The sequence below is a fragment of the Aequorivita sp. CRS11 genome (assembly GCF_059693805.1).
Genome location: NZ_JCATIG010000004.1, coordinates 346,028 through 461,370 on the forward strand (window position 1 = coordinate 346,028; position 115,343 = coordinate 461,370).

General features: G+C 38.2%; 108 protein-coding genes and 2 tRNA genes (2 of these 110 running past the window's edge). 60 read left to right on the forward strand and 50 right to left on the reverse strand.

Annotated elements, in window-relative coordinates:
* The 4 genes from AC58DT_RS10205 to AC58DT_RS10220 form a co-directional block, all read right to left on the reverse strand.
* Positions 1-576 carry the beginning of an efflux RND transporter periplasmic adaptor subunit gene (locus tag AC58DT_RS10205; RefSeq protein ID WP_497216730.1) on the reverse strand. Its footprint begins 1,212 nt before the window's first position, so only the first 576 of its 1,788 coding nucleotides appear in the window; its start codon is at positions 574-576; its stop codon lies off the left edge, out of view.
* A gap of 4 nt (positions 577-580) precedes the next feature.
* Positions 581-1,819 (reverse strand): TolC family protein, encoded by a 1,239-nt coding sequence (locus tag AC58DT_RS10210; protein ID WP_497216731.1) that lies wholly within the window; start codon positions 1,817-1,819, stop codon positions 581-583.
* Positions 1,816-5,649 carry an efflux RND transporter permease subunit gene (locus AC58DT_RS10215; RefSeq protein WP_497216732.1) on the reverse strand — a complete coding sequence of 1,278 codons (3,834 nt, stop codon included), beginning with the start codon at positions 5,647-5,649 and terminating at the stop codon, positions 1,816-1,818. Before AC58DT_RS10215 ends, AC58DT_RS10210 begins: the two co-directional genes overlap by 4 nt.
* Positions 5,650-5,757: 108 nt before the next feature.
* Positions 5,758-6,174, reverse strand: a complete 417-nt coding sequence (locus tag AC58DT_RS10220; RefSeq protein WP_497216733.1) for an HYC_CC_PP family protein — start codon at positions 6,172-6,174, stop codon at positions 5,758-5,760.
* A 226-nt stretch (positions 6,175-6,400) separates the two neighbouring features.
* Between AC58DT_RS10220 and AC58DT_RS10225 the strand changes: the two genes are divergently transcribed.
* The 7 genes from AC58DT_RS10225 to AC58DT_RS10255 all read left to right on the forward strand — a co-directional run bounded on the left by AC58DT_RS10225 (position 6,401) and on the right by AC58DT_RS10255 (position 12,575).
* Positions 6,401-8,629: a TonB-dependent receptor family protein gene (locus AC58DT_RS10225; protein WP_497216734.1), complete on the forward strand. Its 2,229-nt coding sequence runs from the start codon at positions 6,401-6,403 to the stop codon at positions 8,627-8,629.
* Positions 8,630-8,803: 174 nt separating this feature from the next.
* Positions 8,804-9,226 (forward strand): HYC_CC_PP family protein, encoded by a 423-nt coding sequence (locus AC58DT_RS10230; RefSeq protein WP_497216735.1) that lies wholly within the window; start codon positions 8,804-8,806, stop codon positions 9,224-9,226.
* A 169-nt stretch (positions 9,227-9,395) separates the two neighbouring features.
* A complete protein-coding gene (locus AC58DT_RS10235) occupies positions 9,396-9,977 on the forward strand; it encodes a helix-turn-helix domain-containing protein (protein WP_127844248.1) in 582 nt (193 codons plus the stop codon).
* A 71-nt stretch (positions 9,978-10,048) separates the two neighbouring features.
* Positions 10,049-10,480 (forward strand): c-type cytochrome, encoded by a 432-nt coding sequence (locus AC58DT_RS10240; RefSeq protein WP_497216736.1) that lies wholly within the window; start codon positions 10,049-10,051, stop codon positions 10,478-10,480.
* The gene (locus AC58DT_RS10245) at positions 10,477-11,673 is read left to right on the forward strand and encodes a putative porin (RefSeq protein ID WP_497216737.1); all 1,197 of its coding nucleotides are present in this window, start codon (positions 10,477-10,479) and stop codon (positions 11,671-11,673) included. The genes AC58DT_RS10240 and AC58DT_RS10245 overlap by 4 nt, the downstream gene beginning before the upstream one ends.
* A 22-nt stretch (positions 11,674-11,695) precedes the next feature.
* Positions 11,696-12,001: a hypothetical protein gene (locus tag AC58DT_RS10250; protein WP_497216738.1), complete on the forward strand. Its 306-nt coding sequence runs from the start codon at positions 11,696-11,698 to the stop codon at positions 11,999-12,001.
* 94 nt (positions 12,002-12,095) lie between these two features.
* Positions 12,096-12,575: a hypothetical protein gene (locus tag AC58DT_RS10255; protein WP_497216739.1), complete on the forward strand. Its 480-nt coding sequence runs from the start codon at positions 12,096-12,098 to the stop codon at positions 12,573-12,575.
* A 163-nt stretch (positions 12,576-12,738) separates the two neighbouring features.
* Here the strand turns inward: AC58DT_RS10255 and AC58DT_RS10260 are convergent, their stop codons facing one another.
* Positions 12,739-12,888 (reverse strand): hypothetical protein, encoded by a 150-nt coding sequence (locus tag AC58DT_RS10260; RefSeq protein WP_497216740.1) that lies wholly within the window; start codon positions 12,886-12,888, stop codon positions 12,739-12,741.
* Here AC58DT_RS10260 and AC58DT_RS10265 point away from each other — a divergent pair.
* From AC58DT_RS10265 to AC58DT_RS10415, 31 genes are all read left to right on the forward strand, one after another.
* Entirely contained in the window at positions 12,880-13,095 is a 216-nt protein-coding gene (locus AC58DT_RS10265) for a heavy-metal-associated domain-containing protein (protein ID WP_497216741.1), read from the forward strand. The two genes, AC58DT_RS10260 and AC58DT_RS10265, sit on opposite strands and share 9 nt — an antisense overlap.
* 22 nt (positions 13,096-13,117) lie before the next feature.
* Positions 13,118-13,336: an SHOCT domain-containing protein gene (locus AC58DT_RS10270; protein WP_497216742.1), complete on the forward strand. Its 219-nt coding sequence runs from the start codon at positions 13,118-13,120 to the stop codon at positions 13,334-13,336.
* A 17-nt stretch (positions 13,337-13,353) separates the two neighbouring features.
* Positions 13,354-13,632, forward strand: coding sequence for a DUF5676 family membrane protein (locus AC58DT_RS10275; protein WP_008616426.1), 279 nt, complete (start codon positions 13,354-13,356; stop codon positions 13,630-13,632).
* A 114-nt stretch (positions 13,633-13,746) separates the two neighbouring features.
* Positions 13,747-14,361, forward strand: coding sequence for a lycopene cyclase domain-containing protein (locus tag AC58DT_RS10280; protein WP_231556198.1), 615 nt, complete (start codon positions 13,747-13,749; stop codon positions 14,359-14,361).
* A gap of 12 nt (positions 14,362-14,373) precedes the next feature.
* Positions 14,374-14,835 (forward strand): universal stress protein, encoded by a 462-nt coding sequence (locus tag AC58DT_RS10285; RefSeq protein WP_497216743.1) that lies wholly within the window; start codon positions 14,374-14,376, stop codon positions 14,833-14,835.
* Positions 14,832-16,223 carry an NAD(P)/FAD-dependent oxidoreductase gene (locus AC58DT_RS10290; RefSeq protein ID WP_497216745.1) on the forward strand — a complete coding sequence of 464 codons (1,392 nt, stop codon included), beginning with the start codon at positions 14,832-14,834 and terminating at the stop codon, positions 16,221-16,223. The genes AC58DT_RS10285 and AC58DT_RS10290 overlap by 4 nt, the downstream gene beginning before the upstream one ends.
* Before the next feature lie 2 nt (positions 16,224-16,225).
* Entirely contained in the window at positions 16,226-17,551 is a 1,326-nt protein-coding gene (gene nhaA, locus AC58DT_RS10295; protein ID WP_497216746.1) for a Na+/H+ antiporter NhaA, read from the forward strand.
* A gap of 11 nt (positions 17,552-17,562) precedes the next feature.
* Positions 17,563-18,909: an APC family permease gene (locus AC58DT_RS10300; RefSeq protein ID WP_336129459.1), complete on the forward strand. Its 1,347-nt coding sequence runs from the start codon at positions 17,563-17,565 to the stop codon at positions 18,907-18,909.
* A 19-nt stretch (positions 18,910-18,928) separates the two neighbouring features.
* Positions 18,929-19,942, forward strand: a complete 1,014-nt coding sequence (locus tag AC58DT_RS10305; RefSeq protein ID WP_336129458.1) for a type II glyceraldehyde-3-phosphate dehydrogenase — start codon at positions 18,929-18,931, stop codon at positions 19,940-19,942.
* Between the two features lie 11 nt (positions 19,943-19,953).
* Entirely contained in the window at positions 19,954-21,015 is a 1,062-nt protein-coding gene (locus AC58DT_RS10310; protein WP_497216747.1) for a class I fructose-bisphosphate aldolase, read from the forward strand.
* 8 nt (positions 21,016-21,023) lie between these two features.
* Positions 21,024-22,367 carry a dicarboxylate/amino acid:cation symporter gene (locus AC58DT_RS10315; protein ID WP_497216748.1) on the forward strand — a complete coding sequence of 448 codons (1,344 nt, stop codon included), beginning with the start codon at positions 21,024-21,026 and terminating at the stop codon, positions 22,365-22,367.
* A complete protein-coding gene (locus AC58DT_RS10320) occupies positions 22,364-23,281 on the forward strand; it encodes an alpha/beta fold hydrolase (protein WP_034892086.1) in 918 nt (305 codons plus the stop codon). The genes AC58DT_RS10315 and AC58DT_RS10320 overlap by 4 nt, the downstream gene beginning before the upstream one ends.
* Positions 23,271-24,245: an ATP-dependent 6-phosphofructokinase gene (locus AC58DT_RS10325; RefSeq protein WP_497216749.1), complete on the forward strand. Its 975-nt coding sequence runs from the start codon at positions 23,271-23,273 to the stop codon at positions 24,243-24,245. Before AC58DT_RS10320 ends, AC58DT_RS10325 begins: the two co-directional genes overlap by 11 nt.
* A gap of 11 nt (positions 24,246-24,256) precedes the next feature.
* On the forward strand, positions 24,257-24,607 hold the full coding sequence (locus tag AC58DT_RS10330; protein ID WP_078704741.1) for a phosphomannose isomerase type II C-terminal cupin domain: 351 nt from the start codon (positions 24,257-24,259) through the stop codon (positions 24,605-24,607).
* Between the two features lie 10 nt (positions 24,608-24,617).
* Positions 24,618-25,688, forward strand: coding sequence for a glycoside hydrolase family 130 protein (locus AC58DT_RS10335; protein ID WP_417873977.1), 1,071 nt, complete (start codon positions 24,618-24,620; stop codon positions 25,686-25,688).
* Entirely contained in the window at positions 25,685-28,030 is a 2,346-nt protein-coding gene (locus AC58DT_RS10340) for a glycosyltransferase (RefSeq protein WP_497216750.1), read from the forward strand. Before AC58DT_RS10335 ends, AC58DT_RS10340 begins: the two co-directional genes overlap by 4 nt.
* Before the next feature lie 35 nt (positions 28,031-28,065).
* The gene (locus tag AC58DT_RS10345) at positions 28,066-29,334 is read left to right on the forward strand and encodes an MgtC/SapB family protein (protein ID WP_497216751.1); all 1,269 of its coding nucleotides are present in this window, start codon (positions 28,066-28,068) and stop codon (positions 29,332-29,334) included.
* 10 nt (positions 29,335-29,344) lie between these two features.
* Positions 29,345-30,343: a 2-hydroxyacid dehydrogenase gene (locus AC58DT_RS10350; protein WP_497216752.1), complete on the forward strand. Its 999-nt coding sequence runs from the start codon at positions 29,345-29,347 to the stop codon at positions 30,341-30,343.
* 20 nt (positions 30,344-30,363) lie between these two features.
* Positions 30,364-30,990 (forward strand): L-2-amino-thiazoline-4-carboxylic acid hydrolase, encoded by a 627-nt coding sequence (locus AC58DT_RS10355; protein ID WP_497216753.1) that lies wholly within the window; start codon positions 30,364-30,366, stop codon positions 30,988-30,990.
* A 12-nt stretch (positions 30,991-31,002) separates the two neighbouring features.
* Positions 31,003-31,839: a universal stress protein gene (locus tag AC58DT_RS10360; RefSeq protein WP_497216754.1), complete on the forward strand. Its 837-nt coding sequence runs from the start codon at positions 31,003-31,005 to the stop codon at positions 31,837-31,839.
* Positions 31,836-32,678 carry an ATP cone domain-containing protein gene (locus AC58DT_RS10365; protein WP_497216755.1) on the forward strand — a complete coding sequence of 281 codons (843 nt, stop codon included), beginning with the start codon at positions 31,836-31,838 and terminating at the stop codon, positions 32,676-32,678. The genes AC58DT_RS10360 and AC58DT_RS10365 overlap by 4 nt, the downstream gene beginning before the upstream one ends.
* Positions 32,679-32,810: 132 nt before the next feature.
* Positions 32,811-33,065 (forward strand): hypothetical protein, encoded by a 255-nt coding sequence (locus AC58DT_RS10370; RefSeq protein WP_154192189.1) that lies wholly within the window; start codon positions 32,811-32,813, stop codon positions 33,063-33,065.
* 15 nt (positions 33,066-33,080) lie between these two features.
* Complete coding sequence (locus tag AC58DT_RS10375) at positions 33,081-34,457, forward strand: MBL fold metallo-hydrolase RNA specificity domain-containing protein (protein ID WP_497216756.1); 1,377 nt, start codon at positions 33,081-33,083, stop codon at positions 34,455-34,457.
* A gap of 21 nt (positions 34,458-34,478) precedes the next feature.
* Entirely contained in the window at positions 34,479-35,981 is a 1,503-nt protein-coding gene (locus AC58DT_RS10380) for a thymidine phosphorylase family protein (protein ID WP_497216757.1), read from the forward strand.
* 6 nt (positions 35,982-35,987) lie between these two features.
* Positions 35,988-36,881: a ribose-phosphate pyrophosphokinase gene (locus AC58DT_RS10385; protein ID WP_497216758.1), complete on the forward strand. Its 894-nt coding sequence runs from the start codon at positions 35,988-35,990 to the stop codon at positions 36,879-36,881.
* On the forward strand, positions 36,878-37,522 hold the full coding sequence (locus tag AC58DT_RS10390) for a hypothetical protein (RefSeq protein WP_497216759.1): 645 nt from the start codon (positions 36,878-36,880) through the stop codon (positions 37,520-37,522). Before AC58DT_RS10385 ends, AC58DT_RS10390 begins: the two co-directional genes overlap by 4 nt.
* A 6-nt stretch (positions 37,523-37,528) precedes the next feature.
* Positions 37,529-37,822 (forward strand): phosphoribosylpyrophosphate synthetase, encoded by a 294-nt coding sequence (locus AC58DT_RS10395; RefSeq protein ID WP_497216760.1) that lies wholly within the window; start codon positions 37,529-37,531, stop codon positions 37,820-37,822.
* A gap of 10 nt (positions 37,823-37,832) precedes the next feature.
* On the forward strand, positions 37,833-38,564 hold the full coding sequence (locus tag AC58DT_RS10400) for a PPK2 family polyphosphate kinase (protein WP_026813291.1): 732 nt from the start codon (positions 37,833-37,835) through the stop codon (positions 38,562-38,564).
* A gap of 11 nt (positions 38,565-38,575) precedes the next feature.
* Complete coding sequence (locus AC58DT_RS10405) at positions 38,576-40,678, forward strand: copper-translocating P-type ATPase (protein WP_497216761.1); 2,103 nt, start codon at positions 38,576-38,578, stop codon at positions 40,676-40,678.
* Entirely contained in the window at positions 40,679-41,905 is a 1,227-nt protein-coding gene (locus AC58DT_RS10410; protein ID WP_497216762.1) for an MFS transporter, read from the forward strand.
* Between the two features lie 39 nt (positions 41,906-41,944).
* Positions 41,945-42,289: a phospholipase D-like domain-containing protein gene (locus AC58DT_RS10415; RefSeq protein ID WP_497216763.1), complete on the forward strand. Its 345-nt coding sequence runs from the start codon at positions 41,945-41,947 to the stop codon at positions 42,287-42,289.
* On the opposite strand, the gene AC58DT_RS10420 is transcribed toward AC58DT_RS10415, so the two are convergent.
* Genes AC58DT_RS10420 through AC58DT_RS10435 form a run of 4 tightly spaced genes read right to left on the reverse strand, consistent with a single transcriptional unit; the run spans position 42,241 to position 46,771 of the window.
* Positions 42,241-43,284, reverse strand: a complete 1,044-nt coding sequence (locus AC58DT_RS10420) for a hypothetical protein (RefSeq protein WP_497216764.1) — start codon at positions 43,282-43,284, stop codon at positions 42,241-42,243. The two genes, AC58DT_RS10415 and AC58DT_RS10420, sit on opposite strands and share 49 nt — an antisense overlap.
* Before the next feature lie 2 nt (positions 43,285-43,286).
* Positions 43,287-45,209, reverse strand: coding sequence for a hypothetical protein (locus tag AC58DT_RS10425; RefSeq protein WP_497216765.1), 1,923 nt, complete (start codon positions 45,207-45,209; stop codon positions 43,287-43,289).
* Between the two features lie 18 nt (positions 45,210-45,227).
* The gene (locus AC58DT_RS10430) at positions 45,228-46,478 is read right to left on the reverse strand and encodes a type II toxin-antitoxin system HipA family toxin (RefSeq protein ID WP_497216766.1); all 1,251 of its coding nucleotides are present in this window, start codon (positions 46,476-46,478) and stop codon (positions 45,228-45,230) included.
* A gap of 5 nt (positions 46,479-46,483) precedes the next feature.
* Positions 46,484-46,771: a helix-turn-helix domain-containing protein gene (locus AC58DT_RS10435; protein ID WP_089369776.1), complete on the reverse strand. Its 288-nt coding sequence runs from the start codon at positions 46,769-46,771 to the stop codon at positions 46,484-46,486.
* A gap of 55 nt (positions 46,772-46,826) precedes the next feature.
* Here AC58DT_RS10435 and AC58DT_RS10440 point away from each other — a divergent pair, with 55 nt between their 5' ends.
* Complete coding sequence (locus AC58DT_RS10440; RefSeq protein ID WP_497216768.1) at positions 46,827-48,227, forward strand: hypothetical protein; 1,401 nt, start codon at positions 46,827-46,829, stop codon at positions 48,225-48,227.
* Between the two features lie 56 nt (positions 48,228-48,283).
* A complete protein-coding gene (locus AC58DT_RS10445) occupies positions 48,284-48,814 on the forward strand; it encodes a hypothetical protein (protein ID WP_497216769.1) in 531 nt (176 codons plus the stop codon).
* Position 48,815: 1 nt separating this feature from the next.
* Here the strand turns inward: AC58DT_RS10445 and AC58DT_RS10450 are convergent, their stop codons facing one another.
* The 12 genes from AC58DT_RS10450 to AC58DT_RS10505 all read right to left on the reverse strand — a co-directional run bounded on the left by AC58DT_RS10450 (position 48,816) and on the right by AC58DT_RS10505 (position 59,013).
* Positions 48,816-50,396: a type IV secretory system conjugative DNA transfer family protein gene (locus tag AC58DT_RS10450; RefSeq protein WP_497216770.1), complete on the reverse strand. Its 1,581-nt coding sequence runs from the start codon at positions 50,394-50,396 to the stop codon at positions 48,816-48,818.
* Positions 50,397-50,401: 5 nt separating this feature from the next.
* Positions 50,402-51,433, reverse strand: a complete 1,032-nt coding sequence (gene mobB / locus AC58DT_RS10455; RefSeq protein ID WP_497216771.1) for a MobB family relaxase — start codon at positions 51,431-51,433, stop codon at positions 50,402-50,404.
* 11 nt (positions 51,434-51,444) lie between these two features.
* Complete coding sequence (locus AC58DT_RS10460; RefSeq protein WP_497216772.1) at positions 51,445-51,825, reverse strand: BfmA/BtgA family mobilization protein; 381 nt, start codon at positions 51,823-51,825, stop codon at positions 51,445-51,447.
* Between the two features lie 431 nt (positions 51,826-52,256).
* The gene (locus AC58DT_RS10465) at positions 52,257-52,454 is read right to left on the reverse strand and encodes a hypothetical protein (protein ID WP_203295422.1); all 198 of its coding nucleotides are present in this window, start codon (positions 52,452-52,454) and stop codon (positions 52,257-52,259) included.
* Positions 52,455-52,465: 11 nt separating this feature from the next.
* Positions 52,466-52,915: a JAB domain-containing protein gene (locus AC58DT_RS10470; RefSeq protein WP_336091887.1), complete on the reverse strand. Its 450-nt coding sequence runs from the start codon at positions 52,913-52,915 to the stop codon at positions 52,466-52,468.
* Between the two features lie 78 nt (positions 52,916-52,993).
* Entirely contained in the window at positions 52,994-53,338 is a 345-nt protein-coding gene (locus tag AC58DT_RS10475; RefSeq protein ID WP_497216773.1) for a single-stranded DNA-binding protein, read from the reverse strand.
* 770 nt (positions 53,339-54,108) lie between these two features.
* Entirely contained in the window at positions 54,109-54,945 is an 837-nt protein-coding gene (locus AC58DT_RS10480; protein WP_497216774.1) for a DUF932 domain-containing protein, read from the reverse strand.
* A gap of 16 nt (positions 54,946-54,961) precedes the next feature.
* Positions 54,962-55,123 carry a hypothetical protein gene (locus AC58DT_RS10485; RefSeq protein WP_497216775.1) on the reverse strand — a complete coding sequence of 54 codons (162 nt, stop codon included), beginning with the start codon at positions 55,121-55,123 and terminating at the stop codon, positions 54,962-54,964.
* A gap of 262 nt (positions 55,124-55,385) precedes the next feature.
* A complete protein-coding gene (locus tag AC58DT_RS10490; protein WP_497216776.1) occupies positions 55,386-57,173 on the reverse strand; it encodes a ParB/RepB/Spo0J family partition protein in 1,788 nt (595 codons plus the stop codon).
* Between the two features lie 393 nt (positions 57,174-57,566).
* Positions 57,567-57,648, reverse strand: a tRNA-Leu gene (locus AC58DT_RS10495).
* Positions 57,649-57,826: 178 nt separating this feature from the next.
* A complete protein-coding gene (locus AC58DT_RS10500) occupies positions 57,827-58,321 on the reverse strand; it encodes a hypothetical protein (RefSeq protein WP_497216777.1) in 495 nt (164 codons plus the stop codon).
* Positions 58,321-59,013 carry an aspartyl/asparaginyl beta-hydroxylase domain-containing protein gene (locus tag AC58DT_RS10505; protein ID WP_497216778.1) on the reverse strand — a complete coding sequence of 231 codons (693 nt, stop codon included), beginning with the start codon at positions 59,011-59,013 and terminating at the stop codon, positions 58,321-58,323. The genes AC58DT_RS10500 and AC58DT_RS10505 overlap by 1 nt, the downstream gene beginning before the upstream one ends.
* A gap of 71 nt (positions 59,014-59,084) precedes the next feature.
* Between AC58DT_RS10505 and AC58DT_RS10510 the strand changes: the two genes are divergently transcribed.
* The 3 genes from AC58DT_RS10510 to AC58DT_RS10520 all read left to right on the forward strand — a co-directional run bounded on the left by AC58DT_RS10510 (position 59,085) and on the right by AC58DT_RS10520 (position 64,135).
* Positions 59,085-60,473, forward strand: coding sequence for a dipeptidase (locus AC58DT_RS10510; RefSeq protein ID WP_497216779.1), 1,389 nt, complete (start codon positions 59,085-59,087; stop codon positions 60,471-60,473).
* Positions 60,474-60,605: 132 nt separating this feature from the next.
* On the forward strand, positions 60,606-62,387 hold the full coding sequence (locus AC58DT_RS10515) for a TPR end-of-group domain-containing protein (RefSeq protein WP_497216780.1): 1,782 nt from the start codon (positions 60,606-60,608) through the stop codon (positions 62,385-62,387).
* Positions 62,384-64,135 carry a tetratricopeptide repeat protein gene (locus tag AC58DT_RS10520; protein WP_497216781.1) on the forward strand — a complete coding sequence of 584 codons (1,752 nt, stop codon included), beginning with the start codon at positions 62,384-62,386 and terminating at the stop codon, positions 64,133-64,135. Before AC58DT_RS10515 ends, AC58DT_RS10520 begins: the two co-directional genes overlap by 4 nt.
* A gap of 1 nt (position 64,136) precedes the next feature.
* Here AC58DT_RS10520 and AC58DT_RS10525 read toward each other — a convergent pair whose 3' ends face one another.
* Positions 64,137-64,712: a PhnA domain-containing protein gene (locus AC58DT_RS10525; RefSeq protein ID WP_497216782.1), complete on the reverse strand. Its 576-nt coding sequence runs from the start codon at positions 64,710-64,712 to the stop codon at positions 64,137-64,139.
* A gap of 177 nt (positions 64,713-64,889) precedes the next feature.
* On the opposite strand from AC58DT_RS10525, the gene AC58DT_RS10530 reads away from it, so the two are divergent.
* Together AC58DT_RS10530 and AC58DT_RS10535 are read left to right on the forward strand one after the other, a co-directional pair.
* Positions 64,890-65,255, forward strand: coding sequence for a BlaI/MecI/CopY family transcriptional regulator (locus AC58DT_RS10530; RefSeq protein ID WP_497216851.1), 366 nt, complete (start codon positions 64,890-64,892; stop codon positions 65,253-65,255).
* A gap of 2 nt (positions 65,256-65,257) precedes the next feature.
* Positions 65,258-67,126 carry a M56 family metallopeptidase gene (locus AC58DT_RS10535; protein WP_497216783.1) on the forward strand — a complete coding sequence of 623 codons (1,869 nt, stop codon included), beginning with the start codon at positions 65,258-65,260 and terminating at the stop codon, positions 67,124-67,126.
* 76 nt (positions 67,127-67,202) lie between these two features.
* Here AC58DT_RS10535 and AC58DT_RS10540 read toward each other — a convergent pair whose 3' ends face one another.
* From AC58DT_RS10540 to AC58DT_RS10555, 4 genes are all read right to left on the reverse strand, one after another.
* A complete protein-coding gene (locus AC58DT_RS10540; RefSeq protein WP_497216784.1) occupies positions 67,203-69,137 on the reverse strand; it encodes a M1 family metallopeptidase in 1,935 nt (644 codons plus the stop codon).
* A gap of 180 nt (positions 69,138-69,317) precedes the next feature.
* Positions 69,318-69,572 (reverse strand): GIY-YIG nuclease family protein, encoded by a 255-nt coding sequence (locus tag AC58DT_RS10545; RefSeq protein ID WP_497216785.1) that lies wholly within the window; start codon positions 69,570-69,572, stop codon positions 69,318-69,320.
* Between the two features lie 101 nt (positions 69,573-69,673).
* Positions 69,674-69,928, reverse strand: coding sequence for a GIY-YIG nuclease family protein (locus AC58DT_RS10550; RefSeq protein WP_045079100.1), 255 nt, complete (start codon positions 69,926-69,928; stop codon positions 69,674-69,676).
* 46 nt (positions 69,929-69,974) lie between these two features.
* Positions 69,975-70,047, reverse strand: a tRNA-Met gene (locus AC58DT_RS10555).
* A 114-nt stretch (positions 70,048-70,161) separates the two neighbouring features.
* Here AC58DT_RS10555 and AC58DT_RS10560 point away from each other — a divergent pair.
* The gene (locus tag AC58DT_RS10560) at positions 70,162-71,709 is read left to right on the forward strand and encodes an AsmA family protein (RefSeq protein WP_497216786.1); all 1,548 of its coding nucleotides are present in this window, start codon (positions 70,162-70,164) and stop codon (positions 71,707-71,709) included.
* Between the two features lie 8 nt (positions 71,710-71,717).
* On the opposite strand, the gene AC58DT_RS10565 is transcribed toward AC58DT_RS10560, so the two are convergent.
* The 4 genes from AC58DT_RS10565 to AC58DT_RS10580 all read right to left on the reverse strand — a co-directional run bounded on the left by AC58DT_RS10565 (position 71,718) and on the right by AC58DT_RS10580 (position 76,026).
* Positions 71,718-72,071, reverse strand: coding sequence for a SpoIIAA family protein (locus tag AC58DT_RS10565; protein ID WP_062623071.1), 354 nt, complete (start codon positions 72,069-72,071; stop codon positions 71,718-71,720).
* A 46-nt stretch (positions 72,072-72,117) separates the two neighbouring features.
* Positions 72,118-72,300, reverse strand: a complete 183-nt coding sequence (locus AC58DT_RS10570) for a CPXCG motif-containing cysteine-rich protein (protein WP_497216787.1) — start codon at positions 72,298-72,300, stop codon at positions 72,118-72,120.
* 5 nt (positions 72,301-72,305) lie between these two features.
* Positions 72,306-74,033 (reverse strand): patatin-like phospholipase family protein, encoded by a 1,728-nt coding sequence (locus tag AC58DT_RS10575; RefSeq protein ID WP_497216788.1) that lies wholly within the window; start codon positions 74,031-74,033, stop codon positions 72,306-72,308.
* An 82-nt stretch (positions 74,034-74,115) separates the two neighbouring features.
* Complete coding sequence (locus AC58DT_RS10580; protein WP_497216789.1) at positions 74,116-76,026, reverse strand: ABC-F family ATP-binding cassette domain-containing protein; 1,911 nt, start codon at positions 76,024-76,026, stop codon at positions 74,116-74,118.
* Positions 76,027-76,085: 59 nt separating this feature from the next.
* Here AC58DT_RS10580 and AC58DT_RS10585 point away from each other — a divergent pair, with 59 nt between their 5' ends.
* The gene (locus tag AC58DT_RS10585; protein WP_497216790.1) at positions 76,086-76,472 is read left to right on the forward strand and encodes a DUF983 domain-containing protein; all 387 of its coding nucleotides are present in this window, start codon (positions 76,086-76,088) and stop codon (positions 76,470-76,472) included.
* A gap of 10 nt (positions 76,473-76,482) precedes the next feature.
* On the opposite strand, the gene AC58DT_RS10590 is transcribed toward AC58DT_RS10585, so the two are convergent.
* The 7 genes from AC58DT_RS10590 to topA all read right to left on the reverse strand — a co-directional run bounded on the left by AC58DT_RS10590 (position 76,483) and on the right by topA (position 86,033).
* Complete coding sequence (locus tag AC58DT_RS10590) at positions 76,483-77,526, reverse strand: NAD(P)/FAD-dependent oxidoreductase (RefSeq protein ID WP_497216791.1); 1,044 nt, start codon at positions 77,524-77,526, stop codon at positions 76,483-76,485.
* Between the two features lie 80 nt (positions 77,527-77,606).
* On the reverse strand, positions 77,607-78,506 hold the full coding sequence (gene porN, locus AC58DT_RS10595; protein WP_497216792.1) for a type IX secretion system ring subunit PorN/GldN: 900 nt from the start codon (positions 78,504-78,506) through the stop codon (positions 77,607-77,609).
* Between the two features lie 25 nt (positions 78,507-78,531).
* Entirely contained in the window at positions 78,532-80,106 is a 1,575-nt protein-coding gene (gene porM, locus AC58DT_RS10600; RefSeq protein ID WP_497216793.1) for a type IX secretion system motor protein PorM/GldM, read from the reverse strand.
* Between the two features lie 44 nt (positions 80,107-80,150).
* Positions 80,151-80,801 carry a type IX secretion system motor protein PorL/GldL gene (porL, locus tag AC58DT_RS10605; protein WP_497216794.1) on the reverse strand — a complete coding sequence of 217 codons (651 nt, stop codon included), beginning with the start codon at positions 80,799-80,801 and terminating at the stop codon, positions 80,151-80,153.
* Positions 80,802-80,866: 65 nt separating this feature from the next.
* Positions 80,867-82,240 carry a T9SS ring complex lipoprotein PorK/GldK gene (gene porK / locus AC58DT_RS10610; RefSeq protein ID WP_497216795.1) on the reverse strand — a complete coding sequence of 458 codons (1,374 nt, stop codon included), beginning with the start codon at positions 82,238-82,240 and terminating at the stop codon, positions 80,867-80,869.
* Positions 82,241-82,353: 113 nt separating this feature from the next.
* On the reverse strand, positions 82,354-83,517 hold the full coding sequence (locus AC58DT_RS10615; RefSeq protein WP_497216796.1) for a formimidoylglutamase: 1,164 nt from the start codon (positions 83,515-83,517) through the stop codon (positions 82,354-82,356).
* The gene (gene topA / locus AC58DT_RS10620) at positions 83,517-86,033 is read right to left on the reverse strand and encodes a type I DNA topoisomerase (RefSeq protein WP_497216797.1); all 2,517 of its coding nucleotides are present in this window, start codon (positions 86,031-86,033) and stop codon (positions 83,517-83,519) included. The genes AC58DT_RS10615 and topA overlap by 1 nt, the downstream gene beginning before the upstream one ends.
* A 141-nt stretch (positions 86,034-86,174) precedes the next feature.
* On the opposite strand from topA, the gene AC58DT_RS10625 reads away from it, so the two are divergent.
* The 7 genes from AC58DT_RS10625 (at position 86,175) to secG (ending at position 92,404) form a co-directional block, all read left to right on the forward strand.
* Complete coding sequence (locus tag AC58DT_RS10625) at positions 86,175-86,810, forward strand: inorganic diphosphatase (RefSeq protein ID WP_497216798.1); 636 nt, start codon at positions 86,175-86,177, stop codon at positions 86,808-86,810.
* Positions 86,811-86,924: 114 nt separating this feature from the next.
* Positions 86,925-88,361, forward strand: coding sequence for a tRNA (N6-isopentenyl adenosine(37)-C2)-methylthiotransferase MiaB (miaB, locus tag AC58DT_RS10630; RefSeq protein WP_497216799.1), 1,437 nt, complete (start codon positions 86,925-86,927; stop codon positions 88,359-88,361).
* Positions 88,362-88,373: 12 nt separating this feature from the next.
* A complete protein-coding gene (locus AC58DT_RS10635; protein WP_497216800.1) occupies positions 88,374-89,249 on the forward strand; it encodes a hypothetical protein in 876 nt (291 codons plus the stop codon).
* A 36-nt stretch (positions 89,250-89,285) separates the two neighbouring features.
* Entirely contained in the window at positions 89,286-90,563 is a 1,278-nt protein-coding gene (locus AC58DT_RS10640; protein WP_497216801.1) for a sigma-54 interaction domain-containing protein, read from the forward strand.
* Positions 90,560-91,108: an LptE family protein gene (locus tag AC58DT_RS10645; protein WP_497216802.1), complete on the forward strand. Its 549-nt coding sequence runs from the start codon at positions 90,560-90,562 to the stop codon at positions 91,106-91,108. Before AC58DT_RS10640 ends, AC58DT_RS10645 begins: the two co-directional genes overlap by 4 nt.
* Before the next feature lie 49 nt (positions 91,109-91,157).
* Positions 91,158-92,075 (forward strand): DUF8458 domain-containing protein, encoded by a 918-nt coding sequence (locus AC58DT_RS10650; RefSeq protein ID WP_497216803.1) that lies wholly within the window; start codon positions 91,158-91,160, stop codon positions 92,073-92,075.
* Positions 92,072-92,404: a preprotein translocase subunit SecG gene (secG, locus tag AC58DT_RS10655; protein ID WP_497216804.1), complete on the forward strand. Its 333-nt coding sequence runs from the start codon at positions 92,072-92,074 to the stop codon at positions 92,402-92,404. The genes AC58DT_RS10650 and secG overlap by 4 nt, the downstream gene beginning before the upstream one ends.
* A 62-nt stretch (positions 92,405-92,466) precedes the next feature.
* On the opposite strand, the gene AC58DT_RS10660 is transcribed toward secG, so the two are convergent.
* The 5 genes from AC58DT_RS10660 to AC58DT_RS10680 form a co-directional block, all read right to left on the reverse strand.
* Complete coding sequence (locus AC58DT_RS10660; RefSeq protein WP_497216805.1) at positions 92,467-93,663, reverse strand: T9SS type A sorting domain-containing protein; 1,197 nt, start codon at positions 93,661-93,663, stop codon at positions 92,467-92,469.
* Entirely contained in the window at positions 93,632-95,305 is a 1,674-nt protein-coding gene (locus tag AC58DT_RS10665) for an esterase/lipase family protein (RefSeq protein WP_497216806.1), read from the reverse strand. Before AC58DT_RS10665 ends, AC58DT_RS10660 begins: the two co-directional genes overlap by 32 nt.
* A gap of 2 nt (positions 95,306-95,307) precedes the next feature.
* Positions 95,308-95,610: a hypothetical protein gene (locus AC58DT_RS10670; RefSeq protein ID WP_497216807.1), complete on the reverse strand. Its 303-nt coding sequence runs from the start codon at positions 95,608-95,610 to the stop codon at positions 95,308-95,310.
* Between the two features lie 90 nt (positions 95,611-95,700).
* Positions 95,701-96,291, reverse strand: a complete 591-nt coding sequence (locus AC58DT_RS10675) for a Riean_0653 family protein (RefSeq protein WP_497216808.1) — start codon at positions 96,289-96,291, stop codon at positions 95,701-95,703.
* A 17-nt stretch (positions 96,292-96,308) separates the two neighbouring features.
* A complete protein-coding gene (locus AC58DT_RS10680) occupies positions 96,309-97,340 on the reverse strand; it encodes a T9SS type A sorting domain-containing protein (protein WP_497216809.1) in 1,032 nt (343 codons plus the stop codon).
* 425 nt (positions 97,341-97,765) lie between these two features.
* Between AC58DT_RS10680 and AC58DT_RS10685 the strand changes: the two genes are divergently transcribed.
* Together AC58DT_RS10685 and groL are read left to right on the forward strand one after the other, a co-directional pair.
* Positions 97,766-98,041: a co-chaperone GroES gene (locus AC58DT_RS10685; protein ID WP_497216810.1), complete on the forward strand. Its 276-nt coding sequence runs from the start codon at positions 97,766-97,768 to the stop codon at positions 98,039-98,041.
* Between the two features lie 81 nt (positions 98,042-98,122).
* Positions 98,123-99,760 carry a chaperonin GroEL gene (gene groL / locus AC58DT_RS10690; protein WP_497216811.1) on the forward strand — a complete coding sequence of 546 codons (1,638 nt, stop codon included), beginning with the start codon at positions 98,123-98,125 and terminating at the stop codon, positions 99,758-99,760.
* A gap of 74 nt (positions 99,761-99,834) precedes the next feature.
* Here the strand turns inward: groL and AC58DT_RS10695 are convergent, their stop codons facing one another.
* The gene (locus AC58DT_RS10695; RefSeq protein WP_497216812.1) at positions 99,835-101,064 is read right to left on the reverse strand and encodes a M20/M25/M40 family metallo-hydrolase; all 1,230 of its coding nucleotides are present in this window, start codon (positions 101,062-101,064) and stop codon (positions 99,835-99,837) included.
* Positions 101,065-101,095: 31 nt separating this feature from the next.
* Here AC58DT_RS10695 and AC58DT_RS10700 point away from each other — a divergent pair, with 31 nt between their 5' ends.
* Together AC58DT_RS10700 and AC58DT_RS10705 are read left to right on the forward strand one after the other, a co-directional pair.
* Positions 101,096-102,262, forward strand: coding sequence for a TolB family protein (locus tag AC58DT_RS10700; protein ID WP_497216813.1), 1,167 nt, complete (start codon positions 101,096-101,098; stop codon positions 102,260-102,262).
* A gap of 50 nt (positions 102,263-102,312) precedes the next feature.
* Entirely contained in the window at positions 102,313-103,692 is a 1,380-nt protein-coding gene (locus tag AC58DT_RS10705) for an MptA/MptB family glycosyltransferase (RefSeq protein ID WP_497216814.1), read from the forward strand.
* A gap of 51 nt (positions 103,693-103,743) precedes the next feature.
* Here AC58DT_RS10705 and AC58DT_RS10710 read toward each other — a convergent pair whose 3' ends face one another.
* The 6 genes from AC58DT_RS10710 to folK form a co-directional block, all read right to left on the reverse strand.
* Positions 103,744-105,282 (reverse strand): bifunctional GNAT family N-acetyltransferase/carbon-nitrogen hydrolase family protein, encoded by a 1,539-nt coding sequence (locus AC58DT_RS10710; RefSeq protein WP_497216815.1) that lies wholly within the window; start codon positions 105,280-105,282, stop codon positions 103,744-103,746.
* Positions 105,283-105,391: 109 nt separating this feature from the next.
* Positions 105,392-106,369: a deoxyhypusine synthase family protein gene (locus tag AC58DT_RS10715; protein WP_497216816.1), complete on the reverse strand. Its 978-nt coding sequence runs from the start codon at positions 106,367-106,369 to the stop codon at positions 105,392-105,394.
* Positions 106,359-107,312 (reverse strand): agmatinase, encoded by a 954-nt coding sequence (gene speB / locus AC58DT_RS10720; RefSeq protein ID WP_497216817.1) that lies wholly within the window; start codon positions 107,310-107,312, stop codon positions 106,359-106,361. Before speB ends, AC58DT_RS10715 begins: the two co-directional genes overlap by 11 nt.
* The gene (locus AC58DT_RS10725) at positions 107,302-108,699 is read right to left on the reverse strand and encodes a type III PLP-dependent enzyme domain-containing protein (RefSeq protein WP_497216818.1); all 1,398 of its coding nucleotides are present in this window, start codon (positions 108,697-108,699) and stop codon (positions 107,302-107,304) included. The genes speB and AC58DT_RS10725 overlap by 11 nt, the downstream gene beginning before the upstream one ends.
* 311 nt (positions 108,700-109,010) lie before the next feature.
* On the reverse strand, positions 109,011-109,943 hold the full coding sequence (locus tag AC58DT_RS10730) for a pseudouridine synthase (protein WP_497216819.1): 933 nt from the start codon (positions 109,941-109,943) through the stop codon (positions 109,011-109,013).
* 97 nt (positions 109,944-110,040) lie between these two features.
* The gene (folK, locus tag AC58DT_RS10735) at positions 110,041-111,168 is read right to left on the reverse strand and encodes a 2-amino-4-hydroxy-6-hydroxymethyldihydropteridine diphosphokinase (protein ID WP_497216820.1); all 1,128 of its coding nucleotides are present in this window, start codon (positions 111,166-111,168) and stop codon (positions 110,041-110,043) included.
* Positions 111,169-111,318: 150 nt separating this feature from the next.
* Between folK and AC58DT_RS10740 the strand changes: the two genes are divergently transcribed.
* On the forward strand, positions 111,319-113,967 hold the full coding sequence (locus AC58DT_RS10740; protein WP_497216821.1) for an AsmA family protein: 2,649 nt from the start codon (positions 111,319-111,321) through the stop codon (positions 113,965-113,967).
* Here the strand turns inward: AC58DT_RS10740 and AC58DT_RS10745 are convergent.
* The gene (locus AC58DT_RS10745) at positions 113,964-114,758 is read right to left on the reverse strand and encodes a DUF2797 domain-containing protein (protein ID WP_497216822.1); all 795 of its coding nucleotides are present in this window, start codon (positions 114,756-114,758) and stop codon (positions 113,964-113,966) included. The two genes, AC58DT_RS10740 and AC58DT_RS10745, sit on opposite strands and share 4 nt — an antisense overlap.
* Positions 114,759-114,879: 121 nt before the next feature.
* Between AC58DT_RS10745 and AC58DT_RS10750 the strand changes: the two genes are divergently transcribed.
* A protein-coding gene (locus AC58DT_RS10750; RefSeq protein WP_497216823.1) for a GH3 auxin-responsive promoter family protein crosses the window boundary here: on the forward strand, positions 114,880-115,343 show its start. It continues 1,057 nt past the right edge of the window; 464 of the gene's 1,521 nt are visible here — the first part of the coding sequence; its start codon is at positions 114,880-114,882; its stop codon lies beyond the right edge, outside the window.

Consider the following 115,343-nt stretch of genomic DNA (forward strand, 5'->3'; position numbering starts at 1 on the left):
TTTTTCTTTAGCCGAGTTAAAAAGAAGTGGCTCTGTTTCCACAATTTTTCGGGCTTCAAAAAGTTCTTCTTGTGCATTGACCAAATCAGGGGAATAAATGGATGCTATTACCTGACCTTTGTTGACATACTCGCCCGTAAAATTGACCATTAGCTTTTCTATGCGCCCAGGAATATGGGAAGACTGTGAATACACAGATCGTTCGTCAGCCTCAACTTTTCCATTCAATCGAACAGATTTTACAGGCTTGGCCTTACCTACAATTTCGGTACTTACATTAGCAATTTGCATGGCCGTTGGCGACATACTAATGGCCATTGGGTCCAGTTCTGTACTGTCATCGCTTTCCAAGGGAATTAATTCCATGCCGCAAATTGGGCAGTCCCCTGGCTCGTTCTGTCTTATTTGAGGATGCATGGAACAGGTCCAAATGGTTTCCCCGACCATTTCACTATCGTGTTGATGTTCACTAACCGTATCGTTTTTGGAGCCTCCAAAAAAGAACCACCCAAGCAATAGCCCTACAAAAAGTGTAGTTACTGCTATACGTATTATTTTTTTAGTTTCTTTTGTCATGATGCTATTTTTTTGCTGTAATATAATCGAGTTTTGCCATCGCAATTCTATATTGGGATAGTGCAGTTATCTTTAGTTTATCGTATTTTAGTAGTTGTTGTTGCATTCGGAGCACCTCTTCAAAATCTTTTCCCGAGTTTCCGTATGCCGTATATAATAGATTCAATGCTTGTTTTGATTCCTCTATTTGTTCATCAAACAATGAAACTAAATCTGTTTGTTGCCGAATATCGAACAGAGCCATTTCGTAGTTTGAATTCAGTGAATTGGCTATTTCCTTTCTTTGGAACGTATAACTTTCTTGCATCAATTGTGCTTCCTTTACCGCTGCTTTGTACTTACCTCTAAAGATCGGGAGGCTTACGGTTATCATTGGCATGATGGCGTCTTTTCCATTATCAAATGGTGCAGCCACTCCTGGTGCAAGATCTTCACGTTCTCCGATAATGACATAATCCAGCCCTATACCCATCTTTGGTAAACCTTGTTTAATAGCTGCACGTTCGGATGCCTCACTTGCTTTTGTCTTCAAATCAATTGAATTCAGTAGTGGATGATCAACTATAAATGCATCATTATTATAACCTGACAAAACAGGATCTATAACGATGGTGTCAGTTATAGTAATAGGTTGCATCTCGTCGCGGTTGAGTAGTTTATTAAACGCTGCCAAAAGTGGTTTTTCCTTCTTATTCAGAATTCCCAAAATTGTCTTGGCCTCCTTTAGCATAATATCTACACGAAGTACATCTACAAGGGTTCCATTGCCATTTTTAAACTTTGAATTGGAAATGGTCTTATAAGATTCGAGAATAGCGATGTTGTTCTCCTCGATTTTTATCCATTCTTTCAGTTCGTACAACGGAAAATAAGCGGCCGTGACTTCATAATAGAGCTTGTTTTTGGCATCCAAAAAAGACTGGTACTTTGCTTCTGCCATAAGCGTAGCGGCATCTCCTTGAGCTTTTAATGTTCCAAACCAAGGAAACATTTGTGTTAATGAAAACCTTGCTTGTTGCGGCCCTACCCGTGTTTCTATCATTTGCCCTAACGCACTGACAGAAAGGGACGGATCCGGCAAAGTACTTACTTGAGGGACTTTTTGCAACGCTGCCTCAAACTCCTTGTATTGTGAAAGTAATCCGGGGTTATTCTCTGCCGCAATCTTGAAATAATCTTCCAGTGTTTGGGCCTGTAAGCCTAAACCACTAATTAATATTAGTGCTATAATTATATTTTTCATTTTATTCCAATTTTTTTGTTCTGATTATTGATGACCGTTTCCCTCCAAAAAGCCTGAAGAACGGGTACTACAAACATGGTCATGATTTGTATGGTCATTCCACCAAAAGTTGGAATAGCCATAGGAATCATCACATCGGCACCTTTACCAGTTGAAGTAAGCACCGGTAAAAGAGCAATGATTGCCACCGCGGCGGTCATCATCGCTGGTCGTACCCTTTTTTTGCCAGCTTCCAATACGGCTGCTCTAACAGCCGGAATTGTTTGTGGTTTTTTTTCTTCGAATACCTGATGTATATAAGTACCCATAATCACACCATCATCTGTCGCAATACCGAAAAGAGCGATGAAACCTACCCAAACGGCAACGCTCAAATTGATAGTATGTATTTGAAAAAGATCTCGCATGTTCACACCAGAAATGGAAAAATTAAGGAACCAATCCTGTCCATAAAGCCATAACATGATAAATCCTCCGGCAAAAGCGACAAATACTCCTGAAAAGTGAATGGATGACGCAATGACAGTCTTGAATTGAAAGAAGAGGAGCAAGAATATCACGATCAAACTGATCGGTATTACAATGGACAGCCTTTTCACAGCTCTGATCTGGTTTTCATAGCTACCGGAAAACTTATAACTTATTCCAGCAGGGACTATGAGTTCACCTGAATCAATTTTTTGTTGAATGGCCTCTTGCGAGTCATTTACCACATCGACCTCTGCAAACCCATCTCGTTTATCAAAAAGCACGTAGCCTACCAAAAAGGTATTTTCACTTTTTATGGCCTGTGGCCCTCTCACATATTCGAAATCGACTACTTGGGAAAGCGGTATTTGTGCCCCTACCGGGGTTGGGATTAAAATTTTACTTAATGATTCGGGATCATCCCTAAGTTCCCTTGGGTAACGTACCCTGATAGGAAACCGTTCCCTTCCTTCAACGGTAGAGGATATTTTCATACCACCAATGGCGGTCTCGATGCTTTGTTGTACATCTTCAACATTAAGGCCGTATCGCGATATTTCATCCCTATTTATATTGAGGTGCAAATAAGGTTTTCCCACAATACGGTCGGCAAATACAGCTTCTGACTTAACGGATGGCACTCCTTTTAATATCTCTTCCAACTTCATTCCAAAATCCTCTATAGTTTTCAGATCTGGCCCAAATACCTTAATTCCCATAGGAGCACGCATACCTGTTTGCAGCATCACCAAACGTGTTTCAATAGGTTGCAATTTGGGTGCTGAAGTAACCCCGGGTATTTTGGTAACCTTTACGATTTCATTCCATATATCATTCGGTGATTTAATATGTGGTCTCCAATTTCGAAAAAATTCTCCATTTTCGTCCACAATCAAGTCTTCTTCGGTAATTCCTCTTGCCAATGCCTCTTCGTTCGTAAGGGTATCCTTTTGAACGGTAATAAATCTGTCTTTGCGGTCCACTTTAAAATGAACCCTATGCCCTGCTTCGTTTAGAATAAATTCGGGCTTGTAATTGATGATGTTCTCATACATAGAAATTGGTGCGGGATCAAGTGCAGATTCTACGCGTCCCAGTTTCCCAACCACTAGTTCTACTTCAGGAATTTTCCCTACCATCATGTCGATTTGCCCTACCACATTCCTATTATATTCCACCCCAGAGTGTGGCATAGAAGTGGGCATTAAGAGGTAACTTCCTTCGTTTAATGATGGCATAAATTCTGAACCTATTCCAGGAAATAAATTTGATGCAGCTGTCCAACCTGAAGATTGCCTAACACTCTTCCAACCTACTGTTTCGAAACCTTTAGCTACAAATCCAAAGGTGGTATTGAACCCTATCCATACCAATACCCCAAAAAACAAGGTAACAAATGGGATAAGCATGAACTTTCCTTTGTTTTCCAGACACCATTTCAAAACAGGTGCATAAAAATGAACAATCGCCATAAGTGCTACTAGTATGATTCCAATTAAAAACAACACAAAGAAGTAGTTAATAATAATCCCATTTTGAGGACCTAAAGGCATCCATTCTTCAGTAAGGAAAAAGGAAGCTATAAAAATTGTTAATCCTAAATTAATATAGTTGGGATATAACTTATATTTCTCAGGCCATCTAGGTTCCATAAGATTATTGAAACCAATAAGTGATATAACCAATGGCAACCACATATGTGCATAAAAAGTAAAAAGAATTCCTGCTACAATTAACAGAATAGACCAGAAACGGCGTACTCGTTTTTTATTGTAATCTATACCCATTACAAAATGTGCCAAAGCAGGAAGCACAATAATACCTAAAACAAACGCACTTAATAGTGCAAATGTTTTTGTAAATGCCAAAGGTCTAAACAATTTTCCTTCTGCTGACTGCATTGCAAAAACAGGCACAAAACTAACTACGGTAGTAGCCAATGCCGTTGTGATAGCCGATCCTACTTCCACCGTTGCCTTATAAATGACCTGCATGAGTTCCTTTCCTTTAACACTGTGGTTCTCGGGCATTTCCAAATGCCGGATTATGTTTTCAACAAAAACAATTCCAACATCCACCATTACTCCAATGGCAATGGCAATACCCGAAAGGGCGACTACATTGGCATCTACTCCTGCATATTGCATGACTATAAAAGTCATTAGTACACCAACAGGCAATAAACTGGAAATTATAATGGATGCGCGCAAGTTAAGTACCAATACTAGTACAACAATGATACTAATTAAGATTTCGTGGGAGAGGGCATTTTCTAAAGTACCTATGGTCTCGTGGATCAATTGTGTACGATCGTAGAATGGTACGATGGTCAATTGGCTCTCTACCCCATTGGCCAAAGTCTTTTTTGGTAATCCAGGGGCAATTTCCTTAATTTTATCCTTAACGTTATTGATGACCGCTAGCGGATTGGAACCGTAACGGGCAACCACAACACCTCCTACCACTTCGGCACCGCCTTTATCAAGTATACCCCTACGTGTAGCAGGCCCTAAACTGACAACCCCTATGTCTTTAATACGCACAGGAACATTATCCTGAACCGCAACCACCGCTTTTTCAATATCTTCAGTCTTTTTTACATATCCGAGACCTCTAACGAGATATTCAGCCTGATTAATTTCTATAGTCTTTGCTCCAACATCCCTGTTCGATTTTTGTACAGCTTGCATGACACGATGTAATGGAATATTGTATGCTTTAAGGGCATCGGGGTTTACATCAATTTGATATTCTTGAACAAATCCTCCTATAGAGGCAACTTCTGAAACACCGTCAACTGCATTTAAGCCGTATTTTACATAAAAGTCCTGTGCGGTTCGTATTTCGTGCAGATCCCAACCGCCTGTAGGGTTATTATCTTTGTCCCTACCTTCCAATGTATACCAATATACTTGACCTAAAGCTGTAGCATCAGGCCCTAAAGTTGGCGTTACGGCATCTGGCAAAAGGCCGGCTGGAAGTGAATTTAATTTTTCTAAAATTCGTGAACGCGACCAGTAGAATTCAACATCGTCATTAAATATAATATAGATGCTAGAAAACCCGAATATTGAAGAACTTCTAATAGTCTTAACACCCGGTATTCCAAGCAAATAAGTAGTCATTGGATAGGATATCTGATCTTCGATATCCTGTGGTGAACGACCTGGCCACTGTGTAAACACAATTTGCTGATTTTCACCTATGTCCGGTATTGCATCCACCGGAACAGGATCTTTAGGAATAAACCCAGTATTCCAATTAAAAGGTGAGGTAGAAACACCCCATACAATCAATGCAATTAAGATAAGGACAGTCACTAACTTGTTCTCAAGAAAATATTTTATAATTTTATTCAACATATAATTTGATCATTAAACTTTTAAACATTGGTATTTGGAAAACACCAAATACAGTAAATCATCCTTACAACATTGTGGTCGTAGGATAAAAAAACTATTGTTTAAAAATCAAATTAAATAGGCCTCATCAAGCTTATAGATATGCCTGACAATAATAGGTAGAGGATAATTGTTAAAAGAAGGGATTACTTCTTCTGAAACTTCAAAAAGATTATTATACGTGTGAAAAAAAACAGCAATAAAAAACTGTTGTTCTTTTTCTAATTTATCAAAAGAAATCTTTAGAGTGTCCTGACCTTCAAGAACTAATTGCTTATCACTACAACAGTTTTTCTTGGTAATATCACATTCTTTTGACGATGGTTTTTGTTTAACTTCCATACCACAAGACTCAACGTTACCGAACATGGAAGTATCCACTAAAATATCACCACAATAATGACTCTCAATTGTGAAAGACAATGACGAGACAAACACTAAAAGTGCCATGCAAAAAGTTGATATTTTAAAGAAAATCTTTTTCATTTATTATACAAAAGTATAAAATTTTTATCAAAGTGTTTTTATTTAACAAATAATTTACATAACACATTGGGTTTTTATAGTGATCAATCTTTTTCAAAGAGTAAATTGTTGAGCCAAAATTACCTTCTGATTTTTATTAAGAATTATTCTAAATAATGTTGGATTTTCAAAAACAGCATACTACATTTGCCTTCTATTTAAAATCATTCTAAATAATTTATAGCTAATGAGAACTCTATTTTTCCTACTATTTATCTTACAATTTACAGTCCTATGTGCACAAACCAATCCTCAGAAAGAGGATTCTCTCCAACAAAAAACAGAACGCTTAAAAGAGGTCATTATTTCTGCCAACACCATACTGGGCAGTAAATTTGAGATTAAAAACAAAACGGGTTCTGCGAACTATATTTCCGAAGATGATTTAAAAAAATTTTCATATACAAATATCAATAGGGTATTACAAACGGTTCCAGGAATTAATATTTACGAAGAGGATGGTTTTGGACTACGTCCAAATATCAGTTTGCGAGGTACATCGCCTGAGCGTAGTGCAAAAATTAATTTAATGGAAGATGGTGTTCTCATTGCCCCTGCACCCTACAGCGCACCTGCTGCCTATTATTTTCCTACCATTGGGCGAATGCAGTCCATCGAAGTCTTAAAAGGAAGCAGTCAAATTCAATATGGACCAAATACCACTGGTGGTGCCATTAATATGATATCGTCCCGAATTCCAGACAAATTTTCTGGACGAGCTTCCATTGCCGCAGGGAATTATGATTCCAGAAACACTCAATTGCTCATTGGTGATAGCTATAAAAACTTTGGATTTGTAACGGATTATTTCAATTACAGCTCAGACGGTTTTAAGGATTTAGATGGTGGTGGCAATACAGGATTTGATAAATCTGATTATTTGGCAAAGTTTAGGGTCAACTCAAATTTAGATGCGAAAACGTATCAGTCACTAACATTTAAAATCCAGTATTCTGAAGAAGAAGCGAACGAAACTTACTTGGGATTGACCGATGAAGATTTTGAAGAAAACCCTTATAGAAGATACAGGGCATCGTCCGAGGATGTTATGAATGCCGAACATCAACAATACCAGCTTACCCATTTCATTCAAGTCTCCCCTTCTTTGAATATAAGCACTACTGGTTACCTGAATAAGTTCAAACGGAATTGGTACAAGTTGGACGACGTGAATTTAAGCGAAAGGGTGAGCATTAGTAACATCTTGTCCGCACCACAGGATTACCCCTTAGAATACCAAACCATTTTAGGAAATGACAACACCCAAGACGATGTTATGGGAATAAAGGCAAATAATAGAGTATATACTTCAAATGGTGTTCAGTCCATTGCCAAATTACGATGGGGTTCGGATTGGTTACAAACCCTGGAAGCGGGAATACGCTACCACGAAGATGACGAGGACAGATTTCAGTGGGTGGACAGGTACGCATTTCAAAACCAAGAATTAATACGAACCACGGTGGCCGAAAAAGGTACTGACGCTAATCGTATAAGCAGTGCAAAAGCATTGGCGGCGCACCTCTTGTACACCCTTAAAATTGAGAACCTGACATTAACACCTGGCTTGCGCTATGAAAATATAACATTAACACGAATGGATTATGGTACTGACGACCCAAACAGAACTGGTCAGGATTTAGCTATTCGCGAGAACAAAGTAGATGTATGGATTCCCGGCATAGGTGCGAATTACAGATTCAATAACTATATATCGGTCTTCGGTGGGGTACATAAAGGGTTTTCGCCACCAAGTAATACACCGGGACAAAATGCAGAAGAAAGTATTAATTATGAGTTGGGTTCTCGATTTGGCTTTAAAGGTTTTTCAGGGGAACTTGTCGGGTTCTACAATGATTATCAAAATCTGTTGGGAAGTGATTTGGCTGCAACAGGTGGCACAGGAAGCCTCGACCAGTTTAATGCAGGTGAAGTTCGTGTAAGTGGCCTTGAGCTTTTGCTAAATTACAATTTGCTATACAATACATCAGAGAAATTTAAACTCCCTCTATCGATTTCCTATACGCTTACCGATACCGAATTCCTGACCAGTTTTGACAGTAACGAAGATATCTATGGGGTGGTTACCAAAGGGGATGAAATACCATACATTGCAAAAAACCAATTAAATGTAACATTAGGGCTACAACATAAGAAATTTGAAGTAAACTTAAATTCACGATATACAGGTGCATTTAGAACCAAGGCTGGTTCTGGACCTATTCCAGAAAATTTCAAAGTAGATTCTAATTTTGTCGTTGACTTATCTGCACATTATTTCCTTAATGAAAATTTTACATTATCAACTAACGTGATAAACCTATTTGATACAGAATATGCGGTATCTCGTGTACCAGCAGGATTACGACCTGGTCATCCTTTTGGGTTTAATTTTGCCGTCGGATATGAATTTTGAGAAAAATTTAATTGGATGACAAAAGTCATATTTTTGTTCAACGTTTAAAATTACTTTTGTAAAGTGCCTTTTATGTTTTTTAATAGCTAAATACTTAGCATAAAAAGCTTTAGGAATACTTTCTTTAATTGAACAAATTTTTGATTGTTGAACAAAAATTTTTAATTTTATAATGTGAAATCTTTTTTTTCTAAAATAGTATCCTTCTTTTTAACAGCTTTAATACTGTTTTCTACCTCTTCTTTTACGGTAGATATGCATTTTTGTTGTAATCAATTGGTAGATATAGCTGTTTGGAACAAAGCAAAAACCTGCACAGAAAAGGTTCAAAAGAAAGATTCACCGTTAAAGCAGTGCACTACGTTACAAGAAAAAGACTGTTGTAGTAATGAATCTTTTGTAAAAACTGGAAATGACACCATTAAAAAGGCTAATACAAAACTTGAGGCCGAAACCGTAATTTTCCTTAATACTTTTTTCTACGCTTACGTAAATTTATTTGAAGGGCTTGAAAAAAATATAGTTCCTTTTAAACAATATAGGCCGCCCTTGATATCCAAGGACATACAAACTCTTTACGAGACTTACTTAATTTGATTTTCTTCCTTGCAGATTGAACATATCAATCTGTATCCTCTATTATAGCCAAAGAACATCTTCTGGCTAAATGTTGCTGTACCCAATTCTCAACAACACTATTAACCTTGTACTATTAAGAAAATTCAAACTATTTGGCAAAATGCCTAATAGCAATACATCGATTATTATGAAAGGACCCAAAGAATTTTGGATTAAGAATATGGTCTGTAGCCGCTGCTTAAAAGTTATTAAGCAAGAACTACAGGAATTGGGAGTTACTGTGCTTTCATTAGAATTAGGAAGATTATTGGTAGAAGCACCAAAAAAAACCAGCAATGAAATTGTCGAAGCTGTTACAACTGTGCTTCACGCTAATGATTTTGAAATTGTACAAAAAGAAGAAGAAATGCTCGTAGAAAGAATGAAAGTCATACTAATAGAACAATTGCAAGAGTTACCATTACATATTAAGGTAAAAACATCTGAACTATTAGCATCAAGACTTCATAAGGATTACAAGACCTTGAGCAAATTGTTTTCAGCCAACGAACAGACCACTCTGGAAAAGTATTTTATCAAATTGAAGATAGAGAAGGTTAAAGAACTTATCCAACTTAAACAACATTCCTTTTCTGATATCGGCTATTTACTGGATTATAGCAGTGTAAATCATTTATCCAGACAGTTTAAGGAAGTGGTGGGAATGAGTATGACCGATTACAAAAACACAGGAAATTGGAAACGGAATTTCTATGATGAAATTATATAGATATCAACGAAAGTTATGCAGATAAAGAATCTGCAAATCAAATAAATTTAATTTTTTAAAACCAAATAATTATGAAAACAAAAAAAATCTTAGTGAGTACAATATTCGCAAGCTTGATATATGTCTTGTTTGTAAGTTTTACTCATAACCCAAAAGATGAATATGAAGCATTACAGCAAAAAAAATGGGTTGCACCAGCCAGTGCTGACAAAATTGTAAATCCTTTAAAAGGAGATGCTACTGCAGCTGCTTCGGGTAAAAAGACATATAAAATGTTATGTTTTGTTTGCCACGGCCCAAAAGGTAAAGGAGATGGTATGGGTGGAGCAGGTTTGACGCCTAAACCAACAGATTTGACTACCGAAGAGTTTCAATCTCAATCTGACGGTGCAATTTTTTGGAAAATCACAGAAGGAAGAGCACCAATGGCATCGTATAAAACATCCATTCCAGAGAAAAAACGTTGGGAACTTGTTAACTATTTAAGAACTCTACAACAATGAAAAAACTAATCATACTAATATTAATATTTGGAGTTGGCCATACAGTTTATGGGCAAACTTACAATAATTTTGACACGGACAGCACTACAACCACCGAGCCATTTAACCCGAGCAAAACCCAGTTTATGATAAGGGGTTATGGCCATACAGGCCTAAATACCATGAGTAACGATGATGAGACAGAATCATCATACGTAGGGTCTGCATTTGCACCCATCTTTTTATTCAAACACTCCGATAAGCTACTTTTCGAGGCAGAATTAGAATTTGTACTAGAAGGCAATGAGCTTGAAGTAGGACTTGAATATGCCGATGTAATGTACGTTCTTAATAAAAACATGACCGTACGAGCTGGTAAATTCTTACTGCCTTTTGGCACATTTATGGAACGATTACACCCAGCTTGGATTAACAGACTTCCCACAACACCATTAGGTTATGGTCATGATGGTATTGCGCCTTCATCTGGTATTGGTGTAGAGCTACGAGGTGCTTTTGACCTTGGAGGACCTTCTTTAAACTATGCTGTATACTCAACAAACGGACCAAGACTAAAGGATGGCAGTGAAGAACCTGAAGAAGCTGGTATGTTAATGTTTCAAAATTTTGAAGACAATAATAACAGTAAAGCTTTTGGAGGTCGTATTGGGCTATTGCCTTTTGCAGATTCCTCAACTGAAATTGGCTTTTCTACATATTCAACAAGTAAAGTTGGTAATAGAGATTCAGAATACGAAAATGTGGGTGCTTTTCTTTACGCTTTAGACTTTTCATTTGTAAAACAAATACCAGCACTTGGAGGCTTTGTAGACATTAAAGGGCAGTACAACAACTCTGATATTGATGATGCAACTTTTATCGAAATACATGAAGAAGATGGTGAAGAAGAAGAGGAAGAATATACTTTCGGCAATAATAGCAACTCTTTTTATGCTCAATTAAGTTATCGCCCGACGATGGCTGAAAGTGATTTTATGAAGAAACTTGAGTTTGTTGGAAGATACTCTAATTTCAATGCACCAGAAGGCGCCGAATGGGAAGAACAATCTGAACAATATGCCTTCGGTCTGAATTATTGGTTAACATGGCGGTCAGTCATAAAAATAGCATACCAAACAACTGACAGTGTTGGTGGTCATGATGGAGGCGGTATAACTAATGGCTTTTATATTCATTGGGCTATAGGATTCTAATAAATTTTTAAACACAATAATCATGAAAACAATATATAAAATATTCATCGCAGGAATAGTACTTCTTTTTTCAGGAGCCGTAATTGTAAGCTGTTCTTCCACCAAGGATAAATACACAGCTGTTACAGATGTAGAAGAAGAATTCAAAATTGAAAAATCTGGAGCTCAAATGTGGGGAGAAGCTTGTAATAGGTGTCATTTAGCACCTTCACCAGCAGATTATAATGATACCGACTGGGAGACGATAAGTTTACATATGAGAATTCGGGCAAATTTAACTGAAAAGGAAATCACAAAGATTGAAGCTTTTTTAAAATCTGCGAATTAATAGCTGATAATCCATTCCCTCAACTATAGATATTTAGATTGATGGGAATGGGTTTATAAAAATTAAAATAAATGTTTAACTCAAAAAATAAATTATGAAAACACTACTAATTGTTTTATCGGCAGTTGGACTTTTAAGCTTAACCAGCTGCAAACAAGAAACAGATCCTTTAGCATTAATGGAAAATCCTGAAACTCGCACAGAAGTTTTTAATGCCATTTCCAAAAATCACGACTATATGACCGAATTTATGGAAAGTATGCACGACAACCAGCACGCAATGAAAATGATGCAGGGCAACAAAAAAATGATGAGCTCAATGATGCAAGGAGAAGGAATGCAAATGATGATGAAAGACAGTACAATGATGCACTCAATGATGAACGGAATGATGAATGACGGCAAAATGATGGGCACTATGATGAAAATGATGCACGAAAAAGGGATGATGAGCGAAGACTGTATGGAATCCTGCTCAAAGATGATGGGCGAAAAAGGAATGGATATGCAGGGTATGAACAAGATGGACGATATGGATAGCCCAACCAAAGGTGAGCATACCGAGCATCATTAATTTTAACTTTTAAAATAAACAACAATGAAAAATAATCACTGGATATGGATGGTCATCGGTTGTGGATTACCATTACTGTTTATCTTTTTTGCACCATCATTAGGTATAGGAAGCAGTTCGTCTCTATTCATCTTCATCCTCTTTATGTTTGCTTGTCACTTATTTATGCCTCACGGTTCACATCGCCACGGTGGGCACAATCATTCACAGAATAGACAAAGAGAACACGAACACGGTAGAGATGTTTCAAAAACAGAACCAAAAGATGAACACAAAGGGCATCATCACCATTAAATACTAAATGATGAAACAAAAATTTCAAATAAGCGGAATCAGCTGTGGTGGATGTGTATCAAGAGTAAAAAAGACTTTGGAAGAACATCCCAATATAGAAAAAGCAGAGATTTTTTTGGCACCAAAAGGTGCTGCACTTATCACGATGAATGAAGCACTTTCTGTTGCCGAATTACAAAAGCAACTTGATGGGCTCAATGGTTATACAATCACAGAAATAAATTAATAACAACTTAAAATTAAAAAATATGCATTTATACGACGGACATTTTGGAGGTATGCACCTAATATGGTGGATTATATGGATTATTTTATTGGCTTGGATATTCTTTATCCCAGCAGATATCCCTTATCAAAAAACAAAGAAGGACAGCCCACTGGATATTCTTAAAAACCGCTTTGCAAAAGGCGAAATATCCAAGGAAGAATTTGAGGAATCAAAAAAGATTTTAAAATCAGACAACTAACTCAAAACTTTAAAATTATGTATCGATTAAACGTAAAAAAACTCGGATTTGCTTTCGGTCTTACGGGAGCACTAATTTACTTGGGCTGTATGATAGTTATGTCAACAGCAGGTCGAGAAGCCACTATCGATTTTTTCAACAGCCTATTGCACGGATTAGATACCACAAGCATTATCAGGATGGATGTGCCATTATGGGAAGCCGGTTTGGGAATAGTACAGATATTTATTTTAGGATGGCTAATAGGTGCCTGTATTGCGGCTTTTTATAATGCGCAAATAAAAGTCAAAAAATAAGAGAGTAATATAAAATTTATGCAATATGTCTGGTTCATATGGTCTCTTATAATTCTTGCGCTTTGGGCAATAATCTATTTGTCAAAAAAGGGGTATAGAAAAGAAATGCTCAAAATGAGCCTTATCACTATGCCCTTTGGCCTAACAGAACCCTTGTTTGTTCCAGAATATTGGTTTCCACCTTCTCTATTCCATTTAGCGGAAAGAACAGGTTTTGATATTGAGAGCCTTATCTTCTCTTTTGCTATTGGCGGAATAGGGACGGTATTGTATAATCTGATATTCAAAAAAGGCTATATAGATATGCCTCATACCGAACGGAGCCACCAAAGACATAAGCTACATATTTATATACTTTTTGTTCCAGCCATTGTATTTGTAATATTTAGTCTTTTCACCGCGCTTAACCACATCTATTGTGGCATCATTGCAATGTTTTTTGGTGGTTTGGCAACATTGTACTGTCGCCCAGATTTAAAAGGAAAGATATGGGTTGGAGGAATCTTGTTTACCATACTGTACTTCATTTATTTCGGAAGCATCCTTCCGTTCTATCCCCAATATGTGGAGTTGTACTGGAATCTGGACAACCTGACCCATATTCTTGTTTTGGGAATCCCAATTGAAGAGTTACTGTTCGCTTTCACCTTTGGTATGTATTGGTCTGGATTATATGAACACTTGTATTGGAGAAAACTTATAAAATCGAAAGAAATGTCAACCAACTAAAACATTCAAATTATGAAAATATTATTGGCCATAGATGGTTCAGATTTCAGTAAAGTAGCCATTCACGAACTTATAAAAATGACCCTATCCTCAAATAGTGAAATTCATATTATAAATGTTTATGAACTTCCTAAAACAACCGGTCTGGGATTGCATACTATGGGCGGCAGGATAGGAAATTACATAGAAGAAATTAGAAGTAACGCTCAAAAATTGGGAAACAAAATCGTTTCAGAAGCTTTCGATAAAATCAAGGCCGAAAACAAGGCACTTTCCATAACCACAAGTGTTGTTAGTGGCCTGCCCAAAAGTACTATTTATGAAAAAGCAGAAGATTGGGGTGCAGATTTAATCGTAGTAGGCTCTCAGGGTCACGGTGCACTTTCACGCTTAGTATTGGGCTCTGTATCCCAATATTTGACCACAAATACCAAATGTTCAGTACTCATTGCAAGAGATAGAAATAAAAAATGAAAGAAAAGCAAACACATAGCATTCCGTTGGAATCCACCTGTAAGATAACAGATGAAATCTGTCTTCCAGATACTAAATTACCTCGTGTGGTTATCGTTGGTGGAGGATTTGCAGGTTTGGCATTGGTTGAAAAACTGAAACACAAAGAAGTTCAAGTGGTTTTACTCGATAAAAATAACTTCCATCAATTTCAACCTTTATTATATCAAGTGGCAACGAGTGCGTTGGAACCTGATAGCATAGTCTTTCCGTTCAGAAAGCAATTCAATGGCTATAAAAATGTGGTGTTTCGTTTGGCGGAAGTAGAGGAAATTCAACCTGCCTCAAATATAATAATAACCAACAAAGGAAGAGTTTATTACGATTATTTGGTGTTAGCTACAGGAACAACCACCAACTTTTTCGGTATGAATACCGTAGCTGAGAACAGTTTGGGGATGAAGGATATTCGAGATTCCCTAAATATTCGCCATATGATGTTGCAAAATCTGGAACAGGCAGCCATTACCTGTGATGATAATGAGCGGGATGCGCTAACAAATTTCGTTATCGTTGGAGGTGGTCCGGCTGGTGTGGAAATGGCAGGGGCTTTGGCAGAATTCCGTAAGTATATTCTTCCCAAGGATTATCCAGAATACCCTTCTTCTATAATGCACATCTATTTGATAGAAGCTATTGACGAACTGTTGAGCACAATGTCAGACAAGGCATCATCGAAAACTCTAAAATATTTGGAGAATTTGAATGTAAAGGTATTACTCAATGAATCTGTAAAAGATTATGATGGCTCAAAGGTTATCACAAATTGTGATAAGACCATTTTAACAAAAAACCTAATATGGACAGCGGGTGTGAAAGGACAATTCCCAAAAGGGATTGATGAAAAACACGTGGTCAATGGCAACCGTATAAAAACCGGCTCATATTTAATGGTAGAAGGCTACGAAAACATTTTTGCCATAGGCGATATAGCGGCTATAATCACAAACGAATGGCCAAAAGGACATCCACAAGTAGCACAGACTGCTATTCAGCAAGGCAAATGGTTAGGTAATTCACTATTAAAAATCATTAAGAACGAGGCTCCAGAACCTTTCGAATATAAAGATAAGGGTTCATTGGCGACCGTAGGAAAACGTAAGGCAGTAGCTGATGTGGGCAAATTCAAGTTTGCAGGTTATTTCGCTTGGTTGCTATGGTCTATTGTTCACTTGTTATCTATTAGCGGTTTTAGAAATAGATTGATGGTTGGTTTTAATTGGGCGATAAGCTATTTCACTTATGAAAAGAGCAACCGCCTGATTATTAGAAATTTTAAACCAAAAGCCAAAGATTCACAAACAACACCAAAAAAAGAATATAAAGAAGAAGTCAAAAACACACCTTAATAATGCTACAGAAGAAAACATATAGTGGAATACAGAGTGTATTCAGTGCCACTTCAAAAGGCCTGAACAACACAGGTATTGTGCTTCTCATTACGGTTATCATAGCAATGGTATGGGCTAATTCACCTTGGCAAGAAATGTACCGCAGCTTAATGAGAATGGACATTTCTTTTACGGTAGGTAGTTTTGAAATCACTGAACCCCTTCTGCTTTGGATTAATGATGGCTTAATGGCATTGTTCTTCCTTCAGGTTGGTTTGGAGCTAAAACGTGAAATATTGGGCGGGAAACTATCGACTCCTCAAAACGCCATACTTCCTATTGGTGCTGCCATAGGAGGTATGGTCGTTCCCGCCCTTATTTATTTTTTGCTCAATTCTACTGGAGAAGCTTCTCAAGGTTGGGGAGTTCCAATGGCTACGGACATTGCTTTTTCATTGGGTGTATTGGCACTTTTCGGAAAACGTCTGCCCATAGCTTTACGGGTTTTTTTAGTAACTCTTGCGGTTGTAGATGACTTGGGTGCAGTAATGGTAATTGCGCTGTTCTATACCTCTGGCATTTCTACTATGGATCTTTTTCACGGGTTGTTGTTTTTTGGAGTATTAATCATCGGAAATTATATAGGTATTAGAAAAACTTGGTTTTATGCATTAATAGGTATTGGAGGTGTATGGCTGGCTTTTTTCTTTTCGGGTGTCCATCCTACTATAGCAGGTATACTTACCGCTGTAGCAATACCAGGAAGAGTGAAAATTAATGAAGGAACATTTCTAAAACGTTTAAGAAACCTTCAGGCACGTTTTATAAAGATTAAACCCGTACAAGGAAGACTAATCTCTGATGAACAACTCGAAATTTTAGAAGATATAAAAACCACCAGTTCAGAAGCCGAAACTCCTCTCCAAAAGTTAGAAAAATCGCTAAGCCCTATCGTAAATTTTATGGTACTACCACTTTTTGCATTGGCGAATGCGGGCATACACTTGCACGGTGAAGTGGGTCAAGTGCTACTTAGCCCAGTTAGTTTAGGGATTGGTGCAGGCTTGGTTTTCGGCAAATTTTTGGGTATTGTTTTCTTTACAAGATTATTCGTTGCATTAAAACTGGCAAAATTACCCGATGCCATTAATTGGAATCAAATTTACGGTGTTGCTTTTCTTGGAGGAATAGGGTTTACAATGTCGTTATTCATCAATGAATTGGCATTTAAAAGCGAAGAATTTATTTATGCCGCAAAAGTGAGTATTCTTTTTTCTTCACTCATAGCAGGAGTTATAGGGTCTATCATCTTAATAAATAATTTGAAAAAACCACAAAAGTTATAAATAGTAAAATGATGAAAAACACCACAGATAAAAATAATAAGCTTTCCTTAATCGGTTCCATATCCCTTGGTACTGGAGTAATGATTGGTGCTGGCATATTTGTCCTTATGGGACAAATAGCTGAGTTAGTAGGCGATTTATTTCCCATTGCATTTATTGCAGGTGCCGTTGTGGTAGGGTTCAGTTCATATTCCTATGTCAAGTTTTCAAATGCTTTTCCATCGTCTGGAGGTGTGGTCAAATTCCTTAACAAATCCTATGGGCCTGGAACAACAACTGGGTTTTATTCTTTGCTGATGTACGCATCAATGGTAGTTTCAGAAAGTTTGGTGGCAGGCACTTTTGGAGCATATACGCTTCGGTTGTTCCCTGAAAGTTTTGCTGGGTACGCATCCGTTCTTGGTATTCTACTTTTGGTAACCGCATATATCGTGAATATATTAGGAAACAGGGTAATAGGTGCAACAGCTACCTTTACAGCAGTCATCAAAGTTTTTGGTATTGCATTGCTCGCCATTGCTGGTTTAATTGCTTCTGGATTTGCAGACATTACAGGAAACTATATTCCTCAAAATACCGAAGCTTTACCACAGGGCTTTGGCTTTGTGGCTGCATTGGCATTGGCAATCCTTGCCTATAAAGGATTTACAACAATCACGAACCAAGGGGCCGATATTAAAAACCCGCATAAAAATCTTGGTAGGTCTATCGTGTTTTCCATACTTATCTGCACACTGATATATGTAGCCTTGGCATTAGCTGTTGCGGGAGGTTTAAGTATTCCTGAAATAATTGAAGCAAAGGATTATGCTTTGGCTGCCGCTGCACGTCCCGTTTTTGGGGAATGGGGTTCTTGGATTACCATAGCAATAGCGATTGTAGCAACCGTTTCAGGGGTTATAGCCAGTGTGTTTTCGGCATCACGTTTATTGGCAATGTTGAGCAATATGAAACAAGTCCCATCTTTAAAAAGAATGGGGAACTTTAAAAATCCTGCACTTATATTCACGGTTGCCCTGGCTATATTACTAACGGTTCTTTTCGATTTGACAAGGATAGCATCCATTGGGGCTATCTTTTATCTTATTATGGATATCGCTATCCATTGGGGGCTGTTCCGGCACCTTAAAAACGAAGTGAATTTTCGGCCTATTATCCCATTAATAGCCATCGTATTGGACATTGCAGTATTAGCAGCCTTTCTTTATATAAAATATCTGAACGATCCATTGGTGCTTATCGTAGCAGCGATTGGGATTGTTCTAATACTTGTTGCCGAACGTCTTTTTATGATTTCACATACAGACGATGAAGGTAATATGCCGATGGGAATGGAAACTACAAACAATAAAACATAATTAATAAAAATCAATTTATATGAAAAACATAGCAGTTATAGGATATGGAGTCATTGGAAAAAGGGTGGCAGATGCCATCAACTTACAAAACGATATGAAGCTTTCGGGCGTATGCGATATCATTAGCGATTGGCGCATTCAAAATGCCGTAAGAAAGGAGTATGATATTTATGCAGCTACCGAAAAAGCAGCCAATGATATGGAGTCAAAAGGAATTTCAGTAAAAGGAAACTTACAGGAACTTTTAAAAAAATCAGACCTTGTTGTGGACTGTACGCCTAAAAAGATTGCTGCTCAAAATGTAGCGATTTATAAAGAACAGAATATAAAATTTATTTTGCACGGTGGCGAAAAACACGAAACCACAGGGCATTCCTTTAGTGCAGAAAATAATTACAAATCAGCTCTAAACTTGAATGCGACAAGAGTAGTTTCCTGTAATACTACGTCTATTTTAAGAACCTTGACCGCTTTAAAAAGAGCCGATTTATTGGATTATGCCAGAGGTACACTTTTAAGAAGAGCTACAGACCCTTGGGAAAGTCATTTAGGTGGTATTATGAATACGATGGTTCCCGAAAAAGATATCCCAAGCCATCAAGGTCCGGATGCTAAAAGTGTTGACCCAGAACTGGATGTCATCACCGCAGCGGTAAAAGTACCCGAAACATTGAGCCATCTGCACTATTGGAATGTGAAATTGAAAAAGCAGGCGACAAAGGAAGAAGTGCTAAATGCTTTCAAAACTTCAAGTCGTATTAAATTAATTCAATATGACCAAGGTCTGGTTTCTAACAATACCATTAAGGAAATGTTTCTGGATATGGGAAGACCTTGGGGCGATATGTATGAAGTAGCCCTATGGGAAGATATGCTGAAGGTACAGGGAGACGAACTCTTTTATGCCTACGTGGTCGATAATCAAGCTATTGTAATCCCGGAAACAATTGATGCTATTAGGGCATTAACTGGAATTGAAACAGATGGTACAAAATCCATAGCCAAAACAAATGAAAGTTTAGGAATCCATTAAATACTATCAAGATGAAAACAGACAAGAATATAGTAGAACTTTTAGGAGAAAAAGCAGACTTCTATTTAGAACACGTTTGTGAAAAAATAACAAAGGATGAATTGCAAGTGCCAAGCAAAAATAGTTTAGAAAAAGTATTTGGCAATAGCAACAGAAATTCACAGGTGCTTCGAAGTCTTTCACAATTGTACAACAACGGAAATCTGGGAGGTACAGGCTATTTAAGTATCCTTCCTGTGGACCAAGGTATTGAGCATAGCGCGGCCTTTTCATTCTATAAAAACCCAGATTATTTCGACCCAGAGAACATTATAAAACTCGCCCTTGAGGCCGGTTGTAATGGGGTGGCTTCCACGTTTGGGGTTTTGGGTTTGAATGCCCGAAAATATGCCCATAAAATCCCTTTTATCGTTAAGATTAACCACAATGAACTGCTTACCTACCCGAACAAATATGACCAAACACTCTTTGGTAAGGTAAAAACCGCTTGGGATATGGGAGCAATTGCCGTAGGAGCTACGATTTATTTTGGTTCAGCGGAAAGTAACAGACAACTCAAAGAAATAGCAGAGGCTTTTGAAGAAGCTCATAATCTTGGTATGGCTACCATTTTATGGTGCTATACACGAAATGAAGCTTTTAAAACAGATAAAGAAGATTATCACGCATCGGCCGATGTAACCGGACAAGCCAATCATATTGGAGTAACGATACAGGCAGATATCATCAAACAAAAATTACCTACCAATAATTTTGGTTTCAAAGAGATAGGATTTGGAAAATATGATGATGAAATGTATAAAACCCTTACCACAGACCACCCTATTGACCTTTGCAGGTTGCAAGTAGCCAATTGCTATATGGGTAAAATAGGGCTGATTAATTCAGGTGGTGGTTCCAAAGGCAAATCAGATTTGTCCGAAGCTGTAACAACTGCCGTTATCAATAAAAGGGCTGGTGGTTCTGGGCTGATAATGGGAAGAAAAGCATTTCAAAAGCCCTTTAGCGAAGGCGTGAGAGTATTACAATCCGTTCAGGAAGTGTATCTGGATAATAAAATTAATATAGCATAATCAACAGAATGTTTGACACAGAGATAAAATCATTAAAATCACTTAACCACTACCTCCTTAAACTGGTAGAAAGCCGTCTATGGCTTAAAGTAATCATTGCTTTGTTGTTAGGTGTTGGATTTGGTCTGTTATTGAGTCCACAAAATGGATGGATTTCTAAAGAAACAGCAGATATCGCGGGGAATTGGCTGGCATTGCCTGGTGTCCTGTTTCTGAAACTGGTTCAAATGATTATGATTCCGTTGATTGTGGCTTCCATCATTACTGGAATAGCAAGTAATGATAAGGACAGTCTAAAAAAATTAGGTGGTGGGGTTTTGTTATATTTTCTAGGTACTACGATAGTTTCGGTAAGTTTGGGTGTCATACTATCTCAACTTTTTAGACCTGGTCGCTTTTTACATCAACAGGCTCTAGCTGAACATAATGAAATTACAGCTGTTCCAACGGAAAATCCAGAGCTTTCCTTCGGAATTGAAACGATTCCTGATGCCATCTCAAACCTGCTTCCTGAAAATCCATTGGCATCTATGGTAAGTGGTGAAATGTTAAGTATTGTGATTTTCACAATCATTATTGGTGTAGCTGTGCTATCTCTTGAAAATGATTTACTGCGCCCAGTAAAGCTGCTTCTAAGTGCCATTCAGGAAGTCTGTATGACAGTAGTAAAATGGTCAATGCTTCTAGTGCCTATTGCTGTTTTCGGACTTATGGCGCAGCTTACCTCTAGTGTTGGTTTAAGTTCTCTTTCCGGTCTCACCTATTATGTTGGCGTCGTCCTGCTCGGTCTATTACTTTTGGTAATTTTCTATTTAGGGCTAATTGTGCTTCTTGGAAAAGCAAACCCTATGCATTTCCTAAAAAAAATAAGGGACGTTCAATTATTGGCCTTTTCAACCACAAGCTCTGCGGCCGTGATGCCACTTTCCCTTCAAACAGCCGAAGAAGAATTGAAGGTGGACAAGACCATTAGCAATTTTATTATTCCCATAGGTGCAACCGTCAATATGGATGGCACTGCACTCTATCAAACCATAACTACGCTATTCATAGCCCAAGCCTATGGCTTGGAAATGAGTTTGCTCAATATTATTGTGGTCATCGTAACCATCGTTGCTGCTTCAATCGGCACACCTGCCATTCCCGGAGGTGGTGTGGTGATACTCGCTTCTGTTTTGGGAAGTGTCGGTATCCCAGCCGAAGGCATCATCATTATTATTGGTGTAGAAAGATTGTTGGGAATGTTCAGGACTGCTGTAAACGTAACGGGTGACCTCACAGCTTGTATGGTTTTTAATAGGTTTTATGGTAAAACCCCAATATTGGTTAATGATAAAACTTTAAAAATATGACATTACTACTCATATCCATATTTTTCATTTTTCCTGTGGTCGCTATAGCAGGATATCAACATTATAAGATTGTTAAGCACCCAGCTTATGATGCTGACAAAACACTCTTAAATTATGAAATTATAGGTGCGGGTGAAAACAAACTCGTTTTGCTGCACGGTTTGACAGGGTCATTGAATTATTGGAAACGCAATTTAGAAAGCATTTCAAAAACACACACTTTGCTATTAATAGACCTTTTGGGTTTTGGTGATTCGCCAAAACCACAAAGTGATTATTCGCTTTCAGTTCAACTTAAAGCTTTAGAATTGGTTTTGCAAAAAGAAGGATTCAATGATGGAAAAACCATAGTTGCCGGTCATTCTATGGGCGCTATAATTTCAATGGCCCTATTGGAAAAACACTCAAATTGGCTCAAAGCAGGCATTTTTATTGGAATACCTGTTTATCAGGATGCAGATGAATTTAAAAAAATTATGTCCTCACATTCCTTTGTGGACAGAATATCAATAAGCAGATTCTCTAAATACATCTGTATGATTCATCCCATTTTTATGTCGCGTGCATTTAAACCAGACAACCTCACGGATGATGTTTATGAAGATGCAAAAAAACACCATTGGCAGAGCTACTATTATTCGCTTACGAGGATAATCCTAAAAACAGATTTATACGGGATTGCAAGAAAGATTAGAAACACAAAAGTGCTTTTCATTCACGGAGCAAAGGACACTACTGCACCGCTCAAAAATGCTATAGACTTATCAAGAGAATTTACAAACGTAAAAACTGTTACCTCTACAGGGGGAGACCATCAGTTCTTTCTAAAAGAAGCAGAATTTGTATGGAAGACCATCCAAGATTTTTCTGTTTCAGATAAAAAATCACAAAAAACAATTTTAAATGAATACTAATAAAATTAAACATATAGGTGTATTTACCTCTGGAGGTGATAGTCCAGGGATGAATGCAGCCTTGTACGCCATTGCAAAAACGGCTGAAGCAACTGGTATAAAAGTTAGTGGTTTTAGAAAAGGATATGAAGGATTGATAGACGGTGACTTGGTTCAATTTAAATCACACGAATTACAAAAACTGACCCAAAAGGGTGGCACAATTCTAAAGACCGCACGAAGCAAACGTTTTCTCGAACTGGAAGGTCGAAAAAAAGCCCTGCAAACCCTAAATGCAAACAAAATAGATGCCCTGATTGCCATTGGTGGCGATGGCACATTTAAAGGACTACTTACTTTTTCAGAAATATGCGACATTCCGTTTATCGGCATTCCTGGTACTATAGATAATGATATTTCAGGAACAGATTATACCCTTGGTTTTGATTCCGCAGTAAATACAGCCATTGAGAATATTGATAAAATAAAGGACACTGCGGAATCTCACAATCGGGTATTCATTGTGGAAGTAATGGGCAGGGATTCTGGCTACATCGGTATTCATTCTGGATTGATGGTTGGTGCGGACGCCATATTAATTCCGGAGAGCGGTACGGACTTTATTAACCTTTTGGGTAAGGTGAAAAATTACGATAGCGAGGATGCTTTTCTAATCGTAGTTTCTGAAGGTGACGAAATTGGTGCCGAACTTGTTTCTTCAAAAATAAAGGAAGTCAACCCCAATGTCGATTTACGAATTACAAAACTTGGGCACGTACAGCGTGGTGGAAATCCTTCTGCTTTAGATAGGATGTTGGGTATTAGGCTTGGGGTGGAAGCCGTAAAATCACTTTTACAAAGTAAAAAGAATGTAATGGTCGGGATTTTAAACAATCAATTGCACTTAACCCCTTTTAATGAAGTGGTCAAACAACATCAGGTCAATAAAGAATTGCACGAACTCTTAGAACTATTTGGAAAATAAAAACGAGAAAAATGAAAACATACATAGAGGAAAGACCTTGGGGAAACTTTGAACGCTTTACCCATAACGAGATTAGCACCGTAAAAATACTTACGGTTAATCCAAACGAAGAGCTAAGTCTACAGTTTCACCATAACAGGGAAGAATTCTGGAGAGTAATAGATGGAACGGGAACTTTCGTAATTGGCGACAATACCAAAGTTGGCCATAAAGGGGACGAATTTTTTATCCCGAAGGAAACCGTACATCAAATAAAAACATCTGATTCTTCTGTAAGCATCCTTGAAATTGCTTTTGGAAATTTTGATGAAAACGATATTGTCAGGCTAAAGGACAAATACAACAGGGAAGACCCCAAATAAATATTACAATATGGAACATACACATCAAATTAATACCAGAATACCCATAGAGAAAAAAGGGATACTGCTCAGTCCCACTAAATTGAAATTTGAGAGCAATGGGGTTTTAAACCCTGGAATATTTCAAGAAGGTGAAGAGGTGCATATCTTTTACCGTGCGGTGGAAGATGGCAATTACTCTACCATTGGATATGCCAAAACCAATGAGCATTTAGATCTCATAGAAAGGAAATCAAGCCCGTTAATAACTCGTGATTTTGATTATGAAAAACATGGTGTGGAAGATGCTCGTATTGTTAAAATTGAAGACACCTACTATATAACCTATACCGCTTATGACGGCATCAATGCCATGGGTGCTTTGGCAACTTCAAAAGACCTGAAACATTTTGAGAAAAAGGGGATAATCACACCGTTGATTACCTACAATGAATATAAATACCATTTGGAACATTGTAATCAGGAAAGATTGAACCCTAAATATTACCATTACTACAACTTGTTTGCACAAATTGGATTGGTAGATGAAAAACACAGGTATTTAAGAGATAAGGACATCGTATTATTCCCAAGAAAAATAAATGGTAAATTTGTAATGCTCCATCGTATATGGCCAGGAATACAAATAGTACAGTTTGAAAAATGGGAAGACCTTACCAAAGAGTTTTGGGAAGATCATATAAAGAACCTTCATGATCATATCCTCATGGATCCTCTATTTGATTTTGAAGTGAATTATCTCGGTGCCGGATGCCCTCCCATAGAAACAAAGGATGGTTGGCTGATGATTTACCACGGAGTTTGTGAAACCCCCGTTGGAAAGACCTATCACGCCGCCGCTGCATTACTGGATATTGATGACCCCTCAAAAGTAATTGGACGATTGCCCTATCCCCTATTTTCCCCGGTAGAGGAATGGGAACTGAAAGGTGTAGTAAACCACGTGGTGTTCCCAACAGGTGCGGCATTGTTCGGCGGCGACCTCCATATCTATTATGGAGCGGCCGACAAGCATACGGCGGTAGCTAAAGTAAGCCTACAACTATTATTGAGTGAATTAAAAAAAACAGCTATATCATGAAAAATCATAAAATTTTATTCGTATGCTCATATCCTCCACGCGAGTGCGGTATTGCTACTTTTTCACAAGATTTGATACGGACCTTGAAAAGATGCTTTGGCTCAACCATGGATATCGAGGTTTGTGCTCTGGAAAATGAGTGCTGCGACGCTAATGATTATCCAGAGGAAGTTAAATATAAAATAGATGCCCAAGAGTTAAATTCCTTTTTCCAGGTAGCCAATAAGTTAAATGAAAGGGACGATATTGGAATGGTTTGTATACAACACGAGTTTGGGCTGTTTGGAGGTGACTACGGTAGCCATTTGGTGGCTTTTCTACTAAGGTTAGACATCCCTATTTCTTGTGTGTTTCATACCGTGCTACCCAATCCAGATGAAAAAAGAACTAAAATAGTGCAAGCGTTGGGTGATCTTTCCGAGAAACTGATCGTTCTTACCAATAAATCCGCAGAAATACTAGAAAGTGATTATCATATTGATACTAACAAATTAGCTGTCATACCCCATGGCACCCATATTGTACTATGGAAAGAAAAACAACGGCTTAAAAATAGATATGGCTTTCAAAATAAAAATGTGCTCTCCACATTTGGTTTATTAAGTGAGAATAAAAATATAGAAACAGCACTTCGTGCATTGCCAAAAATACTCCAAAAATTCCCTAACACAGTTTATCTGGTTTTAGGCAAAACACATCCTGATATAATAAAGAGAGAAGGCGAAACATATAGAAATGCGCTTTTAACAATAGTCGATGATTTAGATATTAAAGACCATGTCATTTTTATAAACGAATATTTGGAACTTACCAGGTTGTTGGAATACCTATCCTTATCCGATGTTTACTTATTCTCATCTAAAGATCCCAACCAGGCCGTTAGCGGCACTTTTGCTTATGCCATGAGTTGCGGAAACCCTGTTATATCAACTCCTATTCCCCATTCTAAAGAATGTCTTGATCCCAGTACTGGTATTTTATTGAATGATTTTGAAGATCCCATAGGAATTAGCGACGCTGTTATCGATTTGCTGGAACAACCGTTCATAGCAACATCAATGGGGAAAAATGCCTTTCTTAGAATGCGTGCTTTTAGTTGGGAAAATGTTGCCATTTCCTATTCCGATATTTTTCAGGATTATTTGCAAGACAGTAATTCTTTGGATTTTAGTTTGCCACCCATAAAAACAGACCATATTGAAGACATGACCACTGACTTTGGGATGCTTCAATTTTCGAATTTTAGTGAACCAGACACGTCTTTTGGTTATACCCTTGATGATAACGCGAGGGCGTTAATAGCGATGCTTATGTATTATAAGAAAAAAAGAAATGACAAAGTCCTGAGACTCATTGAAATTTATATGGACTTTATTGTGTTTTGCCAACAGGACGATGGACTGTTCTATAATTATGTGGATTTTGAAGGGCAATTTACTGTTCAGAATACCGAAGTGAACCTTGAAGATTCCAATGGCAGGGCCATTTGGGCGCTTGGCTATGTATTGTCTCATACAGAAAACCTACCAAAAAGTTTAGTAACCAAAGCAGAAAACTGTTTTAAGAACGTCATGCAGAATGTAGCAGATTTTAATTCCCCACGAGCCATTGGCTTTATATTAAAAGGACTTTATTATTATCAAGAAAACAAGCCTAAAACCCAATATAATCAATTAGCGGAAACATTGGCCCAAGAGCTCTTGCGTGTTTTTAATATTACCAGTGATAAAAAATGGGAATGGTTTGAAGATTACCTGACCTATGCCAATAGTATATTACCAGAAGCGCTTTTATATGCTTGGCTTATCACAAAAAATAAAAAATACAAGGACGTTGCCGAAACTACTTTCGACTTTTTATTATCACAATATTTTATGAAAGGGCAAATTAAAGTTATTTCTAATGACGGATGGTTTCACAAAAGAAATAAACGTACCTTTCATGGTGAACAACCTATTGAGGTGGCATATACCATTCTTTCATTGGACCTGTTTTATAGAGTTACCCATAAAAAGAAATACGCCAAACAATTACATACCGCGTTTAGTTGGTTTTTAGGCAATAACCATCTCAAGCAAATTATGTACAACCCTGTTAATGGCGCCTGTTATGATGGCCTTGAAAAAGAAAATATTAATATAAATCAAGGTGCGGAATCCAGCTTGTGCTACGTAATGGCGCGTTTAGTTGTTGAGGGTTACCCTTTGGAGGTTGGTCTTAAAGAAAATAAATTAGATTTAAGTTTAAAGATGGACTCGGCTTCAAAACGTGGCAAAAAGATCATCCAAGAAAAGTGCATCGGTAAAAGTTTAAAAATAGAACGAAATGTATTAAACAGTTAGCGATTTTAATCCTACCAAGCAATAAAAAAGTAGTTATGACGGAGGCCTTTAAAAATATCAACCCTTTCATCCTTGGACTGCTCATCAGTCTGGGCATTGGCCTTATTCTTGGGCTGGAACGTGAATATGATAAATTGAAGGAAGAACAAGGCTTTGCAGGTATAAGAACCTTCCCAATTGTTGCCATTATTGGTTTTATATTGGGAAATCTTTCCACAACCTATACACCTTGGTTGGTCATTATCATTGCGGCAGCATTTCTTTTGTTTCTGTCTTTGAGTCATCTTTCCATAGTACAAAAGCATATTATGACTGGTATTACCACCAATATGGCCTTGTTCGCTACGCTAATTTTGGGTGTTATGGTTGCCAATCATTTGCATAAGGAAGCAGTTGCGACCGCAGTAGTCGTGGTTACGCTGTTATCATTGAAAACGACCTTTAATACATTCATTAAGAATATTACTTCTGAAGAGCTCTTTGCTTTTATTAAGTTTTCAATTATTGCGCTTCTTATTTTGCCTTTCTTACCAAATCAAGATTATGGTCCAGAGGGATTACTTAACCCTTTTGAGATTGGAGCGATAATAGTGATAGTGTCATTTCTGAATTTCATTGGTTACTTTCTTGTAAAATATGTAGGTTCTAAACGTGGTATTCTGCTCACTGCTATTTTAGGCGGATTGATTTCAAGTACCGCAGTAGCTTGGATATATGCTTCGCGAAGTAAGGAATCGCCAGAACTTTCAAAAGAATATGCTGCGGGTATCATTATAGCTTCCGCAATTATGTTTCCCAGACTTGCGATTCTGGCCTATATTTTCAATAGTGCCATACTTTTAAATTTAGTCATTCCATTTACTATTCTTACCCTTATCTGCTTGATAAGCGCACTCTTATTCATCAAAAAGAATACAGATGTCACAAAAACAGCTATCAATCTGGGTAATCCGCTCAATATTTGGAACGCCCTTGGGTTTGGTGGTATTTATGTGGTCATCCTGTTTGCAGTTTTTTATGGAAATCAATTTTTTGGCGAAAGCGGTTTATACTATTCAGCCCTAATTGCAGGATTGGCAGATACGGATGCAATAACTATTAGTATGGCAAAATTTGGGTCATTGGAAGAAAAACTCACGCTGGCCACCAATGTCATTATAACAGCAACCATAAGCAATATGATTGTAAAACTTGGTATTACCTATTTCAAAGGTTCTAAAAAGACCGGGAAACTCGTGATGCTAATTTTTGGAACTGTTGTCATCGTAGGGTTAGTATATGTTTTAATACAGTTAGGAAATTAAAAAAAGTGAAATGAAAACAACAGTATTCAGCACGCATAAGTTTGAAGAGCCGTATCTCGTAAAAGCGAATGATGGCAAGCATCAATTAAAGCTGCTTGAGAGTCGTTTAACTCAAGAAACTGCTATTCTCGCAACGGGTTCTAAAGCAGTAAGTCTATTTACGGGCGATGATGCCTCGGCACACATTCTTGAAAAATTCAATGCTTTTGGCATAAAATATATTGCTCTGCGTTCAGCAGGATTCAATCACGTGGATTTAGCAAAAGCAGCTGAACTGGATATGAAGGTGGCACGTGTTCCAGCCTATTCCCCTTATGCCATTGCAGAGCATACAATGGCGCTCATACTTGCATTAAACCGAAGACTGATTAAAGCCCACAATAGAGTGCGCGAACAAAACTTTTCATTAAACGGTCTCACTGGTTTTGACCTAAATGGGAAAACCGTTGGCGTGATTGGAACAGGAAAAATAGGGTCTGTATTGGTAAAAATACTACACGGTTTTGGTTGTAAAATACTTGTTCAGGATGTCATTGAGGATGAAAATTTAATCAAGTTTTACAATGTAATCTATACCAATTGTGAAACTATTTGTAAGCAGTCCGATATCATAAGCTTACACGTACCACTAACGTCTTCAACGAAACACTTGATTGATGCAAAACATATTTCATTAATGAAGCAAGGCGTAATGCTTATCAATACAAGTCGTGGTGGATTGGTCGATACCAAAGCTGTTATCGAAGGATTGAAAACTAAAAAAATTGGGTATTTCGGAATAGATGTGTATGAGGAAGAAGAAGGATTGTTCTTTGAAGACCATTCCGATGACATTTTGCAAGACGATGTCATTGCACGCTTAATGACTTTTAATAATGTTTTAATTACCAGTCATCAAGCTTTTCTGACCGAAACAGCATTGGCCAATATCGCTGATACCACTATTTACAATCTCGACTGTTTTGAAAAACAAATTGCTTCAGGGAACGAAGTCACTATAGATGAATAAATGCTTTATAATTGAAAGATATGTTACAACTTATTTTGTTCTGGTTTAAAACAAAGGCAGCAAAGGCTGCCAGAGAAGTACTTTCTACCGACTTTAGTAAGGATGAAATTGAATCCATACTTAAAGGGTATTGGTCGGGCTATAAAGCACTGCGAGGCGATATCGCAAAACAACCTACAATTGGAGGAACAGTTATGGTTCATCTTGCCGGAATGTCTACCGCTTTTTATAATGAACTTACAAAAAGAGAAATTAGCGCAACGCAAACCACGCAATATTTTTATGATATAGCCTGGAAGGTGTACAAAATTATGGGGAGGTTTTCTTGGAACTTAACCAGGTTAAAATATCGGAATAAGTCAAAAAGACTGGCGTATGCTACAGAATTGTTTAGGTCTTTTCCGTTTAACCATCCGTCCTATAAATGGGAAAATATCCCTCAATTTGATAATACAGTACGCTTTGATTGCAAAAAATGCCTCGTTGCAGAATATTTCGAAACCCAAGGGCTCTCAAAGTTCTGTGTCAATACTTGGTGCGCATTGGATTTTCCTCTGGCTAAAATGTGGAATGCCAAGTTGGAGCGTACAAACAGTATCGCAGGAGGAGCAAAAGCCTGTGATTTTAAATGGATACCAAATGACTAAAACTTAATAAAAATGAAAAACATACTTGTACCCACCGATTTCTCTGAAAATTGTGTAAAAGCTGCAAATCTTGGCATCAAAATGGCTAAACTTTATGATGCCGAAATACATTTTTTGCATTTAATGACAACCCCTGTTGATTGGGTTAAGCTGGACAAGCTAAAGGAAAAACGATACCCCGAAACCCTGAAGAAGATTGGAAAAGCCAAATCGGCTCTTAGGAAATTGGACAGAAAAGCGGAAAGTCAAGGGCTTAAATGTCGAACTTTTCTTCAATTCGATTCAGGACAAAAAGATATTTTGGAACATTCTGGTCATTTCCACCACGATTTCATCATTACAGGAAGTAGCGGTACCAAAGGCCGTGTAAGGGAGATAACGGGCAGTAATGTTGAAAAAATTGTAAGAAAGGCAAATGCGCCAATTATTGTGGTAAAAGAGGATGAAGTAACGTTTCCTTTTAAGGACATCGTATTCCTTTCAGATTTTAAGGAAGACGTGAGCATACCGTTCAAGGAAGTGCTGTCCATTGCAGAAAAATGTGACTCAAAAATTCATTTGTTACGCATAAATACAGAAACGGATTTTAATAGTATAGAACTTGGGTTGAACCCTGTTAAGGAATTTCTTCAAAAATTCCGTGATTTCAGCAAATATTCAATGAGTGTTTACAACGAACCTTCAGTGGAAGCAGGCATCAATACATTTTTAAATCACCAATCAGCAGATTTGATTGCGATGAGCACACACGGAAAGACAGGATTTTTGAATCTTTTTTCAAAAAGCATTGCCGAGGGCATAACCAATCATTCTGCTCTACCAGTAATGACAATACATATAAAAAAATGAAACATCCAATCAACATAGTAAAATATTCGGGCGATGTGGTAGCCTTTGATGTGGAGAAACTTATCAATTCCTTAAAACGTTCCCAAGCAAGTGAAAAATTGATTGAGCAAATAGTAGCACAAGTTCAAGACCAATTATACGATGGTATTACCACAAAAAAAATCTATCAAATGGCATTTAAAATGCTAAAAGGTAAGTCGAGAGTAAGTGCTTCAAAATACAAACTCAAAAAAGCCCTGATGGAATTAGGTCCTTCTGGCTTCCCATTTGAGAAGTTGGTAGGCAAACTATTGGCGCACGAAGGATTTTCAACACAGGTTGGTGTCATAGTTCAAGGCAATTGCGTTCAGCACGAAGTGGATGTGATAGCCCAAAAAGACAATACCCATTATATGATTGAATGTAAATACCACAGTGACCAAGGTAGGTTTTGCAACGTGAAAATTCCCTTATATATCCACTCAAGATTTTTAGATGTTGAAAAACAATGGGAACGACAAAAAGGTCACGAAGCCAAGCTTCATAAAGGAGGCGTGTACACCAATACACGATTTACAAGTGATGCGGTGCAATATGGTAAATGCGTAGAGCTACTATTGACAAGTTGGGATTATCCAATGGATAACGGTTTAAAAGACAGAATAGATAAGTTGGGACTGCACCCTTTAACCGCATTAACTACCCTAACCAAAGCTGAAAAAACAAAGTTATTAGATGAAGGTATCGTGCTCTGCAAGGAGCTTCACGAAAAACCTGTGTTATTGGAAAAGATAGGAATTGATAAAAAAAGACACAAAAAGATTTTAGAAGATTCAGAAGCGCTATGTAAAAGCTCTTGAGAATTAATAATATAAAAGTTCAACAATCTTAAAACAAAAATTATGAAATGAGCCATAGCGATTCTTGATAACAACCGAGATTTTTAATGGCGAATTACATCTGACCGATAAAAAACAATAAAATTTAAACAGATGAAAACAGATGAACTGCAAGAACAGAAAAAAATTGACCTAGAGCCATTTTACCAAGCATTGGAAGATGACCCAAAACTACTTGAGGAAGCCCTTGAAATATTATTGGGTATGGTAAACTTCGAGCCTAAATCCGTAAAGAAGTTGGCACTCTTAATCAAAGAGGATTCCCGCAATCTATATAATGAAATAGCGGAATTGAGCAAATCAAACCAAGAAAAAGGAAATACGCCTTCCTGTTGTGGTGGACATTAAACAAATAACATAAAGATGAAAAACAATAAAATAAACATCCACTTTCTAGGAGCGGCAGGTACAGTAACCGGCTCAAAATATCTAGTGGATACAGGAGATAGAAAGATACTTATAGACTGTGGACTTTTTCAAGGGTTAAAGGAATTGCGTCTTAAAAACTGGGAATATCCACCAGTTGAAGTTTCAGAAATTGATATGGTATTGCTTACTCACGGCCATATGGACCACACAGGGTATTTACCTCGATTGATAAAACAAGGCTTCAATGGTCCCATTTATGGTACGAATCCTACTTTGGACATTGCAAAAATCATTTTGAACGATAGTGCCAAAATACAAGAACAGGAAGCCGAACGTGCCAACAAAGAAGGCTATTCAAAACACAGTCCTGCAGAACCGCTTTACGATTTAAAGGATGTGGAAAAAACCATTCCGCACTTTAAAGGAATTCCACAATCACAATGGATTCCATTATTTGACGGTATTAGAGTTCGCTTCCAATACAACGGACATATTCTGGGTGCAACCTATATTGAGTTGGATGTGCACGGAAAACGTTTTGTCTTTTCAGGAGACATTGGTAGAACCAATGATTTATTGCTCTATCCACCCCTAAAACCAAAAAAAGTGGATGTACTTTTTATAGAATCTACTTATGGTGGAAGGCTTCATCCTGACGAAGTGGAAGCACTTCCGCAAATTGAAAAATTGGTCAACGACACCATTAATAGAGGGGGCAGTCTATTTGTCCCAAGCTTTTCGGTAGAACGTGCCCAGCTAATGATGCTCATCTTTTGGAAATTATTGAAAGAAAAGAAAATTCCAAAAGTTCAAATGATTATGGACAGTCCGATGGGTGCCAACGTATTGGAATTGTTTCATAGAACTCGGGATTGGCACAGATTAGAAGACAACGAATGTGACGAAATGTGCTCACACTTTACAGTTGTTAGCAGTTATCGTGAAACAATGGAATTAAGAACAGATAACAAACCAAAAATCGTGATTGCAGGAAGCGGAATGCTCACAGGCGGAAGAATGCTAAACTATCTTGAAACACAGGCACAAAATCCAAATAACACCTTACTTTTTGTAGGCTATCAAGCTGAAGGCACTCGTGGCAGAAAATTATTGGAAGGTGAAAAAGAATTAAAAGTATATGGAAAATGGGTGCCATTTAAAATGCAAGTAGCAGAAATTGAAGGGCTTTCGGCACACGCAGACCACGCAGAGCTTATGGACTGGATGGACAATATAAAAAACAAACCCGAACGTATTTTCATTGTACACGGTGAAAAAGAGAGTGCAGAAGCATTGCAAAAAGGCATCAAGGAAACTTATGGGTGGGATGCAGAAATTCCGCAATTATACACCATCGAAGAAATAGAATAAATCACAACAATCAAAAAAAATATGGACACACACTCAAACATATTAAAATACAAACACCTCGGCATCTATACCCAAAACGAGAATGTAGTGTATATGCGCGAAGATTGCCACGTTTGTATTTCAGAAGGGTTTGAGGCACTTACCCGAATAAGAATATCCAACGCAAGTACATCAATCGTGGCAAGTCTTAATGTTTTGAATTCTGATATCCTGTTGCCCAATGAAATCGGACTATCAGATGCTGCTGCGAAAAAACTCAATGTGTCCCAAAACGATACATTATATGTTTCCCATTTAGAACCTATAGAATCATTAAGCCACGTTAGGGCAAAAATCTATAACAAAAAACTGGATTATAAGGCCTATAACAACATCATAACCGATATCGTGGAAGGCGATTATTCCAACATCCACCTTTCGGCATTTATTACTGCCTGTGCTGGCGACCGAATGGATATTGATGAAATAAGTGACCTTACTAAAGCAATGATTGCTTCCGGAAAGCAACTGAACTGGAACAAGGATATCGTGGTCGACAAACATTGTATTGGCGGATTGCCTGGCAATAGGACAACACCATTGGTAGTTGCCATTGTTGCCGCGTATGGTCTTACTATGCCAAAAACATCCTCACGGGCAATCACTTCGCCAGCAGGCACAGCAGATACAATGGAAGTACTGACCAATGTTACGCTCTCTTCCGAGGAAATAAAGACCGTAGTAGAAAAAGAAGGCGGATGTTTTGTTTGGGGCGGTACAGCGCAGTTAAGTCCTGCCGATGATGTGCTCATTAAAATTGAAAAAGCCTTGGATATTGATAGCGAAGGTCAGCTCATTGCTTCAGTACTTTCTAAAAAAGCCGCGGCAGGTTCTACGCACGTGGTCATAGATATTCCCGTGGGAGAAACCGCCAAGGTTCGCAGTACCGAAATGGCAGAAAAACTAAAAAATCATATGGAAACCGTTGGAACTGCTGTTGGGTTGAATGTAAAAGTTGTAGTTACGGATGGCACGCAGCCTGTTGGAAGGGGTATCGGTCCAACTTTAGAAGCCATAGATATATTAAAAGTTTTGAAAAATGAGGAAGATGCACCTAAAGACTTAACAGAAAGAGCATTGCTTTTAGCTACTGAACTATTAGAACTTTCTGGAAAAGTAGAAAAAGGAAAGGGACTGGAAACCGCACATAAAATTCTCAAATCTGGAAAAGCATATGAAAAATTCGTAGCCATTTGTAAGGCGCAAGGTCAATTTTCAAAACCAGTTTTAGCACCTTATAAAATTGAAATTAAAGCTGAAAAGTCAGGCGTTTTGCAACGAATTGATAACCGTAAAATTGCAAAACTTGCCAAGCTTTCTGGAGCACCACAATCTAAATCGGCAGGGATTCTTCTAAATGTTCATCTGGGAAAACCCATTGAGGAAAACCAATTGCTTTATACTATATATGCTGAATCCAAAGGTGAACTTAACTATGCCTTGGAATATAAAAACAACCATAACGACATCCTAACTATAATTTAAAAAACTATGAAAACAATATTATTCAGTCTTCCCGGAAATGAAGAACTCACAGAACTAATGGCTACAAAAATGGATGCTGAAGTGGGCAAAGCCACTTTGCGTAATTTTCCTGATGGGGAATCGTACACACGTATATTATCTGATGTTAAAGATAAATGTGTGGTACTGGTATGCACCTTACACGAACCGGATGAAAAACTGTTGCCGCTTTATTTTTTAAGTCACACAGCCAAATCATTGGGGGCAATGTGTACCTGTTTGGTAGCACCCTATTTGGCGTATATGCGGCAGGACAAAGTATTTAATGAAGGTGAAGGAGTGACTTCTGGTTTCTTCGGAAAATTGATTTCTGGTTTCGCCGATAGCATTACCACAGTTGACCCTCACTTGCACAGAATTAGTTCGTTGGGAGAAGTATATCAAATTCCAAATAAAGTGATTCACGCTGCCGATGCCATTTCAGAATGGATAAAAGAAAACATTGAAAACCCGGTACTTATTGGTCCCGATTCTGAAAGTGAACAATGGGTTTCTGAAGTCGCCAAAAATGCTGGAGCACCATTTATAGTATTACAAAAGGTACGTCACGGTGACCGTGATGTAGAAGTCTCTGTTCCCGATGTGGATAAGTACAAGAATGCCACACCTATTTTAGTAGATGACATTATTTCCACAGCCCGAACAATGATTGAAACCGTACAACATCTTAAAAAAGCAGGAATGAAACCGCCTATTTGTGTAGGCATTCACGCCGTTTTTTCAGGAAACGCCTATCAAGATTTATTGGATTCCGGAGTAGAAAAAATAGTGACTTGTAATACCATCCCACACTCTTCAAATGGAATAGATTTAAGTGATATTATGGCAAAAGAGGTAAAAAAATTAATGCACCATATATGAGAAAACAAGGCTTTATAGTACTAATCACTTTATTCAGCATCACAATGACTGGACAAACTGAAATGCTCATTGGGCAGATTTCAGGCAGAGTTGTTATTCGGGAAAACTTTGATGAAAATGGTTCTTTTTTAAATAAACAAACTTTCAAAGCCAGTGAAACAATAAAGAAAAATGGATACTATGAAATTGAGGTAGTTACGGAATTGTTTGATAAAGACAAAAAATTGACCGATAAATACACCACAACCTATCGCTGTAAGCCTGATGAGGCAAGTGTAATGGTAATGGCTTTTCCGTTTTCAAACCCAAAATCAAAGGAGACCGAAATTAATACCACCTCTAAAAAATTTAAAGAGCTCTACGATTTGGACAACCTTGAAGATATAGAATTGGAAATGAGTTTTGATTCGGGCTTGTTGAATTTTTTTGGCTCAAAAAGTACCATAAAAATTTACGACCGAAAATTTAATAATAGCGAAAATAATATTAATTCAAAAATTAACATTAAGGCCTATGCCTTGGGAATTCGCATTAAGCAACTCAATTATACTGTTAACGAGAAATTAAATGCACAAGGTCTATTGACCTTTCAAAAATTTACCGAAGAAGACAACAGTTATTTTACAATGACTTATAAATAAAAATAAATGAAAAATTATAACACCCTTTCAGAAGCTATTAACGATTTGCAGACAAACGAATACCCTTATGATTTCAACTTAAAACCTGAATGTCTGGAATGTGCTTCCCTGAAAATTGAAATCCATCCAGAGGATTTTACGGTAGATAAGACCTATCGTTTTGAAGGTATGAGCAGTACCGATGACAATAGCATTCTATACGCAATATCTTCCAAAGATGGAATAAAGGGACTTTTGGTAGATGCCTACGGCGTCTATGCTGAAAACATTTCAGAAGCAATGAGAATAAAATTACGATAAAGCATTAAAAATGATAGATTTAGATACAATTTCGACGCAACCGCCCTCGAACATTTCAAAAAACGAGGGCAAGAAGGGTTTGGTTCAGTTACGCAAGGAACTTTTTGAACTTCAGAATAAGTTTTATGCCGATGGACGTTTTGGCTTACTTATTATCCTGCAAGGTATGGATACCTCGGGAAAAGACGGCACCATTCGTCATTCCCTTAGCAGTATGAATCCTCAGGGCGTTCAAGTAAAATCGTTTAAAAAACCGACCGAGGAAGAGTTGAAGCATGACTTTTTATGGCGTGTCTATCCGCATATTCCCCCCAAGGGTATGATCCAGGTGTTTAACCGTTCGTATTACGAAGATCTACTTATGCCTATGGTAGCAAATTCACTTTCGGAGGAAGTGTTAGCCCACCGTTGCAAACTTATAAAATACTTGGAGCAGCATTTAAGACTGAGCAACATTCACGTACTTAAATTTTTCCTACATATTTCCAAGGAAGAACAGAAAGAGCGTATTCAGGAACGACTTTCAAAACCCCATAAACGCTGGAAATACAGTATCGCAGATGAAAAGGCGGCGAAACAATGGGATGCCTATAGAGCTGCTTACAATATGGCAATAACCAACTGTGATGATCCTTCTTGGTATATCATTCCCGCAGATAAACGCTGGTATCGCAACTATAGTGTTGCAAATATACTGACGGACCATCTTAAAAAACATAATTTAAAATATCCCAACACCTAAAACAGAATACTATGGACAATCACAAAGATCACAAAGACAAAGAAATGGACCATTCTAAAATGAGCCACGAAAAAGAAGACCACTCAAAAATGGATCATTCAAAAAAGAAAAAGGGTGGTGGAGACCATTCCGGTCATAGCCCTGGTCACGGAGAAATGGGTCACGACCATCATAAAATGATGATTGCCGACTTTAGAAAACGGTTTTGGGTAACACTCGTGCTTACCATCCCCATATTGTTCTTCTCACCAATGATTCAAGAATTTTTCGGATATGAATTTTTACTTCCGGGTAATTCATATGTGCTTTTTGCACTTTCATCTGTTGTTTACTTTTACGGTGGTTGGCCATTTTTAAAAGGGTTCTGGTCTGAAATAAAAAAAGGTGCTCCAGGAATGATGACCTTAATTTCTATGGCAATTTCCGTAGCTTATTTCTATAGCACGGCTACCGTTTTTGGCTTAAGGGGTGAAGACTTTTTCTGGGAGCTATCAACACTTATAGCCATAATGTTGCTTGGCCATTGGATAGAAATGAAAAGTGTTTTGGGTGCTTCCAAAGCCTTACAGCTTCTAGTAAGTATGATGCCTGCCGAAGCTCACAGAGTAAAAGGCGATACAATTGAAGATATTTCATTGGAAGATTTATTGAAAGATGATGTGATATTGGTAAAGCCCGGCGAGAAAGTTCCTGCCGATGGTATCATAATCGAAGGGTCTAGTTATCTGAACGAATCCATGTTAACTGGAGAATCAAAACCAGTAAAAAAAGAAGAAAAGGATAAAGTAATTGGAGGTTCTGTAAACGGCAATGGCAGCATAAAGGTAAAAGTGGTACATACAGGAAAAGACAGTTATCTCAACAAGGTTATCACAATGGTTGAGGAAGCACAAAAGACCAAGTCCAAAATGCAAAATCTATCGGATAGAGCAGCAAAGTGGTTGACTTATATTGCCTTGTCTATAGGATTTGGTACGTTGGCAGTTTGGTTAATTCTAGGGTTCCCTTTCGTTTATGCATTAGAAAGAATGGTTACCGTTATGGTCATCGCTTGTCCACACGCACTTGGCCTTGCCATTCCACTTGTAGTTGCGATTTCTACCGCAGTATCTGCTCAAAATGGGCTATTGATTCGTAATAGAACCGCATTTGAGGAATCACGCAAAATATCCACTCTGCTCTTTGACAAAACAGGAACATTGACTAAAGGGGATTTTGGCGTTACCCGAATTGAATCGGTAGATAAAAAATATACATCAGATGAAGTATTAAGACTTGCAAGTGCCTTGGAGCAAAGCTCGGAACATCCTATTGCCGTTGGTATTATAAAAAGGGTTAAGGAAGATAAGGTTGCTATTCCCAATCCTGAAAACTTTAATGCGATTACAGGAAAAGGTGTAGAGGCAAATGTAGAAGGCAAGCAGGTGAAAGTAGTGAGCCCTGGTTATTTGAGGGATGAAAAAATCACCATTCCTGAAGATGCGTATAGTGACGCTGCCGAAACAGTCGTATTTGTGTTAATTGAAGGTGCGTTAGCAGGATACATTGCTCTTGCTGATGAAATAAGACCTGAATCTGCCGAAGCCATAAGGGTCTTTAAAGAGAACAACATAAAAGTCTTGATGGCAACTGGCGATAACGAAAAAACCGCCAAAGCTGTGAGTGAAAAATTAGGGTTGGATGGCTATTATGCCGAAGTGCTACCACACCAAAAAGTAGAAATTGTAGAAGAGTTGCAAAACAAAGGAGAGTTTGTGGCTATGACTGGAGATGGCGTAAACGATGCGCCCGCACTTGCCAAAGCTGATGTAGGAATCGCTGTTGGTTCTGGTACTGATGTAGCCGCCGAAACAGCCGATATTATATTGGTAAATAGCAATCCACAAGATATTGCAAACCTAATTTTGTTCGGAAAGGCTACGTACAATAAAATGATTCAGAACCTAATATGGGCAACTGGGTATAATGTGGTGGCCATTCCATTAGCTGCAGGTGTTCTATACTCTTCTGGCTTTGTTTTAGGGCCAGCTGTAGGAGCGGTATTTATGAGTTTGAGTACAATTATAGTGGCTATTAATGCGCAATTATTGAAGCGAAAAATCGGTAAAAAATAAATGGATAGAAAAGAAAAACTCAACAGGATATTTTTAATTCTGTTGAGTTTATTTGTAGTGATGTTGGGCTATGGTATATTATTGCCAACCCTTCCTTACTATACCGAAAGGCTAGCAATAAAGGGCAATCTCGACACCGATTTAATCAACTTCCATATTGGGTTACTTACCAGCATTTATCCTCTATTTCAATTAATTTTTGTTGTCGTTTGGGGAAAGTTATCTGACAGATATGGTCGTAAACCCGTCATTATTATTGGTTTGATTGGCTTTGTAATAATGCAATTGCTAACTGGGCTTGCAACATCACTTACGATGCTATATATCGCTCGGATTTTTGGTGGTGTTTTCACTTCATCAGTTATTCCTGTCAGCAACGCATATTTAAGTGATATTACTTCAGAAAAACGTAGAACGAAGATAATGGCCTGGTCTGGTGTAGCCATTAGTTCAGGGGTTATTTTTGGACCCGTTATCGGTGGCTTTCTTTCGCAATCAGACCTTCATTTTGAGTATGCAATTGGTCAACTACATTTGGGTCGATTTTCCACACCTTTTTTATTCGCTGCATTATTAGGTTCTATTGTTTTAGTCATTGTTGTAAAATGGCTAAAAAATTCAGTTCGCATCCATAAATTTACAACTCAAAAATTCACTTTTCGCTTCTCGTTCAGCCAATATTTTCTTGTTCTATTGACGCTATCATTTGTCATCCAATTTGTAGTGACCTTGTTTGAAACTGTTTTTTCAATCTACGGTAAAGACGAATTAGGGTTTAACAGCAACCAGGTTGGTATTGGTTTTATGCTGTGTGGTACAATAATGGCTGTTTTGCAGCCTGTATTTGCCAGTTATGGGGAAAAGATTCTATCTACTAAAAAGCAAATTGGCTTTGGGTTATTCATTTCAGGAATTTCATTAATTGCCTTTCCTTTTTTCAAAAATGAATTTGTTGTGTACGGTTTAATTGTGGTGTTTGCTGCTGGTGGTGCTATGGTTACACCTAATTTGCTGTCTGCTGTATCCTTGTTATCCAAAACAAATACTGGTAGAAATATTTCAATACAAAGTTCAACAAACAGTATTGGTCAGATTTTAGGTCCCATTTTAGGAACTTGGTTGGTTACCGGTGGTTTTTATTATCCTTTTATTATTGCCGGGGCGGTTATTTTAATTTCAATAGGATTTGTTTTACCCTCAATGAAATCGAAAGATACCTTAACGTGAAATATAAATTTCAAAAAAATAAATCATAATAAGCATTTGATGATTCATAAATCAACAACTGAAAAACAAAAAAAACAATTACACGATAGCAAAGGTGACAATGAGTATATTCAATTGCTGCATTCTGGCGAAGAGTATTTTATTCGACTAAAAAAAATAATTCGAGGTGCACAAAAAGAGATACATCTTCAAACCTATATTTATGAGAACGATGAAACGGGAAATGATATAGCCGCTTGCCTGAAAGAAGCTGCTCAACGAAATGTAAAAGTTTATGTTTTATTGGATGCATATGGAAGTGCAGCTCTTCCTGATAGTTTTATACAGACTTTGATTCAGCACGGTATTTTAATTCCTTTACTTTTTTTAAAAGCATTAAGGTAAGGGGTCAAGTAATCTGGTTCTTTACCCTCAAAATATTCTAAAATCAGAGGATTCTTCGCAAAGAAATGACTTATAAACTTAATCCAGTCTTCAACGGACAAATCGCCGTTGATTTTAAATAACTTTTTTGATTTACTTTTTACTTGATATTCACCTTTAGTCTTGGTGTTAAAGTTATTATCTCTTCTTTCGAAATATTCATCTTCGGTATAGAGCTGCAGTGCCCCGTCAAAATGGCGAAATACTTTTGAATTCATATCAAATTCCGCGTGAACATAGCGTACTGGAAAATATTTTACTTCATTTATATTAATTGTTATACTTGGTTGCTTAAATTCTAATGCTTGGAAAACTTTGATTTCATCATATGTGTACCAATACACATCCAACGCATATGCTTTTGAAAAAAGGAAATCAAGTTCTATATCGTCTAAATATTGTGGTGGTCTTAAGCTGGAAACACCATCTTTTATTTTTGAAATCTCTTTGGTGAATTTTCCACCATACCAGGTATCTTCTTCAATAAGGACTGGACCACGGATGTCTATTCGCACTCTGTCTAAATCCAATGCAATACTCACGTCATTATACTGAAAATCGTGTTTCCAAAAATGCTCAATAAACCTTGGTGCGAAATTATTGCCAGAATAAAATCCTCTTCTAAAATAATTGCTAGCAAATAGAATATAGTTTGGTGCAAAAAGTGCACCTTCAGAAAACAATTTCTTTTCAAATAATTCTGAGAGAACTTGAAAATCTACCAAACCTTCCTTATCCACACTTATATGTTCATTAAGTCTGAGTACTATATTTTCGCAATTACATAAAACACCTAATCCCATTTGGTAGTCAAAATCACTTAGCCTCACTTTAATGTTTATGGTTTCACAAAAGCTAATGAAGGATTGGATTAGTTTTGCATTTTCAGATAATTTACACGCCTTTTCGTCTTCTATAAATGCTAAATATTGTTTTATTCTTTCTTCTCTATCCATACCTAATACTCTTTCAATTTAGCTACTCTGTTAATACGAGAGAGGTAGTGAATATTTTTAGTGTCTTTCTCATCTTGATTCATAGCCAGTTCAATTTTTTCCATTAATCCACGAACGGGATTTAAACTTCTTAAGGTTTTTTTTCCCAACAGCTTAAGTACGAACAACATTGGCCCAGTGGGTACACCACTGGCCACACCAATAGCTAGATTAAGTGTTTGCGCACTTAAATCTATAATGACGCCTGTTTTTCTTTGGGATTTCAGAAACTTTTGCACTTCGGTATTATACAATTCAACCTTTTGCTTTTGTTCTTCAGGATTGAGACCAGCCAAAACTTCAAGCAACCTCTTGCTGTTGGGATATACAATCTCTTTGCTCAGAACTTCTTCCAATTCCAGTATTGGTATGTAGTCATTCATTTTTATAAGCTCTATTGGTTCTATAAGTGTGTTCCCCTTTATTAGCTGTTGTTCACCATCAACAAAATCTTTAAGAGAATTGATTGTTGCCCGTTTATAGAAGTTTAATAAAGTACCCATAGTTTCTGTGTAGGTAGCATCCGTAAATCCGTCTTGTCCTTTTACTGGGAAATATGTAGCATTCAATGAATTAGAAAGGTGCGCCGCATAGGAAAATACATTGAGCATAAACTCACTACTCTCACTAATGTTTCCCTGAGGTGGATTGTCAATAATTTTGTTTACACCATAAACCGAAGCGCTTAGAATTCCTCCCAATTGTAAAACGTCAAAACTTTCACGCTTGGCAGTAATGGGCCAGGTCAACGTTTTAAAAAGGATAGAAGCATCCATTTTGCTTTTTTTCGCAACTATCTCACTTATAAATTTTAGTTCTTTTATAGAAATCCCATCACCAAATAGGTAGTTATCCGCAGTTTCAACTATATCACATTGTTGCAAGCAAGCTACAGCTCTTCTAGAAACAATAGCATCGGGTTTTAAAGCAAAAACTTCGTCAAGAAACTTCCTGTCATAACGTGAAATATCCTGAACGAGAATCAACGTGATACGTTCACGCAGAATTAATTCGAGGAAATCTGACCTTTTTATGGATAGCTGTTTGAACCACTCGTCCATATTTTTGATTATGGGCGGCGATAAGAATATACGTTGGTATAACAAGATGCAATAGCGCAAATCTACATTTGGAAAGACGCTAAAGTCAATATAACACGCATACTCATTTTCGTTGAGAAAGAAGAGACCATTTTTTCTAAAATTACCTTCGTAAATAGCATTGATATTATCGTACCAGATTGATTCGTCACGTTGTATGAATTTAGGCTTGTTTCGAACAATATGATTGCAATAGTAAACAGTAGCTTCATCTTTTGAAAACCCATTCTGCTGAGTTGGCGGACTGTCAAGTTCGTCTATATGTATTCTAAATTCCAGCCCACTTTGGTGTCTTTTTAAGAAATCTATGAGATTCCCTTCTTGAAACCTTGTCAAAAACTGTTTTTTTCTGATACCGTTTTGTTCTATCCAGTAATTAGCTATATGTATGTTTAAAATCCCTTGTTCATCCGTTATTTTATAAAAATTAATATGTGGAAACTTAGACATTAACATATCTGCCCATCGAGACATTGGCATTAGCACCCCTTGCATTCCATTGGGGATATCCCTATCCTCTAAAGATGGAATTAATTTGGTTTTCCCTTTAGGTTTTCTTGTAGAAATTGCAACTGGAAGAAAAATTGGTTTAATGGATTTTTCAAATTCTTCTTCGATAGTACCAAAATCAACCTTTCTGTTTTTGATATAAATGATGAAAGAGTCGTCCGAAGTTTGATAAATAAAGGTTTGAAGTTCGGGATATTTTGCTCTTAGATTTAAGTCAGTTTTGCGAACCAACCCATAATTTTTCTGCTCATCGTTTTTAATTGTTATATAACTCATCTGATTTTCTTGCTTCTCTTACCACCTGAAGGCTCCAGCCATCAATTCAATTTCTGCATTTTTGATTCCTATTTCTTGTGCCACAGTTTTCCAATTCTTCACTACGGATAACACTTCGTTTAAAATAGTTTCCATCTCTGTATTATTTAATCTAAAATATTCGCCAACACTTTTAGCCAAATCAAAACTTAAAGCGTTATCATCCATATCTATATTTAGAGACAAACCATCTTTCTCTATCGAGGGGTTTAGGTCATAAGCAGGCGATAAAACCCAACCTTTTTCGGTTAATATAAATCCGTGATTTCGCAAATGGTCATCCGTATTAGATATCGCTATATTAAATACTATACGTCGCCAAAGTTGATGTAAATTAGCCTCGACATCCACACCATAATTTTCTATGAATTCTACAATTTCGAGATAACTTGGCGCAGACTCTTTTATAATATCCTCTGTATTACCTGTCATCGTCATAGCTGAAGCAAAGTGAATGCGTTTTTCAGTCTCTCTATCAAATCTTTTGGTCAGAAACGTATGGTACTGACCGCTTATCTTTTCTATTTTAGAATCTGCCATATGTATACCTGCGGCAGTTGCTAGTCTATAGGCTAAAAACTCCCAAGCGGCTTTATCAATGGTATCTGTCTTTGATGGGAACTTCGCAATCCAAAGATTCTTCTTAAGGTCAAAAATATTTGCCTTTGGTCTAGCACCTCCCAATGATGAACCTGGCGCTATCAATACAGCAATCCATTTTCTTACGGCTTCACTTTGGTCATCACTTTCTAACTGTTTAGCTGCTTCTTGTAATTCTCCAAGCGAAGACCACGGTGGTGTTGGGCTTTGAGCATCGTTATCTAAAAAAGGTCCTTGCAGTTCAGTTTTAAAACGCAAAGCACCCATTCTACTTTCGTCAAAAACCCCAAGTAAATAATCTATTTCATAGAGTGTAGGTGCCTTTTCATTCTTTGCTCTAGCATCTTGAGCAGCCCTACGTTTCATTAAGGTCTTACCCCAAGTGTCTGGCATACTATCTAAAAAAATACCGAAATTCTCTTTGTTAGCTGGATATTGTGGCCCCGAATAAAACTCTATATCCGGGTCTAACAATCGTTGTGCATTGGTTTTTAACCAATCCTTGTCATACTCAAAACTAAATGCTTTTTTCCCTTTAGCAAAGTGAGCGGAAAGTATGCCTACCAAGGTTGGTTTCTCTAAAGCTGCCCAATCTGCAAATACGTATATGTCAAATTTTCCTGTTGCCATAATATTTATAATAAATCAAGGTCTTGCAGTTTTCTACCAAATTCATCATCCACCGCTAACTTTAGAAAATCATCTTGAAGATTGAGCACCCTAAATACATTAAAGTACAAACCAATAGCTACGGCCGGATCGCCTTTTTCAATACGATAAAGGGTGGCTCTATGAATACCTGCACGTTCTGAAACTTGCTCGGTAGTAAGCTTTCTTCTCTTTCTGGCTAGCTTTATATTCTCACCTATGTTTTCAAAAATCTTCTGATACTTTGGAAGAATAATTGTTTTCTTAGAATTCATTTTGTTGTTTATTTGCGACAAATATATTACTTTTGTAGTAAATAAACAACATTTTATGAATTACCCAAAGATTGAAAAAGATATATTAATTCATACGGATAGAAAAGAATTCAAACTTTATACTGATAAAGTCTTGATCGAAAATTTAAAAACAAAAAAAACTCCTGTTGAAATTTCAGTGGATGTAGTTCCATCAGATGAGCCAGATATAGATGACAGAGATTGGATTTACAATTCGTCACTTTTCGAAATCTTCGCATCTATACCTTTTATAGAAAATCACGTAGCTCCATTATCAGAAGCATATAACGACTTTTTAGAAAAATTTGATTCATTTCTAGAAATTTTTAAAAGTATGTCACAAATAGATGGTATTGAGATGGCGCCATTTTCACTCCACTTTGAACTTGAGAATACATACATCTTAAAATTTCTTTTTCATCCTCTACCAGAGAAAATCGATTATGTAACTATGTTGGCTTCTGCCTTTGATACAATCGCTCACTTACATCAAGAAAAAGAAAGTGAATTGAAAACTGCCATACAAACTTCATATTCAAGAAAGAACAACAAAAAGTATTTAACCTTTACAGATGGTAGTTGGAAGGTACTCAACCCATTATTGGAAGTTGGTAAAGAAATTACCAAAGACTACAGAAAGGACAGGGATTGGCGAGTCAAAAAACCCCACATAATACTCAATCAGGATAATTTTACTCATCGATTTATCTTTGATTCCAATTGGGTATTAGTATTTGACCACTTAGAAACGATGCTTATTCAGCCCAATGACGTAGCATTGTACTCCAATATTGCTGATAGATGCCTGAATCAGGCTATGGAGTTTTACGAAAAAGTCATTTTGCCACGACATAAACAATGGCATGGTAGTTTTCCTTCTTTAGAAAAACAAAAAGAGTATTACGACTATTTTGAGATAATTATTCAGGCGGTCATATTTGCATATACAGCCTTGGAAGCTTTTGCTAATATATGTATACCAGCAGGATGGGAATACCAAACAGAAGCCAATGGTGTAAAAACCATATATTCCAAAGAAGCAATCGAACGAAAATTTGAACTACGTGAAAAGTTTAAAAAAGTGATACGCCCAATTTTGAATTCTCCTGACCCAACTCGTGAGGACTGGTGGATGCCTTTTATTGAGCTTGAAAACCTAAGAAATGAAATTATCCATACGAAACAATCCAGGTCCGAAGAACGCTATGCAAAGTTGCTTTCTCAATCTATTTTTGACATTGTTAGAAACCACAAAAACATCATACAGTTTTACGGGGACCATATCTCTAAATATAGGACTGAATTCCTTGAAGAGTATCCATATGAATTTGGCTATGACGACGTTATTCCAGGGTTAATGACTGATAAAAATTATTGGAAATCATACAAATCTATTCGTAATATTAAATTCGACAAGTCTGATGAAGAAGAATAAAAGGAACTTAGAAGCAATAGAAAAATTATTAATTAAAACAAACTGGTTTTTAAATTATGGCAAAACGTTACAAAGAATATGAAGACATCGAAAAAGAATTTTATTTCTATATAGGACTGCTCTCAGATAGATTTGCCAAAATGGAAGTACTTGTCCGAGATATGCTCGGGGCATTTATATCAGATGATGATGTTCTCAATGCTTATCTTTTTGAAAAGAATAGTCTTGATGCGAATATCAAACTCATTAAAACGATAAATGTAAAATATGACTACGAAAAGAAAATTCTGGCTGAAATTTTAAATGAAGTAAGTTATATAAAATCAGAACGCAACTCTTTCATTCACGGTATATGGTCAGAGCCCATAGCTAAGGACAATGATATCATTATCCATTGTATCAATCCCAAAATGAAATTTGAAAAAGAACCCAATGGTAAAAGATGGTCTTTTGGTCACGGAAAATTGGTTAGACTTACGTATATCAAAAAACTCGTAAGTAAGATAGAAGATATTATGGTTTCGCAGAAAGCATTTATCGAAAGACTTCGAAATTTTGACTTGGAATTTTGGATACCAAAAGGTTAAGCTAATTAAAAATTGACTTCACCTCCTCATAAACCCGCTCAAAATTAGCTTCTAAATCAGCCTGAGAAAATTGCTTTGATTCCTTCGGTAGCTGCCTGATGATGTTAGATAGTTTAAAATGTACTTTCTTATCCTTCCCATCTGCATACGTGATAAATTCTCCCTGTTTCAATCTGAAGAACACACCAGCTCTAATTTTTGGAATTTCCTTTTCCCCGGTTGTAATGCGAGTATCAAAATCGAGATTATGGCCACGACTGATGCTTTTAGTTGGGTCTTTGATGATTTCAAAGAAACGTTCATAGTACTTTGCCGTGTCTGGGTCATTTACTTTACCAAAAAACTGGTAAGACAAATTGCTCAAAATAGCTTTACTCGCCTTATCACCATACATCATATCATTCTGGATTTTATCCTGCATCACATAAATCGTAGCAATATCATAACTTCTAAGCGTTGCCGGAATACGGTGCATATTCAACAAGCGAATCGTTGGTGCTTCTTCCATCAGCAAGAAAGACGGTTTAGAATTTCGTAAGCTCATTTGTTTTGTAATGGTGTGAATAATAGTGGCGATGACGGGCGAATAGGACGTTTCATATTTTGGGTTATTGACCACGGAAATAATTGCAGGGTTTTCCTCACTATTGATATTCAATGGCACTTCGTCTGCAGATAGTGCCATAAAAATTCGTTGTGTACTAATTCGTTTCAGCGCATTAGCCAGGGTACTTTTCACACCAGCTGTCTGCCTATCCGAATCCTTTCCGCTTATAAAAGCATCTGCCATTGCTCTCGAAGTGGTGTTGGTTTCCAAAAACTGAATAAGACTATCGGTATCGAGCATTTGATAAATCGCTATTAAATGTGGCAACGTACAGTAGTTAGGATAGTCGGTTTTCAGTTTCCAAATCAATCCACCAATTAATCCCTCGGCTGCATCGTTAAAGAATTTGGTTGTTCCTGTAGTTCCGCTTTCCCTTTGTTCCAAAAGATTTTCAATTAGTACCCTTGAGACTTCGTTTACACTTTCCTCATTCTCTAAATAGCGTGGTGCTATGGGATTTACCCTGTGAATAATTTTATCAAAGGAAATGACCTTAAAAGGAATATCGCTATCCTTAAAAAGTGGATACGCCATTTCGGTCAGCTCAAAATCTTTGTAGTCGTGAATGATTCCACAAAAACGCTCTCTCCGGAAATGTTTTAGAAATCCATACACCACACTTTCTGTCTTTCCACTTCCGGCAGAACCGATTATGGACGCGCCTCTTTTGATATTATCCAATTTGAAATTCCCTTTGGTCGTAGAAAAACTGACCTGATATTTAGCATTTCCATTTTGTGCGTTTTCAGTTTTATGAAGAAAAACATACAGTCCTGTATTAATTAGCATAAGAGGACAAACCAAATACAATAATATCGATATTAATTCATTTCCTTCAGAAGTATAGAATAGGAAAAAAGCAAGTATCATAATATTTAATAAAAACGCATATTTGCTTACTCGAAACATCGCATAGAAAATGGTACTGGCTAAACCAATAATTGAAAGTATCGTTATAAGGTTGTCCATTTGCATACCCTCTATATTCCTATTGAACTTGATTTAATGGCCACTTCTGCTCCACGTCTTAACCGTTTGAAAACCCGAAGTGCAATTTGTGTTTGACTAACTGGAATACTCGGCGCTACTGGCAATCCTGTTTTGGTTATCATTTTAAACGCCAAAGCTTTTTCATTGGCTGGTAATTTCATCAAGGCGGCGAAATACAGGTTAGGATTCTTTACAAAATCTTTTTTTGCTTTGTAGGTCTCGGCAAAGTTGCGTTTGTAGCCAAAAGTTTTGTCAAACGTTTTTTCCGCTTTGGCGAAAAAGGCATCCCTATCAAAACCACGCTTTACCTTTTTGCCGTGCATTTCAACTTCAGAAGCTTTGTGTTTACTTCCAGGCGAAAGACTGACCGTATTAGAAGCATCCTTTCTGCTCACGATGATATGGATATGACTTTGGTTTCCATCTTTCGCCATTCCCTGGACAATTCGTTTTCCATTTTGTTGATGTGGTGCTTGGCGTTCCAATTTGGCAATTACCTTTTTCATTTTGTTGATATTACCTTCAGCTCGTCCTTCTTGAATGTTTCTGATTTCGGTTTTCAGCTGAAGTATTTTTGTAGCAAAAGGTTGGTTTTCTTTAATTTGAAAATCTGTTCCTTTAAAGGTTCGTTGATGTTCAATTTTAGCGAAGTATTTTATGTCATCTATGGTTATGGGTCGTCCGTGAATTTCTCGATTGAAGCTGGCAACATAATCTTTCATCAGCTCACGAGTATAGGTTTTTAAATCTTGGCTATTGTTCTGAAGTTTTTGCAATTCATATTTTGAAGGACTGACCGTGATAGAATAAAACTTGGGTTCTTTCTTTTTCAATTTTGCGGTATTTCCATCGATTTCTTTGACCACTTCTTCAGCGGAAATTTCATCGCCATATTGATTGAAAAAATGTTCCATTTCGTGCTGTTCCAAACCTTGATTTTCTTTTTCTAAATAGCCTACAAAATCAGCTGAACTTTGTGAATAATTGTTGCCTAATTTTTGAGGTGTGATTGTAATGTACATAGCTCAAATATTTAGAGTTGGGTGCTTTGGTTTTTCTTTTCGCGAAAGCGGACTTCCTTCTTTTCTTCGGCATATTTCTTTTCTACAATCAGCGGTTTTTTAGTTGGCTCTTCGGTCTCAAAAAGGGACTGAATCATCGCCACCGTAGGTTTGGTCTGTGTCTTTTCTACGTCTCTCATTATGGCAATAACCGCATTGATTCTTTTGAGTAATTTAGCCTCAATGGTACGTCCCGTTGGTCCTAATTTTTCCTTTGGCGATATTTCGTTGTAGAAGAAAAAATCGAGCATCGTGGACATCGCCTCGGTGTGCGATTTGAAGTACGTGCGTGAGAAAGTTTGGAAACGTTTTGCGGTTTCCTTTTTAAATCTAATTCCAATAAATGAGTCCATATTTCGCCGATTTGTCGCAAAATCTTCCCTAAAAATGGGCGTTTACAGCCCGTTTGTCGCAAATCGTTGATTGTCAAAAATTTAAGATATATCCAAATTGCTGGTTATCAGCTATTTGAAAACGAAAAGGAATCCGAAACATCGCGCAGCGTGTTACCCTCTTGCTATTCCTTTTCGTCACGCGCAAGCGTGACAAAAATCCATACAATCCGGCTAAAAAGCCGATTGCCATTTTCAAGGAAAATGATTTTCCGATATGTTATTTTTCGATGTGTACGGTTATCGGCGAAAGTCGAAAAGTGGATAACCCTACGTAATTCTGAATGCTGAATTTCAGCGAAATAAAGATACGTTTTTTTCTTTACTATATGTTAATCACATACAAAAACACCTCTAAATTTTAGAGGTGCTTGCTTTTAATTTCATACAATTTATATGTTGAATATGTATTTGTACGAATACAAATTCCGAAGTGCTTCTTCATCAAGCATCTTATCCAAATTGGTATTATGCTTGGTTGCATAATCCATAATATCCTTGCCATATTTTTCCTTTACATCTTCCTTAGAATTGGCAAGTAATCGCTCTTGTGTTTCCTCGCTCAAATCGGTAAAATTCAAATAAATCATAGCTTTCTAATTTATAAAAGTCCATTATCAGAAAAGCTATAATAATTCCCATCAGGTGCAAATATCAAATGGTCCAGAATGGTAATATCGAATAATTGTGCTGCCTTTTTTATTTTGCTTGTAAGGTTTTTATCTGCCTCACTTGGCATCAATTTTCCGCTTGGGTGATTATGCGTTAGAATTATAGCTACCGATAAGGATTTTAGAATGACGGCAAATAAAATCCGAAGGTCTATTAGTGTACCTGTAATTCCGCCTTGTGACAATTGATAGACACCTTTCACTTTGTTACTGTTATTCAACAATACAACTTTGAAAGTTTCCTGTATGGCGATTGTATCTTTATCCCAATCCTCAAAGAGCAGTTCAGCCGCATCTTGTGAACTACTTATTTTTTGCCACTCAGAGGATTTTAACCCTCCTTTGTAGCTTATTTTTATTTCGTTAACTTGTGCTTTCATTGTTATCTAATTTTAATTAATGGATAATGAAAAAGAGGGCGCAACTTTCCAGAGGAACGCCCTCTTTAATTTTGAAGATTACTTGTCGTTTTTGCTTCCAAGTAATAGGATTTCATCGGCTACAACTTCCGTTACATAGCGTTGGTTGCCATCATCGGTAGTGTAGGTTCGGGTCTTTAGCTTCCCTGTAATTCCTACTTCTTTACCTTTATCAACATAGTTCTCTACAATTTCGGCAGTCTTTCCCCAAGCTACAACGGTATGCCAGTTGGTGTCCGTTTGCTTTTCGCCTTTACTGTCTTTGTAATACTCGTTTGTAGCGAGTGAGAAGCGGGCTACTTTCTTACCGCTTTCAAGGTTCGTAATGGTTGGCTCTTGTCCAACGTTTCCAATTAACTGTACGTGATTTCTAATAGTACTCATAATGCATTGTTTTTAAAGCCTGTTCTTTTTTTACAGACTTGGTTAATAATTATCCCCTATTTGGTTCTAATTGAATTTTAAGGGGTGTTTGTTCTTTTCTTCTGTGCATCGCACAATGGATAGAGTGGGTTTTGTCAAGACTTTTAGGGTAAAATCAGGTGTGTTTGCGACGTAGAAAAATCCTTGGATTTTCAAGGAAGTAGAAACCTTATTTTTCACTAAAACTTTGTATAGTCTTGACAAGTTCCATAAGGGCATTAGCAATTCTTTTAAACGCAGTTGCGTTTGAGCGTACCGACAGTTAAGCGAGATAAGCAACTGCGTTTAAGTTAGAATTGGTTATGTCGTGCCTGTTTTTCGATGACCCGAAAAACAACAAAGGCTTTATCCATTATAAACCCCTTAAAATGTGTAAGACAGCGGTTTGGTTTTTAAGGATTTTCGAGTGAGGGCTCAAGAAGACCGCGCCGAAAATCCTGTCAAGAAAATCAAAGCGATGGCTTTCCGATTAGAAAAGCGGACTTAATTCACAATTTCGGCTCTGGAATGAAGTGTTCCTTCCCAGTCTCGATAGCTATCGGGACGGGAAGGGTTAGCGGAACGGAAAGCTGAAATTGGGGATTGTGTCCAAGACTATTTTAGTGAAGCTCTTTTCACGAAATGTAGATTTTCGCGAAATGTAGGGGAATGTGCTGAGTGGATTAGAAGTAACCGTTTGTTATATATTTAGTCATCCAGTTTGAGGTACTGGATAAACCTTTGACATAATGCTATGCCATAGCATAGACTTCATCAAACAGCTTTTTATCTAACCGCTCTTGTTGGCCGAAGCTTTTCTTCAGGACGTTATGAAGTACTGAATTGAATGCATTGTAACCTAACCAAATATTCGGTTCTTCATTGAGCAACAAGGCTTCATAGTTCAATATTTCGATGACTTCACGAGATTTTTTCGACGGGTCGCTGTTCTTATCGCTACATTCGTACCGGAATAGTTTCGTTTTGTCGAGAATCGCCTTTACAAATTCTTGTGTGTCGATGATTTTAAATTCCTTCATCTTGTCGAATTTCTTGGTAATGGTGTAAAATTCATTGTCCAGAAATTTATCGAATAGGTTGTTCAATCTCGGCATAATCAGGTGTGTATTGTTCTTACTATGTTTTATGGAAAACTCGATTTCGGCTTGTGATACGTGCAGACCGTTTGAGCACACTTTTCTATAAAACCCAAAGTGGCCAGAGGTCTTTTCACTTCCGTCATACGAATTTTTAAACCGAAGCATCGGCAGTATCAAGTCCTTGTCGTTCTTGACGGTAAACTGGCTTTTGTCGTCGATAATAAAGTCCGTAATGAATGACCTGTCATTTTTGTTGATGGTGCGTTTGTGGAAATTCAGCTCTGCATCGGTCAGCATTTCTTCAGCTTTCTTGAAGAACAGTTGATTCGGAATGTGTCCGTAGCTGTTCGATACCACATTGACGATTTTGCCATTTGAGATAATAGCATTTTCAAGCCCTCTTCGGGATTCCATCTGTGTCAGACTTTTTAAGGATTTCATTTCTGATGGAACATAGATTTCATCCTGTTGCAAATTTTGTAAATACATAGCTTTTGAATTTAGATTAAACATTTTCTGATAATACTCGATAATAGTTGGGATGCTTATCCCTGTAATAAGCCAAGTGACTTTCGCCACTATCAATGCTGTAACTTTCGCTACTTTGTTCATAATGCTTTTCCGCTTCTTGAAGCGAAATTTTAGGTTCTTCAGATACTCGTTTCATAATGATGTATTTTGATTAAACAATATTTGAGCAGTACCCAAACGGAAGCTAAAATCTCAGCTCAAAAGGAAACGGAATAAATAAGCGTAGGATGTTGCGTGGGCTTTATGCCGTAGTCTTTTGATGGGTGCATTTTACGAGTTTACCTTTGCGCTAATTATTGATTGATAACCCCTTCCTTATGAACCCATCTTTCAAAGCACTATCATAAAAAAAGAAAAAGGGCCAGCACGAATGCCAACCCTTCTTCAAACAACAGAAGCTACTCGTTGAGTTCCTGAATTTGCTTTTCAAGAACCGTGATGCGCTCTTTCAAACGTTCCTCACGCTTGTCTCGTTTTTCGGCATATTCCTTTTCTATGCTGGTAATCTTGGATTTGAAATATCCTTGCATTGCGTAGTAGAATGAAATGTTCGTCAAATTGTTGACGTGATTGCTTTCGCCAAAATGCACTTGCTTTGTGAGCATATAGCGTATCAACTTGTGAAAGATTTCCTTTTTGAAATTCTTCTTGAAATTCTCGACCATTTCAACTTTGGTCATCTTTGAAGTGTCGCCCAAGAATTTTGAGAAATACTTTTGCTGGCTCATATAGTCAACATTATTTTCAAAAAGCGATATTGAGAATGCCACCATTTCATCTGTTGAAAGTGTCTTCTTTGTATCAATGTATTTCGTCTCACGAATCATTTCTACAACTTCTTCAAACTGCTTGTTGTTCTCAATTTGCTTCTTACGGATTTCCCTTTCGTTGATTTTGACGATTTGTTCTTCAGGCGTACAATCTGCCATCTTCCTATTGGCCAATGGCGCCGAATATTCCGTAGAATCGTTCTTGGATTTTTCAACAATCTTTACAAAGATTTCCTTGTGCTGGAATGAATCGGGATGGAACACAATACCATTTTTAAACCCATCTTCTTTTGCTGAATTGAATTTTTCCAATGCTTCTTTATAAGTCTGCATTGCTTCATCCAATTCTGCCTTTAACTCATCTTCAGAATAATCGTAATGTTGATATTCTATTTTAATGCCATCGATTGTTGGCTCAATCGGATTCTCTAAAATTTCAACATCGTCCAGTAAATAAACTTTCAATCCGTTCTTTACCAATTGGGATATAATGAGCTTATTGTTTTCGTCATCTGCCCAATACTGTCGTATTTCAGGAATTAATAAGATGTTCTCTTTCTTGGATTTCTCAATCAGGTTCAAGAACGATTTATTTTTCTTCGTTTCAAAACAGGCTGCTTTCGTGCAGACCATTTTACCATCGCCGAACAGATTGCCTTGATTTGCCGCGTTGAAAGGACATTCAACGCAAGACCCAGCTTTCGGAACCAATTTTTTATCGGTAACATCAAAGGATGCTTTTTCCAAGTCATAAGTCTGGTCTTTAATCATCCTGTTTATCTGATGTGCATTAAAATCCTCGCCCATCGTTTCCAACATCATCTGTTGCTCTTCCGGTTCAAAAAGTGCCACGCCTACGCCCAAGGAAATGGTCATTTCGCCATTGCGTACAAAATGCTTGAAACCATCAATTAATCCGGCCAGTTTCAAACGCTGTCTGATGAAGTTATCCGTTCTACCCAATCGCTTCGCAATTTCGGTAGGTGAATATTTCTCACTTAGGTAAGCAATCGCATCGGCTTCTTCGGTCGGTTCAACATCCTGTCTTTGCAGGTTTTCGATGATTTGAACTTCCAGAACATCATTATTCTCATAAGTTCTTACGATACAGGGTACGGTCTTTTTTCCTGCAAGCTTGCTCGCACGATATCGGCGTTCGCCCATCACGATGATATAATGGCCATTTAGTTGCCTTACCGTGATTGGCTGCAACACACCGTGCTTTTCGATACTCTCAGAAAGCTGCTGCAAGGCATCATCATTAAAAGTTTTTCTGGGCTGTTCAAGGTCAGGCTTGATTTTACCCAATGGTAAGTTCTGAATTTGAAGTACTTCGGATTTCTTTCCGTTTACTTCTTTCTTGGCAGTAGATTTCGCTCTACTGCGCTTCATTTTGGTACTCGCTTTTGTTGTCATAATACTCAAATTTTTGATTAAACAATATTTGAGCAGAAACCAAACGGAAGATAAAATCTTGGCTCAAAAGGAAACGGAATAAATGAGTAAAGGAAGAAGCGTTGGCTTTATGCCGTAGTCTTTTGATGGAAGTATTTTACGAGTTTACCTTGCGTGTATATTGTATGATAATAAACCCCTCAAACGAAGAACAGAGGTTGAGATAACCTAAAATTTATTAATCCTCAATACAGAAAATAGGATTTGTTATCAAATGAATGGATATAGTACTAAAGCCAATTCAGTTCTGAAAAAAGGTAAAATGTTGTACCTATGTTGTACCCAAGGTCAAAAATCGTGAAGAAAATCCCATTTTTTAAAATGAAAAAGCCGAAGATTTCTCTTCGGCTTTTGTGCGGATGACAGGAATCGAACCTGCACACCTCGCGGCATCAGATCCTAAGTCTGACGTGTCTACCAGTTCCACCACATCCGCATTTTAAATATTTTAACACTTTTTTTTAGGTTAAATCCTAAGTCTAGCGTGTCTACCAATTCCACCACGCCTGCATCAAAATCCTTTACAACACTTAGGACATATTGTAAAAGGAGTGCAAATATAAATAATACTTCCAAATGATTGCCAACTTATCCTGAAATTTTTTGAAGGTTTTTTATTCGCGAAGCCAAACCTTCATTTTTGGAAAGGGGTATCCGCCTTCAACGTCGGTCATTCCCATCCATTGCAGCAATGGAAGCCCAATGTAGTTTTCACTTACAAATTGTTCCCGCAACCATTCCGCTTCGCCTTTGTAACCGTCCTCGTGAAAAACAATTTCGGGAGCCAAGCCTATATTCTTTGCAGCAGCGTAAGACCATAACAGCACTGCCATTTCCTCACCGGCTTTTTCTGCATTATTTTCAATTACGTTATCGTTTAAAACCTCTCGCTCTTCTGATTTTGTTACCGCAATATGTCCCGCTTCGTGCACTAAATCGCCAGGGTATTTAAGCTTTTGCAAATCAATTTGCAGGACGCCATTTTTAATTTGGATACCGGGCAAAAAGGTTTCTGTTTCAATTTCGGTGAAATTATATTGAATGGAAATTTCATCAAAAAACTGAAAAATCTGTTCCAAAACCGAGTCGCGTTCTTTCCCCTGTTCCATTAAAACTCCTTTTGTAATTGCAGTATCATTTCCCTGGAAATTTCGGTATCCATCAATTTCAATTGTTCAATCATTTGCAATTTTGTTTCTCGGGAATATTCAGGTTGGACGTTTTCAGCTTCAAAATTATAGCCACTTTCCGCAAATAATTTATCAGACCAATCATTGCGCAAACAGTCCATCACCAAGTGGATTCTATCAGTTTTTCCTTCGTTGCGAACGCTGTGTGGCAAGTTGAAATTGCCGTACCAACATTCTTCGGGAAGCATTTTTACTTCTTCATGATTGACAAAAAAATGAACCCCTTCATTCGTAATAATTGGAATGTGAATCCTGAAAATCCCATCTTCATAGCCCAAATTATAATCCGTGTGCTCTTTAATAATGCTGCCAGGTTTTAAATTTAAAAGTCTGATTGATATCTTTTCGCATTCAAAAGAATCGATAATTGCTTTGAAATAGGTACATTTTTGAAGCAGCTCCGTGTCTCTATATTTTTTTTCGGTTTGTGGAAGCGCAAAAATATTGTTCATTTCGCCATTTTGGGAACGCAGCGAGATTGAGGTCCAATCTCCGGAATAATCATTTTTGTTGAAGTGTGAAGTGAATTCATACTTTTTACATACCTCCAAATCCTTAAGAAGTTTTTCTTCCGAAAAGTGAAAAGGCAATTTCAAAAAAGCAGTTTTCATAAAATGAAAGCGTTGGTTCACCTGCCAAATTACGGCATTTTTAGTACTTTTAGAAAAAATAATATATCAGAATGAAAAGTGCTAAAACTTATATTGAAAAAAACAAAGAACGGTTTTTGGATGAATTGATCGAACTGTTGAAAATACCTTCCATCAGCGCCGATTCAGCTTACAAAAAAGACGTTTTAAAAACTGCGGAAGCCGTAAAAAAGCAACTTGCAAAAGCGGGATGCGATTCGGTGGAAATCTGTGAAACGCCGGGTTACCCTATTGTTTACGGCGAAAAGATAATTGATAAAAAACTGCCGACCATTTTGGTTTACGGCCATTACGACGTGCAACCGCCAGATCCGTTAAATTTGTGGGACAGTCCGCCGTTTGAGCCGGTCATCAAAAAAACAAAATTGCATCCCGAAGGCGCCATTTTTGCACGTGGAAGTTGTGACGACAAAGGCCAAATGTATATGCACGTAAAGGCTTTGGAGTATATGACCAAAACCGACCAATTGCCCTGCAACGTAAAATTTATGATTGAAGGTGAGGAAGAAGTTGGCAGTAGTAGTTTGGGGTGGTTCGTCAGCAAAAACAAAAAGAAATTGGCCAACGATGTTATCTTGATTAGTGACACGGGAATGATTGCGAAAGATGTACCGTCAATAACCACAGGCCTTCGCGGCTTAAGTTATGTGGAAGTGGAAGTTACCGGCCCAAATCGTGATCTGCACAGTGGTTTGTACGGTGGTGCAGTGGCCAACCCGATAAACGTTTTAACAAAAATGATTGCCTCGCTTCACGATAAAAACAATCATATTACCATTCCCGGATTTTATGATGATGTGGAAAAACTTTCCAAAAAAGAACGCGAGAAAATGGCGGAAGCACCCTTCAGCCTTGAAAATTATAAGAAAGCTTTGGACATTGACGCTGTTTATGGCGAAAAGGGATATTCCACCAACGAACGCAATAGTATCCGCCCCACATTGGACGTAAACGGCATTTGGGGCGGCTACATAGGCGAAGGAGCCAAAACGGTAATTGCAAGTAAAGCTTTTGCAAAAATTAGTATGCGTTTGGTACCAAACCAAGATTGGAAAAAGATTACGGAACTATTTACTAAACATTTTGAGAGCATTGCTCCGGAAGGCGTGCGCGTAAAAGTAAAACCGCATCATGGCGGGCAGGCGTATGTTACGCCGATTGACAGTTTGGGCTATAAAGCCGCTGAAAAAGCGTACGAAGAAACTTTTGGAAAAACCCCAATTCCGCAGCGAAGTGGCGGAAGTATTCCAATTGTAGCATTGTTTGAAAAGGAACTGAAAAGCAAAACCATATTAATGGGCTTTGGATTGGACAGCGATGCCATCCACTCGCCCAACGAACATTTTGGGATTTGGAACTATTTAAAAGGGATTGAAACCATTCCGCAGTTTTATCACTATTTCACCGAATTGAGCAAGTAATTTTCATATAAGCCAAGTTTCATTTAAAGGCATTTTAAAATCCCCTGATTGCATCCCCAAAAGTGTAACTACTGATAATCAATAAATTCGCTACCTTTAGGATTCAATATAGCTAACCAAATATTTTGAGTTGTGAAGAGGGGCAAAAGTTTCTGGGATGAACTAAAGCGACGCAATGTAATAAAGGGGGCCATTTCATATATAGTGGTGTCATGGCTCCTTATTCGCATTGCTGCACTGTTGAAGGATATTACGGAAATGCCACTTTGGATTTCCAAAAGCTTATTTTACCTGCTTTTGATAGGTTTTCCCATATATTTATTGCTTACTTGGATTTTTGAATTTACACCAACTGGTTTAAAGCGAACCAGTAAAGTAGCCGAATCTGCTTCCATCCGAAAAAAGACTGGAAAAAAACTCAATAAAATTATAATTGGAATATTAGTGCTTATTCTTGTTGTTCTGGTTATTGACAGGTTTATTATAACCGATAAAAAACGTGAAAATACTTTTGCCACCCCTGCAATAGCAATGAATTCCAAAACCATTGCGGTACTTCCATTTGAGGATTTTTCTGAGAAAAACGACAACGAATATTTTGCGGATGGGCTTACAGAAGAACTTCTGAATTTATTATCGCAGATCAAAAATCTGAAAGTTACTTCCCGCACCTCAACCTTTTCGTTTAAAGATTCAGAACTCCAGATTCCTGAAATTGCAGAAAAACTAAACGTTACGTATGTCTTGGAAGGTAGCGTGCGCAAATCTGGAAACCTACTTCGTATTACCGCACAGCTTATTGAAGCAAAAGAAGATAAGCACCTATGGTCTGAAACGTATGATAGAAATATGGATAACATATTTGCAATACAGGACGAGGTCTCAGAAGCCGTGGTAAAAGCACTGGAGCTAAATCTGCTGGATTCAAAACCGCTTCCGAAGTCCAAAAAAACCAATCCCGAAGCCTATAAACTTTATTTGCAGGCCGTGCACGCATATAATTTTTCCAGCGATGAACAGAAACTGGTAGAAGCTGTTGCTCTAGCCAAACAAGCACTGGAAATGGACAGTAAGTACGTGCCGGCCTGGCTGCTGCTTTCAAGAGTGTATGAAACCCAGGCCAACAATGGAACCCTAGGTTTTAAGCAGGGCTATACTTTAGCAAAGGATGCTGCAAAAAAAGTATTGGAAATAGACCCCGAAAATGCATTGGCCTATGCATATTTGGCAGATTATGAATTAAGCTATGACTGGAATTTTACCAAAGCCCAACAATTAAATGCAATAGCCCTAAAACTGGACGGCTCTAATCCCGAAATAATAAGCCTTACATCTACGCTTGCACTGGCTTTGGGCAAGGTGGATAGTGCCGTTAGACTTCAGGAATATTCAGCAAGTTTAGACCCCCTAAATCCCGACTCCTATTATCAGTTGATGAATGCATATTATTGCGCAGACCAGTTAGACAAAGCCGTGGCAGCTTCCAAAAAGTGTATAGAATTACAGCCCAATCGCTATGCCGTGCATTATTATTACGCGCGTATCTTATTGCAGCAAAACAGAACTGAAGCCGCTTTGGAAGCTATTAAAAGAGAAGAAGATGAAGGATGGAGCCTGCAAATTTATGCCGACATATATTATAAATTGGGCGATATGGAAAAATCTAATGCCTATATGCAGGAACTTATTGCAAAATACACTAATGATATGGCCTATCAAATTGCAGAAAGCTATTCCTTTAGAAATGATACCGAAAATGCTTTTAAATGGTTGGATAAGGCATACGAAGTACACGATGTGGGATTGAACGAAGTCTTGTCTGAACCTCGCTTTAGAAATCTGCACAACGATAAAAGATGGCAAAAATTTATTGACAAAATGGGCTTCCCTATAACTGATAACGGCACACCATGAACCTTAATGATTTTTTTAACGAGCTAAAAAGAAGAAACGTCTTTAAAGGCACGGTTTCATATTTGGTATTTTCTTGGGTTCTGCTTCAGGTTATAGCTATACTCACCCCTATCATCAATGCTCCCGTTTGGTTTGGAAAAATGATTTTAATTATTTTGATTGTTTTGCTCCCGGTATGGGTCTGTATTTCATGGTTTTTTGAAATTACGGCAGACGGTATCAAAAAGACCAAGAATGTTCCAAAGGAAAAATCCATTGCCAAAAAAACGGGACAGAAACTCAATACCTTCATTATTGCCTTTTTAGCATTGGCGATAATTTTATTGTTTGTAGATAGGTTTCGGTTGCGATCCCAAAAAAATGAACCCACCATTGCGCTGGAGACGAATCCTGAAAAATCCATAGCTGTTTTGGCGTTTTCAGACATGTCGCCTGACAATCAGCAAGGTTATTTTGCAGATGGTTTAGCAGAAGAGGTGTTAAATTCCCTTGTTAAGATAAACGAACTGCAAGTTACTTCGCGCACATCAGCCTTTTCATTCAAAAATAAAGCAATGGGCTTGCCAGAAATAGCAAAAGCATTAAAGGTGGCATACATCCTGGAAGGCAGCGTACGCTCACAGGACAGCATTATAAGGGTAAGTGTAAACCTGGTTGAGACAAAGGGCGACAATAATATTTGGTCACAGACTTGGGAAAAAGAGTTAAAAAACATTTTTAAGATTCAAAATGAAATTGCCAAGGCAGTAGCTGAAAATCTTCAATTGCGTATTTTGGATAAAATAATTCCGAAGGTAAAAGAATCAAACACCCAAGCCTACACCTTGTTTTTGGAAGGTCGTTATATATTTCACAATAACTATGACGATTCATCTTTGCTAAAAGCTGAACAATTATTGAAAAAATCTTTGGCTATGGATTCCACATACGCTCCGGCCTTAATAACGTTGGGCAATATTTACCACACAAAAAATAATTTCGGAATTATTAATTATGAAGAAGCTAAAAAGCTAACCTATCAAGTTGCAGAAAAAGCAATAAGAGCAGACAGCACCTATGCGGAAACTTATGCCTTTCTGTCTTTATTATCTTTGGAATACGAAAATGATATTGGTAAAGCTGGAAGACTTGCTGAAAAAGCTTTGCGTTTAGAAGCCCATAATGAAACCGCTTTGCACAGGGCTTCAGAAGTAGCGCTTCTAAGGGGCAATACCGAAGAGGCCATTGCTATCCATAAAAAAGTAATTACGCTGGATCCTATAAATGCTGGTAATTATTACAGTTTAGCCAACACCTATTATATGGCGAAAAACTTCAAGGATGCCGAAATAGCCATAAAGAAATCCATTGACTTAAATCCCAATCAAGATGTTGCGTACTCATTATATGCGCTAATACTAATGAACCAGAAACGTTATAATGAAGCCTTAGAGGTCATTAAGAAAGAACCTTTGGAAGGGTTTAGGCTTCATGTAGAGGCTATAGCCTACCATTTTCTGGGTGATAAGGAAAAATCCAATTCCGCGTTGACTAAAATGATCAATGAATATGAAAAAGCATGGAGTTTTCAAATTGCGGGAACTTATGCAGTGCTCCAAGACAAAGAAAAAATGTACTATTGGTTGGAAAAAGCACGGACATACAATGATCTTGGACTCATCGAACTACCGAACGAACCTATGTTTGAAGCCTATAGGAACGAGAATCGCTTTAAGGAATTTATGAAAAAATTAGACTATAAATATTAGTCTATATTTTCTTCACAAAATCAGTAATTATCACAATCTGCTGCCCATCAACTTTGCCTTCAATGTATTTCTCGTTTTCATGATCGAGGGAAATTCTGCGCACTGCCGTGCCCTGTTTGGCTACCATACTACTTCCCTTCACTTTTAAATCTTTTATTAAAACCACAGAATCACCCGCTTCCAAAATAACGCCGTTACTGTCGCGGTGAATAACTGCATCTGCTTTTGCTTCTGCCACTCCAGCCTTAGCCCATTCTTTTGTCTCGTCTTCCAAATACATCATATCCAGCAAATCCTGCGGCCAGCCTTCAGTTTTTAATCTGTTCAACATGCGCCACGCCATAACCTGCACAGCAGGAACGGTGCTCCACATACTATCATTCAAACAGCGCCAGTGATTGGGTTCAACTTTTTCGGGATCTTCAATTTGTTCATTGCAAGTGTTGCAAATAAAAATGCTTGTTTCCGCCACATTTGTTGGAGAGCTTGGCACTTCATAAACATTTAAATTTTCTTCAGAACCGCAAAGTTCACATTTATTATCGCTTCGCTGTTGTAATTCTTTTTCTGAGATCATTTTTTTAAAATTTGTGCAAATATAAACTATTCTGCTTTGAGTTAAGTCGAGCACTTCGCCTGCGCTCAGCATGACAAGGTTGGAATTTGGAATTTGCTATTTAGAATTTTCTGACCTCTACATTTGTAGAATTAAAATTTTTGTTCTACGTTTGTAGAATACAAATATATTTCAATGATGGCTTTATCAAATTCCGAAGAACAATTAATGCAGATTTTGTGGAAGCAGGAACGCGCTTTTATGAAAGATTTAGTTGATGCGTATCCTGACCCAAAGCCAGCAACAACAACTGTTGCCACACTTTTAAAGCGAATGCAGGATAAGAAGTTTGTAGATTATAAACAACTTGGGCGCTCTCGTGAATATTTCCCATTGGTGAAAAAGAAGGATTACTTTTCAAAACACGTTAATGGGTTGATTAAAAATTTCTTCAATAATAGTCCGTCGCAGTTTGCTTCGTTTTTTACCGAAGAGACCAATCTTTCCAAAAAAGAGTTGGAAGCGCTTAAAACATTAATCGATTCTGAAATTAAAAAGAAGTAGTTATGGAACTATATTTACTGAAATCCGCAGCCATTCTTGCCGTCCTTTTCGCCTTTTATAAAGTTGCTTTGGAAAACACCTCCATGCACACTTTTAAGCGTTTTTATCTCTTCGGAAGTTTATTTGCCGCTTTTCTAATTCCGCTTATCACTTTTACCAGTTATGTGGAAGTTTCGCCCATCGTGCCCATTTATTCCGAAGTAACTCCGCAATTAAATTATACTGAAGTTGAACAAACCTTAAATTACTGGCCGTTCGTGCTTTGGGCGATTTATGGCTTGGGAGTGCTGTTTTTCAGCATTAAATTTTTCAGAAATCTTTTTGGATTAATCCAACAAATTCGGAAAAACCCAAAATATAAAAACACCCCTTTTATAAATGTGCTTTTAAAGGAAGCTATAATTCCGCACACATTTTTCAACTATATATTTCTGAACAAAAAGCAATTCGAAAACCGTGAAATACCGCAGGAAGTCATATTTCACGAAGAAACCCACGCGCGCCAGAAACACAGTTTGGACATTATTTTTGTTGAAATATTGCAGATCGTGTTTTGGTTCAATCCACTGTTCCATTTCATCAAAAAAAGCATCAAACTGAACCACGAATTTTTGGCGGACCGTGCCGTTTTGAAAGCCGGCGCAGAAACCTCAGCATATCAAAAAATACTTCTTGCATTCTCATCTCCCGATAGCTATCGGGATGCAGCTACGCCTTCACTGGCGCATTCCCTGAATTATTCATCAATCAAAAAACGATTTACCGTTATGAAAACACACACTTCAAAAAGAGCCATTTGGCTTAGAAGCTTATTGATTTTACCGTTGCTATCTGTATTAATTTATGGATTTAGCACGAAGGAAGTTTTAGCGAAGTTCTCTGAAAATAACACAACAATTATAACTGACACCATTGAGGATATAAAGATTGTTATTGATAAAGATTCTAAGCTTACTTTAAATGGAATACCCGTTGATTTTGAAAATTTAAAAAGTGAAATAAATAAACGAAATATACATTTAAGCACAGATCAAAAACAAAAATATATTTCTGGGAATGTGGGTTTTTACAACGAAAACGATAAGGATAAAGCTGAAAAGATTATAGAAATATTCTATGCCAGCAACCTTAGGAAGATTAGCATGTCCAATATAAAAAACTTAGAGGATGCAAATTTGGATACAAATGTTATAGTAAATTCATATTCTGGAAAAACTGTTACAGAAGCTGAAGTTTTATATCAAGAATACTTAAGGGATCTTGAAAAATTTAAAGCGGCAGGAACCAATGTAAAAAATGACGGAAACAATCCTTGGTCAGTTCAAATAGATGAACCTGAACAAAGAGATGAAAATACTGGAAAAATAATTCAGCAAAAAGCCACCGAAGCTGAATTGGCAGAATACAACAAATTAGCAAAAAAATATAATGCGGTGGATATTGAAAAGCGAAAAATTCCACTGAAAGATCTGAAGGTTTTAGAAACCATTTATAGAAAAATGACCGATGCGCAAAAAGCAAAAGCGCAGCCTTTTCCAGAATGTTTTCCGCCGCCTCCACCTCCTCCGCCAAAACCACCAAAAGTAAAAATGGGCGAAAAAAGTGATATTCCACCGCCGCCGCCAGCCCCAAAGGTTTCTAAAACACCATCAGCAGAAAACGGAAATTTATATATGGCTCCCGAGGCTCCGCCAGCGCCAATTGCAGACCCAGTGGAATATGTAAAGGAATTGGGGAAACGGGGAGCTACTTTTTACATAGGCCCACATAAATACAGTACAGACGAAGCGATTGAAATGGTGAAAAAAAGCACGAACGATGTTACTATAGATGTAAGCCAATATCCGATAGTTCATTTAGGCGGATGCTAAATTAATTACCAAATATTATTAAAAAAAATGCTTCCAAAATTTATAGTTTGGAAGCATTTTTTCCTTGTTGGAATTTTTAAAGTTTATTCCAAGTGTCGTTCAAAACATTTACATCGGGCAGCATTTTATTGGGATCCAAAACCACGCGCTGTACTTGTTTGGTCGTTTTTAAAAGGTGCGTCCAACTATTGCCGCGCTGCCAGATTTCAACGGGAAGCGAGATTTCTTCTTTTGAATTGTCATCATAAATCACCTGAAGCTGCACCGGCATCGGGATTTGCCCATCGTTTTCAACTGTAATCAAATAATTTCCGCTGTAAGATTTCACTTCAGAAATACCCAAATCTATGTTGCCATTACCGTAAAACCACCCTTTCCAAAACCAGGAAAGATCTTCGCCCGCAACGTTTTCCATATGGTTGAAAAAATCGTTCGGTTGCGGATGTTTATACGCCCATGTGTGAATGTAGCTTCTAAAGGCATTGTCAAAACGCTGCCCTCCCAAAATATATTCGCGAAGCAAGTAAAGACCCACTGCGGGTTTGTAATAAGCGGTATAAGCCAAATTCATTGCATTGGCCACATCAGGATAGGTATCAATGCTCTCACGGTTTTCGTACATTAAATAGCGCACTATGTTTTTCGGATTATCAGTAGTTGTTGGGAATTCACCATTGTTAAAAGCCTCGGTACTATAATGGTTTATAAAAGTGTTGAAACCCTCGTCCATCCACGGATAGCGGCGCTCGTTGCTGCCCACGATCATCGGGAACCAATTGTGCCCGAATTCGTGATCGGTAACGCCCCAAAGATCCTCGCCCTTACTTTGATAATGACAAAAACTTACACCGGGATATTCCATACCGCCCACGCTTGCCGCTACATTTATTGTATTGTGATAGGGATAAGTAAAGTATGTTTTAGAGTAAAACTCAACCGAAGCTTTTGTGAATTCCGTTGAGCGCGACCAAGCATTTTTACCGTCGCTTTCCTTTGGGTAAACTGATTGTGCCAATCCTGTTTTGCCATCGCCAAGATTCATGCGCGCTGCGTCCCAAATAAATGCTTTGGAAGCCGCCCAGGCCACATCGCGGGTGTTTTCCATTTTAAAATGCCAGGTGAGCATGCCATCGGTCTTCACAGAAGCAACAGGCTTGCCAACTTCTTCCGGCTTTATGATGTAAACGGTTTTATCGCTTTTCTCAGCTTGTGCCCAGCGGGTTTGCTGTTCTTTTGTAAGTACATCGTTGGGGTTCTGTAAAACCCCGGAACATACTATCGTTTGATTGGCTGGTGCGGTAATTTTCACGTCGTAATTTCCATATTCGCAATAGAACTCACCTGCTCCTAAATAGGGATCAGTATTCCAGCCAACCACATCATCAAAAACCGCAACTCGAGGATACCATTGCGCAATGGCGTAAATAGTTCCGTCCTTTACTTCCAGTCTGCCCATGCGGTCCATTCCTTCAACGGGAACCTTAAATTTGAAATCCATTTTTATTTCAACTCTACCTCCTTTAGCTTCCAAAGGTTTATCCAACCAAAGTTGCATACGCGTATCGGTAATTATATGTTTTGAAGAAGTTCCGGTCTTGGTTTTTGCCGAAACATTTTTCAACTCAAAACCACCTTCCACGTCGCCACTGTAACGATTGCCCTGAACTGGAGTTGTCAAAGTTCCTCGGGAGTTTTCAGTGAAACGGTTTTGTTCAAGATATAACCAAATAAAATCTAAGGTCTCCGGACTATTATTTGTGTAATATATAGTTACATTTCCTGAAACCGTGTGCGTTTTATCATCAAGCGTGGCTTCCAAATTATAATCGGCCGAGTTCTGCCAATATTCCGGCCCTGGTTTTCCCGAAGCGGTACGGTAAACATTACCTTGTCTGTATGAAAAATTATCAAAAAGATGTTGGTTGTCTTGTTTTACTTCCTGTGCAAATAATGTAAACGAGATTGTTGTGAGAAGCAGTGAAACCAAAAAACTGCAGGTGAAATATTTCATTAGTGTTCAGCTTTAAAAATAAACGGCTAATGTACTAAATGCTATGTAAAAATGCTGTTAAAGAATTGTCATTGCGGAGGTAAAAGGGCATAAAAAAAACCTCCAAAAAAAGGAGGCTTTCTTAGTAGCGGGAACAGGACTCGAACCTGTGTCCGCCGCGGCGGATATAGGCTTGACGAGCTATTCAAAATGTACGTTTTTGGCGATCCATTCCCTTCCGACGCCCGTCTTTAGGTATTTTTCAAAACACATGGCCTCATTTTTGGTCTTAAAAAAACGTACGAAGACCACGCTCCAGGGCCTATAACGGACTGTCCAACCTTTTTCCGAAAGTGCATTATGCGATTTAAAACGTTCGATCAGGTTTGAGGTATAGCCCTTATAAAGTTTTTTCGTTTTAGACGAAGCCAGTATGTAAACCACGTATTCTTCCATCTATGCAAAAAACAAAAAAGCCCCAAGTTTCCTTGGGGCTATGTTGTAGCGGGTACAGGACTCGAACCTGTTTCCGCCGCGGCGGATATGGGCTTGACGAGCTATCCAAAATGTATGTTTTTGGCGATCCATTCCCTCCCGACGCCCGTCTTGAGGTATTTTTCAAAACACATGGCCTCCTTTTTGGTCTTAAAAAAACGTACGAAGACCACGCTCCAGGGCCTATAACGGATTGTCCAACCTTTTTTCGAAAGTGCATTATGCGATTTAAAACGTTCGATCAGGTTTGAGGTATGGCCCTTATAAAGTTTTTCCGTTTTAGACGAAGCCAGTATGTAAACCACGTATTCTTCCATCTATGCAAAAAATAAAAAAGCCCCAAGTTTCCTTGGGGCTATGTTGTAGCGGGAACAGGACTCGAACCTGTGACCTTCGGGTTATGAGCCCGACGAGCTACCTACTGCTCTATCCCGCGATATGGACGGCAAAGATACGAAGCTTTTTAGAGTTTACAAGGAAGAAATACTAAATTTTTCAAAAATAAAAACCCTTTCATTTTTCGATGCCTTTCTTTACTTATATTTAAAAGATGAAAAAGAACTATAGAAAAATTATTTACGGCATTCTGGCATTGTGTGCGGTTTTCCTGATAGGAACAATAGCAGCCAATTTAATTGTTAAAAATAAGGTTGAGGATTTTATAAAGAACCGATTGCCGCAAAATATGACCAGAGCCTATGATGAAATTTCCGTAGAAACTTTTGGCGGCTCACTCTCCATCACCAATGCCTCACTTATCATTAAAGACAAAAGGAATGAGGCGCAACATACGTTTGTAAACGTCGAAAAACTTAAAATTTCCGATGTAAGCTATTGGGATTATTTAATCCACAATGAAATACACATAGAAAACATCACCCTCGAAAATCCGACGATAGCTTATTACCAAGATCGGGTCCAAAAAAGCGAAAACAGCACGGATGGCGGTCTAATTTCAATTTACAAACCAATTATAATCGACAATCTGAAAATAAACCATACCAAACTGGCCATTTTTGAAAAAGGACAGGATTCCACAAAACTCTATACCAAAGGCCTTTCCGTGGAAATTAATGGTATTAAAATAGACAACAACACCATTGCCCGAAAAATACCGCTTGATTATAAAAACTACGAGGCTAAGAGCGATACGCTTTTCGTAAAGGTAAGCGCATTTGAGAATCTGACCGTACAGGATTTTTCCATCCAAAACCGCACTGCCAATTTTAAAAATTTAGAGCTAAAAACAAAGTATTCAAAACAGGAATTGTCAAAACTGATTTCGAAAGAGCGCGATCATTATGACCTTTCAGTACCATCGCTGTCGGTAGAAGGAATTGATTTTGGTTTTAAGCAAAATCGTTTTTATGCAAAAAGTAAAAAGGTTTCCCTAACCGAACCTTCACTGGAACTATTTCGGGATAAACTGGTGGCCGATGAGACCAAGACAAAGCCTTTGTACAGCAAAATGCTTCGGGAGCTTCCATTCGCGCTCACTGTGGATTCCCTTAAAATATCGGACGCGAAAATAGTTTATGAAGAACGTCAAAATGCAGAAAACATGGGCGGCTCCATCAATTTTGAAAACTTAAATGCCGAAATGGCCAACGTGAGCAACACTTATAATAGCCCTACCAAAACAGAAATAAAAATAAAATCCAATTTTATGGAAAAAACCCCCATCACAGTAAATTGGAGTTTTGACGTTCAAAATACGGAAGACCAGTTTCAATTTAGGGCTGAAGTGGGGCAGCTTGTTGCTGAAAGGTTAAACAGTTTTACAGAACCAAATCTAAAAGTAATGCTGGAAGGTAACACCAACAAAACTTATTTTACAATTGATGGAAATAATACCAGCTCAACAATAGATATGAAAATAAACTATTCAGACTTTAAGGTAACTTTGTTGCAAAAAGACGGAAAAGAAAAAAATAAGTTTCTCTCGACGATAGCTAATATCTTTATTTCAAAAAACAGCGAGAAAAAAGATGAGTTTTACAAAGAAGGAAAAGCAAATGCCACTCGTAACAAATCTAAATCAGTTTTTAATTTTTTGTGGATAAACGTTAAGGAAGCTCTTATTAAAATTTTGATTTAAACAAAAGCTTAATGACTGATCCACTGTATAGCGTCCAGTCTTTGTTGTGTAGGGAAAATTCGAAGTTCGGCATTGAAAAAAAGCTTTTCGAGCGTACTTACAATCTGCAACCATTTACGATCCGTCACTACAGCCACTCTATCAAAACGGTTTCCGGTTTTAATTTTAAACGGTAAGCTTTTAATAACAGCTTTAAGTGAAATATCTGCATTAATAGTATCTTCTATATATAGACTCACCTTATCATAGACCTCAAGTTTATTATTTACTTCTATTTGGATTTTTTCTACTGAACCTTCATCATACGGGCCATCAACAATAAAACCAATAATATTATCTGCGAGCGTGAAAGAGGAGATCATAGGGAAGTATGTCAGGTTTGTTTCTATAAATTTATGAAATTAAAACTTACTGACCAATACTGTTCGCTGAAAAGCCAATAAGTTCGCCATCTTGAAAGGTTACTTCCAATTCAATGGGGTTGCAACAAATCTCACAATCCTCAATATATTTTTGATGCCGAACCGAAGTATCCAGCAACATCGAAATTTCTTCCCAACAATGGGGGCATTGAAAAAAGTGTTCGTACATAGCTATTATTTCAATAAATCATTTTCCCCCAGCTCTTTCTCTAGGGCTTCTTTTACAAATTTATACCCTGCGTTTTTTGCGTAAAAGAAATTTGCCAAAAAAGAAAGAAACTTGTTCTTCAGCAAATGTTTCACTATCAGCCCGATTCTATCCTTGATTTTGGATTTGTAACGGCTTTCAAATTCTGAAAAGGATAATTTTGGGTACGGCAAGTCCTGAATTTCGGCATCCTTTCCGTAGTTTATTTTATCCACCTGGTTGTCAAAATTCCTCAGGACGCGCATATCGGGTATAATAGGAAAAAACTTTTCGCCATTGGGATCCATTGCAGGCACCGAAAATTGATACCTATCCTTTATGGCGCTATTTGGTACAATGCTCAAACGCTTTTCAATATCTTCAGAAGCTACCGCGAAATAATACCGCAAAAAAACTTGGCAATTCTTTCGACCCAGCTGAAAATCGTGCTCCCGAAAATCTCGACTCAAAAAGCCTGCAAAACCACCAATGGGAGCAGCAGCCAAATCATTTTTGGGACGAACCCACTTCCCGTCCTTTTCAATTTTACGAATAGGTTCAATTAAAAATTTAGTCCGATCGGTCATGTCCAGCGCGTCCAAAATACCATCCTGGTTGAACATTACTTGATTGCGAAGCGCTTTTAAAAGCCCTCCTGCTATGCTCATAATTCCACTGCCACTTTCAGCAACGTCGTGATCTTTGTTCGGAAACGGATCTATCATTATTACTCCATACTTGCAAGCTTCAATACTCTTTGGGTTCTTTTCCCGTAAAACTTTCAGTCCAATTCCGTAGGGTTCGTTATTAATGACACCACCATCCACAGAGTTGAATTTATAAATAGCGCCTTCGGGTAAAAGTGGTTCGATGCCCTTGGATTTATTGAACAAATATTTCGGGTACCGTTTTATGTATTCCGCAGAAATAGCAACCTCCCGTGATTTTAAACCAATTGGAAATGCTGCGGTACTCAACGTGGCATCTTTTAAATATTGAAGATGTGTTTCGTTTGAAAGATCGAGCACATAGTACAGTTCGTCTTCCTTTGTAGGTATCCCGGTGGGATATTTATCATTCTTTAACTTATATCTGAAAAAACCACCGTGATTTGTGATAACCGTTCCTTTTGAAGTATCGCGCCCGCTATCATCAAAATTTACCATAAAGTTGATACCGCGCAGGTTGGTAGTAGTCAAAATCACGTCCAGACTGTCTGAGGCGTATTTCGGAATTTCACGTTGCTCACGTACCGCCAACGCTTCATCGGCAATTATATCTATTGCTTGGGTATTCAGTAGTGACCGTACTTCGCCATACTCTTTTAAATCACTATTGTTCAGCAGTTTGTCCACCGTACTATTTTCAGCGGTGTTGCCCATATCTACCCAGCTTTTGTAGAAAATATTATCGGTTCCTGAGGGATTGTCTTTATTGAAACTTTTGAACTTTTTGTCGGCCAAGGCCATAAATGTCAACGAGCCCGAAATTCCACCTGCCGAAGAGCCGCTTATAACGTCAATTTCCACTTGGTGCATTGGGATGGTGTGGTCGTAGTCTGGATGGGCAATGCCAAGTTTTCTGTTTTTTTCCTTGGCCTTTTCCCAAAGGTCGAGCGTTTCAATTAAATAATCCAAAACGCCAGCAGTATAAGCTCCCGCAGATACCGCCCCGGCCATAGTGATACAAAGTTTGAATGTGTTTTCGTTTTCCATAATCCCCACGATTTGTTTAACCTGTTAAAAAAGAACAAGTTAAGATAAATAATCGAAAGAAATTACAGGATTTTTCCTGTTTTTAGGATAGGGATTCCACTGTTTCCTGAAGCACTTCCCACTCTTCCATTAACTTTTTTAGCTTCTTTTTCTTTTCTTGGTACTTGTCAAAAAAGTGTGGCTTTGCAATAGTTTCTTCGTAATTTATAAGAAGTTCGGTGTCAATAGTTGCAATCTCTTTTTCCAAAGAAGAAATTGCCGATTCCACGTTGCTGAGCTTGTTTTTTACCGATTTCAGTTTTTTCTGAATTTCATATTCCTCGCCGGCGCTTCTCTTTTCTTTTACTTCTGAAACAACCGTCTTTTTTTCAGCTTCGCGAAGGTTTTGGAGGTTTCGCTGCTCAAGAAAATAATTAACATCGCCTAAATATTCCTTTATGTGATGGTCTTTAAATTCGTATACTTTATTGGTCAACCCTTGCAGAAAATCACGATCGTGGGAAACCAAAAGCAAGGTTCCCTCAAAACTTCTTAAAGCATCTTTCAGTACGTTTTTGGATTTTATGTCGAGGTGGTTTGTAGGTTCATCCATCACCAAAACGTTAAAAGGTTGCAACAGCAATTTTGCCAATGCCAATCGGTTTCTTTCGCCCCCGCTCAGCACGCGCACAAATTTTTCAACTTCATCTCCACGAAAAAGAAAAGAACCGAGAATATCACGCACACGGCTTCGGTTTTTTTCATTGGCGGCATCAATCATCGTGTCAAGTACAGTTTTGCTACCATCGAGATAATCGGCTTGGTTTTGGGCAAAATAGCCAATCTGAACATTATGGCCCAAAGTGAGTTTTCCGCCGTGCTCAATTTCGCCAACAATAATCTTTGCCAAAGTAGATTTACCTTGACCGTTTTGACCTACAAAGGCAATTTTGCTATCGCGATCTACCAAAAGATCAACACTCTTCAAAACTTTTTTATCTCCATAGTTTTTGGAAATATTTTCGGCTTCAATCACTACTTTTCCCGGGGTGATTGACACCGGAAAACGCAGCGTCATCACACTGTTGTCGTCTTCATCTACTTCAATACGGTCTATTTTGTCCAGTTTTTTTATGAGCGACTGTGCCATCGTCGCCTTACTCGCCTTTGCGCGAAATTTATCTATCAATTTTTCAGTCTGTTCAATCTGCTTTTGCTGATTTTTTTGCGAAGCTAATTGTTGCTCACGCAATTCATTCCGAAGTACTAAATACTGTGTATATGGTTTGTTGAAATCGTAAATTTTTCCAAGGGAAATTTCAATGGTACGATTGGTCACGTTGTCCAAAAACATTTTATCGTGGGAAACGATTACAACGGCGCCCGCATATCCTTTTAAAAATTCCTCCAACCAAAGAATGGATTCAATATCCAAGTGGTTTGTAGGCTCATCCAGCAGCAGGATATCGTTGTTTTGAAGCAGGAGCTTCGCCAGTTCAATACGCATACGCCACCCGCCGGAAAAAGTTTCAGTTAGTTTTGTAAAATCTTCCCGCTGAAAGCCCAAACCTTGTAGAATGCGTTCGGTTTCGCCTTGATAATTATAGCCACCGTGAATTTCGTATTGGTGCTGCACTTCGTTTAAATCTACCATAAGTTGATGATAGCTGTCACTTTCGTAATCAGTGCGCTCGGCGAGTTGGGTGTTTATTTCGGCAAGCTGTTTTTCAAGTCTTTTTATTTCAGTGAAAGCTTCGTAAGATTCCTCCAAAACCGTGCGTCCTTTTTCAAAATCGATATCCTGTTTTAAAAACCCAATGGATATTTCTTTATCAGTCGCTATTTGGCCACTGTCATATTCCTGTTCTCCCGCGATAATTTTTAAAAGCGTTGATTTGCCCGCACCATTTTTTCCAACCAATCCTACCCGATCGCCAGGTTTTAATTGGAAGGTAATTTTCTCGAACAAGTAGTCGCCTTGAAAGGAAACCGATAAATTGTGGATATTGACCATTATAAAGGACTAAAATTTCTGCAAAGATGCTTAATTTTGCACTGTTAAAAAAACTGATTATGCAATTCCTCAAAGGCTCCAAACTCTACAGTATATTTACGGGAACTTGCCCAGTGTGCCATAAAGGTGAAATGTACGTTGAACGCAATCCTTACAAACTCTCAAAAGCCTTGAAAATGCACGAGCGCTGCAGCCATTGCAACACAAAATTTAAAATTGAGCCTTCCTTTTTTTACGGTGCAATGTACGTGAGCTATGCAGTGGGCGTGGCCATTGCGGTTGCTACTTTTATCATTGCTTATTTTTTTATCGGGTTGGATAGAAACTATACCTTCTTTGCCATTATAGGCATCTTGGTTGTGATGCTTCCGCTTATTTTAAGAATTTCGAGAAATATTTGGATCAACTTTTTTATGAAATACAATAAAAGCAAAGCCGAAGCCTAATTTAAAGCTTTCACAACATTCTCGTAATATTCATCTCTTTGGGAAGTGGTATATCATTTTCCAAATAATTAAAAAGAATTTCCGAAAGCAAAGGCGCCATCAAAAATCCGCGCGAGCCCAAACCATTAAAAAATATCAAGTTCGGGTTTTCTTTCAAGCTTCCAAGCAAGGGCCTATGATCCTTGGTAGTGGGCCTTACGCCCGCAGTGTGCCCTATTAATTGGAAAGGGCAATTAATAACGGTTTTCAATTTTGATAGTATTTCTTCTTTTGCTTCGTTTGTAGCATTAATGCTGTAATCATCACGGCTGTAAGTTGCTCCAACTTTGTATTGGTCATTCCCCAATGGAATTACATACACGGGGCCTTTTAAAAGCGCTTTCAGCTTAAGTTCCGGAGCTTTAATAATTAGGTATTCGCCTTTGTTTCCAATTAATGTATGCTTTGGGAAAAAGGGGTTTTCAACTGCCTGGGCGCCTTCTGCGAAAATGATTTTCTTTGCCGAAATGTTTCTATAAATCACTTTGTTTTCTTTTTGAAAAACGGCGTTGTATTGAAAGACTTCCGCAAGCAAATTGTTTGCTTTTAAAAGAAGATTTCGATACTCTGAAAGTAAAATATCGGTTTGTATTTGAGCAGTTCCCAAAACCTTTCCGAAACCAAATGGCGCATTAACAGCTGGGTCTGTATTCTTTATAAATTCCGAAGAAAGAAATTGTTGGAGTTCTTTTTTATCACATGCTACAGACCAATTGTTTTGTTCTTCCACACTTTTGAAAATTCTAAAAATTGGAGTTTCAACAAAAAAATCTTTTCCAAGCTTTCCCGACAGGGTTTTATAGTAATTAACCGCCACCGGATAAAAAGCTGAGGCGTTCCAAGCCGCCGTGAAGCGTTTAAGCACTGTTGGGTTAAAAACCCCGCCAGACTTTGCTGTGGAGCCTTCTGCGCCGTTATCAATCACCACAAAGCTTTTCCCGTTGTTTTGGAGCTGTTCGCACAAAGTTATTCCCGCAATCCCGAGCCCTACAATTATGTAATCTTTTTCAATCATTATTGTGATATAAAAAACCCTTCAGTTTCCGAAAATGGAACTTGAAGGGTTTTCTTCAAAATTATGGCCTTATTAATCAATTAATAATTCCACAAATCAATTTCTATGTTACGTATTTGTTCCTTGATTCTTTCAGATTCCAACAATTGCATAAGTGCATTATCATTTATGTAATCCTTCACGTCTCTATCGCCCTGTACGTTGTCTTCCTTATAGATTACGGCGTTGAAACGTCGTGAATTTAACAAGTGGTCGTATGAAATGGGTTGCGATGTATTTTTTCTATTGAAAGCTTTTGCTTCGTGCAATACTTCACGCGCTCCTGGGAACCAAACCCAAAAAAGCTCAACCTTCGAATCAATTCCATCTTCCGGGAATGCTTTGGAACGTGCTTCATTCGCTACTGGACAAATTCCCAACATACGATATTTAAGCTCACCTTGGCGCTTGTCTAGATACCAATAGCCTCTAATGTGCCACTCTTCTATATCGCCAGCATCCAAAGAAAAACGACGTACGTATTGTGGATCTACGGTTCCTTCAGCGTTATACTGCTCGATACCCAAATCGGTAGTATCGCTATAAACCAAGGAAGCTTCGATATCCTGTAGGGTACGCTTTTCAGTAAAATAGGAATCTGCGTAAACACTTTCTATTTTTCCATTTTTAATGTTTTTTACCAAAACATCATAAAGAGAGCGTCTGTCCGCGCCAATGTTGTTTGTATCTATAGGATAATAAAGTGGGAAGTTGACTCTTTCATCAAGATCAATTATTTCCCAAGTGGTTTTGGACCATAACACATCACGCTCATCCGTATAACCATAAGGTAAGGGCTCATCATTATCATAAGCAATCTGTGCTTCGGTCTTCTTGCCTATATCTTCGGGGGTTTTGGCGTTAAGAATGTTTACCTGTGCGTTTGCACCGACAGCCATTCCGAGGCCAAAAACACATAAAACAACATTTTTCAAATTCATACCGATAGGGGTTTTATACTAAATATTAGTTTGTCAATTCAATAATAACTGGAGATGTTTTCTTAAGCATTACGCCACTTCCAGAAACATTGGCATTGATATCAAAAATTTGAACAGTCTCGCCTCTTCCAGCTCTTCTTAGAGCACCTTTGGCTGCACCATCCAGCTTGGTTCCGTTTACACGAACGGTTGGTTGTCCTGATACTTTGAAACTGAATCCTGTAACGTTAAGATTTACATCAAAATCGAAATCTGGCAATACTGCAGATACCGAAGAAATTTCAAGACCGCCGCGCTCCATACGCACAATTCCGGTTTCACCACGAATGGCGCCCACTGGTGGTGGAATATCTTTAATACGGAACTCAGATTTTGAACCTACAGGTTTTCCATCCGGTAATGTACCAGTTGCGGAAATTGTAACAGTTCTACCGGATCCTGGTCGCATTACATATTTGCTACCTGAAACTCTTGAAAGACCTGCAGCAGATGCGTTTACCTTATTATCAGGAATACCTGGGATAGAAACGGTCATTGGGTTATCTACACCTCGGTAAACAACGTTCATCTTATCAGCAGCTATTACCGCAGAATTAGGTAATGAAATTGTCGCGAAAGACCTATTAACTTCTACTTCAGTTTCCTCTCCTCCTTCACCGTAGTAAAGGATTCCTTCAATTTTATGGTCACCCGGTGAGCCGGCGCTTACATTCAATTTCACTTTACCACCTTCAAAAGTATAATCTGTACCTTCAACAAGTTTTCTTCCGTCCAAAGTCAATTCGGCTCTTTTTGGTTTAGTACTCTCATCTGTACGACCCAATACAATTGCTCCATCAAATTTTTCACCAGAGTAGTATGCAGATTTTGAAGTTTCCAATAAAGTTGAGTAATTACTGAAAGATAGCGCAGCCGCTTGTTGGCCTGCTAGCATTCTTTGCAATACTTCGCTTTTAGTTGTTTTAATATCTGCTTGAATTTGTGTCAATTTAGTCAAAGATGCAACTAGAGGAAAGCCTTCATAGTTATAATTTAACCAAGCTACTTCTTTTCCGTCACGATTGGTTACCGGGGCTGTAGAAAAGTTTGCTTCAATAGATTTTTTGATATCTTCTATACCGGCCACTTTTGCAAGAGCGGTATCAGATAGAACCGCTATCATTTCTGTGCGATATTCATCCATTTTATTCAAAAATTCCTGTCCCCCTTCTTTGTATTTATCTCCGGTAAAGAACAAATTGTTAAAGTAATCCGGCTTGTCCATTACTTCATAGTCTGTCGGATCTTCTATTTTTTCAATTGAAGCAGACTTAAGAGTAGTAAGATATGCATCATACTCGTCAGAAATTTGGGAAATTTCTCTTGCTTTTGCTTCAACAGCCGCGTATTGTGCAGGTTCGTCATTGGCTTTAATAGCCAATCCCTCCATAAAAGCAGTATTACGCTGTGAGGTAGCCACATTTGCGTCAGATATTTTTTCATTAAGTAGTCCAAAAGCAGACAATACTTCTTTGGACATATTCAGTGCAAGCATCGCGATGAAAACCAGATACATCAGGTTAATCATCTTCTGCCTTGGGGATAGTTTTCCTCCTGCCATTTTTATTCTTTTTTAAAGATTAATAATTAAGGTGAAAACCTATCTTAGTTTCTATTAGTCATTGCAGAAAGCATACCTCCGTAAACACCGTTCAATGAAGAAAGGTTGGTAGCCAAGTGCTGCATTTGTTGTTTTAATTGTTCCGCATTTTCGGCAACTGCTTGGTTAGCTTCTGCTTGACGGCTAGTTGACTCAATCTGTACTTTGTACAAGCTGTTCAAAGAATCCATTTGAGCTGCTGCCAATGCCATTTCCTCGCTGTATTTTTTTGTAGAGTTCATTGCTTCTGCAGTAGGAGCCATACTCTTAGTAGCACCTTCAAAAGAACGGATGCTGGTTGAAAGACTGTTCATTAACTCTGAATCGATACGAGCCTCCTTAAGCATCTCATCCAATTTTTTAGAAAGAAGTCCTTGTGCATCTTCTGGTTCTTTTAAAGCTTTTTTGCTAGTTGCAGCACCTCCAGCCAATTCAGGATAAACCAATGACCAATCTAAATCGTCATCTACTGGCTCAAAAGCAGAGATTGCGAAAATAATTGCCTCGGTGATAAGACCTATTGCCAAAAGAAGACCTCCATTTAAGGGACCTAATTCCCAGTGAAGAATTTTGAAAAGTGCGCCTAAAATTACAATAGATGCCCCAAGGCCGTAGGCCATATTAAATAATTTTTTTGATGATCTTGATTGTGCCATAATACTTAAATTTTTAGTTGAGAGTTTTTGATTAAGGTTATTTTAGTTTAGTAAATAAGGGAATATTAGCGAGCATCGCCAAAGTTTTGGTTAAGAACAACATCAGTTCCCATATAATCCTGTACAGTCCTGAAACCGATATAGCTTCTGGCAGAATCTGCATATTCATAATCACGGGTACTTACTTGCAAGAAATACGCAACATCTTTCCACGAACCACCGCGTACTACTTTTCGCATATTGTCAGGATCATTAACGTTTGGATTCATAGTGGAGGTGTAGTCATATGAAGCGGGATCATAAGAAGAAGCCACCCATTCCGAAACGTTTCCTGCCATATTGTATAAGTTGAAATCATTAGGCTCATAAGATTTAGCCTCAACTGTATATAAAGCTTGATCCGCGGCATAATCTCCTCTTAAGGGTTTAAAGTTTGCCATAAAACAACCACGATCGTTTTTAGCGTAAGGACCACCCCATGGATAAGTTGCTGATTCCAGACCGCCACGAGCAGCATACTCCCATTCTGCTTCACCGGGAAGACGGAAAGAGTTTACGAAGTTCTTCTTTTTAGATTTTTGGTATGAATTCTTATACAAAGTTCTCCAAGCGCAGAATGCTTTTGCTTGCTTCCAGCTAACACCAACAACAGGGTAATCTCCATAAGCCTCGTGCCAGAAATAATCGTTGTGCATTGGCTCGTTATATGAATAGTTGAAATCCTTAATCCACACTGTAGTATCTGGATAAATATTCAATTCTTCTTTTTTGATAAAGTCTTTTCGTCTCTTGGTTTTGTCTCTTGCTGCAGATTCAATATCCATATAGGTATATTGGAAATTCAACTTACTAACATCAATGGTACGTTGACCGTTATAGGCTTCTTCCATTGGAATATACATTGTATCCATTACTTCAGAATAGTATTCGTCTGGGTATTCTGAAGTGTCCCAAATCAAATCTACTTTATCGTTCAGTTTTCTACCGGCGTAATAATCTTCACCCATCCCAAAGTAATTGTCATACATATATTGCTGGTATGGCGTCATCTCTTCATTCTCTTGATCGACGAAAGCAAATTCACCGATTCCTGCATCACCAGGGGTTGCACCCACCTCATCGGCCATAATAGCAAGACGCAACCTTACTGTAGAATCTCTAACCCAATTCACAAATTGGCGATACTCAGCATTTGTAATTTCGGTTTCATCCATATAGAACGAACGAACTGTAACGGTCTTTGTTGGCGCATCGTTAACGGCAACAAAATCATCATCACTTTTACCCATGATGAAGGATCCACCTGGGATAAGCGTCATTCCGTAAGGCTTTTGAGGATACCATTTTTTACCTTTTGCCCCCACCAGTTCTCCTCGGTCTCCGGAGTTACAACTGAACAAAAAGGCAACGATCGCAGTTAATGCAATAAACTTCTTCATAGGTATTTAGGTTAAATTTCGAGATTCAAGGGCGTAAACCTATCTATAAAATTTCAAAAAAACAATTTTTTTTTGAAAAACCCTTGATCCCCGTTTTTACTTGTGTTGTTTGATTATACTTCATTTTTGTGGCGGGCCTTTAACCACCGTTCAGGAATTTCCTGATTGCATGCACCCAAATATTCGCCATAAGTGCAAGGTAATAACGTTCGTCTTTTTAATTTATTATTAACATTTGAAATAAAAGGCAAAACAATCCACCATCTTTCGGTTTTATTGCTTTTCTTAAATTCCAAAACTTCATCTTCTACTGGTACTTTATAAGTGGTGAAGAGATTTTCGTTATCAAAATCATCATCTTCAACCCTAAAATTATATCCTTCAATAAAATACCAAAATATTTGCGCTACAATCATTGCGCCGCTCTTACTTTCAATGGAATCGCTCAATTCATAAACGCCAAAAGATTTCACTTTATTGCTGATACCAGCATATCGGGAAATGGCGCAAATTTCTCGTCCATCAAAACCATTGGGGCTGTCGTTATTTTTATAACTTAATTCTGCGCTTTTTATTGCGGAAACATCTAAGGTTACCATATCTGCATCGCGCATTATTGGTTCTACCACTGTAATGTCTGCACAAACTTCACCTAATCTGTGGGCATCGAAGAACAATTTGTCCATCAATGCAATCTCCTGCGGGGCATTAAAAAATGATTGATAGCCCAAAACACTGTAATTAAAAAGATTATAGGGCTGTTCAACTACCATTTTTCCTACATAGGATTTATTTGAAATTGGCAGCTCAGCATTTCCAAGGTCAAAACGATTATCAACATTTACAACATTTACCATTCCTTCCAAACCGTCATACGCCCGATATTGTGCAAAAGCCAAATCCTGGCTTCCACCAAGAACCAATGGCACAATATTTTTTTGTAAAAGGGCAGCTATTACTTCTTTGGCAGCAAAGCGGGTATCTTCGGCTGTCTCACCTTTTTCTATATCGCCAAGGTCAGTTATGTTATAATTCCAATTTCCGGGATATAATGAATAAAGAGCTTTTCTATAGGGATCAAAAGATATCTCTCCTCCAATGAAATTCTCATCGGCACGGTTTTCCTTTATGCCAAGAATTGCAAACTTTACGTCTTTCAAGTTAGGTAGCTCGCCTGTTTTGGAGTGGGCCGCAATTTGTTTTCCCAAAGTTCCGGGCGGTAGAATTTCTCGGTGTGCCAATACTTTTTTAGAAACTGGGGATAAAAACTCTATCATTATTTTTTCTTGGCCGTAGCTTTTTTCTTAGTTGTTGTTTTCTTTTTGGCGGCTGTTTTTTTCTTCGGACTTTTTTTATCCAGCAAATCCTTAGCTTCCTCCAATGTTATTTTATCGGCTTCGGTTCCTTTAGGCAATTCTACTTTTGTTTTGCCTTTAATTAAATTGAAACGCCCCCAACGCGCTTTTTCTATTCTAATTTTTTCTTCGGGCCATTCGTTGATTAACTTATCAATTTCCTTTTGTTTTTTGTCCTCAATAAGTTCTTTTACATCTTCTTTTGAAAGATTGTCAAAATCATACTTTTTGTTCACGTTAATGAACATATTGTTCCATTTTATGAAAGGGCCAAAACGACCCACGCCTTTTTGAACTGGCAGATCCTCATACATATATATAGGAGCATCGGCTTTTTTCTTTTCCTCAATTAATTCTTTTGCAAAAGCCATATCCACATCCAGCGGATCCATTCCTTTTGGAAGCGAAATAAAGGTTTTCCCGAAGCGTACATACGGGCCAAAACGGCCATTGTTCACCTCAACTTCTTCCTTTTCATAAATGCCCAAAGTCTTCGGAAGTTTGAAAAGATCCATCACCTCTTCAAAAGTAACCAAGTGCAATTGTTGGTCTGGACGAAGGCTGGCGAATTTTTTCTCTTCGTCATCCGGTGCACCAATCTGCGCCATGGGTCCGTATTTACCGAGGCGCACCAATACGGTTTTTCCAGTTTCGGGGTCTTCGCCTAAAATTCGTTCGCCACTTTCGCGATCCGCATTTTCTTCAACGTGTTCCACGCGCGGATGGAACTTTCCGTAGAAATCCTTCATCATCTTCGTCCACTCCTCTTTTCCTTCGGCAATGTCGTCAAAATCCTGCTCCACCTTGGCCGTGAAATTGTAATCGAGAATATTTTCAAAATGTTCCACCAAAAAGTCGTTCACGATCATTCCGATATCTGTGGGCACCAACTTCCCTTTGTCCGAACCAACAGTTTCGGTCAAGGTTTTATCTTTTATGTTTTGCTTTTGAAGCGTCAATTGAAGATACTTTCGCTCCACACCTTCCACAGTTCCTTTCTCCACATAATTTCTGCTGATAATGGTAGAAATAGTCGGCGCATAAGTTGAAGGTCGGCCAATGCCGAGTTCTTCCAATTGTTTTACCAGCGAAGCCTCAGTAAAACGGTACGGCGGACGCGTAAAACGTTCCGTCGCGGTGATATAATTATTTTCGAGCGAGTCACCATTTTTCATATTTGGCAACATGCCTTCCTGCTCTTCTTCCTCAAAATCGGTTCCTTCCAAATACACTTTTAGGAAACCGTCAAACTTTATCATTTCACCATTTGCAGTGAAATTTTCCGAAACTTTTTCTTTGGAAAGCACGTCAATTTTCACATTGGTACGTTCCAATTGCGCATCGCTCATTTGCGAAGCCAAGGTTCGTTTCCAAATTAAATCGTACAAACGCGCCTGATCGTGGTCGCCAGAAATACTGTGCTGGGTCATATCCGTCGGGCGGATGGCCTCGTGTGCTTCCTGCGCTCCCTTGCTTTTTCCCTTGTAATCGCGGGGTTTGCTGTATTCCTTTCCGTAGGAAGAAATAATTTCCTTTTGCGCCGCATTTTTTGCGTCGTTGCTAAGGTTTACGCTGTCGGTACGCATATAGGTAATCGATCCGGCCTCGTACAAGCGTTGCGCGATGGTCATCGTTTTTCCAACCGAAAAATACAATTTCCGGGCTGCTTCCTGCTGTAAGGTCGAAGTGGTAAAAGGTGCCGCTGGGCTTTTACTGGCGGGCTTTTTTGTTAAATCTGAAATTTTATAGGAAGCTCCCAAATTCTTCCGAAGAAACTCGCGCGCCTCTTCTTCCGTATCAAAATTCTTTGGAAGTTTCGCCTTGAACTTGCTGCCTTCAAGCGTTGTAAATTCGGCATCGATTCTATAGGAACCTACGGGCGTAAAGGCTTCAATCTCGCGCTCGCGCTCCACGATCAACCGAACGGCAACCGACTGAACGCGTCCTGCGGAAAGTCCACCTTTCACTTTTTTCCAAAGTACGGGCGATAGCTCATACCCAACCAAACGGTCCAAAACGCGTCTGGCCTGTTGGGCATTTACCAAATTATAATCAATTTGGCGTGGATTTTCAATTGCCTTTAAAATAGCAGACTTTGTAATTTCGTGAAAAACAATACGTTTGGTTTTGTCTTTATCAAGTTTCAGTTCTTCGGCCAAATGCCAGGCAATTGCCTCTCCTTCTCGGTCCTCATCACTCGCCAACCAAACCATATCGGCTTTTTTGGAAAGCGACTTTAGTTCTGTGACCAACTTCTTTTTGTCGCTGCTCACTATATATTTAGGTGTAAAATCCCCTTCCACGTCCACGCCCAATTCCTTGGATGGAAGATCTGCAATGTGCCCGAAACTGGAGGAAACCTTGAAATCTTTCCCTAGAAATTTTTCAATGGTTTTTGCTTTTGCCGGGGACTCAACGATCACTAAATTCTTTGCCATATACTTATTTGTTATGCGTACAAAAGTATATGAATTTTTTAATACGCAATTTTTGACACCTAAATTTAGTCAACTCTTAACATCGTACTACCTTTAAATTATACTATTTTTAGAAGGCCTGAAAAAAGAAAAATTATTTTTATGAATTTATATTCACCACAACCAATGGTTTTTGTGCGTAACATAGTTTTGTTTCTCTTCCTAATATTATTTCAAAATTGTAACCCCACCTATAAAGTTTTTAAAACGGAAACTTTTTCAAAAGAAAAAAATGTGAATTGCATTATTGAAATTCCAGCGGGAACGAGCAAAAAAATTGAGCTGGACAAAACCTCAAAGAAATTTGCAGTGGATGTTCACAATGGAAAAGAGCGCATAATAGAATACCTGCCCTATCCCGGAAATTATGGCTTTATTGCTTCCACTTATTCTAATCCCGATGAGGGTGGCGATGGGGACCCGTTGGATGTTTTGGTGCTTTGCGAATCTTTAAAAACTGGGACTATATTAGAAACAAAACCCATTGCAATGCTCCGCCTTTTGGACAATGGAGAAGAAGATTTTAAGGTAATCTGTATCCCCTCAGATAGAAAACTGCAAACAGTTTCTGCGGAAACATTTACTGAATTTTCAGAAAAATATCTCAGCGCAATTGAAATTATTGAAATGTGGTTTATAAATTATAATCCTTCAGATCGTGTAAAAATCATAGGATGGAGCGACGAGAAAGAAGCCCTATTAGAGATTCAAAAACTTTCAATTCCTTTAAAAAATTAAGTGGTTTTGTGATATTTCGAAAATAAATCTGCCACTTTGACAGCGTGACAAATTAATAGTATCTTTGCAAGTTCAGTGAAACCCCTTTTGAATTTGCATTGAACAAAGATTTTTATGGATAAGATTATTGACGAAAAAACACAGGGAAACACGCTTACACTGGAAGCGCGAGATACCAATTCCAAAAAATTATATTTGGAAAGCTACGGCTGTGCTATGAATTTTAGCGATAGCGAAATAGTGGCTTCCATACTTGCCGACCAAGGATATAATACAACAAATTTACTGGAAGAAGCCGATCTGGTTTTGGTAAACACCTGCTCCATTCGTGATAAAGCCGAACAAACCGTCAGAAAACGACTTGAAAAATACAATGCCGTAAAACGAATAAACCCGAAAATGAAAGTCGGCGTTCTGGGCTGTATGGCGGAACGTTTGAAAGAAAAATTTCTCGAGGAAGAAAAAATCGTCGATTTGGTTGTTGGGCCGGATGCATATAAAGACATTCCGAATTTGCTAAAAGAAGTTGAAGAAGGCCGTGATGCCGTGAACGTTATCCTTTCCAAAGAAGAAACCTATGGCGATATTTCCCCGGTGCGTTTGGGCGGCAACGGAATTACTGCTTTTGTGAGCATCACCCGCGGGTGCGATAATATGTGTACATTTTGCGTGGTACCCTTTACTAGAGGTCGTGAGCGTAGCCGTGACCCACAAAGTATTCTGCGTGAAGTGGATGATTTGGCTGAAAAAGGGTACAAAGAAATTACATTGCTCGGGCAAAATGTGGACAGCTATTTATGGTACGGCGGTGGACTGAAAAAAGATTTCAAAAATTCTTCGGAAATGCAACAGGCAACGGCAACCGATTTTGCGCAATTACTTGATATGGTCGCAACGGCGTACCCAAAAATGCGAATTCGTTTTTCAACGAGTAATCCACAGGATATGCACGAAGAAGTATTGCACATTGTGGCAAAACACGATAATATTTGCAACCATATCCATCTTCCCGTTCAAAGTGGGAGTACGCGTATTTTAAAGGAAATGAACCGTCAGCACACCCGCGAGGAATATATGAAGTTGGTTGACAGGATTTGGGAAATCATTCCCGGTTGCTCCATTTCGCAGGATATGATTATTGGTTTTCCAACCGAAACCGAAGAAGACCACCAAGAAACAATGAGTTTGATGGAATATGTGAAATATGGCTTTGGCTATATGTACAAATATTCCGAAAGACCCGGAACAATGGCTGCAAGAAAATTTGAAGACGATGTGCCCGAGGAAACCAAAAGCCGAAGATTGACCGAGATTGTTGATCTTCAGCAAAAGCACAGCGCAATTCGCACTGCTGAATTTTTGGGAAAAATAGTTACTGTTTTAATAGAAAAGGAATCGAAGAAAAACAAAGATGAATGGAGCGGAAGAACGGAGCACAACAACGTGGCTGTTTTTCCGAAATCAACTTATAAACCTGGAGATTTCGTAAACGTAAAAATAACCGAATGTACTACTGCAACGCTAATTGGCAGAGCTGTGGGGTATTCATAAAACCAATTTATTATGAAAACAAGACTATTACTTTTTACAGCAAGTTTGTTGTTATTGGCATGTTCTAATGATGATGAAACTCCCCAGCCCGAAGAACAGAACATGGAGCTGAAGATTAAAAAATACACAAGCATATCTTTAGATGCAAACGGAAGTCCAAATGGAGAAATGATTGAGTATTTTTTTGACGAAAATGGTAAAAAAACGAAAGACCATATTATAAATTCTTTCTATGATTATTTTTGGGAATACACTTACAACGATTTGGGACAAGTAACAAGAAAAGCCCACAATCACTTGAATTACCCTGTTGATTTTGTTGAAAACTACTATTATGACCAAAACAGCAGGCCCTGGGTAGTTTTTAGGGATTGGGACGCAGATGGAATTGATATGGATTCCATAAGCTTTAGCTATCAACCGCAACAGATCAACGTGCAATGGTTTACCCCGACACAAGAACGAACAGAATTTTATTATAATACTACAGATGTACTAACCGCAGTAAAACATATAGGTGACCTGGGAATCGTTAGCGATGAAATCATCACTTATGACAGCACTCTGAACATCACCAACCTTAACCTTACCACAGATTATTTTAATTCGGAAATAAACCATACGTATGAATATGACTTAAAAAAAAATCCATTCTACGCAGAGTTTCATAACTACCCCTTCAACACTTATTATTATGGGTATCTTTTCGAGCATTCATTATTTATATCACCGAGCAATGCCACGAAAATAACCCGAACAGGGACTGATACTTCGGAAAATTATGTTTTGGAAACAACCTTTCAATATAACGATTCCAACTACCCTATAAGTTCCGAAACCAAAAAAGACGGTGTTTTATTTTCGAGAGCGACCTACGAATATTATTAATTAAAATTTAGTTCCCGCACTTTGCTGGGATAAAATATGGAAAGCATACAAGCAACAAAACAACGTTTCGGAATAATAGGCAACGACCCAAAACTAAACCGCGCCGTGGAAAAAGCAATTCAGGTTGCTCCAACGGACATTTCGGTATTGGTAACTGGCGAAAGCGGCGTTGGTAAAGAAAGCATCCCGAAAATAATACATTCGCTTTCGCACAGAAAGCACGGAAAATATATAGCCGTAAATTGCGGTGCAATTCCCGAAGGAACTATAGACAGTGAACTTTTTGGTCATGAAAAAGGATCGTTTACGGGCGCAACGGCAACCCGAAGTGGTTATTTTGAAGTAGCCGATGGCGGAACCATCTTCCTCGATGAGGTTGGCGAATTGCCACTTCCAACACAGGTTCGTTTGCTTCGCGTTTTGGAAAATGGCGAATTTTTAAAGGTAGGTTCTTCTGTGGCTCAAAAAACCGATGTGCGCATTGTGGCTGCAACCAATGTGAAAATGGCAGATGCCATTCAAAAAGGAAAATTCCGCGAAGACCTTTATTATAGGTTGAGTACTGTGGAAATAAATTTGCCGCCACTTCGCGAACGGCAGGAAGATATCCATTTGCTTTTCAGAAAATTTTCGGCAGATTTTGCGCAGAAATATAAAATGCCAACAATCAGATTGACAGACCAGGCAACTGATTTATTGTTGAAATACCGCTGGAGTGGAAACATCCGCCAGTTGCGGAATGTAGCTGAACAGATTTCGGTTTTGGAGCAGAACCGTGAAATTTCATACGAAACCCTGAAACATTATTTACCCGATATGGGCAGCAACCTGCCCGCAGTGGTAAATTCAAAAAAATCTGAAAGTGATTTCAGTAGCGAACGCGAGATTCTTTACAAAGTGCTTTTTGACATGAAACGCGATGTGAACGATCTCAAAAAACTTACATTGGAATTGATGAAAAGCGGCAACGCGGCAAAGGTGAAAGAGGAAAACTCATCACTCATCAATAAAATTTATTCCGAAGAAAACGAAGCCGAAGAGGAATTGGCTTCCATAATTGAAGAAGAGACAAACGGAGCACAAACCGATGTCGAGGTTTTCAGTATTCCGGAACACGCTTCCGAACAGCGTAAAGACAAATACGAATACGCTGAGGAAATTGAGGAAGAAGAAAACCTTTCCCTTCAGCAAAAGGAATTGGAACTTATCAAGAAATCGCTCGAAAAATACAACGGAAAACGTAAGGATGCTGCAGATGAGCTAGGCATTTCAGAAAGAACTTTATATAGAAAGATTAAGCAGTACGATTTATGAAAAATTTACGATTTACGATTTTAGATTTTAGATTTGCTACTGCATCGAAGCTTTCCCTTTTGTTTTTATTGTTGGTTTCTTTACACAGTTGTGGGCCGTACTCATTTACTGGGGCCGATATAAATTACAGCACAACAAAAACGGTACAGGTTAATTATTTTCAAAACAATGCTCCGATCGTAGAGCCTGGCATCGCTAGAGATTTTACACAAAAACTGCAGGATTTACTGCTGAACCAAACTAGTTTGGATCTTGTGAACAGTAATGGCGATTTGGTTTACGAAGGTGAAATAACACAATATTATATTGCGCCAATTACCGCCACGGCAAATAGTACTGCCGCGCAAAACAGATTGACCATTGCCGTAAATGTTCGGTTTTACAACACCAAAGATCCGCTGAAGGATTTTGAACAGCCCTTTAGTTTTTATTACGATTATCCAGGAACAACACAATTAACCGGTTCAGCACTAGACGCTGCCGTTGATATTATTTTTGAACGGTTGACGCAGGATGTTTTTAACAAATCACTTGCAAATTGGTAAGTTTTATAATTGTCACCCTGAGCGCAGTTGAAGGGTTAAACTTTGAACTTTGAACTTTGAAAACTTTACATATTTACTCGCCAACCCACAGAAAATAACTTCTGAGGATTTAGCGGCGTTGGAATCAACAATTCAAAAATATCCATATTTCCAAAGCGCGCGCGCACTTCAATTAAAAGGTTTGAAAAACCAGGGGAGTTATCTTTACAACGATGCCTTAAAGCTTACAGCCGCCCACACTACTGATCGCGATATTTTGTTTGAATATATTACTTCGGAAAAATTTATTCAGAATGAAATTTCGCAAACCATTCTGCAGCACGATACTTCCGTAGAAGAAATAAAGGTAATTTCCGAAAATATTTCAGAACAGATAAGCCTTGAAATAGATATGCAAATTAAGGCCGAAATGCAGAAAGCCGAGAATATCTTAAACCCAGAACTTTTTCAAAGGAAGGTAGAATCGGTGAGCAATTTGGTTGAAAAGGTAGATGACAAGCCTGATGCTAAAGATAAAGCTGAAGAAATACTACAAGCTGACAAACCTCTTGAATTTACCAAAAACGATACTCACTCTTTTTCAGAATGGTTAAAGCTTACAAAAGCAAAACCTATTGAGCGCAATGAAGACAGGCCAGACAAGAAAGATGATGAAACCCAAAATGAAGATAGGGAGCGAAAATTTGAATTGATAGACAAGTTTATCCAAGAGCGCCCAAAAATAATTCCTTCGGAAATAGAAAATAAACCCCAAAAAGAAGGAAAAAACAATCTTGCAAAACCTTATACCCAAGCCGCCGATTCACTAATGACGGAGACTTTGGCTAAAGTGTATTTACAACAAAAGAACTACAAAAAAGCAATTCAAGCATATAAAATATTAATTTTGAAAAATCCCGAAAAAAGTGGTTTCTTTGCAGACCAAATTCGGGCAATAGAAAAATTGATTAATTCAGAACAATCATGAGTACTTTTACAATATTTTTAATTTTGATAATGATAGTGGCCTTTTTATTGGTCGTAGTTATAATGGTTCAAAACCCTAAAGGTGGTGGGCTTTCATCGTCGTTTGGCGGAGGCGGTGGCGCACAGATTGGTGGTGTTCAAAAAACGAGTGACTTTTTAGATAAAAGTACTTGGACACTTGCCACGATTATGTTGGCGCTTATCTTGTTTTCCAACGTTTTCATTATGGGAAACCGTAATTTGGAATCCAAAACTTTTGATGACAGCGCTGTTCCTGCTGTTCCAACCACACAAACTCCGGCACCAACTGCTCCAGAAACTACAAACTAAAATTTAGTTTTAAAATATTTTAAAATGCCAGCTTTTACGAGCTGGCATTTTTTTATTTAATTCTAATTTATTACAATTTGATGATTCTCTGGAGTACCGTTATAAATAATCTTTAACGTATAGAGCCCAGCAGGAAGAGTTGATACATCAATGGAATTATGACAGGCAATAGTATTGATGTTCTTGACCATCATGCCCGAACTGTTAAAGAGTTGGATAGTAAGCGTATCACCTGCAATTAAAAGATCTGTGGGGTCTGTGCCAATCATATTAACGTGGAGAACAGTATCTGCGGGCACGGGATAGATTATAAAATAATCACTCGTGATGGTACCGCTTCCACCACCGCCACCGCCACAATTGGTTTGGCATTCGGAATTCGTATCCTCTATTTGCTGCCAATCAGACCAACCACAATCGTTCCGCATACGTACTTGAAACTGAACGGGGTCTTCACACAAGGGAGCAATAATAACATAGGGATCATTATAGCCTGGAGGGTCTTGGGACCATTGGTAATTTGTGGATACTTTTTCCCACTCCATTTCTTGTACGTTGCTAAAGGAAGGTGAAATATTCACTTTTAATCCAAATTCATCGCAACTTCCTTGGGGAACAATAGGCATAGTGTGATTTATTTGCGTTACGTTCACGTCTTCAACAAAATCTACCTTGGGCGGACCGATCCAGATATTTTTTTGCACGGGCTCATTCGGGCTTGCGAAAATAGCTTTTACGTACGCCCAGCCATTTGTTGATGCATGCACTGGTTGTACGATAATGCTACGGTTATAGTCCGTTAAAGGAGTTGTTTTTATTAGGTTATTTGAAACCTCCCATGCTATAACGGGAAGGCTCTCGCAAAAGTCGAAACTATAAGTAACCGTATCGGTGCCACAAATAACGGCCGGACCACTCATATCTTCAGAGTCTAGATGGATCGTGGGCGGTTGGGGATTGCCCGCTAACTCTTCCAGTAACCAATGGACGCTTTTTTCGGTAAAGGAGGTATGCTGTTCGTTGTTGCGTGGGCCAAAGTAGGTATCAAAAGGAATTTCCTTGTTTCCTGGGCAGACCAAGTTCCGCTTAAAGGCTTGCGCCCAGTTAAAATCAGGATTTATAAAACCTAAGGAACTGGCTGTTGGAATGAAAGAGTGAACATGTTCGTTTTTATACACAGTCATTGTTGCCCATCCAAAAAAATCTGAAATATCTGAGAGAATATTGTCAAACCAAGAACCCGACCAAAATACTTCCATTGGGGGGGAGTGGGTCTGTACCATTAATAGGAGAGGCAACTTCGTCAAAACCAGGGAACCAGCCACCAGGAACATTATCCATATTGCCTCTAGAATTTATATTGGTAGTATACTTTGAATCATCATTAAAGACTTTTTTGAATCTTGAAATTTTACCATAACTATTATAATTAGCCAAATTATAAGCCTCCAAGCTTCCAATATGTAATGACCAACAAGGGAAGGGAACACAAATGTATTGGAATGCTCTTACATTTACACCCATCTCATTGTGCCCAATATAATTATCCTGTTGTTGTGTAAACGGATTGAAAAATTTCCTTTTGCCATTTAAAGAACCATTTACAATGGCTATCTTCCGAAGATTTTGGGGATAACCAATACTTCCATATAAGCCATTATAAAAAAGATTATTATAAAAACCTATAAAGGAAGGTCGCCCTCTTGAAATTGTATAGCCCTGAGAAAGCGTACGGGCGTTTAAATAGTCCTGATTTAATTGAGAACCATTCCAGCCATTAAATTGCTCAATTAATTGTTGTTTGGCTGCTGGAGACCCCAAATCCTTACTCACAAAATCCTGAGCCATAGTGTTTCCCGTTTCAGCTACTTGATTTATTAATGATTGCAAACCAATGGGAATGTTCGCTCCAAGATGAGGACTGTCCACACTTACCCAAAGGCGAGTGTTATGTGGGATGTTCTCCTTTTCCATATAAGCCAATGCATAACGCGATATTTGCCCGCCCATGCTCGGGCCTACGATAACTAATTTTTCAGTGCTGTTATTTTGGGCCAAGGTATCATTTAGAGCTTGGTATAGAGATACGTGGGTTAGAGCGTTCCGTTCTATATAGTCGGCACCACCATCAATCTCTTGACCATTTTTACTATAGGTAGGATGATTAACAACCACCACATCGTAATTAAGAGATTGTAAAGTGTCTATTATCCTTACATCATTGGGAGGAGAACTATAACGCATCATATCTTCAATAGAACGATGTTCATCTGGTGGTTCCGGGGAATCACTATCTTGGATTTTCCGTTTATCTCCCGGATCGAAACCGTCAATAATAATTATAGGTTTTAAGAGAACGCCTTGTGGATTGCCATAGAATATTCTATATTCTAAATGGCCCTTTATTCCTTGAAAAGGAAGGCTTGCATCTACTACTCCATTCTTAATTGGTAGATTCGGAGGTATTATTGCCTCTTGTATCTTCACGTGCAGCACGGCTTGGGTATTCTGGCTTGTACCGTCACTAAAATTTGCCGTAAAAGTCAGTATTTTATAGCCAGATTCTCCATATCGAACCTGTAGAGTCTCGTGTATAAATTGTCCATTGTTGTAAACTACATAATCAGTAGGTGTATCAAAATTTGCGCTTATCTTAACAATCTCTTTATCTGGATAGGATTCTATTAAGAAAAAATTATCAAAATGATAGGTTATTTCATTGCCAACTAAATATTCCTTTAATGGCGAAATTATGAGAGCATGTTTTTTTATGAAAGCAGGTTTACCATTGGGTATCTTCTCAAACTTTCCGTTAGCAATCCGTAATGCTCCTTCCTCCTCTTTACCTTCGATATAAAATAATTGAACAAAAGCCGCATTGATAATGCCAATGTCAACCATGTTTATAATGGAATCAGGAACATAACGCCTACGAAGGTCTTGTAGGACTTAAATTTTTTCTCATTTGAGCCTCTGTAAAGTTCCTCCAGGGCTTGTTCAAAATATCTAACACTGGAAATGTTTTTATTATCATTGAAGGAGTTAAGGTTTGCCCAAGGTACTGTTCTGTCATAAAGAATTCCAGTGGAGAATTCTGATTTGTCAATATTTACAAGCATACTGTCCACTTTTGTTTGAGGTGGTTTTTGGGAATGTACGCTAAAAAAAACAAGCATTAATGATGTGAAAAGTAGTTGATATCTCATAACTTTGAAGAATTAATAGGTGAAACAATAATTATATCTGGTTTTATTTATTAAGTATTTTAGGGTGTCATGGCAGTGGCACCCTTTTTATTAAGGAAATTTTGTGGTAGGCAATTTATATCCGTTAATATCAAAACGTCCCTCGGTAATTTCTATAAATTCAGTTGGATCGTCTCGGTTTACAGCGGTACAACTGAATGTACCGGATAAAATACCGTTGTCATAACGTGTAACATTGATTAAACCTGAGTTTTCTATAGAACAGAAAAACTTATATTTATTTTCATCGTAGTCATATATTCTACAATGAATGTTATTGGTTAAAGGGCTGTCGATTCCATCTAAGCAATTACTTTCGTGGATATTATATTCTCCTATACCAATAGAGTCAAGATTTATGATATGTATTATAATCTTTCCAGTTTTTTCGCTAGCAAAATCATGTACATTAATTTCATAACGTGGGCCAGGGACATCAAAGAGAATCATCCCTCTATCAGGAGAATTAAAAGTACCTGTTCCATCTCTAGGGGTTATTAATATGCCATTTGCATAACACCCAAAAGTATTTTCCCCTGTTTGGGTTATGGGCGGTAATGTGGGTGTAAAACTGCCATCATCTTTTTTTGAGCAGCCTAAAAAAGTTACCACCGCAAAAAATATCAATACATTTTTTTTCATAATTCCTTAAATTAAATTCATCTTCTTACTACTTTCTTGGCACTAACATATCCGTTAGTGTCTTGAAGTATTACTACATATACACCTATGGGCAGCTTTTCAGCACTTACTTCCACAATGGGATTCTTTTGAGCTATGGAAAGCACCTTTTGCCCCAATGAATTATAAACATCAATTTGTACGATTGGTGTTACGGAACTTATATATAGTTTATCTCCAATAGGCACTGGATATATTCTTACTTCATTGAAATCAAAATTTTCCGTACCTAGAATGCACTCCTCCGTAAAATCTACCTGATGGCCTACTTGATTAGTAATTTCATCTATCAGTGCCGTATTATTAATATCATCTATACAGATGGTCTCCAGGCTCGGCAGGTTTTCAAAATTGCTCGGAAAAGGTCCATCAAAAACCAAATTTTCATTGTTGCCATTTTTAAGGTTTATATATGACAATGCATCGTTATCATTACAGATTAAGGAGACAAGATCATTATTTTGGCTCAAATCAAGACTTTCCAGTAGTGTTTCGGTACATTCCAAAATGACCAAGATATTATTGTTGGCCACATCCAACTCCATAATTTCATTATTGCCCATAGATAAGAGAACCATATTTGGATTGTTGCTCAAATCCAGGCTCGTAAGTTGGTTGAACCTGCATTCAAATTGGTACAACGCAGTATTCTGGCTTACATCAATACTGTTGAGCTGATTGTTGTAACATTCAAAAATTTCAAGTTCAGGATTGTTGCTAACATCAATGGATGTTAAATTATTATCGGAACATTCTAAAAAAGTTATGTTGATAAATGCTTCAATTCCTGTTAGATCATTAATATTGTTGCCAACAACACTAACATCAACCGCAGCCTCTGCCTCGCTAACCTGTATTTCCCCATCGCCATTGGTATTAATATTACCGTCAGCGAGAAGCGCCGCTTTAAAATTTGGGTCCGGTATGTTGACTATCTGTGCCGTAAGCCACATGGTTCCTAAAAAGGAAAAGCATATTGTAAAAAGGATTGTGGAATAGAGGTTTTTCATTTTAATTAGATTTTGTGCAATTCTAGAAAGATTAATTCTTTGATTTTACGATGGACAGCTCTATATTTTATCAATAATATAAAAAGGTGTTATTATCTTTTATTAAGGTAAACAATAAAGAATAATCATTTTTATTTTTGGTCTAATAATCGCAATATTTCGTTTAAGGAAAAAAAAAACGCCGAATTACCAAAATTTTCAAATCAAAAGTTAATTTTTCTTTAACTCAACTCCCCAAATAAAAGCTTACATTCTCTGCTAATATAAATTTTTCTCTAATGCTTTATTAGATTTAAAAATGCCAGCTTCTGACAAGCTGGCATTTTTGTTTTGTAATATGTCAGTTTGTGGGCAGTGGCACAATTTCTGCCAATTAGCAATCAAACATTTAAACCCAAGTTTAACAACTAAAAAATAAAATTGAAATGGCATTAAAAATTCAACCACTTGCAGACCGCGTTTTGGTTCAGCCACAGGAAGCTGAAACTAAGACCGCATCTGGTATTTACATCCCAGATTCCGCAAAGGAAAAACCACAACAAGGCAAAGTAGTAGCCGTGGGCAAAGGCAAAGAAGATCACAAAATGACCGTAAAGGTTGGCGATACTGTTCTTTATGGAAAATATTCCGGCAGTGAGTTAAAGTTTGATGGTACAGATTACCTCATCATGCGCGAGGACGACATTTTAGCTATTATCTAATTTCTCCCAAAAAATAATTTCAAAAGTAAAGTTTAACCACAGCTTAGAGCATACAGCTTAAAGCTTAAAGCATTTAAAAAAATGGCAAAAGATATAAAATTTGATGTAGAAGCCCGCGACGCAATAAAACGTGGCGTTGACGCATTGGCAAACGCAGTAAAAGTAACCTTGGGCCCAAAGGGTCGTAACGTGATTATCAGTAAATCCTTTGGCGCACCGCAAGTAACAAAGGATGGTGTTACCGTTGCAAAAGAAATTGAATTGGAAGATGCGCTGGAAAATATGGGCGCACAAATGGTGAAGGAAGTAGCTTCAAAAACCAACGATCTTGCTGGTGACGGAACAACAACTGCAACCGTTCTTGCTCAGGCAATTGTAAAAGAAGGTTTAAAAAATGTTGCTGCTGGCGCAAATCCGATGGATTTGAAACGCGGTATCGATAAAGCCGTTGAAGCCATTGTTGCAAATCTTGAAAAGCAAACTACGAAAGTTGGCAATTCTTCTGAAATGATAAAGCAAGTAGCTTCAATTTCAGCAAACAACGACGATGTAATTGGCGATTTGATTGCAAAAGCATTCGGAAAAGTTGGAAAAGAAGGCGTTATCACTGTTGAAGAAGCAAAAGGAACCGAAACTTACGTTGATGTTGTGGAAGGTATGCAGTTTGATCGCGGCTACCTTTCTCCGTATTTCGTAACCGACACAGAAAAAATGCAAACTGAATTGGAAAATCCAATGATTTTGCTTTACGATAAGAAAATTTCTTCAATGAAAGATTTGATGCCTGTGCTTGAGCCAGTGGCGCAACAAGGAAAATCTTTATTGATTATTGCAGAAGACGTTGACGGCGAGGCTTTGGCTACTTTGGTAGTAAACAAACTTCGTGGTTCTTTGAAAATTGCCGCTGTAAAAGCGCCAGGTTTTGGGGATAGAAGAAAAGCAATGTTGGAGGACATCGCCGTATTGACCGGAGGAACCGTTATTGCTGAAGAGCGCGGCTTTACTTTGGAAAATGCAACAATTGATATGTTGGGTTCTGCGGAAACAATTACAATTGACAAAGACAACACTACAATCGTAAATGGCGCTGGAAACAAGAGCGACATCAAAGGTCGTGTGAACCAAATAAAATCTCAAATAGAATCCACAACTAGCGATTACGACAAAGAAAAATTGCAGGAGCGTTTGGCCAAATTGGCTGGCGGTGTTGCAGTTCTTTACGTTGGCGCTGCGTCTGAAGTAGAAATGAAAGAGAAAAAAGATCGTGTTGACGATGCACTTCACGCAACCCGCGCGGCTGTTGAGGAAGGTATTGTTGCTGGTGGTGGAGTAGCTTTGGTTCGCGCAATTGAAGTGCTTAAAAAACTTACTACTGAAACTTTAGACGAAACTACAGGAGTTCAAATTGTAGCTCGTGCTATTGAATCTCCACTTCGTACAATTGTTGAAAACGCTGGTGGTGAAGGTTCTGTTGTAATCAACAAAGTTTTGGAAGGCAAGAAAAACTTCGGTTATGACGCCAAAACTGAAAAATATGTGGATATGCTAAAAGCTGGTATTATCGATCCTAAAAAAGTAACCCGTATCGCGCTTGAAAACGCTGCTTCGGTTGCTGGAATGATCCTTACTACCGAATGTGCTTTGGTTGACATAAAAGAAGAAAGTGCCGGTGGCGGAATGCCAGGCGGCATGGGAGGCGGAATGCCCGGGATGATGTAATTCCCAAAAGTGATTAATAGAACTAAACCTCACAGGTCTTCAAGATTTGTGAGGTTTTTTTATTTCCGAAATTTTTAAAAAGTAACCTCAACTTCTTTCAACTCGCCACCTCTATCAACAATAACTATTGCCGTCTGTCCCTTTTCAAATTTTGAAAGACTTTTCATATAGCTCATCATATCGGTTACTTCATGCTCGCCCATTTTCACTACTACATCGCCTTTTTGAAGGCCAGCTTTTTGGGCTGGTTTGTCTTCACTTACGCCATCAATGCGCATGCCTTTTCCGCTGAAAAGATAATCGGGCACCACGCCCAGAGTTACCTTAAAATCTGGAACCACTTCACTTTCATTTTTAGTTTTTTTAAAGGGAAGTTTCTTTTGGGAATCTAAATCTTTTATAATGCTGAAAATATAATTGGATACCAGCTTCATTCCTTCAAAATTCACTTTTTCGGTATCGTCTGAGGGTTTGTGGTAATCTTCGTGCTGCCCAGTGAAAAAATGAAGCACGGGAATATCGGCCAAATAGAATGAGGTATGGTCGCTCGGCCCAACACCGCTTTCGTTTTCAGAAATTTTCAGTTCGCCTGCATTTGCATTTACTGCTTGTTTTAAAATAGGTGAAGTTCCCACGCCATAAACCGCCAAAGTCTTTTCAGAATTGAGCCTTCCAACCATATCCATATTAATCATATAGGTTACTTTTTTGGTGTCGATGGTTGGGTTTTTCACAAAGTAGTTTGAACCCAACAAACCTTCTTCTTCCCCAGAAAAAGCTATAAAAAGATAATTATTTTTCTTTGGAGAATCATTCTTTTGAAGCGAATCTGCCAAATGCAACATCATTGCAACGCCACTTGCATTATCGTCCGCACCATTGTGTATCGCTTCGCCTTCGCGATACAGCGAGCCTTCGCCACCCATCCCCAAATGATCGTAATGCGCACCAATAACGACTGTGTTTTCGGCTTTGTTATCTAAATATGCAATTACGTTTTCACCCGTTTCTGTGCTATCATTGTTTTCTGCAGTAAATTCTGCCTCTTCATGTGGGTTTTTACTAGCCTTGTATGTGAATTTTTGAAAGTACTCATCAGTTCCTTTTGATAGTAACCCCAAATCTTCAAATCTTTTTGCAATATATACGGCCGCCTTTTTTTCGCCTTCAGAACCTGTTTTTCTTCCGTTTAAACTATCGCTGGCCAAAATGCCAACGTCTTCTTTCATAGAAACCGTTTTTACCTTTGCTTCCTTACAGGAGAAAACCAATATTACCAGAAATAACATCAATATTATACGCATATCCTTATTTTTGCTCAAAAATACATTAAAAATGAAAATAGTTTATACGCTATTAATTGTTTCCATTTTTACGAGTTGTAAAAATGAAGTGAAGAAAGTTGGAGAAGATTCCCAAAAATCCGAAGACGCTTCGATAGAGTCTATCTTGAGCGAAGCCGAAAGACTCAGCGTGACATCTGCAGTTCTTGACCCCGAAACAAAAGACACTTTAATTTATCCTGAAGAAAAACACTTCAAAAACATCCGCCAAGTAACTTTTGGCGGAGATAATGCAGAGGCGTATTGGAGTTTTGACGACAGTAAACTTATCTTTCAAAGCAATTATAAAAATTGGGGCGTAAACTGCGACCAAATGTTTTTGATGAATGTTGAAGAAACTTTTAAAGACATGCAACCCCCAATGGTGAGCACCGGAAAAGGCCGTACCACTTGCAGCTATTTTATGCCTGATGGTCAACATATTGTTTATGGAAGTACCCACCTGAAAGACGAAAATTGTCCTGAAGCCCCATTAAAAAAAGATGGTAAATATGTATGGTCCATATATGATAGCTTCGACATTTTTGTGGCCGATCTTGATGGAAATATTACTGCGCAACTTACCAAAGAACTTGGCTACGATGCCGAAGCAACCGTTTCACCAAAAGGTGATAAAATTGTTTTCACCTCCATGCGCAGCGGCGATTTGGAGCTTTACACCATGGATCTTGACGGAAAAAACGTAAAGCAAATAACAAATGAATTGGGCTATGATGGGGGCGCATTCTTTTCGCCTGATGGAAGTAAATTGATATTTCGCGCTTCCCGTCCAAAAACCGAAACCGAAATTAAGGAATATAAAGATTTGTTAGCCCAAGGTTTGGTGCAACCCACCGAAATGGAACTTTTTATCTGCAATGCGGACGGCAGTGAACTTCGCCAATTGACGCATTTGGGCAACGCAAATTGGGCACCATTTTTTCATCCTTCTGGAAAAAAGATTTTGTTCTCCAGTAATTTTGAGGCTGAAAAAGGGTTTCCTTTCAATCTTTATTTGATTGATATTGATGGGAAGAATTTAGAACGCGTAACGCACGGAAAAACTTTTGATGCGTTTCCAGTATTTTCAAACGATGGCAAAAAGTTGGCATTCTCTTCCAACAGAAATAACGGAGGAGGTCGTGACACCAATCTGTTTATTGCTGAATGGCAAGACTAAAAAGATTGTTGATTGTTGATTGTTGATTGAAAATCTAAAAAAAACGGTTTGTGAATTTTATTAAACTATATAAAATCCCACTTTTACTTGCCGTTCTTTCCATTGCCTTTTATATCAGTTTTGCATATGATCTTGAGCGAAGTGATTTTATACAACTCATCTCGCTTTACGCTGCGCTGTTTTTTACTACCTATCTTTTTATTGAGAAATTCAAACTCAATTTTTGGTTTTTAGCTTGCTTGGGAATTACTTTTCGGCTGGTTTTTACTCTGGCAATCCCAAATCTTTCGCAGGATTTTTATCGGTTTTTGTGGGATGGGCGCTTGCTTTTACGAGGCGTTAGCCCGTATTTATTTACACCAGATTCCAAAACCATTGTAAATATTTCGGTTGCGCAGTTCCAGGTTCTGATTGAAGGAATGGGGCCACTTAACGCAAGCCATTTCAGCAATTATCCGCCTGTTAACCAACTGTTTTTTGCAGTTGCCGCAATGTTTGCGGGCAAAAGTATTTTGGGCTCAGTGGTTGTCTTGCGCGTGCTGATTTTTTTGGCAGATGTTGGTATTCTTTATTTCGGAAAGAAGATTTTGGGGAAATTGAATCTTCCCGTTAAAAACATTTTCTGGTTTTTTCTGAATCCTTTTATCATTATTGAACTTACTGGAAATCTTCATTTTGAAGGGGTGATGCTTTTCTTTTTAGTTTGGGCACTGTATTTACTTTTTAAGGGAAAATGGGTTTGGGCGGCATTTTTAATCGGGATTTCTATTTCGGCGAAGTTGATTCCGCTTTTGTTTTTACCATTGTTTTTGAAGTATTTTATTAAAAAAGAGGTTTCGACGGAGCGTGTTTTGAACGGAGTCGAAAGGTTCAACCTGACATATTTACTACGATTTTATACAGTAATATTTATTTCCGCAGGTATTACTTTTCTTCCATTTCTTTCTTTTGAATTTATTCAGCATTTTTCAGCAACTATCGCTCTTTGGTTTCAAAATTTTGAGTTTAATGCTAGTGTTTATTATCTAATTCGTTGGGTTGGATTTCAAATTGTGGGATGGAATGTGATTGGAACGGTTGGAAAAATTCTTCCTGTTTTGGTACTTCTTTTCGTTTTGGGACTCGCTTTTTTCAGAAAAAACAAAACACTGAGACAGTTGATAACCGCAATGCTTTTTGCGGTTTCAATTTACTTTTTACTTTCAACAACCGTGCATCCGTGGTATGTGGCCACTCCCCTTTTGCTTTCCGTATTTACGAAATATAAATTTCCGATTGTTTGGAGTTTTATGGTAGTGCTGAGTTATTCAGCATATGGCGAAAATGGTTTTGACGAAAAGATTTGGTTGGTGGCGCTGGAATATTTAGTAGTGATTGGGTTTGTGATTTGGGAGTTGTACCCCTTCTGTCATAAAAATTATTTTCAATAATCTTTATGACACCTTCCCCTGAAAAAGGGGAAGGAACCATATTTATATATTTTATTTCTTTACCCGCTCCAATCTATAAAAATCCTTTCTTCTATCCTTCAAATTTCTAACTGCGCCAAATGTGTGCAGCTCGCGAAGCAAATCGATGTCCACATCGGCTACCAAAATCATTTCGGTGTTTGGGGTTGCTTCGGCTTTTATTCCATTATTGGGAAAAGAGAAATCACACGGAGTGAAAACGGCACTTTGAGCATACTGGATATCCATATTATGAACCTTTGGTAGGTTTCCAACGCTTCCCGCAATGGCTACGTAGCATTCGTTTTCAACGGCTCTTGCTTGCGCGCATAATCTTACTCGGGAATAACCGTTTTGGGTATCTGTGAGAAATGGGACAAAAAGGATATCCATTCCTTCGTCGGAAAGTAAACGCGATAATTCCGGAAACTCGGAATCGTAACAGATTAGCACTCCAATTTTTCCACAGTCGGTATCAAAAGTTTTTAGGGAATTCCCGTTTACCATTCCCCAAACACGCTCTTCATCGGGTGTAACGTGAATTTTTTCGTAACGTTCCACGCTTCCGTCGCGACGGCATAGGTAGCCTACGTTATAAAGCTTTCCTCGGACCATTTCGGGCATGCTTCCGGTAATGATATTTATATTGTAAGATATGGAAAGCTGGGAAAGCTTTTCGGTAATCTCTTTGGTATACTTAGCCAATTCGCGGATTGCATCCGGCTCGCTCATATGGTTGTATTTTGCCATGAGCGGAGCGTTGAAAAACTCTGGAAACATCGCAAAATCGCAACGATACCCTGCAACACTGTCTATAAAATATTCTGCTTGGTGCATCAATTCTTCCATTCCGGAATAGCTTCTCATTTGCCACTGGATTAACCCCAAGCGCACTACACTCTTTACTGCAGAAGGTCTTGGTTTTTTTTCGGGTTTGGTGTAATAGATATTATCCCATTCCATTAAAACCGCGAATTCTCCGGAGGCCTTATCGCCTTCCAAATAACTTTTTAAAACACGTACAGGGTGAAAATCGTTTGAAATCTGGAAGTTCAGCACGGGGTCGTCAATCTGTTTGCGTTTTACTTTTTCTATGTACTGCTTTGGAGAAAGTTTCTCTGCGTGCAAATGGTAATTTGGCATTCTTCCGCCAAAAACAATACTTTTCAAATTTAAATTTTCACACAATTCTTTCCTGTAATCGTACAATCTTCTTCCCAAGCGCAGACCGCGAAAGTCCGGACGGATAAATACGTCTATTCCGTAAAGCACATCGCCTTCGGGGTCGTGAATACTAAAAGTGGGATCGTCAGTAATGTCTTTATAGGTATGTTTCTCGCCCAACTCGTCAAAGTCTACAATAATGGAGAGCGCACAACCCGCAATTTCTCCATCGGCCATAATCACTACTTGTCCTTCGGGAAAAATATCGATTAGGTTACCGATTTCGTTGATTTTCCAATAGCTGTTTGGAAGTCCGCCATAAGATTGAATGGTAGCCTCTTTCAACGCTTCGTAATCTTTCAGCGTCAAAAATTTCAATTCTATATTTTCAATCTTCTGGTTTTCCATGCTGTTATTTTATTAAATAATCCAAAAATCCTTTCCCCCAACGCTCTTGTTGAGGGAAACGATTTCGGTTTTTTTTATTCGTATTTGTATGAAAAATGTATAACTATTTTTACATACCCAAAAGGTACGCAAAAATTAGAGGCGCAACGATAGTCGCATCACTTTCTATGATGAATTTTGGAGTATCAATATCCAGTTTTCCCCAAGTAATTTTTTCGTTTGGAACAGCTCCGGAATAACTTCCAAAACTGGTTGTAGAATCACTGATTTGGCAGAAATAACTCCAAAACGGTGTATCGGTCCGCTCCATATCTTGATAGAGCATTGGCACCACACAGATTGGGAAATCTCCAGCTATTCCCCCACCAATCTGGAAGAAACCGATTCCTTTTTCTGAATTATCCGTGTACCAATCTGCAAGAAAAGTCATGTATTCTATTCCACTTTTCATTGTGGAAGCTTTCAATTCGCCTTTCAAAACGTAGCTGGCGAAGATGTTTCCCATCGTGCTATCCTCCCAGCCTGGACAAACTATTGGTAAGTTCTTTTCTGCGGCGGCGTACATCCACGAGTCTTTTAAATCTATTTCGTAATGTTCTTCCATCACACCACTTAAAAGCAGTTTGTACATATATTCGTGCGGAAGGTAGCGTTCGCCTTTGGCTTCGGCTTCTTTCCATAGTTTCACGATGTGTTCTTGGATTCTTCTGAAGGCTTCTTCTTCGGGAATACACGTATCGGTTACGCGGTTCATTCCTTTTTCAAGCAAATCCCACTCATCCTGCGGGGTTAAATCTCGGTAGTTTGGCACACGCTTGTAATGGCTGTGCGCCACAAGATTCATAATATCTTCCTCCAGGTTTGCGCCCGTACAGGAAATAATATGTACTTTATCCTGACGGATCATTTCGGCAAAAATCTTTCCCAATTCTGCAGTACTCATAGCACCGGCGAGGGAAACGAGCATTTTTGAACCTTGGTTCAACTGGGCTTCATACCCTTTTGCGGCATCCACGAGAGCGGCGGCATTAAAGTGTAAATAATATTTTTCAATAAATTGGGAAATAGATCCTTTGCTAGTATTCATCTTCTTCTGTATTAAATTTTGAATTTCCTTTTTTGCCTGCCTCGAGCGGAGCCGAGAGGTTAAAATTGCTTTCGTATTCGTCTTCTTCGTCCGTGCCTGCAAATTTGTATGTCAACATTTTATAGTAAAGTTTTGCAGCTACAAAATCGGAGGCTCTTTCTTCCGGATTTGGACAAAGCTCTACAATGTCAAACCCAACCACATTTCTTTCCTCAAAAACCTGTTTTAGGAAATCGAGTGTTTCGTACCAAAAAAGTCCGCCGGGCTCTGGGGTTCCGGTTGAAGGCAGGATTGAAGGATCCAAAGCATCCAGATCGAAAGTAATGAAAACATTGTCTCCCAGAGCTTCAATAACCTTATCCATCCAGTATTCGTCTTTTGCCATGTCGTGTGCAAAAAATACTTTTTCATCATCCATTACAGTAGTTTCTGCCACGTCCATACTGCGAATACCCACTTGTACAAGGTTAGTGGTTTGACTTGCTTCATATACCGCACAGGCGTGGTTGCACTTGCTCCCGTGAAATTCCTTGCGTAAATCTGCGTGTGCATCTATGTGAAGCACTGTAAGATTGTCAAAACACTCATTGAATGCGCGGATAGTACCTATGGAAATGCTGTGCTCGCCACCAAAAATGGTTACAAACTTATTTCGTTTTATATAGTCTTTTGTGGTTTTATGTACTTCGGAAACCACGGCTTCCGGAGAGGAATTTTCTGTAATTGCATCGGCAAGATACACTCCCTGTTTGTAGACCTCTGTTTGGGTTTCAATGTCGTAAAGCTCCATATTTTCTGAAGCATCCAAGAATGCTTCTGGACCTTTGTCGGCACCTTTTTGCCAAGTGCTGGTTCCATCGTAAGGAACTGGGATCAATACAATTTTTGATGTTTCTAGGACCGCATATTTTTGCGGGATGCCTGCGTACGTCTTAGTGCTCATAACCTAAAATGTTTAGCAATTGCTCGCTTGTTTGTTGTTCGGAAAAAAGTTTGGTTGTTATATTATTATTTTTGTCTCTGTCTATCAGAATATGCTTTGGCGAAGGAATCAAGCAGTGCTGCAAGCCTCCAAAACCGCCAATGGTCTCTTGATATGCACCTGTGTTAAAGAAGCCAATATACAAAGGTTTTTCCTTTCTGAATTTTGGCAGATAGATGGCCGCCATATTTTGTTCGCTATTGTAATAATCATCGCTATCACAAGTCAACCCCCCCAAAAGCACTCTTTCGTACTCATCATTCCAACGGTTCACGGCAAGCATAATAAAACGTTTGCTGATGGCCCAAGTATCTGGCAAAGTTGTGATGAAAGAGGAATTGATCATATTCCACTTTTCACGGTCATTTTGCTGCTTTTGGTACAAAATCTCGTAAATGGCACCACCGCTTTCACCAACGGTAAAGCTACCAAATTCAGTGAAAATGTGTGGAACCGGCACTTCGGCTTCTGCACAAGTAATATTTATTTGGTTTAAGATTTCGTCTATCATATACTGATAGTCATATTCAAAGTGCAAAGAGTTTTTAATGGGGAAACCACCGCCAATATTCAAACTATCCAAGGACGGACAGATTTTTTTTAGGCGAACGTACACTTTTAAACACTTCACCAATTCATTCCAATAATAGGCAGTATCGCGAATACCGGTATTAATGAAAAAATGGAGCATCTTTAAATCTACACGCTCGTTGTTTTTAATCTGTTCTTCGTAAAAAGGAATTATATTTTTGTACCCAATACCCAATCTGGAAGTATAGAATTCAAACTTTGGCTCTTCCTCAGAAGCGATACGTATACCTACATTAAAGTGATTGTCTATACTATCAGAAAGCAGCTCAATCTCTTCATAATTATCAATTATCGGGATACAGTTTTCGTGTCCGTCGTTGATTAGCCGGGCTATGTTTTCGATATATCTTTCGCGCTTAAAACCGTTACAGATTACATATGTTTTATCTGTTACCTTACCGGCTTTTTTAAGGCTTTCTACAATATCAATATCAAAAGCCGAAGATGTTTCTATGTGTATATCATTTTTCAAAGCTTCATTCAAGACGTGCTTGAAATGTGAGCTCTTGGTGCAATAGCAGTAATTATAGGAGCCTTTGTAGTTGTTTTTTTCAATAGCATCGGCAAACCATTTTTTCGCCAAATTTATATTTTCTGAAATTTTCGGCAGGTATGTAAACTTGAGCGGAGCACCGTATTCTTCTACGAGCGCCATAAGATCTACGCCGTGGAATTCAAGGCCATTGTCCCCCAACCGAAATTCTTCCTGAGGAAAATAGTACGTTTGGTTTATTAAGTCTATGTATTTAGTGTTCATCCTTTAGTTTTCGTTGAATAGTGTAAATTAAAAATTCTTGTAGCTTATTCCCCAAAAATTAGGGAGTATAACAAAAAATTAACTTGAAGATTAGTTGCGAATAGGCAAGGCGTTTAGAGTGGAACTTTGGCCCAAAACGCGCTGCGGTACAGCTGGAGAGAGTAAAAATGTGTTGTTCATTTAGAATCTTTGTTTTTGAAATTTCTCAAAAACCAACCATTTTAAAAATACTTTCACTTTGTTTGTTTACAGTACAAAAGTGCCAAAAAAAAACCAATAATTTATATAATGCACCAAATTTTCATTAGCCACTAAAGCATACTGAACATGTTGAGTTCCTTTTCGGTAAGGGTTCTCCAGCGGCCGCGCGGCAAATCTTTTTTGGTAAGGGGGCCGAGCGTAACACAATCTACCCGAACCACGTCATACCCCAAATGTTCAAAAATAGTGCGAATAATGCTGTTTCCGGTATGTTTTATTTTTAAGCCTATTTCACTTTTTGGGGAATTATCTACGTAGCTTATTTCCTCCACGGAAATTTCTCTTCCTTCAATACTGAAGCCTTCCTTTATTTTTTTTAGATGCTCAGCTTTTAGGTTTTTGTCCAGCTCTATATGGAATAAACGTGGAATCCCTTTTTTGGTAAATTTTTGCACAAATTCATCATCGTTTGTAAAAAGCAGCAGTCCAGTAGCATTTCTGCCCAAGCGCCCGAATGGTTTAATTTTGGCTGAAGTAGCGTTTGCAACCAAGTCCATTACCGTCATTCCTTTAGCATTACTATCGGTTGTGGCAAAACCCTTTGGTTTGTTCAGCAGGACGTAGGTATTTGGTTCAGGGTTTAAACGGCGGCCGTCAAAACGTACGTCATCACTTAATTGCACCTTGTAGCCCATTTCATTTACAATTTTTCCGTTTACGGAAACCAGACCTGTTGCAATATAGGTGTCTGCCTCGCGGCGTGAGCATACACCACTGTTTGCAATGTATTTATTAAGGCGTATTCCGTCACCTGGATTGCTCTTTTTTACTTCTTTTACGGGTTTTTCCCTGCGGCCTATTTCCTTGCCCGTTTTATCAAATCGCAATTTCGGCTTGGCTGTAGGGTCTTGTTGACGCCCGGTTTTTTTGGGTAAAGATTCTGAATTTAAAGGAGCATTTCCTCTTGCATTGCTTCGGTTGCGCTGGTTATTACTACCACGCCCCGAAGCTTTTCCTCTGTTTTGATTGTCTTGTCTGCTCATAGTTACTTTTTTGCAAAGGTAAGCAAATTAAGTAGGCACTCGCAGTTTTCAGTTTACAGTAAAAAGACTGCTAATTGTGACTTGTGACTGAGGCTTTTTAGGAAATTATTTCCTTTAATATATAAAGGTAATCTGCTCTGTTTTTCAGAAAATCCAATTTAGAAATATCAATAATTTTTATGTTTTCAGCATGTTGGTTTTTAATGAATTCCAGATAACCTGCATTCAACTTTTGTAGATACGATGCTTGTATGCTCTGCTCGTACTTACGGCCTCGTTTTTTTATATTTTCCAACAAGCGGTCGGTGTTTTGGTATAGGTAAATATATTTATCTGGCTTGGGCACATCTTTGTGCATTACATGGAAGAGTTTTTTATACAGTGCGTATTCTTCCTCGGGCAATGTGATGTCTGCAAAAATAAGGGATTTATTTACATCGTAATCTGCAATGACAGACTCCTTAAAAAGATCGAACTGGGTAATATCGTCTACCAATTGTTGGTAGCGGTCTGCCAAAAAAGACATTTCCAGTGGAAAGGCGTAACGTGAAGCGTCTTCGTAAAACTTTGGAAGGAAAGGGTTGTCCTTAAAACGTTCCAAAATTAGTTTTGCATTAAAATCATTTGCAATCTTGGTGGCCAAACTTGTTTTTCCGGCCCCGATGTTTCCTTCAATCGCTATATAATTGTATTGTGAAATATTATAATCCTTCATCGGGTTGCTAAGCCATTTGGACTGCTTTTGAAGCATACTTGAGTCTTCACTAGCCGCTAAAATTTTTATAATATTTTTTTGGGAAACCGGATGCACTAAGTGCGAATTGAGTTCGGCCAAAGGTTGCAAAACAAACTTTCGCTTTTGCATTTCGGGATGTGGAACGATTAGCTTTTCAGTCTCAATAATTAAATCGTCAATAAATATGATGTCAATATCTATAGGCCGCGAAGTATATGTTTTGGAAGCATTGCGCTTGCGCCCCATAGTTTTTTCAATTCTTAAAATTTGTTTTAGAACTGCGGCAGGTTTCAAATCGGTTTGTAGCCACACGGCACAATTCAAAAAAGAATCTCCATCAAAACCCATTGCCGGGGTTTCGTATACCGAAGAGATTTTCATGATGCTTCCCACCTCGTCAAAAAGCGCATTCACCGCACTCTGAAGATACTCAAAACGGTTGCCCATATTGCTGCCAAGCGAGAGATAAACGTTATGCAGAGGTTGCAATGGATTCAAATTTTAACATTTAAGACGAAATTAAGGAAAAGAAAAAGACTACCAAGTAAATTTGTGCGTAGATATAAATTTTACGGAAAGGCCGCTTTTTAACAGGTTGTTTCCAAAGGGATTATCACAAAATAAATTTTTAAATTTTTTATGAATAAAGCACTAAAAATAATAGGAATAATTATTGGAATTTTGGTTTTATTGCTGATTGCGGCACCATTCATTTTTAAAGGAAGTCTTGAAAAAATGCTGAAACGCACCATCAATGAAAATCTCAACGCCACAGTAACCTGGGAAGATCTCGACTTGAGTCTTTTCAGTAGTTTTCCTGATGCTTCACTTCAGTTGAATAATTTTAGTGTAATTAACAAAGCCCCATTTGAGGGCGATACTTTAGCAAGCGGCAAGACGCTTTCACTAGATATGGGCATTATGCAACTTTTCAAAAAAAGTAATGAAGCAATAAAAGTGGATGAAGTAAAACTTGACGAAGCTTTTGTAAATATAAAAATTGATTCTCTTGGGAATGCAAATTATGACATTGCCATAAAAAACGATGCCCCCGCCACAACTGATGCGGAATCTAGTGGCGGATTTACTTTCGATCTGAAAAATTATGAAATAAAAGATTCACGCATCAATTACTTGGACGAGGCTACAAAAACCTACATAATACTTACGGAAGTACAGCATAAAGGAAGTGGTGATCTTTCACAGGAAATAAGCAATCTGGATACCGAAACCGAAGCACTTGCTTCATTTCGCCTTGACAGTACAGAATACCTAACCAGAAACAGGGTTTCGCTAAATGCAGTTTTTAAACTCGATCTCAAAAACCAAAAATATACTTTTTTAGAAAACGAAGCCAACATCAACGAGCTTCCACTTACGTTTGATGGCTATGTGAAAGTGAACGAAACAAATAACGAAGTCGATATCACCTTCAAAACACCTTCTTCAGATTTTAAAAACTTTCTGGCAGTTATCCCAGAAACATATGTGAAGCAAATAAATGATGTGAAGACCACTGGAAATTTCACCGTAAATGGTATGCTAAAAGGTATCGTTGACAGTACGCACATCCCGATGATGGACATAAAAATAGCGAGTGAAAATGCTTCCTTTAAATATCCCGATCTTCCCAAAACGGTTGACAACATCACGATTGACGCGCAGTTGGTAAACGAAACTGGGTTATTAAAAGATACCTTCCTAAATATTCCAAAGTTGACATTTAGGATTGATAACGAACCCTTCCGCATTAGTGGAAGCATCAAGCAAATAACCGAAAATCCATTGGTGAACTTGGAAATGCAGGGCACACTCAATCTGGCAAATATTGAAAAAGTACTGCCTGTAGAAATGGAACAAAAACTCAGCGGTATTTTTAAGGCAGATGTTATCGCTAATTTTGATATGGAATCGGTTGAAAAAGAACGTTATGATAGGATTGACGCCCGCGGAACTGCCAGTCTTATCAATTTTAATTACGATGCAGGTTTTAAGAGCGAATTGAAAGTTGCCAATGCCAATCTCGCAATGCAGCCGGGCACTATCACACTAAAAGAACTGAATGCCAATACGGGGCAAACCGATATTCGGGCCTCGGGAAACATTCAAAATCTTATTCCATTTTTGATGAGCAAACAGGATTTGAAAGGTAGGTTTGCTGTGCAGTCAAATACCTTTAATGTAAACGATTTTATGGCTGTGGAAAATACTTCTTCTGAAAATAATTCCGAAGAAAAAAGGAGTAATTCCCAAAACACATCTTCTTCCGAAGGGGTCAAAATTCCAGATTTTTTGAATGCTACGTTAGACTTTAACGCAAGTATAGTAATATATGACAATTTAGAACTGAAAAATGCAAAGGGAACCGCCGCTATTGCGAATGAAATAATTACCATCAGCAATTTCACCTCTGATATTTTTGGCGGAAATATTGCGCTATCCGGAAACGTTTCAACCAAGAATGAAACTCCCACTTTTGCAATGAACCTGGATTTAAGTAAAATCGATATTGATCAATCATTCAAGCAATTGGAAATGTTTCAGTTTTTGGTACCGATTGCAAAGGCGCTGCAGGGAAATTTAAACACTAAATTTGAATTTACCGGCCAGCTCACAAGTGATCTTTCGCCAAAACTTTCCACGCTTGCCGGAACTGCTTTGGCACAAATTATTACTGCCGAAGTGGATCCGCAACAAGCTCCTCTGTTGGCCGCCTTGGGCAACAAAGTTTCATTTTTGAATCTGGATAGATTGAGTTTAAGGGACGTGAGCACCAACTTTTTTTTTAACAACGGTAAAATTGAGGTAAAACCTTTTGATTTTGATATAAAAGGAATCAATGTTGCCGTTGCCGGAACACACGGCTTGGACAAAACTATTGATTACAATGTAACTATGGATGTACCTGCGAAATATTTGGGGAGTGAGGTTACAAAATTGCTTCAAAATTTAAATGAGCAGGAAGCTGACGCAATGAGCGTGGCACTACCAATTGGTTTGAAAGGAACTTTTACCAATCCACAAGTTTCCTTAAATGCAGAAACGGCAATTAACACGTTGACCAAACAAATTTTAGCGAAGCAAAAAGACAAATTGATAAAGCAAGGAACTGGGATTCTGGAAGATATTTTGGTGGGCGGAACCAAGCAGGACTCCACTAAAACGAATACCAATAATAATCAACAACAAACTACGCAACAACAAAATACAAAAATCATAAGGGATGTGTTAGGTGGAATTTTGGGTGGAAAGAAAAAGAAAACCGATACTACACAAACAGGAAGTTAATTTACCGTTATGGACACTACATATCCTTCGTTTCCCCGAATATTGAAAACGGTTTGATCTTCAAACAGTAGGTATTGGCCTTTTATACCTTTCAGAACCCCTTCAAAGAAAGGATTCTTTTCGAGGTTAAGTGATTTTGGTTTTTCGGGATATTTCAATACCGGGAACTGCAGATTTGTTTCGGCATTGTTTTCCAAATAATATTCGGCAGCTTCGGCAGGAATAAATTGTTTCAGTCTGTTTCGCCATTCCACTAAATTTTCATCGGTCACATCATTTTTCAACATGCTTCTCCAGTTTGTCTTATCGCTCACGTGGTCTTTCAAAGCTACTTCGGTAATTCCCGCCAAATAACGATTGGGAACCTCAACAATTTCAATAGCCTCATGTGCGCCTTGGTCTATCCAACGGGTAGGAATCTGGCTTTTGCGCGTTACTCCTACTTTTACGCTACTGCTATTGGCAAGGTACACTACGTGGGGCTGCAGTTGCACTCGCTTTTCAAATTCTAAGTCACGATCTTCAATATTAAGATGTGCCTTACTTTTTTCGGGACTAATTACCCAATCTGCTGCTTGTGGAATTTCATAAAAACAGTCATAACAATAACCCTGACGATAAATTTTCTTTTGAAGGCCACAATTTAGGCATTGATAGCGGAGAAAATTGATAGAAACTTTTTTATCCAGCAATTGGTTCATGTGCAAAAAATCGTTTGCAAAAACAAGATAGTATTGAATGGGCGAACCGTTTTCAGTCTGCATTTTGGTAAGTACTCCTTCGTAATTCATTTATTCAAAAATATTTAGGCGATAATTTTTCTGAAGAAACACTGTGGAAACATCACTTCAAAAAAGCGGAAATCGTAATTATAAAATCGTTATTTTTATAGCATAAAGATAGCAGAAAAACATGCCAATCCCCTTTGTAAATTCCATTGCTTCTTGGTTCCTAAAAAAAAGATTTCATCAAATAGACCTTTTTTTAAAGTATCCTATTGAAGTCCAGGAAGAATTACTTTTCAATTTACTTCAGAAAGCAAAGCATACAGAAATTGGCCGGGAGTATGATTTTTCATCAATAAAAACTTATCGCGAATTTTCTGAAAGAGTACCCGTTACCACATATGAAGAAAACGAAGCCAGAATTGAACGCGCCAGATGCGGTGAAAGCAATATTTTCTGGCCCACGCCCATAAAATGGTTCGCAAAATCCAGTGGCACAACCAACGCCAAGAGTAAGTTTATACCGGTAACCAGCGATTCGTTGGAAAATTGCCACTACGCAGCAAGTAAGGATTTGCTATGTATGTACCTCAACAACAACCCAAATGCGCAATTATTTTTGGGAAAAAGCCTTCGCCTGGGGGGCAGCAA

Bases quoted from the DNA above. Each gene is read 5' to 3' on its own strand.
- AC58DT_RS10210 (WP_497216731.1), bottom strand. From the start codon at position 1,819: ATGAAAAATATAATTATAGCACTAATATTAATTAGTGGTTTAGGCTTA.
- AC58DT_RS10215 (WP_497216732.1), bottom strand. From the start codon at position 5,649: ATGTTGAATAAAATTATAAAATATTTTCTTGAGAACAAGTTAGTGACT.
- AC58DT_RS10220 (WP_497216733.1), bottom strand. From the start codon at position 6,174: ATGAAAAAGATTTTCTTTAAAATATCAACTTTTTGCATGGCACTTTTA.
- AC58DT_RS10225 (WP_497216734.1), top strand. From the start codon at position 6,401: ATGAGAACTCTATTTTTCCTACTATTTATCTTACAATTTACAGTCCTA.
- AC58DT_RS10235 (WP_127844248.1), top strand. From the start codon at position 9,396: ATGAAAGGACCCAAAGAATTTTGGATTAAGAATATGGTCTGTAGCCGC.
- AC58DT_RS10240 (WP_497216736.1), top strand. From the start codon at position 10,049: ATGAAAACAAAAAAAATCTTAGTGAGTACAATATTCGCAAGCTTGATA.
- AC58DT_RS10245 (WP_497216737.1), top strand. From the start codon at position 10,477: ATGAAAAAACTAATCATACTAATATTAATATTTGGAGTTGGCCATACA.
- AC58DT_RS10250 (WP_497216738.1), top strand. From the start codon at position 11,696: ATGAAAACAATATATAAAATATTCATCGCAGGAATAGTACTTCTTTTT.
- AC58DT_RS10255 (WP_497216739.1), top strand. From the start codon at position 12,096: ATGAAAACACTACTAATTGTTTTATCGGCAGTTGGACTTTTAAGCTTA.
- AC58DT_RS10265 (WP_497216741.1), top strand. From the start codon at position 12,880: ATGAAACAAAAATTTCAAATAAGCGGAATCAGCTGTGGTGGATGTGTA.
- AC58DT_RS10270 (WP_497216742.1), top strand. From the start codon at position 13,118: ATGCATTTATACGACGGACATTTTGGAGGTATGCACCTAATATGGTGG.
- AC58DT_RS10275 (WP_008616426.1), top strand. From the start codon at position 13,354: ATGTATCGATTAAACGTAAAAAAACTCGGATTTGCTTTCGGTCTTACG.
- AC58DT_RS10280 (WP_231556198.1), top strand. From the start codon at position 13,747: ATGAGCCTTATCACTATGCCCTTTGGCCTAACAGAACCCTTGTTTGTT.
- AC58DT_RS10285 (WP_497216743.1), top strand. From the start codon at position 14,374: ATGAAAATATTATTGGCCATAGATGGTTCAGATTTCAGTAAAGTAGCC.
- AC58DT_RS10290 (WP_497216745.1), top strand. From the start codon at position 14,832: ATGAAAGAAAAGCAAACACATAGCATTCCGTTGGAATCCACCTGTAAG.
- nhaA (WP_497216746.1), top strand. From the start codon at position 16,226: ATGCTACAGAAGAAAACATATAGTGGAATACAGAGTGTATTCAGTGCC.
- AC58DT_RS10300 (WP_336129459.1), top strand. From the start codon at position 17,563: ATGAAAAACACCACAGATAAAAATAATAAGCTTTCCTTAATCGGTTCC.
- AC58DT_RS10305 (WP_336129458.1), top strand. From the start codon at position 18,929: ATGAAAAACATAGCAGTTATAGGATATGGAGTCATTGGAAAAAGGGTG.
- AC58DT_RS10310 (WP_497216747.1), top strand. From the start codon at position 19,954: ATGAAAACAGACAAGAATATAGTAGAACTTTTAGGAGAAAAAGCAGAC.
- AC58DT_RS10315 (WP_497216748.1), top strand. From the start codon at position 21,024: ATGTTTGACACAGAGATAAAATCATTAAAATCACTTAACCACTACCTC.
- AC58DT_RS10320 (WP_034892086.1), top strand. From the start codon at position 22,364: ATGACATTACTACTCATATCCATATTTTTCATTTTTCCTGTGGTCGCT.
- AC58DT_RS10325 (WP_497216749.1), top strand. From the start codon at position 23,271: ATGAATACTAATAAAATTAAACATATAGGTGTATTTACCTCTGGAGGT.
- AC58DT_RS10330 (WP_078704741.1), top strand. From the start codon at position 24,257: ATGAAAACATACATAGAGGAAAGACCTTGGGGAAACTTTGAACGCTTT.
- AC58DT_RS10335 (WP_417873977.1), top strand. From the start codon at position 24,618: ATGGAACATACACATCAAATTAATACCAGAATACCCATAGAGAAAAAA.
- AC58DT_RS10340 (WP_497216750.1), top strand. From the start codon at position 25,685: ATGAAAAATCATAAAATTTTATTCGTATGCTCATATCCTCCACGCGAG.
- AC58DT_RS10345 (WP_497216751.1), top strand. From the start codon at position 28,066: ATGACGGAGGCCTTTAAAAATATCAACCCTTTCATCCTTGGACTGCTC.
- AC58DT_RS10350 (WP_497216752.1), top strand. From the start codon at position 29,345: ATGAAAACAACAGTATTCAGCACGCATAAGTTTGAAGAGCCGTATCTC.
- AC58DT_RS10355 (WP_497216753.1), top strand. From the start codon at position 30,364: ATGTTACAACTTATTTTGTTCTGGTTTAAAACAAAGGCAGCAAAGGCT.
- AC58DT_RS10360 (WP_497216754.1), top strand. From the start codon at position 31,003: ATGAAAAACATACTTGTACCCACCGATTTCTCTGAAAATTGTGTAAAA.
- AC58DT_RS10365 (WP_497216755.1), top strand. From the start codon at position 31,836: ATGAAACATCCAATCAACATAGTAAAATATTCGGGCGATGTGGTAGCC.
- AC58DT_RS10370 (WP_154192189.1), top strand. From the start codon at position 32,811: ATGAAAACAGATGAACTGCAAGAACAGAAAAAAATTGACCTAGAGCCA.
- AC58DT_RS10375 (WP_497216756.1), top strand. From the start codon at position 33,081: ATGAAAAACAATAAAATAAACATCCACTTTCTAGGAGCGGCAGGTACA.
- AC58DT_RS10380 (WP_497216757.1), top strand. From the start codon at position 34,479: ATGGACACACACTCAAACATATTAAAATACAAACACCTCGGCATCTAT.
- AC58DT_RS10385 (WP_497216758.1), top strand. From the start codon at position 35,988: ATGAAAACAATATTATTCAGTCTTCCCGGAAATGAAGAACTCACAGAA.
- AC58DT_RS10390 (WP_497216759.1), top strand. From the start codon at position 36,878: ATGAGAAAACAAGGCTTTATAGTACTAATCACTTTATTCAGCATCACA.
- AC58DT_RS10395 (WP_497216760.1), top strand. From the start codon at position 37,529: ATGAAAAATTATAACACCCTTTCAGAAGCTATTAACGATTTGCAGACA.
- AC58DT_RS10400 (WP_026813291.1), top strand. From the start codon at position 37,833: ATGATAGATTTAGATACAATTTCGACGCAACCGCCCTCGAACATTTCA.
- AC58DT_RS10405 (WP_497216761.1), top strand. From the start codon at position 38,576: ATGGACAATCACAAAGATCACAAAGACAAAGAAATGGACCATTCTAAA.
- AC58DT_RS10410 (WP_497216762.1), top strand. From the start codon at position 40,679: ATGGATAGAAAAGAAAAACTCAACAGGATATTTTTAATTCTGTTGAGT.
- AC58DT_RS10415 (WP_497216763.1), top strand. From the start codon at position 41,945: ATGATTCATAAATCAACAACTGAAAAACAAAAAAAACAATTACACGAT.
- AC58DT_RS10420 (WP_497216764.1), bottom strand. From the start codon at position 43,284: ATGGATAGAGAAGAAAGAATAAAACAATATTTAGCATTTATAGAAGAC.
- AC58DT_RS10425 (WP_497216765.1), bottom strand. From the start codon at position 45,209: ATGAGTTATATAACAATTAAAAACGATGAGCAGAAAAATTATGGGTTG.
- AC58DT_RS10430 (WP_497216766.1), bottom strand. From the start codon at position 46,478: ATGGCAACAGGAAAATTTGACATATACGTATTTGCAGATTGGGCAGCT.
- AC58DT_RS10435 (WP_089369776.1), bottom strand. From the start codon at position 46,771: ATGAATTCTAAGAAAACAATTATTCTTCCAAAGTATCAGAAGATTTTT.
- AC58DT_RS10440 (WP_497216768.1), top strand. From the start codon at position 46,827: ATGAATTACCCAAAGATTGAAAAAGATATATTAATTCATACGGATAGA.
- AC58DT_RS10445 (WP_497216769.1), top strand. From the start codon at position 48,284: ATGGCAAAACGTTACAAAGAATATGAAGACATCGAAAAAGAATTTTAT.
- AC58DT_RS10450 (WP_497216770.1), bottom strand. From the start codon at position 50,396: ATGCAAATGGACAACCTTATAACGATACTTTCAATTATTGGTTTAGCC.
- mobB (WP_497216771.1), bottom strand. From the start codon at position 51,433: ATGTACATTACAATCACACCTCAAAAATTAGGCAACAATTATTCACAA.
- AC58DT_RS10460 (WP_497216772.1), bottom strand. From the start codon at position 51,825: ATGGACTCATTTATTGGAATTAGATTTAAAAAGGAAACCGCAAAACGT.
- AC58DT_RS10465 (WP_203295422.1), bottom strand. From the start codon at position 52,454: ATGATTTATTTGAATTTTACCGATTTGAGCGAGGAAACACAAGAGCGA.
- AC58DT_RS10470 (WP_336091887.1), bottom strand. From the start codon at position 52,915: ATGAAAGCACAAGTTAACGAAATAAAAATAAGCTACAAAGGAGGGTTA.
- AC58DT_RS10475 (WP_497216773.1), bottom strand. From the start codon at position 53,338: ATGAGTACTATTAGAAATCACGTACAGTTAATTGGAAACGTTGGACAA.
- AC58DT_RS10480 (WP_497216774.1), bottom strand. From the start codon at position 54,945: ATGTATTTACAAAATTTGCAACAGGATGAAATCTATGTTCCATCAGAA.
- AC58DT_RS10485 (WP_497216775.1), bottom strand. From the start codon at position 55,123: ATGAAACGAGTATCTGAAGAACCTAAAATTTCGCTTCAAGAAGCGGAA.
- AC58DT_RS10490 (WP_497216776.1), bottom strand. From the start codon at position 57,173: ATGACAACAAAAGCGAGTACCAAAATGAAGCGCAGTAGAGCGAAATCT.
- AC58DT_RS10500 (WP_497216777.1), bottom strand. From the start codon at position 58,321: ATGGAACAGGGGAAAGAACGCGACTCGGTTTTGGAACAGATTTTTCAG.
- AC58DT_RS10505 (WP_497216778.1), bottom strand. From the start codon at position 59,013: ATGAAAACTGCTTTTTTGAAATTGCCTTTTCACTTTTCGGAAGAAAAA.
- AC58DT_RS10510 (WP_497216779.1), top strand. From the start codon at position 59,085: ATGAAAAGTGCTAAAACTTATATTGAAAAAAACAAAGAACGGTTTTTG.
- AC58DT_RS10520 (WP_497216781.1), top strand. From the start codon at position 62,384: ATGAACCTTAATGATTTTTTTAACGAGCTAAAAAGAAGAAACGTCTTT.
- AC58DT_RS10525 (WP_497216782.1), bottom strand. From the start codon at position 64,712: ATGATCTCAGAAAAAGAATTACAACAGCGAAGCGATAATAAATGTGAA.
- AC58DT_RS10530 (WP_497216851.1), top strand. From the start codon at position 64,890: ATGGCTTTATCAAATTCCGAAGAACAATTAATGCAGATTTTGTGGAAG.
- AC58DT_RS10535 (WP_497216783.1), top strand. From the start codon at position 65,258: ATGGAACTATATTTACTGAAATCCGCAGCCATTCTTGCCGTCCTTTTC.
- AC58DT_RS10540 (WP_497216784.1), bottom strand. From the start codon at position 69,137: ATGAAATATTTCACCTGCAGTTTTTTGGTTTCACTGCTTCTCACAACA.
- AC58DT_RS10545 (WP_497216785.1), bottom strand. From the start codon at position 69,572: ATGGAAGAATACGTGGTTTACATACTGGCTTCGTCTAAAACGAAAAAA.
- AC58DT_RS10550 (WP_045079100.1), bottom strand. From the start codon at position 69,928: ATGGAAGAATACGTGGTTTACATACTGGCTTCGTCTAAAACGGAAAAA.
- AC58DT_RS10560 (WP_497216786.1), top strand. From the start codon at position 70,162: ATGAAAAAGAACTATAGAAAAATTATTTACGGCATTCTGGCATTGTGT.
- AC58DT_RS10565 (WP_062623071.1), bottom strand. From the start codon at position 72,071: ATGATCTCCTCTTTCACGCTCGCAGATAATATTATTGGTTTTATTGTT.
- AC58DT_RS10570 (WP_497216787.1), bottom strand. From the start codon at position 72,300: ATGTACGAACACTTTTTTCAATGCCCCCATTGTTGGGAAGAAATTTCG.
- AC58DT_RS10575 (WP_497216788.1), bottom strand. From the start codon at position 74,033: ATGGAAAACGAAAACACATTCAAACTTTGTATCACTATGGCCGGGGCG.
- AC58DT_RS10580 (WP_497216789.1), bottom strand. From the start codon at position 76,026: ATGGTCAATATCCACAATTTATCGGTTTCCTTTCAAGGCGACTACTTG.
- AC58DT_RS10585 (WP_497216790.1), top strand. From the start codon at position 76,086: ATGCAATTCCTCAAAGGCTCCAAACTCTACAGTATATTTACGGGAACT.
- AC58DT_RS10590 (WP_497216791.1), bottom strand. From the start codon at position 77,526: ATGATTGAAAAAGATTACATAATTGTAGGGCTCGGGATTGCGGGAATA.
- porN (WP_497216792.1), bottom strand. From the start codon at position 78,506: ATGAATTTGAAAAATGTTGTTTTATGTGTTTTTGGCCTCGGAATGGCT.
- porM (WP_497216793.1), bottom strand. From the start codon at position 80,106: ATGGCAGGAGGAAAACTATCCCCAAGGCAGAAGATGATTAACCTGATG.
- porL (WP_497216794.1), bottom strand. From the start codon at position 80,801: ATGGCACAATCAAGATCATCAAAAAAATTATTTAATATGGCCTACGGC.
- porK (WP_497216795.1), bottom strand. From the start codon at position 82,240: ATGAAGAAGTTTATTGCATTAACTGCGATCGTTGCCTTTTTGTTCAGT.
- AC58DT_RS10615 (WP_497216796.1), bottom strand. From the start codon at position 83,517: ATGATAGAGTTTTTATCCCCAGTTTCTAAAAAAGTATTGGCACACCGA.
- topA (WP_497216797.1), bottom strand. From the start codon at position 86,033: ATGGCAAAGAATTTAGTGATCGTTGAGTCCCCGGCAAAAGCAAAAACC.
- AC58DT_RS10625 (WP_497216798.1), top strand. From the start codon at position 86,175: ATGAATTTATATTCACCACAACCAATGGTTTTTGTGCGTAACATAGTT.
- miaB (WP_497216799.1), top strand. From the start codon at position 86,925: ATGGATAAGATTATTGACGAAAAAACACAGGGAAACACGCTTACACTG.
- AC58DT_RS10635 (WP_497216800.1), top strand. From the start codon at position 88,374: ATGAAAACAAGACTATTACTTTTTACAGCAAGTTTGTTGTTATTGGCA.
- AC58DT_RS10640 (WP_497216801.1), top strand. From the start codon at position 89,286: ATGGAAAGCATACAAGCAACAAAACAACGTTTCGGAATAATAGGCAAC.
- AC58DT_RS10645 (WP_497216802.1), top strand. From the start codon at position 90,560: ATGAAAAATTTACGATTTACGATTTTAGATTTTAGATTTGCTACTGCA.
- secG (WP_497216804.1), top strand. From the start codon at position 92,072: ATGAGTACTTTTACAATATTTTTAATTTTGATAATGATAGTGGCCTTT.
- AC58DT_RS10660 (WP_497216805.1), bottom strand. From the start codon at position 93,663: ATGGAAGTATTTTGGTCGGGTTCTTGGTTTGACAATATTCTCTCAGAT.
- AC58DT_RS10665 (WP_497216806.1), bottom strand. From the start codon at position 95,305: ATGGTTGACATTGGCATTATCAATGCGGCTTTTGTTCAATTATTTTAT.
- AC58DT_RS10670 (WP_497216807.1), bottom strand. From the start codon at position 95,610: ATGAGATATCAACTACTTTTCACATCATTAATGCTTGTTTTTTTTAGC.
- AC58DT_RS10675 (WP_497216808.1), bottom strand. From the start codon at position 96,291: ATGAAAAAAAATGTATTGATATTTTTTGCGGTGGTAACTTTTTTAGGC.
- AC58DT_RS10680 (WP_497216809.1), bottom strand. From the start codon at position 97,340: ATGAAAAACCTCTATTCCACAATCCTTTTTACAATATGCTTTTCCTTT.
- AC58DT_RS10685 (WP_497216810.1), top strand. From the start codon at position 97,766: ATGGCATTAAAAATTCAACCACTTGCAGACCGCGTTTTGGTTCAGCCA.
- groL (WP_497216811.1), top strand. From the start codon at position 98,123: ATGGCAAAAGATATAAAATTTGATGTAGAAGCCCGCGACGCAATAAAA.
- AC58DT_RS10695 (WP_497216812.1), bottom strand. From the start codon at position 101,064: ATGCGTATAATATTGATGTTATTTCTGGTAATATTGGTTTTCTCCTGT.
- AC58DT_RS10700 (WP_497216813.1), top strand. From the start codon at position 101,096: ATGAAAATAGTTTATACGCTATTAATTGTTTCCATTTTTACGAGTTGT.
- AC58DT_RS10710 (WP_497216815.1), bottom strand. From the start codon at position 105,282: ATGGAAAACCAGAAGATTGAAAATATAGAATTGAAATTTTTGACGCTG.
- AC58DT_RS10715 (WP_497216816.1), bottom strand. From the start codon at position 106,369: ATGAATACTAGCAAAGGATCTATTTCCCAATTTATTGAAAAATATTAT.
- speB (WP_497216817.1), bottom strand. From the start codon at position 107,312: ATGAGCACTAAGACGTACGCAGGCATCCCGCAAAAATATGCGGTCCTA.
- AC58DT_RS10725 (WP_497216818.1), bottom strand. From the start codon at position 108,699: ATGAACACTAAATACATAGACTTAATAAACCAAACGTACTATTTTCCT.
- AC58DT_RS10730 (WP_497216819.1), bottom strand. From the start codon at position 109,943: ATGAGCAGACAAGACAATCAAAACAGAGGAAAAGCTTCGGGGCGTGGT.
- AC58DT_RS10740 (WP_497216821.1), top strand. From the start codon at position 111,319: ATGAATAAAGCACTAAAAATAATAGGAATAATTATTGGAATTTTGGTT.
- AC58DT_RS10745 (WP_497216822.1), bottom strand. From the start codon at position 114,758: ATGAATTACGAAGGAGTACTTACCAAAATGCAGACTGAAAACGGTTCG.